The organism is Rhizobium sp. Root708 (assembly GCF_001429725.1).
Taxonomy (GTDB): domain Bacteria; phylum Pseudomonadota; class Alphaproteobacteria; order Rhizobiales; family Rhizobiaceae; genus Rhizobium.
Genome location: NZ_LMHV01000001.1, coordinates 394,810 through 480,000, shown reverse-complemented (window position 1 = coordinate 480,000; position 85,191 = coordinate 394,810). Strand labels below are relative to the sequence as shown.

The 85,191-nt window shown below is 59.1% G+C and carries 78 protein-coding genes (2 of these 78 cut by a window edge); 41 read left to right on the top strand and 37 right to left on the bottom strand.

The annotated features are described in order from the left end of the window. The 3 genes in view from hrpB to ASE04_RS02240 are tightly spaced (at most 60 nt apart) and all read left to right on the top strand, a layout consistent with a single transcriptional unit that may run on beyond the window. Positions 1 to 805, top strand: partial view of an ATP-dependent helicase HrpB gene (hrpB, locus tag ASE04_RS02250; protein ID WP_056811220.1) — the 3' end only. The gene continues 1,652 nt to the left of window position 1, outside the view; 805 of the gene's 2,457 nt are visible here — the last part of the coding sequence; the start codon falls outside the window, past its left edge; the stop codon is at positions 803 to 805. 25 nt (positions 806 to 830) lie between these two features. Beyond that, positions 831 to 2,141 carry an ActS/PrrB/RegB family redox-sensitive histidine kinase gene (locus tag ASE04_RS02245; RefSeq protein ID WP_056811334.1) on the top strand — a complete coding sequence of 437 codons (1,311 nt, stop codon included), beginning with the start codon at positions 831 to 833 and terminating at the stop codon, positions 2,139 to 2,141. 60 nt (positions 2,142 to 2,201) lie between these two features. Beyond that, entirely contained in the window at positions 2,202 to 2,777 is a 576-nt protein-coding gene (locus tag ASE04_RS02240; protein ID WP_056811331.1) for an ActR/PrrA/RegA family redox response regulator transcription factor, read from the top strand. 6 nt (positions 2,778 to 2,783) lie between these two features. Here the strand turns inward: ASE04_RS02240 and ASE04_RS02235 are convergent, their stop codons facing one another. Beyond that, positions 2,784 to 3,278: an MmcB family DNA repair protein gene (locus ASE04_RS02235; RefSeq protein ID WP_056811217.1), complete on the bottom strand. Its 495-nt coding sequence runs from the start codon at positions 3,276 to 3,278 to the stop codon at positions 2,784 to 2,786. Positions 3,279 to 3,459: 181 nt separating this feature from the next. Here ASE04_RS02235 and ASE04_RS02230 point away from each other — a divergent pair, with 181 nt between their 5' ends. Then, entirely contained in the window at positions 3,460 to 4,152 is a 693-nt protein-coding gene (locus ASE04_RS02230) for a L,D-transpeptidase (protein ID WP_056811214.1), read from the top strand. A 77-nt stretch (positions 4,153 to 4,229) separates the two neighbouring features. Here ASE04_RS02230 and ASE04_RS02225 read toward each other — a convergent pair whose 3' ends face one another. From ASE04_RS02225 to hslV, 6 genes are all read right to left on the bottom strand, one after another. Next, positions 4,230 to 6,401, bottom strand: a complete 2,172-nt coding sequence (locus ASE04_RS02225) for a malate synthase G (protein ID WP_056811211.1) — start codon at positions 6,399 to 6,401, stop codon at positions 4,230 to 4,232. Between the two features lie 99 nt (positions 6,402 to 6,500). Further along, positions 6,501 to 7,904 carry a cytochrome P450 gene (locus ASE04_RS02220; RefSeq protein WP_056811207.1) on the bottom strand — a complete coding sequence of 468 codons (1,404 nt, stop codon included), beginning with the start codon at positions 7,902 to 7,904 and terminating at the stop codon, positions 6,501 to 6,503. A gap of 49 nt (positions 7,905 to 7,953) precedes the next feature. Beyond that, on the bottom strand, positions 7,954 to 8,901 hold the full coding sequence (locus ASE04_RS02215; RefSeq protein WP_056811328.1) for a DUF1402 family protein: 948 nt from the start codon (positions 8,899 to 8,901) through the stop codon (positions 7,954 to 7,956). 188 nt (positions 8,902 to 9,089) lie between these two features. Beyond that, on the bottom strand, positions 9,090 to 10,397 hold the full coding sequence (gene hslU, locus ASE04_RS02210; RefSeq protein WP_056811204.1) for an ATP-dependent protease ATPase subunit HslU: 1,308 nt from the start codon (positions 10,395 to 10,397) through the stop codon (positions 9,090 to 9,092). After that, on the bottom strand, positions 10,394 to 10,915 hold the full coding sequence (locus ASE04_RS02205) for a GNAT family N-acetyltransferase (RefSeq protein ID WP_056811202.1): 522 nt from the start codon (positions 10,913 to 10,915) through the stop codon (positions 10,394 to 10,396). The genes hslU and ASE04_RS02205 overlap by 4 nt, the downstream gene beginning before the upstream one ends. Beyond that, positions 10,902 to 11,429 (bottom strand): ATP-dependent protease subunit HslV, encoded by a 528-nt coding sequence (hslV, locus tag ASE04_RS02200; RefSeq protein WP_037131477.1) that lies wholly within the window; start codon positions 11,427 to 11,429, stop codon positions 10,902 to 10,904. The genes ASE04_RS02205 and hslV overlap by 14 nt, the downstream gene beginning before the upstream one ends. A 179-nt stretch (positions 11,430 to 11,608) precedes the next feature. Here hslV and hisB point away from each other — a divergent pair, with 179 nt between their 5' ends. From hisB to coaA, 7 genes are read left to right on the top strand one after another with little or no spacing between them, the layout of a single operon-like run. Then, the gene (gene hisB, locus ASE04_RS02195; protein ID WP_056811199.1) at positions 11,609 to 12,217 is read left to right on the top strand and encodes an imidazoleglycerol-phosphate dehydratase HisB; all 609 of its coding nucleotides are present in this window, start codon (positions 11,609 to 11,611) and stop codon (positions 12,215 to 12,217) included. 23 nt (positions 12,218 to 12,240) lie between these two features. Continuing rightward, complete coding sequence (locus ASE04_RS02190) at positions 12,241 to 12,726, top strand: DUF2628 domain-containing protein (protein WP_056811198.1); 486 nt, start codon at positions 12,241 to 12,243, stop codon at positions 12,724 to 12,726. Beyond that, complete coding sequence (gene hisH / locus ASE04_RS02185) at positions 12,727 to 13,377, top strand: imidazole glycerol phosphate synthase subunit HisH (RefSeq protein ID WP_056811196.1); 651 nt, start codon at positions 12,727 to 12,729, stop codon at positions 13,375 to 13,377. A gap of 26 nt (positions 13,378 to 13,403) precedes the next feature. Beyond that, on the top strand, positions 13,404 to 14,153 hold the full coding sequence (gene hisA / locus ASE04_RS02180; protein ID WP_056811192.1) for a 1-(5-phosphoribosyl)-5-[(5-phosphoribosylamino)methylideneamino]imidazole-4-carboxamide isomerase: 750 nt from the start codon (positions 13,404 to 13,406) through the stop codon (positions 14,151 to 14,153). Then, a complete protein-coding gene (gene hisF, locus ASE04_RS02175) occupies positions 14,150 to 14,938 on the top strand; it encodes an imidazole glycerol phosphate synthase subunit HisF (protein ID WP_056811188.1) in 789 nt (262 codons plus the stop codon). Before hisA ends, hisF begins: the two co-directional genes overlap by 4 nt. A gap of 15 nt (positions 14,939 to 14,953) precedes the next feature. After that, a complete protein-coding gene (locus ASE04_RS02170) occupies positions 14,954 to 15,277 on the top strand; it encodes a phosphoribosyl-ATP diphosphatase (RefSeq protein ID WP_056811185.1) in 324 nt (107 codons plus the stop codon). Further along, the gene (gene coaA / locus ASE04_RS02165) at positions 15,274 to 16,269 is read left to right on the top strand and encodes a type I pantothenate kinase (protein ID WP_056811182.1); all 996 of its coding nucleotides are present in this window, start codon (positions 15,274 to 15,276) and stop codon (positions 16,267 to 16,269) included. The genes ASE04_RS02170 and coaA overlap by 4 nt, the downstream gene beginning before the upstream one ends. On the opposite strand, the gene ASE04_RS02160 is transcribed toward coaA, so the two are convergent. From ASE04_RS02160 to ASE04_RS02150, 3 genes are all read right to left on the bottom strand, one after another. Further along, positions 16,266 to 16,877, bottom strand: a complete 612-nt coding sequence (locus ASE04_RS02160) for an alpha-ketoglutarate-dependent dioxygenase AlkB family protein (protein ID WP_056811178.1) — start codon at positions 16,875 to 16,877, stop codon at positions 16,266 to 16,268. The genes coaA and ASE04_RS02160 overlap by 4 nt on opposite strands. A 1-nt stretch (position 16,878) precedes the next feature. Further along, complete coding sequence (arfB, locus tag ASE04_RS02155) at positions 16,879 to 17,313, bottom strand: alternative ribosome rescue aminoacyl-tRNA hydrolase ArfB (RefSeq protein WP_056811175.1); 435 nt, start codon at positions 17,311 to 17,313, stop codon at positions 16,879 to 16,881. 96 nt (positions 17,314 to 17,409) lie between these two features. Next, positions 17,410 to 19,020 carry a phosphoenolpyruvate carboxykinase gene (locus tag ASE04_RS02150; protein ID WP_056811173.1) on the bottom strand — a complete coding sequence of 537 codons (1,611 nt, stop codon included), beginning with the start codon at positions 19,018 to 19,020 and terminating at the stop codon, positions 17,410 to 17,412. Positions 19,021 to 19,362: 342 nt separating this feature from the next. On the opposite strand from ASE04_RS02150, the gene ASE04_RS02145 reads away from it, so the two are divergent. From ASE04_RS02145 to trxA, 12 genes are all read left to right on the top strand, one after another. Beyond that, positions 19,363 to 20,094 (top strand): response regulator transcription factor, encoded by a 732-nt coding sequence (locus tag ASE04_RS02145; RefSeq protein ID WP_194273809.1) that lies wholly within the window; start codon positions 19,363 to 19,365, stop codon positions 20,092 to 20,094. Between the two features lie 115 nt (positions 20,095 to 20,209). Continuing rightward, positions 20,210 to 21,964: a sensor histidine kinase gene (locus ASE04_RS02140; RefSeq protein ID WP_244490313.1), complete on the top strand. Its 1,755-nt coding sequence runs from the start codon at positions 20,210 to 20,212 to the stop codon at positions 21,962 to 21,964. Beyond that, positions 21,961 to 22,401 carry an HPr kinase/phosphorylase gene (locus ASE04_RS02135; protein ID WP_056811162.1) on the top strand — a complete coding sequence of 147 codons (441 nt, stop codon included), beginning with the start codon at positions 21,961 to 21,963 and terminating at the stop codon, positions 22,399 to 22,401. The genes ASE04_RS02140 and ASE04_RS02135 overlap by 4 nt, the downstream gene beginning before the upstream one ends. A 153-nt stretch (positions 22,402 to 22,554) precedes the next feature. After that, a complete protein-coding gene (locus ASE04_RS02130; protein WP_007528763.1) occupies positions 22,555 to 22,956 on the top strand; it encodes a PTS sugar transporter subunit IIA in 402 nt (133 codons plus the stop codon). Positions 22,957 to 22,972: 16 nt separating this feature from the next. Further along, on the top strand, positions 22,973 to 23,248 hold the full coding sequence (locus ASE04_RS02125) for an HPr family phosphocarrier protein (RefSeq protein WP_016556881.1): 276 nt from the start codon (positions 22,973 to 22,975) through the stop codon (positions 23,246 to 23,248). Positions 23,249 to 23,415: 167 nt separating this feature from the next. Beyond that, positions 23,416 to 24,816 carry an adenosylhomocysteinase gene (ahcY, locus tag ASE04_RS02120; protein WP_056811160.1) on the top strand — a complete coding sequence of 467 codons (1,401 nt, stop codon included), beginning with the start codon at positions 23,416 to 23,418 and terminating at the stop codon, positions 24,814 to 24,816. Between the two features lie 202 nt (positions 24,817 to 25,018). Next, entirely contained in the window at positions 25,019 to 27,580 is a 2,562-nt protein-coding gene (locus ASE04_RS02115) for a PAS domain-containing sensor histidine kinase (protein WP_056811157.1), read from the top strand. Next, entirely contained in the window at positions 27,577 to 29,094 is a 1,518-nt protein-coding gene (gene tsaE / locus ASE04_RS02110) for a tRNA (adenosine(37)-N6)-threonylcarbamoyltransferase complex ATPase subunit type 1 TsaE (RefSeq protein WP_056811154.1), read from the top strand. The genes ASE04_RS02115 and tsaE overlap by 4 nt, the downstream gene beginning before the upstream one ends. A 12-nt stretch (positions 29,095 to 29,106) precedes the next feature. Next, positions 29,107 to 29,838, top strand: coding sequence for a nucleotidyltransferase family protein (locus tag ASE04_RS02105; RefSeq protein ID WP_056811151.1), 732 nt, complete (start codon positions 29,107 to 29,109; stop codon positions 29,836 to 29,838). Between the two features lie 3 nt (positions 29,839 to 29,841). Next, on the top strand, positions 29,842 to 33,036 hold the full coding sequence (gene addB, locus ASE04_RS02100) for a double-strand break repair protein AddB (RefSeq protein ID WP_056811148.1): 3,195 nt from the start codon (positions 29,842 to 29,844) through the stop codon (positions 33,034 to 33,036). After that, a complete protein-coding gene (gene addA / locus ASE04_RS02095) occupies positions 33,029 to 36,580 on the top strand; it encodes a double-strand break repair helicase AddA (RefSeq protein ID WP_056811145.1) in 3,552 nt (1,183 codons plus the stop codon). Before addB ends, addA begins: the two co-directional genes overlap by 8 nt. A 73-nt stretch (positions 36,581 to 36,653) precedes the next feature. Next, positions 36,654 to 36,974 carry a thioredoxin gene (trxA, locus tag ASE04_RS02090; RefSeq protein WP_056811142.1) on the top strand — a complete coding sequence of 107 codons (321 nt, stop codon included), beginning with the start codon at positions 36,654 to 36,656 and terminating at the stop codon, positions 36,972 to 36,974. A 51-nt stretch (positions 36,975 to 37,025) separates the two neighbouring features. Here trxA and ASE04_RS02085 read toward each other — a convergent pair whose 3' ends face one another. From ASE04_RS02085 to ASE04_RS02040, 10 genes are all read right to left on the bottom strand, one after another. Continuing rightward, positions 37,026 to 38,378 carry a bifunctional folylpolyglutamate synthase/dihydrofolate synthase gene (locus tag ASE04_RS02085; RefSeq protein WP_056811139.1) on the bottom strand — a complete coding sequence of 451 codons (1,353 nt, stop codon included), beginning with the start codon at positions 38,376 to 38,378 and terminating at the stop codon, positions 37,026 to 37,028. Between the two features lie 21 nt (positions 38,379 to 38,399). After that, complete coding sequence (gene accD / locus ASE04_RS02080; protein ID WP_056811136.1) at positions 38,400 to 39,302, bottom strand: acetyl-CoA carboxylase, carboxyltransferase subunit beta; 903 nt, start codon at positions 39,300 to 39,302, stop codon at positions 38,400 to 38,402. 39 nt (positions 39,303 to 39,341) lie between these two features. Further along, positions 39,342 to 40,181, bottom strand: a complete 840-nt coding sequence (gene trpA / locus ASE04_RS02075; RefSeq protein ID WP_056811132.1) for a tryptophan synthase subunit alpha — start codon at positions 40,179 to 40,181, stop codon at positions 39,342 to 39,344. A 3-nt stretch (positions 40,182 to 40,184) separates the two neighbouring features. Further along, positions 40,185 to 41,405, bottom strand: coding sequence for a tryptophan synthase subunit beta (trpB, locus tag ASE04_RS02070; RefSeq protein ID WP_056811129.1), 1,221 nt, complete (start codon positions 41,403 to 41,405; stop codon positions 40,185 to 40,187). A gap of 2 nt (positions 41,406 to 41,407) precedes the next feature. After that, positions 41,408 to 42,076, bottom strand: coding sequence for a phosphoribosylanthranilate isomerase (locus tag ASE04_RS02065; RefSeq protein ID WP_056811128.1), 669 nt, complete (start codon positions 42,074 to 42,076; stop codon positions 41,408 to 41,410). Between the two features lie 74 nt (positions 42,077 to 42,150). After that, positions 42,151 to 42,912, bottom strand: coding sequence for a M48 family metallopeptidase (locus ASE04_RS02060; protein ID WP_056811125.1), 762 nt, complete (start codon positions 42,910 to 42,912; stop codon positions 42,151 to 42,153). Between the two features lie 93 nt (positions 42,913 to 43,005). Next, positions 43,006 to 43,440 carry a DUF2852 domain-containing protein gene (locus ASE04_RS02055; protein ID WP_056811122.1) on the bottom strand — a complete coding sequence of 145 codons (435 nt, stop codon included), beginning with the start codon at positions 43,438 to 43,440 and terminating at the stop codon, positions 43,006 to 43,008. 145 nt (positions 43,441 to 43,585) lie between these two features. Next, a complete protein-coding gene (locus ASE04_RS02050; protein ID WP_056811119.1) occupies positions 43,586 to 44,863 on the bottom strand; it encodes a polyhydroxyalkanoate depolymerase in 1,278 nt (425 codons plus the stop codon). Positions 44,864 to 45,067: 204 nt separating this feature from the next. Next, positions 45,068 to 45,910 (bottom strand): fumarylacetoacetate hydrolase family protein, encoded by an 843-nt coding sequence (locus ASE04_RS02045; RefSeq protein WP_056811116.1) that lies wholly within the window; start codon positions 45,908 to 45,910, stop codon positions 45,068 to 45,070. Positions 45,911 to 46,006: 96 nt separating this feature from the next. Continuing rightward, positions 46,007 to 46,960 (bottom strand): glutathione S-transferase family protein, encoded by a 954-nt coding sequence (locus ASE04_RS02040; RefSeq protein ID WP_056811113.1) that lies wholly within the window; start codon positions 46,958 to 46,960, stop codon positions 46,007 to 46,009. Between the two features lie 210 nt (positions 46,961 to 47,170). Between ASE04_RS02040 and ASE04_RS02035 the strand changes: the two genes are divergently transcribed. Beyond that, positions 47,171 to 47,764 (top strand): nitroreductase family protein, encoded by a 594-nt coding sequence (locus tag ASE04_RS02035; protein ID WP_056811110.1) that lies wholly within the window; start codon positions 47,171 to 47,173, stop codon positions 47,762 to 47,764. A gap of 62 nt (positions 47,765 to 47,826) precedes the next feature. Here ASE04_RS02035 and gyrB read toward each other — a convergent pair whose 3' ends face one another. The 5 genes from gyrB to ASE04_RS02010 all read right to left on the bottom strand — a co-directional run bounded on the left by gyrB (position 47,827) and on the right by ASE04_RS02010 (position 53,161). After that, a complete protein-coding gene (gene gyrB, locus ASE04_RS02030; protein ID WP_056811106.1) occupies positions 47,827 to 50,262 on the bottom strand; it encodes a DNA topoisomerase (ATP-hydrolyzing) subunit B in 2,436 nt (811 codons plus the stop codon). A gap of 131 nt (positions 50,263 to 50,393) precedes the next feature. Further along, entirely contained in the window at positions 50,394 to 50,771 is a 378-nt protein-coding gene (locus ASE04_RS02025; RefSeq protein ID WP_056811103.1) for a helix-turn-helix domain-containing protein, read from the bottom strand. Further along, complete coding sequence (locus ASE04_RS02020) at positions 50,768 to 51,346, bottom strand: Smr/MutS family protein (protein ID WP_056811101.1); 579 nt, start codon at positions 51,344 to 51,346, stop codon at positions 50,768 to 50,770. The genes ASE04_RS02025 and ASE04_RS02020 overlap by 4 nt, the downstream gene beginning before the upstream one ends. Next, positions 51,346 to 52,464 carry a murein transglycosylase A gene (gene mltA / locus ASE04_RS02015; RefSeq protein ID WP_056811098.1) on the bottom strand — a complete coding sequence of 373 codons (1,119 nt, stop codon included), beginning with the start codon at positions 52,462 to 52,464 and terminating at the stop codon, positions 51,346 to 51,348. Before mltA ends, ASE04_RS02020 begins: the two co-directional genes overlap by 1 nt. Beyond that, positions 52,457 to 53,161, bottom strand: a complete 705-nt coding sequence (locus ASE04_RS02010) for a Tim44/TimA family putative adaptor protein (RefSeq protein ID WP_056811095.1) — start codon at positions 53,159 to 53,161, stop codon at positions 52,457 to 52,459. The genes mltA and ASE04_RS02010 overlap by 8 nt, the downstream gene beginning before the upstream one ends. 127 nt (positions 53,162 to 53,288) lie before the next feature. Here ASE04_RS02010 and ASE04_RS02005 point away from each other — a divergent pair, with 127 nt between their 5' ends. Continuing rightward, positions 53,289 to 53,780 carry an FxsA family protein gene (locus tag ASE04_RS02005; RefSeq protein WP_056811093.1) on the top strand — a complete coding sequence of 164 codons (492 nt, stop codon included), beginning with the start codon at positions 53,289 to 53,291 and terminating at the stop codon, positions 53,778 to 53,780. Between the two features lie 89 nt (positions 53,781 to 53,869). Then, a complete protein-coding gene (gene secB / locus ASE04_RS02000; protein ID WP_056811090.1) occupies positions 53,870 to 54,346 on the top strand; it encodes a protein-export chaperone SecB in 477 nt (158 codons plus the stop codon). A 46-nt stretch (positions 54,347 to 54,392) separates the two neighbouring features. Here the strand turns inward: secB and dnaQ are convergent, their stop codons facing one another. From dnaQ to ASE04_RS01975, 5 genes are read right to left on the bottom strand one after another with little or no spacing between them, the layout of a single operon-like run. Then, positions 54,393 to 55,106, bottom strand: a complete 714-nt coding sequence (gene dnaQ / locus ASE04_RS01995; protein ID WP_056811087.1) for a DNA polymerase III subunit epsilon — start codon at positions 55,104 to 55,106, stop codon at positions 54,393 to 54,395. Further along, entirely contained in the window at positions 55,099 to 55,710 is a 612-nt protein-coding gene (gene coaE, locus ASE04_RS01990) for a dephospho-CoA kinase (protein ID WP_056811085.1), read from the bottom strand. Before coaE ends, dnaQ begins: the two co-directional genes overlap by 8 nt. Then, positions 55,710 to 56,567: a shikimate dehydrogenase gene (locus ASE04_RS01985; protein ID WP_056811081.1), complete on the bottom strand. Its 858-nt coding sequence runs from the start codon at positions 56,565 to 56,567 to the stop codon at positions 55,710 to 55,712. Before ASE04_RS01985 ends, coaE begins: the two co-directional genes overlap by 1 nt. Then, positions 56,560 to 57,159: a Maf-like protein gene (locus ASE04_RS01980; protein ID WP_056811078.1), complete on the bottom strand. Its 600-nt coding sequence runs from the start codon at positions 57,157 to 57,159 to the stop codon at positions 56,560 to 56,562. Before ASE04_RS01980 ends, ASE04_RS01985 begins: the two co-directional genes overlap by 8 nt. A gap of 29 nt (positions 57,160 to 57,188) precedes the next feature. Beyond that, positions 57,189 to 58,010 carry a pyruvate, water dikinase regulatory protein gene (locus ASE04_RS01975; RefSeq protein WP_056811074.1) on the bottom strand — a complete coding sequence of 274 codons (822 nt, stop codon included), beginning with the start codon at positions 58,008 to 58,010 and terminating at the stop codon, positions 57,189 to 57,191. A 410-nt stretch (positions 58,011 to 58,420) separates the two neighbouring features. On the opposite strand from ASE04_RS01975, the gene hemE reads away from it, so the two are divergent. The 8 genes from hemE (at position 58,421) to ASE04_RS01935 (ending at position 67,219) form a co-directional block, all read left to right on the top strand. Then, positions 58,421 to 59,449 carry a uroporphyrinogen decarboxylase gene (gene hemE / locus ASE04_RS01970; RefSeq protein WP_443216837.1) on the top strand — a complete coding sequence of 343 codons (1,029 nt, stop codon included), beginning with the start codon at positions 58,421 to 58,423 and terminating at the stop codon, positions 59,447 to 59,449. Then, entirely contained in the window at positions 59,449 to 59,985 is a 537-nt protein-coding gene (gene hemJ, locus ASE04_RS01965) for a protoporphyrinogen oxidase HemJ (RefSeq protein ID WP_056811069.1), read from the top strand. The genes hemE and hemJ overlap by 1 nt, the downstream gene beginning before the upstream one ends. Positions 59,986 to 60,170: 185 nt before the next feature. Beyond that, on the top strand, positions 60,171 to 61,436 hold the full coding sequence (rho, locus tag ASE04_RS01960) for a transcription termination factor Rho (RefSeq protein ID WP_156408679.1): 1,266 nt from the start codon (positions 60,171 to 60,173) through the stop codon (positions 61,434 to 61,436). A 116-nt stretch (positions 61,437 to 61,552) separates the two neighbouring features. Next, positions 61,553 to 62,866: a tRNA uridine-5-carboxymethylaminomethyl(34) synthesis GTPase MnmE gene (gene mnmE, locus ASE04_RS01955; RefSeq protein ID WP_056811067.1), complete on the top strand. Its 1,314-nt coding sequence runs from the start codon at positions 61,553 to 61,555 to the stop codon at positions 62,864 to 62,866. A 108-nt stretch (positions 62,867 to 62,974) separates the two neighbouring features. Next, on the top strand, positions 62,975 to 64,837 hold the full coding sequence (gene mnmG, locus ASE04_RS01950) for a tRNA uridine-5-carboxymethylaminomethyl(34) synthesis enzyme MnmG (protein ID WP_056811064.1): 1,863 nt from the start codon (positions 62,975 to 62,977) through the stop codon (positions 64,835 to 64,837). A gap of 35 nt (positions 64,838 to 64,872) precedes the next feature. Further along, a complete protein-coding gene (gene rsmG, locus ASE04_RS01945) occupies positions 64,873 to 65,490 on the top strand; it encodes a 16S rRNA (guanine(527)-N(7))-methyltransferase RsmG (protein WP_056811061.1) in 618 nt (205 codons plus the stop codon). An 18-nt stretch (positions 65,491 to 65,508) separates the two neighbouring features. Continuing rightward, the gene (locus ASE04_RS01940; protein WP_056811058.1) at positions 65,509 to 66,303 is read left to right on the top strand and encodes a ParA family protein; all 795 of its coding nucleotides are present in this window, start codon (positions 65,509 to 65,511) and stop codon (positions 66,301 to 66,303) included. A gap of 31 nt (positions 66,304 to 66,334) precedes the next feature. Continuing rightward, positions 66,335 to 67,219 (top strand): ParB/RepB/Spo0J family partition protein, encoded by an 885-nt coding sequence (locus ASE04_RS01935; protein WP_056811055.1) that lies wholly within the window; start codon positions 66,335 to 66,337, stop codon positions 67,217 to 67,219. Position 67,220: 1 nt separating this feature from the next. Here ASE04_RS01935 and holA read toward each other — a convergent pair whose 3' ends face one another. Genes holA through leuS form a run of 3 tightly spaced genes read right to left on the bottom strand, consistent with a single transcriptional unit; the run spans position 67,221 to position 71,407 of the window. Next, positions 67,221 to 68,255 carry a DNA polymerase III subunit delta gene (gene holA / locus ASE04_RS01930; RefSeq protein WP_056811051.1) on the bottom strand — a complete coding sequence of 345 codons (1,035 nt, stop codon included), beginning with the start codon at positions 68,253 to 68,255 and terminating at the stop codon, positions 67,221 to 67,223. A gap of 10 nt (positions 68,256 to 68,265) precedes the next feature. After that, positions 68,266 to 68,787 carry an LPS assembly lipoprotein LptE gene (gene lptE / locus ASE04_RS01925; RefSeq protein WP_056811048.1) on the bottom strand — a complete coding sequence of 174 codons (522 nt, stop codon included), beginning with the start codon at positions 68,785 to 68,787 and terminating at the stop codon, positions 68,266 to 68,268. Beyond that, positions 68,777 to 71,407, bottom strand: coding sequence for a leucine--tRNA ligase (gene leuS, locus ASE04_RS01920; protein WP_056811044.1), 2,631 nt, complete (start codon positions 71,405 to 71,407; stop codon positions 68,777 to 68,779). Before leuS ends, lptE begins: the two co-directional genes overlap by 11 nt. A gap of 198 nt (positions 71,408 to 71,605) precedes the next feature. On the opposite strand from leuS, the gene ASE04_RS01915 reads away from it, so the two are divergent. Then, the gene (locus ASE04_RS01915) at positions 71,606 to 72,265 is read left to right on the top strand and encodes a YggS family pyridoxal phosphate-dependent enzyme (RefSeq protein ID WP_056811320.1); all 660 of its coding nucleotides are present in this window, start codon (positions 71,606 to 71,608) and stop codon (positions 72,263 to 72,265) included. A gap of 81 nt (positions 72,266 to 72,346) precedes the next feature. Continuing rightward, positions 72,347 to 74,257: a propionyl-CoA synthetase gene (locus ASE04_RS01910; RefSeq protein WP_056811041.1), complete on the top strand. Its 1,911-nt coding sequence runs from the start codon at positions 72,347 to 72,349 to the stop codon at positions 74,255 to 74,257. Positions 74,258 to 74,313: 56 nt separating this feature from the next. Here ASE04_RS01910 and ASE04_RS01905 read toward each other — a convergent pair whose 3' ends face one another. Next, positions 74,314 to 75,015 carry a DUF1013 domain-containing protein gene (locus ASE04_RS01905; RefSeq protein ID WP_056811037.1) on the bottom strand — a complete coding sequence of 234 codons (702 nt, stop codon included), beginning with the start codon at positions 75,013 to 75,015 and terminating at the stop codon, positions 74,314 to 74,316. A 222-nt stretch (positions 75,016 to 75,237) separates the two neighbouring features. On the opposite strand from ASE04_RS01905, the gene acs reads away from it, so the two are divergent. After that, the gene (gene acs / locus ASE04_RS01900) at positions 75,238 to 77,193 is read left to right on the top strand and encodes an acetate--CoA ligase (RefSeq protein WP_056811035.1); all 1,956 of its coding nucleotides are present in this window, start codon (positions 75,238 to 75,240) and stop codon (positions 77,191 to 77,193) included. Positions 77,194 to 77,219: 26 nt separating this feature from the next. Here the strand turns inward: acs and ASE04_RS01895 are convergent, their stop codons facing one another. Both ASE04_RS01895 and ASE04_RS01890 read right to left on the bottom strand, forming a co-directional pair. After that, positions 77,220 to 77,669, bottom strand: a complete 450-nt coding sequence (locus ASE04_RS01895; RefSeq protein ID WP_056811032.1) for a thermonuclease family protein — start codon at positions 77,667 to 77,669, stop codon at positions 77,220 to 77,222. 48 nt (positions 77,670 to 77,717) lie between these two features. After that, the gene (locus ASE04_RS01890; RefSeq protein ID WP_056811316.1) at positions 77,718 to 77,942 is read right to left on the bottom strand and encodes a DUF1674 domain-containing protein; all 225 of its coding nucleotides are present in this window, start codon (positions 77,940 to 77,942) and stop codon (positions 77,718 to 77,720) included. Positions 77,943 to 78,062: 120 nt separating this feature from the next. Between ASE04_RS01890 and htpX the strand changes: the two genes are divergently transcribed. The 4 genes from htpX (at position 78,063) to purH (ending at position 83,903) form a co-directional block, all read left to right on the top strand. Further along, on the top strand, positions 78,063 to 79,028 hold the full coding sequence (gene htpX / locus ASE04_RS01885; RefSeq protein WP_056811028.1) for a zinc metalloprotease HtpX: 966 nt from the start codon (positions 78,063 to 78,065) through the stop codon (positions 79,026 to 79,028). Continuing rightward, on the top strand, positions 79,019 to 80,413 hold the full coding sequence (locus ASE04_RS01880) for an RsmB/NOP family class I SAM-dependent RNA methyltransferase (protein ID WP_200960670.1): 1,395 nt from the start codon (positions 79,019 to 79,021) through the stop codon (positions 80,411 to 80,413). Before htpX ends, ASE04_RS01880 begins: the two co-directional genes overlap by 10 nt. Before the next feature lie 110 nt (positions 80,414 to 80,523). Further along, positions 80,524 to 82,194 (top strand): heparinase II/III family protein, encoded by a 1,671-nt coding sequence (locus tag ASE04_RS01875; RefSeq protein ID WP_056811023.1) that lies wholly within the window; start codon positions 80,524 to 80,526, stop codon positions 82,192 to 82,194. Between the two features lie 92 nt (positions 82,195 to 82,286). Continuing rightward, positions 82,287 to 83,903 carry a bifunctional phosphoribosylaminoimidazolecarboxamide formyltransferase/IMP cyclohydrolase gene (gene purH, locus ASE04_RS01870; protein WP_056811020.1) on the top strand — a complete coding sequence of 539 codons (1,617 nt, stop codon included), beginning with the start codon at positions 82,287 to 82,289 and terminating at the stop codon, positions 83,901 to 83,903. A gap of 13 nt (positions 83,904 to 83,916) precedes the next feature. Here the strand turns inward: purH and ASE04_RS01865 are convergent, their stop codons facing one another. After that, positions 83,917 to 85,191, bottom strand: partial view of an MFS transporter gene (locus ASE04_RS01865; RefSeq protein ID WP_056811017.1) — the 3' portion only. Its footprint extends 111 nt past the window's final position; 1,275 of the gene's 1,386 nt are visible here — the last part of the coding sequence; its start codon lies beyond the right edge, outside the window; its stop codon occupies positions 83,917 to 83,919.

Below are 85,191 nucleotides of genomic sequence, written 5' to 3'. Positions count from 1 at the left end.
ACGCGCCGCCCAGGCCCGTATTCTGGCGGCGGCGGAAATCTCTCGCGCCGAGGTCGACGCCGAACTGCCGGGCGCCATTTCGACCGGCGAGCAGACGTTCTTCGATCGGCAAAGCCGACAAGTTCGGGCAAGACGGGCCACGAGACTTGGCGCGATCGTTTTCGACGAGGCGCCCCTTCCCCGCCCGACGGGCGAGGCGGTGACACGCGCGCTGGCTGAAGGGGTGCGCGAGCTGGGGCTGGAACAGCTTCCCTTTTCGAAGGAAGCGATACAGCTCCGCGAACGCATCGGCTTTCTTCATCGCGGCATCGGCGCACCATGGCCTGATGTCAGCGACGAGGCGTTGCTGTCGCGTCTGGACGAATGGTTCGTTCCCTATCAGAGCGACGCGCGGGGGATTTCGGACATTTCGGCCTCCGGTCTGTCGAACGGCCTGATGGGACTCATACCACATGAGTTGCAGCGCGACCTTGCCCGTCTCGCGCCGACGCATTTCGAAGCACCGACGGGCCAGCGGCATCCGATCCAGTATGACGGCGAAGAACCGGCGCTGACCATCCGTGTCCAGGAGCTTTTCGGCCTCAGACAGCATCCGGCGATCGGCGGCGGCCGCCTGCCGCTGCTGCTGGAACTGACATCGCCGGCGCATCGGCCAATCCAGACGACACGCGATCTTCCGGGTTTCTGGGCCGGATCGTGGAAAGATGTGCGCGCAGACATGCGAGGGCGCTATCCGAGACATCCCTGGCCGGAGCGCCCGGAAGAAGCCCTGCCGACGACAAGGGCGAAGCCGCGTGGTACATGAGCCGAAAAGCGGCAAGGACAAGATTATGGTCGATGACGTCGAAAGCCTGACCGACGACGGCAGGCATCGGAGCAGAAGGCTCCGGCTTCAGACACTTATCCGGCTACGATGGCTGGCGGTCGGTGGACAGGCGCTGACGGTCTTCGTCGTCGCCTTCTGGCTGAAATTTCCCTTGCCTCTCCTGGCAAGCGCAACCCTGATTGCGGCGCTTGCCACCGTCAACTTCTACCTGATGATCCGCTATCCGCCGACGCATCGTATCGATCCGGGCGCCGCTTTCGTTCTTCTCGGCTTCGATCTCTTACAGCTTTGCGCGCTGCTGTTCATTACGGGCGGCCTCGCCAATCCGTTTGCAGCGCTTGTCTGTGTTCCCGTGATCATCTCCTTCGCCTCGCAGCCAATTCGCTACAGTACCGCGCTGATCCTCGTCGCGATGGTGTGTATCACCATTCTGGCCTTCTCGCCCTTCCCGCTTCCGTGGTTCGACGGCGTCGAGATCAACGTCCATAATGTCATGCAGTTCGGCGTCTGGTGTTCGATCGCCTCGACCATGGCTTTCGCGGCATTCTATGCCTACCGGGTTTCGATGGAGGCCAGCCAGCTCGCCGATGCGCTTGCGGCAACCGAGCTCGTTCTGCAGCGGGAGAAGCATCTTTCGCAGCTCGACGGCCTCGCCGCTGCGGCCGCGCATGAGCTTGGCACACCGCTTGCCACCATCAGCGTCGTTGCCAAGGAGATGGAGCGGGAGCTGAAGGACGACGAGCGGTTCCGCGAAGACGTGCAGCTGCTGCGCAGTCAAAGCGAGCGTTGCCGCGACATTCTGAGACGGCTTGCAACGCTTTCGGCGGAAGGCGACGCGCATCTGCGGCGCCTGCCCCTCTCCTCGATGATGGAAGAGATCGTCGCGCCGCACCGCGAATTCGGAATCAAGCTGGAACTCATCGAGAAGAACTCGCGAAAGGGAGAGCCGGTCACCGATCGCAATGCCGGCATCATGTATGGGCTCGGCAACCTCATTGAAAACGCCGTCGACTATGCGCGAGACAAGGTGACCGTCACGGTGGAGCATAATCAGCGCAGCGTGCGGATCATCGTGGAAGATGACGGCGACGGGTATTCGTCCGATATTCTGACGAGGATCGGCGAGCCTTACGTGACAAAGAGACAGAAAGAGGATCGTGCGGGCGGCCTCGGCCTCGGGCTGTTCATCGCGAAGACGCTACTGGAACGCTCAGGCGCGTCGCTGATTTTCGAGAATCGCGCGCCGCAGGGCGCCGGCGCCCGCGTGCGTGTCGAATGGCCGCGCATGCTCATTGATGCACATTCGACAAAATAACTGTATCGGCCTAATTAAAGACTGCGACATAATAAGGCGAATAGCACCAGGGTTGAGATGATGAACGAACCGGACCACGATACTTCCGCGGCAAACGAGGATCACATCGGTCCCGATGCGAGCCTGTTGATCGTGGACGACGACGGCCCGTTCCTTCGCCGGCTCGCACGCGCCATGGAAGCTCGCGGCTTTCGGGTGGAGACGGCAGAGTCGGTGTCAGAGGGTGTCGCGAAATCGAAGAGCCATCCGCCGAAATATGCCGTGGTCGACTTGCGGCTTGGGGATGGTAACGGCCTCGATGTCATCGAGGCAATCCGCCAGCGCCGTGACGACACGCGAATCATCGTCCTGACCGGGTACGGCAACATTGCAACCGCGGTGACGGCGGTCAAACTGGGCGCGGTGGACTATTTGGCCAAGCCGGCGGATGCGGATGATGTCTACGCAGCATTGACGCAGCGCGCCGGCGAGAAGGCAGAGCTGCCTGAAAACCCGATGTCGGCCGATCGCGTTCGCTGGGAACATATCCAGCGGGTTTATGAAATGTGCGAGCGCAATGTTTCCGAAACCGCACGGCGGCTGAACATGCATCGACGCACGCTTCAGCGAATCCTCGCCAAACGCGCACCGAAATAAGCACCATCAGACATCGTCGACGTTGAAAGGCTTGCCGTTGGCCCATTCGGCCATGAGCAGGCGTTGGGCGGCCGCGCGTGAGAAGTTCAGCGTTACCGCCTTTCGGGTCGCGGGCGGCAGTCGGTGTTCGGGCGCCTCGCGCAGCATATGCGCGCCGTAGCCGTCGGAAAGGAAGAGACCGCAATCCTCAGGGAAGATGTCCAGTGGCACGTCCTTGTGGGTGGCGAAGAAAAGCCGGTCGCAATGCTGCCGGTACTCGGGCCACTTTCGATCCACCCTGAAATCCTCGATCGACGTCTTGATCTCGATGATCCAGATCTCGCCCTTCTCGGAAACGGTAATCAGATCGGCACGCCGGCCGCTGGCGAGCGGCAGTTCGGGAAGAACAGCATGACGCATTTCATGAAGTAGAATCTGCGTTCCACGACGCACCAGCATGGCTCTGTCCGATTGCCGGCCATCGATTAACGGATTGTTATTGTAAACACTCAAAATCGTCATGGATAACCGTGGGGAGGTTGCGGCCGTTGTTGCAAAAAAACCATGCGGTTCTAGTTTGCCATTGCGTATTGGCTCTGCCGCACTGCAACAGCTTGCAAAGGCAAAGTTAATCGAAAATAAACCATAATCAAAGATGGTTCAGAAGAACGATCCTCCCTTGCCCCATTACTAAGAGACATCCATGCGCATCCGCAATGCACTTCCTGTATTCGGCCTGATGGCGACGCTCGCTCTGGCCGGTTGCTCAACGACTTCCGAAAGCGCCTCCGTCGAAAACAAGGATGCTGTCGCCACAGGACCGATCGTCCAGACGGCACAAATCTTCGATGACGCGTATGGCGTAACGACGGATGCGGGCTACTCGCTTCCGGCGATCCCGATCCAGAAGGTCAAGCCGCAGTTCCGCCGGCAGGTTGTCTCTTACGATACCACGGAGCGTCCGGGTACGATCATCGTCAACACCCGCGAGCGTTTCCTTTATTACATCCTGCCCGGCGGCAAGGCGATGCGCTACGGCATCGGCGTCGGTAAGCAGGGCTTCGCCTGGGCTGGTACAGCTTACGTCGCCTGGAAGCAGGAATGGCCGACCTGGCATCCGCCGAAGGAAATGGCTGAGCGCAAGCCTGAGGTTGCCAAGTATGTCGAAGAGGGTATGGGCCCTGGTCTGACCAACCCACTCGGCGCGCGCGCCATGTACCTCTTCAACGACAAGGGCCAAGATACCCTCTTCCGCCTGCACGGCACGCCGGAATGGGCGTCGATCGGCACAGCCGCTTCCTCGGGCTGCATTCGCCTGATGAACCAGGACGTGATCGACCTCTACAACCGCGTTCGCCCCGGCAAGAACACATCCAAGGTCGTCGTTATCCAGTAAGCGGGACGCCAAATTCGGTATAAAAAAGGCCGCCGGAGCTTTCGTTCCGGCGGCCTTTTCTGTTACCTGCTCGGCAATTACGTCGATGCTTTGGCCTTCAACTCGAGACGGCGGCGATGCAGGACCGGCTCCGTATAGCCGTTCGGCTGCGCCCTGCCCTTCAAGACAAGATCGAGTGCCGCTTGGAAGGCGATCGAACCGTCGAAATCCGCAGCCATCGGCGTGTAGGCCGGGTCGGATGCATTCTGCTGGTCGACGATCGCGGCCATACGCTTCATCGTCTCCACGATCTGGGCTTCGGACGTAACCTTGTGGTGCAGCCAGTTCGCCATGTGCTGGGCGGAGATGCGCAGCGTCGCACGGTCTTCCATGAGGCCGACATTGTTGATGTCCGGTACCTTGGAGCAGCCAACGCCCTGATCGACCCAACGGACAACGTAGCCCAGAATGCCCTGGGCATTGTTGTCGAGTTCGCGCTGGATTTCCTCAGGTTGCCAATTCGGCCTGACAGCAACGGGTACCGAGAGGATGTCGGAGAGCTTGGCTCGAGCGCGATCCTTCAGACCCTGCTGGACGCGGGCGACATTGACGCGGTGATAATGGGTGGCGTGCAGCGTCGCGGCGGTCGGCGACGGAACCCAGGCGGTATTGGCGCCGGCCTTCGGGTGCGCGATCTTCTGCTCCAGCATCGCCGCCATCAGGTCCGGCATGGCCCACATGCCCTTGCCGATCTGAGCATGGCCGGAAAGGCCGCATTCCAGACCGATATCGACGTTCCAGTTCTCGTAGGCCGCGATCCAGGCGGCCTGTTTCATATCGCCCTTGCGAATCATCGGCCCGGCCTCCATCGAGGTATGGATCTCGTCGCCAGTGCGGTCCAGGAAGCCGGTGTTGATGAAGACGACGCGTTCACGGGCGGCGCGGATGCATTCCTTGAGGTTGACAGTGGTGCGCCGTTCCTCGTCCATGATGCCCATCTTGATCGTGTTGCGCGCCATGCCGAGGGCATCTTCGACGCGCGAGAAGATTTCGGCCGCGAACGCCACTTCCTCGGGACCGTGCATCTTCGGCTTGACCACATAGACCGAACCGGCGCGGGAATTCTTGCGGCGGCCGTTCGGGCCGACGTCGTAGAGGGCGATCATGCCTGTGATTATTGCGTCCATGATCCCTTCAGGCACTTCGTTGCCGTCGCGATCAAGGATAGCCGGATTCGTCATCAGATGGCCGACGTTGCGAACCAGCATAAGCGAGCGGCGATGCACTTCAAACGGTGCACCCGATGCGTCGTTGTACTGCAGATCGGGATTGAGTTTGCGAATGAAACTCGAGCCGCCCTTCGACACTTCCTCCTGAAGGTCCCCCCTCATGAGGCCGAGCCAATTTCGATAGACGACGACCTTGTCCTCGGCGTCGACCGCGGCAATCGAGTCTTCGCAATCCATGATCGTGGTGATCGCCGATTCCAGCCACACGTCGGAAATATGGGCCGGATCGCTCTTGCCGATGGCCGTCGAGGCATCGATAACGATGTCGATGTGGATGCCGTTGTCCTTCAACAGGAGGTGGGTCGGCGCCGTGGCTTCGCCCTGATAGCCGGCAAAATGTGCGGTATCAGCAAGCGAAACGCTTTCGCCATCTGTCGAGGTGATGACAAGAGCACCGTCCTGAACCGCAAACGTCGCGACGTCCTTCCAGCTCCAGCCATCAAGCGGCGCGGCCGTGTCCAGGAAATCGCGAGCCCAGGCAATGACCTTTTCACCGCGCTGTGGGTTGTAGCCCTTCCCCTTCTCGGCGCCGTCTGTCTCAGGGATCGCATCCGTGCCGTAGAGCGCATCATAGAGCGAGCCCCAACGAGCGTTAGCGGCGTTCAGCGCGTAACGCGCGTTCATCACGGGAACGACGAGCTGAGGTCCGGCGATCGAGGCAATCTCGGGATCGACGTTCGTCGTCGTGACTTGGAAATCCGAGCCCTCCGGCAGGATATAGCCGATGTCACGCAGAAACGCCTGATAGACTTCCATATCGGTCGGCGCACCATGCTGGCGGTACCAGTCGTCGATGCGGAGCTGAAGCGCATCGCGCTTTGCGAGCAGCTCGCGATTGCGCGGCGCCAGATCGTGGACGACGGCCGAGAAATCGGCAAAGAACTTGTCGGCATCGATCTTCAAGCCGGGCAGCGCTTCCTTGACCAGAAAATCGTGAAGGACGGCTTCAACAGCAAGACCATTCTTATCGATGCGGCTCATTCAATATCTCCTCAGACCCACACGGGCTTTCGCATGCTGCCACTTTGCCCGGCTTTCATTCATAGTCAATTATGCAATAGTTCTAAAGATTTATGTCCCTTAAGGAACATATCTCGGCGTTACGCGCATCGGCAAGCCGTTTTGCGGCTGGGTCGTCAGTTTCTGCACCGGCCAGGGATTGGTCTGGTCCGTCATGTCGAAGCGGAAACGGTGCATCAGGACGGCAAGAGCGATGACGGCCTCCTGCAGCGCGAAGGTCGCGCCGATGCAGACCCGCGGGCCGGCGCCGAACGGCAAAAACTGGAAACGCCCGACGCTACCGCGATTTTCCGGCAGGAACCGCTCCGGCATGTAGGCGCGCGGCTTGTCCCAGTAGAGTTCGTGGCGATGCAGCGTCCACGGCATGATAAGGACCGTGACGCCGGCCTCGATCTCCACCGTCTCGCCTTTCGCGTTGGTCCAGCGATCGGCGGCGATGGCGGCGCGGTTGATCGACGGCGCCGGCGGATAGAGTCGAAGCGCCTCCTCGAAGGCAGCGCGCGTATAGGGCATCAGGTCGAGCCATTTTACTGGCTCGACCTCCTCAGCCACAACACGGTCAATTTCCTCCTCCATCGCCTCACGGATGTGCGGCGTGTTCGCCACGCAATAGAGCGTCCAGGCGAGGGCTCGCGCCGTCGTCTCATGACCGGCACCGATGAACGTGAGAATATTGTCTTCGATTTCGTCATTCGTCAGCCCGCCGCTCTCGGCCTGCTCCAGAAGGAGGGTCAGGAAATCGTCGGGCGCGGCGGCGCGATCGGCGCGCATCCGTGCAAGGCGAGCATCCATGGTCTCGCGGACAATGTTGCGGAACTTGCCAAGCACCTTCTGCCCGCCGATGCGCGTGACGCGCGGAATCCAGGATGGCGCGCGCAAGAGGTCCATCGGGTCGACACGCCCCATGCGGTGCAGAAGCGCGTTGACGTCGTCGGCAAAGCTGTCGGAGGAGGTGACGATCTCTCCGGAGAAGAGCGTGTCGGCGAGAATGGCGAAGGTCAGCTCCGTCATGTCGGCAGCAATCTCGAAGACCTTGCCTTCGCTGCCGGCCGCTTCGTATTTCCGCGCATAGTCCTGAGACTGCCGAAGCATTTGCCCGGCAAAGCCGTTCGCGTGGCGCGGCGTGAAGACCGGCGCCACGGCCTTGCGGGAGCGCTTCCACACATCTCCTTCCGCGGTCAGCAGCCCGTCGCGCAGGATTGGGCGCAAGATCAGCTGGCGAATATCCGACATGCGGTAGTTGGCGGCATTGTCGACGAGTACGTGACGGATCAAGCCGGGATCGTTGACGATCAGCGTCCTTTCGCGAAAGAAGCGCGTCTGGATCCACGGCAATGTATAAGAGGGCTCGCCCCAGAGCTCGAGCGGGTTACGCAGAATGGTGCGAATAATCTCAAGCCGGCTCGGCGGCACCGTGCGGGGCACTGGTGCGGGCGGTACAAAAGGATCTGGACGCATGTCCATCAGAACTCAGCCTTTTCACAGGAGATAAAAGTCCCCGGCAAGGCGAAAGCTAGAGCAGGCGCTCCAGCTCGTCCAGCTTATCGTTGACCAGCCAGCCGTAATAGTTTTCTTCCGGCCAGACGGTTTCCCCGGAAGCGCGGTTCTTTGCGGCAAGAGCTGCGGCACGCTGGCGCGAGTTGCCGACATTGTAGAGCGTCGCCGTGAGACCAGGGTTCTTGGAAATGTCCACGCCCGCGATCTGCTTGTAGTCGTCGATCGATCGGCGGATCGAGGCCGCGACAAAGGCGAGCGAGATATCCGGCTGCATGATCGCCTTATAAACCGAGCCGGCATCCTTCTCGTTCAGTCTCTCGTAGCCCGACACCTTCGAAACCAGATCGGTCAACATCAAGGCCGTCAATGGGTTGATCTGACCGAGGCCGAAGGTCTGACCGGCGTAGAAGGGCTGGAAGAAAACCGCGCTGAAGCGATTGTTCGGGTAGCTCTTGCCATCGACAGTCTTGCCGCGGAAGTCACTTTCCCAGACGTCCTCGCGGCAGCTCCACAGCGTGTAGGAATCGCTCTTGCCGTTGCATTCCGCAAACTGCGGCCGCTTGATGAAATCATCGACGTCTTCGCCATTGTAAGCGAAGCGGAAGCTCTCACCGGCGTAGGATGCCGCCTTTACGTAATAGGACTGCAAGCGATCATAGGCGTCGACATTGTATGTATGCTCGCCGACGATCGCGCCGATCACATGGATAGGATCGATGCCGTAGGCGGCCGAAACCTTCTTGATCTTGGCCATCAGTTCATGATCCGACGCCAGGAGATCATGGACCTTATCGTACTTGCGATCGAACGATGTCTTCGTGCCCTTGGTGCGGCGAACCGAAGCGCCCGGAATATCCGGCTGCTCGGCGTGACGGTTGCCCGGCGGCACCACCTGCATGGCGAAGGCAGGCGCCGACGTCAGCACGGCAGCGGCAATCAAGAGGCTTGTCAGAAAACGTCGCACGATCAGCGTTCCCATCGTTTCATGGCAATGTCGCGAAGCGCGCTGACTGGACCAAAATCTTGGCCGAATAATGCTGGCGCCGACAACAAAACGGGCCCTTCACTAAAAAGTAAAAGGCCCGCTGTCGAGAGTTGAAGCCGTCAAAATCGCGGGATCACGTCAGTAAGACGCGCCCCGATGCTTGTTCATCACAGGATGAAACGTGACAGATCGGTGTTTTGCGCCAGATCGCCGACATGCTTACGGACATACTCGGCGTCAATCGTCACGCTTGAGCCGCCGCGATCCGGCGCGTTGAACGAGATTTCGTCCAAAACGCGCTCCATCACGGTCTGCAGGCGACGCGCACCGATGTTTTCGACGGACGAATTCAAGTGGACGGCAACATCCGCCAGGGAATCGATGCCATCGTCGGTGAACTCGAGGCTGAGTCCTTCCGTTTCCATGAGAGCCTTGTACTGCCTGATGAGGCTCGCCTCGGTCTCCGTCAGGATGCGGCGGAAATCTTCCTTGGTGAGTGGGCGCAGCTCGACGCGGATCGGCAGACGGCCTTGCAGTTCCGGCAGCAGATCGGACGGCTTGGAAACATGGAAGGCACCAGAAGCGATGAAAAGCACGTGGTCCGTCTTCACCGGGCCGTACTTCGTCGACACTGTCGTGCCTTCGACCAACGGAAGAAGGTCCCGCTGTACGCCCTCGCGCGAAACGCCGGCGCCCATGCCGCCATCGCGAGCCGCGATCTTGTCGATCTCGTCGAGGAAGACGATGCCGTCATTCTCGACAGCCCGGATCGCCTCGCGCTGAATGACTTCGTTGTCGATCAGCTTGTCGGATTCGTCGCGGATAAGATCCGTATAGGATGCCTTGACCGTCGTACGGACCTTCTTGGTACGACCACCCATCGCCTTGCCGAACATTTCGGAAAGGTTGAGCACGCCGATATTGCCGCCCTGCATGCCGGGAATATCGAAACCGCCCATGCCTGTGCCGGTATCGGCGATCTCGATATCGATTTCCTTGTCGTCGAGCTCGCCACTGCGCAGCTTCTTACGGAAGCTGTCGCGGGTGGCCGGCGACGACGTGGCGCCGACGAGTGCGTCGAGAACACGTTCTTCAGCGCTCATGTGCGCCTTGGCCTGGACTTCGCTCCGCTTCTTTTCGCGCGCCAGCCCGATTCCGACCTCGACGAGATCGCGGACGATTTGTTCGACATCACGGCCGACATAGCCGACTTCGGTGAATTTCGTCGCTTCAACCTTGATGAAGGGGGCGCCTGCCAGCTTGGCGAGGCGACGGGAGATTTCCGTCTTGCCGACGCCGGTCGGTCCGATCATCAGGATGTTCTTTGGCATGACCTCGTCGCGCAGATCGGGATCGAGTTGCTGGCGACGCCAACGGTTGCGCAGTGCAATCGCCACCGCGCGCTTGGCCTCATGCTGGCCGATAATATAGCGGTCGAGTTCGGAAACGATTTCGCGAGGGGAAAATGTAGTCATCTGTTTGTTACTCCGGGTGCATCGAGCGCCATGAAATGGGCTGCACCATAGATGGAAGTTCGTGTATCGACGTAGTGGAAACCTGCTTTTTCGTAAGCCCTGATCGCCTGGCGATTTTGGGGATCCGGATCGATCACGATGCGCCTGGCGCCACCGGCGAAGAGTTCGGAGGTGAACTGGCGGATAATCGCAGTGCCGTGCCCTTTGCCGACAAGCTCGGGAATCCCGATCGAGATATCGATACCCAACGTGCCTTTCGGCTGGTCCTGATATGGGTGGCCGTCTTCCAGATGAGGATCGTAGCTTTGCAGATAGCCGATCGGCTGCCCGTCCATTTCCACGATCATCGGTCTTGTCACAATGCTCTTCATCGACTTTTCGATCGAGGGAAGCGCTTTCTCCGGCGCGTCCCACCATTTCGCGACATGCGGCTCTGCCAGCCACTTCGCCACGAGGCCAAAATCCTCATGGCTGATGTCGCGGAAACGGTAGTTCAGGGCTGGCTCAGCTTTCGGCATCCAGGGTTTCCACCACCACGTTATGGTTCGTGTAGACGCAGATATCGGCGGCGATATCGAGGGCGCGACGCGCGACCTCCTCGGCCGATTTGTCAGTATCCATCAAGGCGCGGGCGGCAGCGAGCGCAAAATTGCCACCGGAGCCGATCGCCATGGCGCCATGCTCGGGCTCAAGAACGTCGCCATTGCCCGTTATCGCCAGCGTCACCTGCTTGTCGGCGACGAGCATCATGGCTTCGAGGTTGCGGAGATACTTGTCCGTGCGCCAATCCTTGGCAAGCTCGACGGCGGCGCGCATCAGCTGACCTGGATATTGTTCGAGCTTCTTTTCGAGACGTTCGAGGAGCGTGAAGGCATCGGCCGTGGCGCCTGCGAAACCGGCGATGACTTCACCCTTGCCAATGCGCCGCACCTTGCGGGCGTTGCCCTTCATCACGGTCTGGCCGAGGCTTACCTGACCGTCGCCGGCCATGATGACCTTGCCGCCCTTTCTAACTGTAACAATCGTTGTCATCTACTATACCTTTGCCCGTCTGCCGGGCCTGTTGCGTCGGGCCGAATGCCGGCCCTGTCCAGCCCTATGTAAGTGCGTGAATGCCGATTGCAAATGGCGTCTTTTTCTGCCGCCGCGGTTCTGGATATTTCGCGGCTCGCCTGATATGGAACCCCCGTATTTCCTGATGGAGCAGCCATATGGCCGAGACCGCAGCAAGCCGCACGGGTGCCGTGTCCCGCAAGACGAACGAGACTTCGGTTTCCGTTTCCGTCAATCTCGACGGTACCGGAAAGTCGAAAATCTCGACGGGTGTCGGCTTCTTCGATCATATGCTCGATCAACTGTCACGACATTCGCTCATCGACATGGAGATCGATACCAAGGGCGATCTGCATGTCGACGATCATCACGCGGTTGAAGATACGGGCATCGCGATCGGCCAGGCAATCGCCAAGGCGCTCGGCGATCGCCGCGGCATCACGCGCTACGCCTCGATCGACCTCGCAATGGACGAGACGATGACGAAGGCAGCCGTCGATCTCTCCGGTCGTCCGTTCCTCGTCTGGAACGTCGCCTTCAGCGCGCCGAAGATCGGCACGTTCGACACGGAACTCGTTCGCGAATTCTTCCAGGCGCTTGCCCAGAACGCCGGCATCACCTTGCATGTGCTCAACCATTATGGTGCCAATAACCACCATATTGCAGAGACGTGCTTCAAGGCCGTTGCCCGCGCGCTGCGTACGGCGACAGAGATCGATCCGAGACAGGCGGGCCGTGTTCCCTCGACGAAGGGCACGCTCGTCTGAGCCCCCTGAGGGAGCTTGACGATATGACTTCCAGCTATCTGGTTCTGACTGCGCCTGCGGGAAAGGACACCAACCACGAGAAGACGCGCTTCATTCGCGACGGCTTTACCGTGCTCGGCTTTCTCTTCCCCTGGATATGGCTAGGCTGCCATCGGCTGTGGCTCTACGCTATCGCCGCATTTCTCCTGCAAAGCCTCGGCGGCGCGCTGGCCGACCGGGCTGACCTCTGGCCAGTCGGCGTCGCGATTACCTTCGCCACCAGTCTTCTGGTAGCGCTCGAGGGTCAAAATCTTCGGGCCCGCAATCTGGTCGCGAAAGGCTGGGGCGAAGCCGATCTCGTTTCGGCAGACTCGCTTGAAACCGCGGAAGAAATCTACTTTTCGAATGTCCAGACCGATGCCGGCGACAGCCGTCCGGTGCCCTCGCCGCAATGGGATCCTGCAGCCCATGCATCGCGACGCGGCAACGCCACCTCGCTCGGTCTCTTTGGTTTTGATGGAGGGCGCTGAATGCGCGTCGCAATTATAGACTACGGTTCCGGCAATCTGCGTTCGGCAACGAAGGCCTTCGAACGTGCTGCACGGGAATCCGGCATCGACGCAGCAATCGAGCTGACGGACAAGGCAGAGATCGTCGCGGCAGCCGATCGCGTCGTTCTGCCGGGTGTTGGCGCCTATGCCGACTGCCGCCGCGGGCTGGATGCCGTTCCCGGCATGGCGGAAGCGTTGATCGATCTGGTCCAGAACAAAGCCCGACCCTTCCTCGGCATTTGCGTCGGCATGCAGCTGATGTCGTCGCGCGGTCTGGAGAAAACCGTCACCGATGGCTTCGGCTGGATTCCCGGCGATGTCGTCGAGATGACGCCTGGTGATCCCAATCTGAAGATCCCGCAGATCGGCTGGAATACACTGGACCTGAAATCCCCTCACCCGCTGTTCGACGGCATTCCGACTGGACCGGACGGGCTGCATGCCTATTTCGTGCATTCCTATCATCTGGCAGCGAAGAACCACGGCGACGTGATTGCAACGGCCGACTACGGCGATCCGATCACCGCTTTCGTCGGTCGCGACAACATGGCCGGAGCCCAGTTCCATCCGGAGAAAAGCCAGAAGCTCGGCCTCGCCCTGATTGCCAATTTCCTGCGCTGGAAGCCCTGAGCTCGCGCACTGCAAGGACTGACAGAATGATCCTATTTCCTGCAATCGACCTCAAGGATGGCCAGTGCGTTCGCCTCAAGCTCGGCGATATGGAACAGGCGACCGTCTACAATCCGGATCCCGGCGCGCAGGCGAAGGCCTTTGAAGATCAAGGCTTTGAATGGCTGCACGTCGTTGATCTGAATGGCGCTTTCGCCGGCGAAAGCGTCAATGGCGCCGCGGTCGATGCGATCCTGAAGGCAACGAAGAACCCGGTTCAGCTCGGCGGCGGTATTCGCACGCTCGACCATATCGAAAACTGGCTGTCTCGCGGTCTTGCCCGCGTCATTCTCGGCACGATCGCGGTGCGCGATCCTGACCTCGTGATCGAAGCCTGCAAAAAGTTTCCCGGCCGCGTTGCCGTTGGCATCGATGCCAAGGGCGGTAAAGTCGCGGTCGAAGGCTGGGCCGAAGCCTCCGAGCTCGGCGTTGTAGAGCTCGCGAAGAAGTTCGAAGGCGCCGGTGTCGCCGCGATCATCTACACCGATATCGACCGCGACGGCATCCTCGCCGGTATCAACTGGGCATCGACACTCGAGCTTGCCGAGGCCGTATCGATCCCGGTCATCGCGTCCGGCGGCCTTGCTTCGATCGAAGACGTGAAACGTATGCTGCAGTCCGACGCACGCAAGCTCGAGGGTGCGATTTCCGGTCGCGCGCTCTATGATGGACGCATCGATCCGGCAGAGGCGCTGGCGCTGATTTCGGCCGCACGCGCAAAGGAGACGGCACAATGACCCTGAAGGCTCGTGTCATTCCCTGTCTCGACGTCAAGGACGGCCGCGTCGTCAAGGGCGTCAACTTCGTCAACCTCGTCGATGCCGGAGACCCGGTCGAGGCTGCCAAGGCCTATGACGCCGCCGGCGCCGACGAACTCTGCTTCCTCGATATCACTGCGTCCTCCGACAATCGCGAAACGATCTTCGATGTCGTCGCGCGCACTGCCGAACAGTGCTTCATGCCTGTCACCGTCGGCGGTGGCGTTCGCACGATTGCCGACATCCGCAAGCTGCTTCTCTGTGGCGCGGACAAGGTCTCGATCAATTCGGCGGCCGTCAACAACCCCGATTTCGTTGCGGAAGCCGCCGGCAAGTTCGGAGACCAGTGCATCGTCGTCTCGATCGACGCCAAGCGGCGGCGCACCCAAGCTGTCGGCCAGGACAACCAGAGCGCCTGGGAGATCTACACGCATGGCGGCCGCAACGCGACCGGCATCGATGCCGTGGATTTTGCTCGAAAGATGGTCGAGCGGGGGGCCGGCGAACTGCTTGTGACCTCGATGGATCGGGACGGGACCAAGGTCGGCTACGATCTCGAACTGACACGCGCCATCGCGGATTCGGTTAGGGTGCCCGTCATTGCCTCCGGTGGCGTCGGCGACCTCGACGATCTCGTGGCGGGCGTCAAGCAGGGACACGCCAACGCCGTGCTGGCCGCTTCGATCTTCCATTTCGGCACCTATTCCGTCGGAGAAGCGAAGCGCTATATGTCGTCTTGCGGCATCGACATGCGTCTGGACTGAGTGGGAAGCAGAATCATGAGCGAATTCACCCTCGCCGACCTTGAAAAGATCGTCGATGCCCGGTCGAAAGCCTCGCCGGATGAGTCCTGGACGGCAAAGCTTGTTGCATCAGGTCAGCCGAAAGCCGCGAAAAAGCTCGGCGAAGAGGCGATCGAGGCCGTGATGGCCGCGATCACCGACGATCGCGAGAACCTCACCTACGAAGCCGCCGACCTGCTCTATCACCTATTGGTCGTATTGAAGGTCGCGGACATTCCGTTGCAAAGTGTCATGGCGGAGCTTGAGCGCCGTACCGCTCAATCCGGCCTGAAAGAAAAGGCGAGCCGGCAAAGTTCATGAGTATCGCAAGACAGCTCATCGGAGCGCCCGAGACGCTCGATCATTTTCAGGCGAATGCCTATTCGCCCTATCACTTCTTTTCTTCGGAGGAATGGGCGCATTTCCGTGCGGACACGCCTCTTACGCTGACAGCCGACGAAGTGAAGCGGCTGCGCTCGATGGGCGACCCGATCGACCTTGATGAAGTGCGGCGAATCTATCTTTCGCTTTCGCGCCTCCTCTCGGCACATGTGGAATCGTCGCAGCTGCTTTTTGAGCAGCGCAACCGCTTCCTGAGCCTCTCCGACGTGGCGAAGACGCCGTTCGTGATCGGCATCGCCGGTTCGGTTGCCGTCGGCAAATCGACCACTGCCCGTATCCTGAAGGAGCTTTTGACGCGGTGGCCGTCCAGCCCGAAGGTGGATCTCGTCACGACCGACGGCTTCCTGCATCCGAACGCCGTGCTGCAGCGTGAAAACCTGATGCAGCGCAAGGGGTTTCCCGAGAGCTACGATACCGGCGCGATCCTGCGCTTCCTCGCGGCGATCAAGGCGGGCCAGCCGAACGTCAAGGCACCCTCCTATTCGCATCTTGTCTATGACGTGCTGCCAAACGAACACAAGATCGTCGACCGGCCGGATATTCTGATTTTCGAGGGCATCAATGTCCTGCAATCGCGTGACCTGCCAGCGGGCGGCAAGATCGTGCCGATGGTCTCCGATTTCTTCGACTTTTCGATCTACATCGATGCGGACGAAAGCCGGATTCACGACTGGTATGTAACGCGTTTCATGCGACTTCGTGAAACAGCGTTCCGCGATCCACACTCCTTCTTTCATCGCTACGCCTCGATCAGCGAGGAAGAAGCACTGACGATCGCGGAAGGTCTCTGGGAAAACATCAACCTGAAGAACCTTCAGGAAAACATCCTTCCGACGCGTCCGCGTGCCGACCTGATCCTGCGCAAGGGCAACAACCATCTCATAGAGCAGGTCGCGCTCAGAAAGCTCTAGGCCGTTACCCGGCGAAGCGTGAGATTGATCCGGCCACCGCTTTTCAACAAAGTTGACGTCGACGGATAGATCTTGTCGACGCCATGGAAGCAAAGTCGCCCTTCCGCCCCCAAGACCACGACATCCCCGCTTGAGAGCTTGAAGGAAAGCGTCCTGTCGTTGCGCGCAAGGCCGCCGACGCGAAACAGGCAGCTATTGCCGAGCGAGATCGAAACGACAGGCGCTGATAGATTCTGCTCGTCCTTGTCCTGATGAAGTCCCATGCGCGCCTCGTCGGAGTAGAAGTTGACGAGGCAGGCTTGCGGCGGCTTGTCGTAGCCGGAGACATCGTTCCAGATTTCCAGCAGTTCCACGGGGATATCCGGCCAAGGCTTGCCTGTCATGGGATGCGTCGGCTGATAGCGATAGCCGCGTTCCCTGTCGGTGACCCAGCCGAGCGGACCGCAATTCGTCATGCGAACGGACATCGGTTTGCCGGTACCGGGCATGACGGGCACGAATAGCGGGGCGTCGGCGACGATCAACCGGACAATGTCGACCAATGCCTGCTGCCGCGGCCGATCCAGGTAATCGGGGCGATGACTGACACCGTTCGGCAGCTTCATCATATCAATCTCCGAGCGGTCGCCCGCGCATCTTCTTTACCTCCGACCGACCCGACTTCGCTTTCAGCCGGCGTTCGATCGATCCCTTTGTGGGCTTGGTTTTCTTGCGGGGGGGCGGCGGCGGCTTTGCGGCTTCGAGAACCAGTTCCTTCAGTCTCTCGCGCGCGTCTTCACGATTCCGGTCCTGGCTGCGAAAGCGGCTCGCCTCGATCATCAGCACGCCTTCCTTCGAGAGACGCTTGCCGGCGAGTTTTACGGCATTCGCCTTCACACGCTCGTTCAGCGAAGGGGAGTTCGGAATATTGAAGAAGAGCTGGACCGCCGTCGAAACCTTGTTGACGTTCTGCCCGCCCGGGCCGCCCGCCAGGACGAACTGCTCCGTCAATTCCCATCCGGCGATGGTGATTCGATCATTGATATAAAGCGGGTCGCTGGCCATGCGATTTCTATCTCACATCGGCTGGCCCTTGGGAACAGACAAAGAAACCCGGCGGAGATCGCCGGGTTTCACGTGAATCATCAATGTTTTGGCGCGTCATTCAGCGGCGACGCGAAACCCCGGGGCCGCATCGCGCACCCCGCCATCGACGTGGCTCTCGAATTTCGCGAAGTTCTCGATGAACATCGTCACCAGCTTGCTTGCCTGCGCGTCATAGGCGATCGCATCCTGCCACGTGGCGCGCGGATCGAGGATCGCCGTGTCGACACCCGGCACTGCGACCGGAACCGCGAAGCCAAAGTTCGGATCGACGCGGAAATCGGCCTTGCCGAGATCACCCGCAAGAGCTGCAGCGAGCAACGTTCGGGTCGCCTTGATCGGCATCCGCTTGCCGGTGCCGTAAGCACCACCGGTCCAGCCGGTGTTAACCAGCCAGCATTCGACATCGTGACGACCGATGAGATCCTTCAGGAGATTGCCGTATTCCGACGGATGCCGTGGCATGAACGGAGCGCCGAAGCAGGTCGAGAAGGTTGCTTCCGGCTCGGTTACACCGCGCTCGGTGCCCGCCACCTTGGCCGTGTAGCCGGACAGGAAGTGGTACATGGCCTGATCAGGCGTCAGCTTTGCGATCGGCGGCATGACGCCGAACGCATCAGCCGTCAGCATGATGATCGTCTTCGGATGACCGGCAAGACCGGTCTTCGACGCGTTTGGAATGAAATCCAGCGGGTATGCGCAACGCGTGTTTTCGGTCAGCGACCCATCGTTGAAGTCGGGTTCGCGCTGGTCGTTCAGAACAACGTTTTCGAGGACGGTGCCGAAACGCTGCGTCGTCGCGTAGATTTCGGGTTCCGCTTCGGCCGAGAGACGGATGGTCTTGGCGTAGCAGCCGCCTTCGAAGTTGAAGACGCCGTCCTCGCCCCAGCCGTGTTCATCGTCTCCGATCAGCGTGCGGGCCGGATCTGCCGAAAGCGTCGTCTTGCCGGTGCCCGAGAGACCGAAGAACACCGCCGAATCACCGTCAGGACCGACGTTGGCCGAGCAGTGCATCGGCATGACGCCCTTTGCCGGCAGCAGGTAGTTCAGAACAGTGAAGACCGACTTCTTCATCTCGCCAGCGTAGAACGTGCCGGCGATCAGCACTTCTCCGTTGGTCAAGTCGCAAGCAATGACGGTTTCGGTGCGGCAGCCGTAGCGTTCCGGGTCCGCCTTGAACGTCGGCAGGTTGATGATCGTCAGCTTCGGGGCGAACGTCCCAAGCGACGCGGCCTCGGGACGGATCAGCAGGTTGCGAATGAAAAGCGAGTGCCAGGCAAGTTCGGTGACGACGCGCGTCGGCAAGGCGTTGTTTTCGTCAGCGCCGCCGATGAGATCCTGAACGAACAAGTCCTTGCCGGCGGCGTGCGCGAGCATGTCCTGCTTCAACAGCGCGAAGTGCTGCGGCGACATCGGCTTGTTGTTGTCCCACCAGATCTGGTCGTCCGTATTGCCGTCGCGAACGACAAACTTGTCGCGCGGCGAGCGGCCGGTGTGCTGGCCGGTCAGGGCGCGCAAGGCACCATGGGCGGTCAACTGAGCCTCGCCCCGGCGAATCGATTCTTCATAGAGGGAGGCGGCCGTAAAGTTATAACGAACGCTGTTTGCGTTCCCCAAACCAATCGTTGCCAGCTCTATCGCCGGGTTGTGGACTCCGAACAGCTCCATGGTCTTTCCCTTCCCTTGAGGCTCGTGCCGTTAAGAACTGAGGATGACCGTACGGGCGGTCTTTTTAAAACGCAATAGCCAGAAATCGATAAAATCGAGCAATATCAAACTATTAATCGATTTAAATTTTTCCGCATTATTTTAAATCGTTTGAATTCGTCGCCGAGACGAAAACGTCGCATGCACCTTTTGGTTGCTATGAAAACTTTGCGACAATCGCACCCTTTATCTTTGCCACAATTTGTTCCACCTTTATCCCCATAAGCGCATCCGGTTCAGAAAGGCCGCCTGGGGGACCTTCAAAATTCCTGGAGACGCGCATAGATGACGGAGATGAATACCATGCCGACAATCGCGCTCGTTGATGACGACCGCAACATCCTCACCTCGGTATCGATTGCCCTCGAGGCTGAAGGATATAAGGTCGAGACTTATACGGACGGTGCTTCCGCCCTTGATGGTCTTCTCGCCCGTCCGCCGCAGCTTGCCATCTTCGATATCAAGATGCCGCGTATGGACGGCATGGAGCTCCTGCGCCGCTTGCGGCAGAAGTCCGACATCCCGGTGATCTTCCTGACCTCCAAGGACGAAGAGATCGATGAACTCTTCGGCTTGAAGATGGGTGCCGACGACTTTATCACCAAGCCGTTCTCGCAGCGCCTGCTGGTCGAGCGCGTGCGCGCCGTTCTGCGCCGCGCATCGAGCCGCGAGGCCGCAGCCGCAGCCGGCGGTGTCGCTCCGAAGCCGGGCACAGCACAACAGCTCGCGCGTTCGCTGGAGCGTGGCCAGCTGGTCATGGACCAGGAACGCCACACCTGCACCTGGAAGGGTGAGCCGGTGACGCTGACCGTTACCGAATTCCTCATCCTGCATTCGCTGGCGCAGCGTCCAGGCGTCGTCAAAAGCCGTGACGCATTGATGGATGCGGCCTATGACGAGCAGGTCTATGTCGACGACCGCACCATCGACAGCCACATCAAGCGGCTGCGCAAGAAATTCAAGATGGTCGACACTGACTTTGATATGATTGAAACGCTCTACGGAGTGGGGTACCGCTTCCGCGAAGCAGCCTGACGCCCGCGCGGCGCGGCACGTGAGAATTGTCGAGAGCTGGTGACCGCGAAAGCGGTCCGCTCTCCGAAAGGGCCTGTCGTTGGCACAAGTGGTGCAGGAAAGAGATCTTGACGACGTGGAAGGCATAAGTGGCCGCCGCGTCAGGGGACGACGCTGGTCGCATCCCTTCACGATCATCCGGCGCATCTTCGGGAACGCCGTCTTCTCGAGTCTGACGCGCCGGATTCTCTTCTTCAACCTCGCGGCACTTGTCGTTCTCGTGGGCGGCATTCTCTATCTCAACCAGTTCCGCGAGGGGCTGATCGATGCGCGTGTCGAAAGCCTGCTCACGCAGGGCGAGATCATCGCAGGCGCGGTTTCGGCATCGGCCTCTGTCGACACCAACTCCATCACCATCGATCCGGAAAAGCTTCTCGAACTTCAGGCCGGACAGAGTATCACGCCGGTCCCGAACGATGAGGATCTGGAATTCCCGATCAATCCGGAGAAAGTCGCCCCGGTTCTGCGCCGGCTGATCTCTCCGACGAGAACCCGCGCCCGCATCTTCGATGCCGATGCCAATCTGCTGCTTGATTCCCGGCATCTCTATTCGCGCGGTCAGGTCCTGCGTTTCGATCTCCCGCCTGTCGACGACGAAGAGCAGACCTGGGGCCAGTGGTTCACGACCATCTTCAACAAGATGCTGCAGCCTGGAAATCTGCCGCTCTATAAGGAAGCCCCAGGCGGCGACGGTTCGATCTATCCAGAGGTCATGAACGCGCTGACCGGTGTACGCGGCGCGGTGGTCCGTACCACCGAGAAGGGCGAGCTTATCGTCTCTGTCGCGGTGCCGATCCAGCGTTTCCGCGCCGTCCTCGGCGTCCTGCTGCTGTCGACCCAGGCCGGTGATATCGACAACATCGTTCACGCGGAGCGCCTCGGCATCATGCGGGTGTTCGGCGTCGCGACGCTCGTCAACGTACTTTTGTCCCTTGTCCTCTCGTCAACGATCGCCAATCCGTTGCGACGTCTTTCCGCTGCCGCGATCCGCGTTCGACGCGGCGCGAAGGAGCGCGAGGAAATCCCTGATTTCTCGGCCCGACAGGACGAAATCGGCAACCTTTCCATCGCCTTGCGCGAAATGACGACGGCGCTTTATGACCGCATCGATGCGATCGAAAGCTTTGCCGCCGATGTCAGCCACGAGCTGAAGAACCCCCTCACATCGCTGCGCAGCGCCGTCGAAACGCTGCCGCTCGCGAAAACGGATGATTCCAAGAAGCGGCTGCTCGACGTCATTCAGCACGACGTCCGTCGTCTGGATCGCTTGATCAGCGACATATCGGACGCCTCACGCCTCGATGCCGAGCTGGCGCGTGTCGACGCGCGATCGGTCGACCTCGAGATTCTGCTGCGTGACCTGGTCGATATCTCGCGTCAGATCCGCAATCGCAAGAAAGAAGTGCAGATAGAGTTTGCCATCGAGCGGAAGCCCGGCGTGAAGACGCGCTTCGTGGTCAACGGCCATGATCTGCGGATCGGTCAGATCGTCACAAACCTCATCGAAAATGCCCGCTCCTTCGTGCCCGAGCCTGAGGGCAAGATCACCGTAAGGCTGGTGAGGACACGCTCGCGCTGCATCGTGTATGTCGAAGACAACGGCCCGGGCATTCTCGCCGAAAATATCGATCGCATCTTCGAGCGCTTCTACACCGACCGGCCTGAATCGGAAGGCTTCGGACAGAACTCCGGCCTTGGCCTGTCGATCAGCCGCCAGATTGCCGAAGCCCACGGCGGGTCGCTCCGCGCCGAGAACATCATCGACGCGGAAACCGAGAAAGTAACCGGCGCACGCTTCATCCTCGCTCTGCCGGCCGCCGCGGCCGCATGACGAATATCCACGCAACTGCCATCGTCATCGGCAAAACAGGCCTTCTGTTCACTGGACCTTCCGGCTGGGGCAAGTCGCTACTGGCCTTCACCTGCATCACCGAGGCGCAGCGCCTCGGGATCCCTGCCCTTCTCGTCGCCGACGACCAGGTGTTCCTATCAGAACAGGATGGCGCAGTGATCGCCGAATGCCCCCCTTCGATCCAGGGCATGATCGAATTGCGCGGCACAGGCATTGTTCGGGTGCCCTTTGCAGCTCAGGCCGCCATGCACTACGCGGTGCTTCCAGGCAGCCCCACGGGCGAGCACCGCCTGCCCCCTGACAACGAGTCGACGCAGCTTTCAGACGGCATCGATCTGCCGGCCATCAGGTTGTTGCCGAACGTACCTCTGCCACTGGCTATCCTGATGGCAAGGCTGCCCGAAATCGGCCGATAGTGCCTGCGAAATCGGCAAATCCAAGCGATAAAGTCGTATTTTTGTCTTGCACTTCCGCTTTTCATCGCCAAGATGTGCCCCCACGGTGGACGCGATTGCTGCATTGCGATATTGGGCCCATCGTTTGCATACGCCACTAGGAGCAGTAATATCATGATCGGACTTGTGCTTGTCACTCATGGCAAGCTGGCTGAAGAGTTTCGTCATGCGGTCGAACACGTCGTCGGTCCTCAGAAATTCATCGAAACGGTCTGTATCGGTCCCGAAGACGACATGGACCAGAGGCGACAAGATATTCTGGAAGCAGTGTCCCGTGCCGACGACGGCCATGGCGTCGTCATTCTGACAGACATGTTCGGCGGCACGCCCTCCAACCTGGCGATATCCGTCATGAGCAGCGGCCACACGGAAGTGATTGCCGGTATGAACCTTCCAATGCTGATCAAGCTCGCCGGGGTGCGCGGCGAAAACAATATGGAAAAGGCGCTCGTCGAGGCTTCCGAAGCCGGACGGAAATACATCAATGTCGCGAGCCGCGTCCTCAGCGGCAAATAGTGAGCATATCGCGCCCATGACTGCACTCTCCCGTGAAATTCTGATTATCAACAAGCGCGGTCTGCATGCACGCGCCTCTGCGAAGTTCGTCCAGCTGGTCGAGAATTTCGATGCTGCCATCACTGTTTCAAAAGACGGGATGACGGTTGGGGGAACCTCGATCATGGGATTGATGATGCTGGCGGCAAGCCCCGGTTCCAGTGTTCTCATTTCCGCCAGCGGCAATCAGGCCGCGCAGGCTCTGGATGCTCTAGATGAGCTTATCCAAAATCGCTTCGGCGAGGAAATGTAAGAGCCGACGGGCTCATATAAACATATAAAGACTTCTTTATATCATTATTGCCTTCACCCCAGAAGCCTGCTAAACGGCCTTTCATCGCCGCGCAGACTGCGTGGACGCATGCGGTGCCGTTGTGCGCCTTTGAATTTTGAGCCGCTTTTCAGCCTGGAGAAAACCCAATGAGCACTGAAAAAGATTACGTCGTCGCCGATATCGGCCTCGCGGACTTCGGTCGCAAGGAAATCACGATCGCTGAAACAGAAATGCCGGGCCTGATGTCCTGCCGCGAAGAGTTCGGCGCCTCGAAGCCGCTCAAGGGCGCGCGCATCACCGGTTCGCTGCACATGACGATCCAGACGGCCGTTCTCATCGAGACGCTGGTTGCACTCGGCGCCGAAGTCCGCTGGGCGTCGTGCAACATCTTCTCGACGCAGGACCATGCCGCTGCCGCAATCGCCGCTTCCGGGGTTCCAGTTTTCGCCATCAAGGGCGAGTCGCTGCATGATTACTGGGTCTACACCGACAAGATCTTCCAGTGGACCGACGGTGGCTTCTCCAACATGATCCTCGACGACGGCGGCGATGCCACCATGTACATCCTGCTCGGTGCTCGCGCCGAAGCTGGCGAAGACGTGCTGTCGAACCCGCATTCGGAAGAAGAAGAAATCCTCTTCGCACAGATCAAGAAGCGCCTTGCTGCCTCGCCGGGCTGGTTCACCAAGCAGCGTGACGCGATCAAGGGCGTGACCGAAGAAACCACCACGGGCGTCAACCGTCTGTACCAACTCAGCCAGAAGGGCCTGCTTCCCTTCCCGGCAATCAACGTCAACGACTCCGTTACGAAGTCGAAGTTCGACAACAAATACGGCTGCAAGGAATCGCTGGTCGATGGTATCCGCCGCGGCACCGACGTGATGATGGCCGGCAAGGTTGCCGTCGTCTGCGGCTACGGCGACGTCGGCAAGGGTTCAGCTGCTTCGCTTCAGGGCGCCGGCGCCCGCGTCAAGGTTACGGAAGTCGATCCGATCTGCGCGCTTCAGGCAGCCATGGACGGCTTCGAAGTTGTCACGCTCGAAGACGTTGTGTCTTCCGCAGACATCTTCATCACCACGACCGGCAACAAGGACGTCATCCGCATCGACCATATGCGCGCGATGAAGGACATGGCGATCGTCGGCAACATCGGCCACTTCGACAACGAAATCGAAGTCGCCGCGCTGCGTAACCTGAAGTGGACCAACATCAAGCCGCAGGTCGACCTGATCGAGTTCCCGAAGGGCAACCGCATCATCCTGCTCTCGGAAGGCCGCCTCCTGAACCTCGGCAACGCAACCGGCCACCCATCCTTCGTGATGTCGGCGTCGTTCACCAACCAGACGCTGGCGCAGATCGAGCTCTTCACCAAGCCCGGCCAGTACACGAACCAGGTCTACATCCTGCCGAAGCACCTCGACGAGAAGGTCGCGCGCCTGCACCTCGAGAAGCTCGGCGTGAAGCTGACGCAGCTTTCGCAGGAACAGGCAGCCTATATCGGCGTGACGCCGCAGGGCCCATTCAAGTCTGACCACTACAGATATTGATCCTCGGATCGATATCCACAACATCTAGAGGGCGCCTCATTGACAAATGTGGCGCTCTTATTTTTTAGCGCACACCTTTCCGCCGATTCCCTTCCGAAGTATTGTTTTAACACTCGATTCGTGGCCCGGACGCGTCCGTTTGCTTCGAAAATGGGATGTCTTGTCGTGATGCGGCACATTAAAGGACGGAGACATACCGGGCATGTCTGAAATGATGCACAGCCTGACAGAACAGGCGGAGGACGGCGCATACGCTGATCCCCGCTCGCTTCAGTCGGGCCGATTGAAAACTGTTGGCGCCTCGAAGGCGGGCATATTATCGCGGGTCACCCGGATTTTTGCCGCCGGCACAGCCATGGCTTCGGTAGCCACGCCTGTTCTCGCACAAATCGACGCAGACGCTGCAGCGCATCTCTTCACCTCATCGCAGGTTGCCGGTCTTTCGGTCGTCATCGGTGTCATCTCCGCAGCTTTGCTATCGACGCTGTGGGTCGTTCGCCAACGCGGCAACCTTGAAACGGAGAGCCGCGAAATCCGCTCCGCCTTGTCGGATGCGCAACAGCGCATCTCGCAGTACCAGGCGCTGATCGCGGACAAGAACCGTCGCATCGTCATTTGGGACGGCGACGAGCGGCCTGAACTTCTCGGCCAGCTACCGCCGGAAACCGGCGCACCTCAGGACAACGAGTTCCTGGCGTTCGGCCTGTGGCTAAAGCCCCGTTCGGCGTCGGAACTCGAGCATGCGATCGACCGCCTGCGCGGTTCGGCCCATAGCTTCGACATGGTAGTGGAAACGCAGCGTGACGAGATTCTGGAAGCCCAGGGTCGCGTCTCCGGCGGACGCGCTTTCATCCGCTTTGTCGCCCTGAACAACCTCCGGGCCGAGCTTGCCGAAATCAAGATCGAGCGCGACCGCCTGCTGACCTCCATTTCGGCGTTTCAGAATCTTCTCGATTCCATCGATCTGCCCGCCTGGCAGCGCGATCCGGATGGCCGGCTCACCTGGGTCAACCAGGCCTACGGCGAAGCTGTCGATGCTGTATCGCCCGATCAGGCCGTTGATGAAGGCCGGGAGTTCCTGACGACGGTAGCGCGCGAACGCATTCGTGCCAGCGCGACGCCTGAATCACCCTTCCACGATAAGATTTCGACTGTTGTTAACGGCAACAGGACGTTCTTCGATGTCGTCGACGTCAAGATCCCCAGCGGCTCGGCCGGCATTGCCGTCGATGTCTCCGGCATCGAGACCGTCCGCGCGGAGCTTGAACGCACGCTGAAGAGCCACGCCGAAACACTCGATCATCTGGCTACACCCGTCGCGATCTTCGATGGTGATCGGCGACTGCAGTTCTACAATCAGGCCTTTGTTTCCCTCTGGCAGCTCGATATCGCCTTCCTCGAAAGCAAGCCTGATAACGCGGAACTGCTGGAACGGCTGCGCGCGGCGAAGAAGCTGCCGGATCAGCTGAACTGGAAGTCCTGGAAAGAGAACGCTCTTTCGGTCTATCGCGTTCTCGATACGCAGTCCGATCTATGGCATCTGCCGAACGGCCAGACACTGCGCGTTTTCGCGACGGCGCATCCGCAGGGCGGCGCGACCTGGGTTTTCGAGAACCTGACGGAACAGGTCGATCTGGAAACCCGCTACAACACGCTCCTTAAGGTGCAGGGCGAAACGATCGATCATCTTTCCGAAGGTGTCGCGGTGTTCGGTCCCGATGGCCGAATTCGCCTGTCGAACCCGGCCTTCCGTGCCCTGTGGGGCATCACCGAAGTAGAATCCAAGCCCGGCACGCATATCCGTACGCTCGGGGAAGCCTGCGGTCCGTCGTATGACCGGCCTGATGGCTGGAAGACTTTTGCCGAACTGATTACGAGCTTCGAAGACGAACGCCGTTCGAGCCAGGGAACGCTCGAGCTGTTCTCCGGCCTGGTGCTCGACTACGCAGTCATCCCGCTTCCGAACGCGCAGACCATGCTGACCTTCGTCAACATGACCGACAGCGTTCGCGCCGAGCGGGCATTGACGGAAAAGAACGAAGCGCTGCGGCGCGCTGACGAACTGAAAAACGATTTCGTGCAGCACGTTTCGTATGAGCTGCGTTCGCCATTGACCAATATCATCGGTTTCACCGACCTTCTACGCACGCCGGGTCTTGGCACGCTGAACGAGCGACAGGCTGAGTATATCGACCATATTTCGACATCGTCGTCCGTCCTTCTGACGCTGGTCAACGACATTCTTGACCTGGCCACCGTCGATGCCGGTATCATGCATCTGAACTACACCGAGATCGATCTCGGCGATCTGCTCGACGACGTCTCGATTCAGATCGCCGACCGACTGCAGGAAAGCGGCGTTACGCTCGAGATCACGTCGCCCGCCCATCTCGGCTCGATGATCGCGGATCCGCAGCGTCTGAAGCAAATTCTGATCAAGCTTCTGTCGAATGCCGCCAATTTCTCGCCCGAAGGATCGGCAATCGCGCTCAAATGCCAGCGCGAGGGTACTGACTTCGTCTTCTCGATCAGCGATAGCGGTCCCGGCATTTCGCAGGACATGATTGTCAACGTCTTTGACCGCTTCGCCACCGGTGCCAAGAGCGGCAAGCGTGGTGGAGCCGGCCTTGGCCTTTCCATCGTCGACAGTTTTGTCAAGCTGCACCACGGGCAGGTTTCGATCGATAGCCAGAGCGGACATGGAACGACAGTCGTCTGCCGGATACCGTCGGCCCATCTGCCCTCTTCCGTCGCAGCAGAATGACAGCAAGCGACACAGCTCTTTCGATCTTTCTCGAAGACGAACAGGCGACCAAGCAGCTCGGCGAAGATCTAGCCCTTGCGCTGAAGGCAGGTGACTGCCTGGCACTGACGGGCGATCTTGGCGCAGGAAAATCGTCGCTGGCCCGCGCACTTCTGCGCGCGATCGCCGATGACGCGGATCTTGAGGTGCCAAGCCCGACATTTACGCTCGTCCAAGCCTATGACCTTAGGATTCCGGCTTCCCACTTCGATCTATACCGCCTTGCCGATCCGACTGAACTCGATGAGCTTGGCTTCGACGAGGCGCTCCAGAACGGCATCTGCATCGTGGAGTGGCCTGAGATGGCTGCAGGCGAACTGCCGTCCGAGCGGATTTCGCTCAGGCTGACGCACGAAGCCGGGGGGCGACGCGCTGAAATTTCGGCGGCTCCGAAGCAGACAGCCCGAATCCGGCGCGTTCTTGCGATCCGCCAATTCCTGGACGAAGCGGGGCTGCCGAACGTTGAGCGCCGGTTTCTGACCGGCGATGCGTCGTTGCGGGCCTATGAGGCCATCCACATGCCCGATGGGTCACGCCGCATCCTCATGGACTGGCCTCCCTTGCCCGAGGGACCGCCGGTCCTTGATGGCAAGCCCTACCCCAAGGTCGCTCATATCGCCGAGGACGCCTATCCGTTCGTTGCAATCGCGCAGGCCCTCCGTGACCATGGCTTTACAGCGCCCGAGATCTACAAGGCCGACTACGACCAAGGGATATTGCTGATAGAGGATCTCGGGACGGAAGGCGTTCTCGACGCGAACGGCAATCCGATTGCGGAACGCTATCGCGCTAGCGTCGCCTGCCTCGCGCATCTGCATTCGATGCGGATGCCGCAAGACATTCCCGTCACCGATACGCACGTCCATCACATCCCAGACTTCGATCGGACGGCAATGAAGGTGGAAGTCCGGCTGGTTCTGGACTGGCACATTCCCTGGAAGCGGGATGGCGCGAAGGCAACCGATGCCGAGCGCGACGAGTATCTTGCGATATGGGATGATCTGATCGATCAGCTTCGGGCCGCGGAAAAGAACATCCTTCTGCGCGACTTCCACTCGCCCAACATCATCTGGCGCGAGGATCAGCACGGCATCGATCGCGTCGGCATCATCGACTTTCAGGACGCAATGATCGGGCCGACGGCATATGACCTTGCCTCCATTGCCCAGGATGCCCGGGTGACGATCGAACCAGCCCTGTTTCGCACGCTGATGGACGATTATCTGTCGCTTCGCAGAGCACAGGGAAATTTCGACGAAGCCGCTTTCCTGAAGAGCTGGGCGATCATGTCGGCTCAACGCAACTGCAAGCTTGCCGGTCTCTGGGTACGGCTGATGCACCGCGATGGAAAGCCCGGCTACATGAAACATATGCCGCGCACCCTCGGCTATCTCAGCACCGCCTTTCAGCATGAAACGCTTGCCCCCTTGCGCGATTGGTTCGTAAGGGCTGGAATAATGCCAAGCGAATCATGAGTTCTGGATAGAATGACGATAAAACAAGCGATGGTGCTCGCGGCGGGTCTTGGAACCCGGATGCGTCCTATTACCGACACGATACCGAAGCCCTTGGTGAAGATCGATGGCAAGGCGATGATCGACTATTCGCTCGACTCGCTTGCCGAAGCCGGCGTCGAGAAGGTCGTGGTCAATGTCCACCATCATGCCGACCAGATGCTCGCCCATCTTGCATCCTACAAAAGCCTGGAGATCATCATATCCGATGAGCGCGAGCATCTGATGAACAACGGCGGCGGGCTTGCGAAAGGCCTTAAACTGCTGCCGCCGGGTGAGGTTTTCGTGACCAATGCCGACCTGTTCTGGATCGGCGAGCGACCAGATGCGCCGAGCAACCTGCGGCGCTTAGCCGGATTCTTCGAAGCGAAGGACATGGATATGGCCATGCTTTGCGTGAAGCTTGAAGACACCACCGGGCACAACGGGAAGAACGACTTCAACATGGCAATGAACGGCGGATTGACGCGCTTTGCAGAGACGGGACCAAATCCGGTCGTCTATGCCGGTGCGATCGCCATGCACACCTCGTTTCTCGACGATGCGCCCGCCGATGCTTTCAACCTCAATCTCTATTTCGACAAGGCGATCGCGCGCGGTCGTCTCTATGGAACGGTACTCGAAGGGCACTGGCTGACGGTCGGCACCCCCGAGGCTATCGGCGAAGCGGAGGAAACGATCCGGCGATACCGGACGTTTGCATGACGGATGGTCGAGCATCACCGGCCAAGAATCCTGACCATACCTGCTGGCCTCCCCTTTCTGAGGACGCTTGCTGAGAGCCTTTGCGACGGTCGGCTCACGCCCCGCTTTCGTTACGATCCCGGCGATCCCCTATCGCTGTCGACGGCGACGATCTATCTGCCGACCAGACGCGCCGCACGCGTTCTGCGTTCGGAATTCGTCGATCTTCTCGGAGGACGATCAGCGATCCTGCCCGTGATCCGCCCGCTCGGCGAGACGGACGACGACAATGGCTACTTTGACGAAAGCCTGCCCGCCACCCTGGATCTGGCGCAGCCGCTATCGAATACGTCGCGATTGCTCGAACTGGCGAGGCTGATCCTCGCCTGGCGCAACAAGCTGCCTGAAATCGTTCGCAGTATCCATTCGGACTCCCCGCTGGTGGCGCCCGCGAGCCCCGCTGACGCGATTTGGCTGGCGCGGAACCTTGCAGAGCTTATCGACTCGATCGAAACAGAAGACAAAGAGTGGAGCGAGCTTTCTGAGCTCAGCGCGAAAGATCACGCATTGTGGTGGCAGCTGACGGCTGAATTCCTGCGGATCGCGAGCGCCTTCTGGCCGGAGCGGCTGAACGAACTCGGAAAATCATCTCCTGCCCGGCACCGCAACGCAATCCTGAGGGCGGAGGCGAACCGGATAGCGACGATGGCCGAATCCGGCCCAATCATCATTGCTGGCTCAACGGGCTCGGTGCCGGCGACAGCCGATCTCATCGCCGCCGTCGCGGGCAGGCCAGAGGGCGTGATCGTGCTGCCGGGGCTGGATACGGCCATGCCGGAAAGGCATTGGGAAATGGTGGCTCCCGAGGCCAGCTTCGGCCGACCCGTCGACGCCGCCAGCCGAAGCCATTCACAATACGGTCTTGCGCAGCTGCTGAAGCGGTTGGGATCCATCCGCGACGACGTAGCCCTGCTTGCCGAGCCGCCGGCGGACCTCGATCTTCGCAGTCGAATCCTGTCTCATTCCCTTTCGCCTTCGGAGGCGACAAGCGAGTGGGGTGAGTTCAAGCATGCGTTGAACGACGGCGACATCGCGCGCGCTTTCGCGGATGTGTCTCTGATAGAGGCGTCGAACGAACGCGAGGAAGCAACAGCGATCGCGATTGCGCTACGCCTTGCGCTCGAGCAGCCGGGCGCTTCCGGCGAGAGCCGAGCAGCGTTGATTACGCCGGACCGGAACCTGGCTCGCCGCGTCGCCACCGAGCTATCACGCTTCGGTATTATCGCCGACGACTCGGCCGGTACGCCGCTGGCAGCCACGCCGCAGGGCACTCTCCTGCAGCTTCTGCTGGAGTCAGCGCTGAGACCGGGCGATCCTGTCGCGCTCGTTGGCTTGATGAAGCACCCTCTGGCTCATTTCGGCCTCGAACGGGATCTGCTTGCGGAATCCGCCGCAGCCTTGGAACTGATTGCCCTTCGCGGCGGTGTCGCCGAAGTCGACATCAGCACGCTTGAGCCGCTCGTCGAGCAGCAGCTTGCCGAGTTGGCGCTTGAGAAGCATGTGCCGAAATGGCGAAAGGCGCTGCCAGCGGATGCGGCCGACAGGGCACGCGATCTCGCGCGGCGTGTCAGCGCGGCGGTCGAGCCGCTTGCTTCGGCGTTTGTCCACCGACGGCCGGATGGTCGCGCCATTACCACAGCCTTTACATTGTCGGATTGGGCAGAGCGCACCGGCCGCGCCCTTGAAGCGGTCGCGTCCGATCGGCGGGGAGATCTTTCAGGACTCTGGTCCGACGAAGCTGGCGATACCCTTGCGAGCCTCCTGGCTGAAATCATCGACACGGACGGGCAGATCGAAGCCGACGGCCCTCAATGGATCGACATCATGGCGGCGCTCACAGCTGGCCAGGCCGTCAAGCCACGCGCTTTGCTTCACCCGCGACTTCTGATTCTGGGAACACTGGAAGCACGCCTGCAGAGCGTCGACACGCTTATTCTCGGCGGCTTGAACGAGGGGTCCTGGCCGGGCCAGACCAGCAACAATCCGTTCATCTCCCGCACGATGAAAACCGAAATCGGCCTCGAGCCGCCGGAACGCCGCATCGGACAGCTGGCACATGATTTCGAAATGGCAAACGGCACCCGCCATCTGATCTACTCCCGCGCGCTGCGCCAGGGGTCAACGCCTACGGTCGGTTCGCGTTGGCTGCAGCGCTTGCTGGCTTTCGGCGGCAAGTCGTTGGAAGCGGAGCTGAAGGCGCGTGGTGCACGTTTCATCCATTGGGCCAATCTCATCGACCAGGGCGATCGGCAGGCTCCGGCGCAGCGGCCGAGCCCGACGCCGCCGAGAGAGATGCAGCCGAAATCCTACTCCTTCAGTGAAGTGGGCAGGCTGCGGCGCGATCCCTACGCGATCTATGCGCGGCGCATCCTGCGGCTCGACCCGGTCGCGCCTTTCAACCGCGACCCCGGCGCGGCCGAGCGCGGGACGCTCTACCATACGATCATCGATCGCTTCATTCGCGAAGGCCACATAGCTGGGACTGATGACGCAGCTGACGCGATGGAGCACATCCTGAATGAGCTCTTCGACATGGAGCAGTTGCCGCCGCACATCGATGCCGTCTGGCGGCCACGCTTTCGCGAGGTTGCCAAAGCATTCCTCAACTGGGAAGCGGAACGGCGACCCGATGTTCGCCGCACGCTGACGGAAGTTCGCGGCGGCGTCGAGCTGGAGACTGTCAATATCCGTCTCAGCGGTGTCGCCGACAGAATCGATATCAGGGGGCCGGGTGCTGCCGATATCATCGACTACAAGACCGGCTTCAATCCCTCTCCGGCTCAAGCCCGCGCGCTTCTCGACCCGCAGCTTGCACTTGAAGCGGCAGCGCTCAGCGCAGGCGCCTTTCGCGAGGCGGGAAGCCTCACGCCTCAAGACCTGCTCTATGTGAGGCTGAGGCCAGGAGCCCGATTCCAGGTCGATACCGTCAACAACGAATTCTCAGGCAAGGGCGACAAGGCCAAATCGGCGATGGACCTTGCCGGCGATTCCATCGATCAGCTCATCAAGTTCGTGTCTCTGCTGCAATCGGGCGAGAAGGGATTCACTTCACGTCTCATCCCCGCACAACAGTTCGAGTTCGGCGGTGACTACGACCATCTCGCGCGCGTATCGGAGTGGTCGACCGCCGAAAGCGACGAAGGAGGCGACGATGAGTGATGAAACGACGCTGCCGGAGGGTGACGATCCTGTTGTATGGACAAGCTGGACGACAATCCAGCAGTCGGTTGCTTCGGACCCGCAGCGCTCCGCGTGGGTTTCGGCCAACGCCGGATCCGGCAAGACGCATGTCCTGACGCAACGGGTCATTCGCCTGCTGCTTGCCGGAGCCCGCCCGTCGGCCATTCTCTGCCTGACCTATACCAAGGCTGCGGCTTCCGAAATGTCCAACCGCGTCTTCGACCGGCTGGCGGAATGGGCCGTCCTCTCAGACGACGATCTGAGCCAGCGGATCGGCCAGGTCGAAGGCAAGCGACCTGATCGGCTGAAGCTTGCCGAGGCGCGTCGGCTGTTCGCAAGAGCGCTGGAAACACCGGGTGGCCTGAAGATCCAGACGATCCACGCCTTCTGCGAATCCCTGCTGCATCAGTTTCCGCTTGAAGCCAACGTCGCGGGTCACTTTTCGGTTCTCGACGACCGCGCTGCCGTCACTCTGCTTGCCGATGCGCGGCGTTCGCTCCTGACGGCGACGACGCCTGAAGATGATGCCACGTTGGCCGAAGCCTTCACCTATGTTCTCAATCTCGGCGACGAAAGCGGGTTGGAAAACCTGCTGAGCGAGATCGTTGCAAACCGCAACGCGATCCGCAGATTCACGCTCGCAGCGGAGCGCGCCGGTGGCCTTGATGTTGTTCTTCGTGACCGGTTGGGACTTCTTCCTGATGAGACAGAGGCAGCAATCGTCGCAAGCTATTGGCCGCTGCCGGTGTTTTCCGGAGCCGTGCTCGACCGCTATCTCGATCTGGCGGATGAGAAAGGCGGCGCCAAGGCTCAAGACGTTGCCGCGAGCCTGCGGGCTGCCGGCAGGGAACGAGACCCGAAACGCCGTATCGGTCTTCTCGAAAAGACGTTCCTGACCGTCAAGGGCGAGGCGAAGGCGGATTCGCAATTCTTCGTAAAGGCTATGCTGAGCGAAGCGCCGGCACTGGCAGATGCCGTTGCGGCGGCACGATCGCACATTCTGTCTCGCCGCGACCGCTTGAAGATCATTCGGATGCATGATGCGACGCGGGCAGCGTTGATCCTCGCTGACAGGCTCAATCGCGACTACGACGATCTCAAGAAGCAACGAAGCCAGCTCGATTTCGAGGACCTGATTACCCGTACGGCTGATCTGCTCAACAAAAGCGATGTCGGCCCTTGGATCCACTACAAGCTAGACCAGGGCATCGATCATATTCTTGTCGATGAAGCGCAGGACACCAGCCCGATCCAGTGGAGTGTCATTCAGTCGCTGGCCGAAGACTTCTTTTCGGGAGAGAGCGCCCGAAGCGTTGTGCGCACGCTTTTTGCCGTTGGCGACGAGAAGCAGTCGATCTACTCGTTTCAAGGCGCGCGACCCGAGCAGTTCTCCGAAGAGAGCCGTCGGACCCGCCACCGCGTGACCCAGAGCGGGCTTGCTTTTTCGACGGTGCGCCTGCCTCTATCTTTCCGCTCCACCGCCGATGTCCTGGCAGCCGTCGACCATATCTTTACACCTGAGGGCAACGCTCGCGGACTGAGCGCTTCCAGCGACCCGGTGGTTCACCGTTCCAACCGTATCGGTCACCCCGGCGCCGTCGATCTTTGGGAGATGATCGCTCCTGAAGTGACCATCAAGGACGAGGATTGGACCGCGCCCTTCGACGCGACGCCCGAGAGCGCACCGGCAGCGGTTCTCGCTCGCAGGATGGCGCATACGATCGGCAATCTGGTCGGCAAGGAAACCATCATCGAGAAGGGCAAGGAGCGCCTGATCGAGGCCGGAGACATCCTCGTCCTGGTGCGAAAACGCGATTCCTTTGTCAATGCCCTGACCCGCGCCTTGAAGCGTCGCGACCACATTCCGGTTGCGGGCGCCGACCGCTTGAGGTTGACAAGCCACATCGCCATTCAGGACCTCGTCGCGCTCGGCCGGTTCCTGCTTCTGCCGCAGGACGACCTGTCGCTGGCGGCACTGATGAAAAGCCCTCTGCTCGATCTCAGCGAAGACGACATCTTTGCAGTCGCTGCGCTCCGTCCGGACGATGAGAGCGTTTGGACACATCTGCGGAAATTTGCGGATGATGGAAACGAGCGACTGCAGGTCGCGGTAGGAAAGCTGAAGCTGTTCCTGAATGATTCGAAAAGCCTATCCGTCCATGACTTCTACGCCCATGTATTGGGAAGCCATGGTGGACGCCGACAATTTCTTGCCCGCCTGGGCACCGAGGTCAGCGATATTCTCGATGAGTTCCTGACATTCGCGCTCGATCACGAGAACTCCGGCCTTCCCGGCCTGCAATCCTTCATTTCCACACTCGAACTGGAGGCCCCGGAGGTCAAACGAGAGCAGGACAAGGGCCGCAACGAAGTGCGGATCATGACCGTCCACGCCTCGAAGGGTCTAGAAGCGCCGATCGTCTTCCTCGTCGATGGCGGCTCGAAAGCCTTTACGCATAGCCATATGCCGAAGCTGCGGCTGCTGGAGCAGCCGGGCGACGAGCCGCCGATGCCGGCATGGGTGCCGCTCGGGGATCTCAGCAACTCGCTGACACAGGCTGATGCGAGCCGCATTCAGTTACTGGCCGAGGAAGAATATCGCAGGCTGCTTTACGTGGCGATGACCCGAGCCGCTGACAGGTTGATCGTGTGCGGCTATCGCGGCGTCCGACCGAACAGCGATACCTGGCATGCGATGATTTCGGCCGCGATGACGGACAGCCACCCCCATGTGTCACCGGCAACCTTCTCCGGCCCTGACGGAACGTGGTCGGGGATCGAGTGGCGGGTGCCGCACATCGGCAAGAGTTTCGAGCGCGCCGCGCCGCCGGAGCTGGCTCAAACTCACGATAGACTGCCTGAAAACCTCAGCCGGCCATTGCCACCGCAGAGACAACTGCCGCGACCTCTCAGTCCTTCCGGCGCGGGTACGGTCATCGATGAGCAGGCGGACGATCTGCTGGTGACATCCCCGCTGTTCGGCGACAAAGCGAAATCCGACCGCTCTCTGCTGAAGGGCCGCCTCCTGCACCGCATGCTGCAAACGCTACCGGACTTCGCACCGGCGGATCGCCTTGCCGCTGCGCAACGCTATCTGGAGCGCTCGGCACGGCGCTGGTCGGCGGACGAGCGTGAAAGCCTGATCCGATCCGTCTTGAGACTGCTGGAAGAACCGTCGCTGCAAGGCGTGTTCACCGGCCACGCCCAGCCCGAAGTGTCGATCATGGGAACGCTATCCCTGAGAGGGCGTGACTTTGCGGTCTCGGGCCGCGTCGATAGAATGGCAGTCTTCGAGGATCGCGTTGTCGTGCTCGACTACAAGACAAACCGCGTCCCGCCGCAAACAGCAGAAGTGATCCCCTTCGCCCACAAGGCGCAGCTCGCCATTTATCGTGAGATTCTGGCGCCACTTTATCCCGGCAAGCGCGTTGATTGCGTGCTGGTCTACACCGAAAACGGCTCCGTTCACACGCTGACGACGGATGCCCTGGCGTCCGCGCTTGCGCAACTCGAGACAAAGTGAAATACCGGGCATTGAAATTCCCGCGCCGCACGCTCACATGTGGTTCAACAGGAAATCCGTAAAGGAGCAGCCTATGGCTACCGTAAAAGTCGATATCAACAACTTCCAGTCGGAAGTTCTGGAATCCGCAGAACCCGTCGTCGTCGATTTCTGGGCTGAATGGTGCGGCCCGTGCAAGATGATCGCCCCCAGCCTTGAGGAACTCGCCATCGAGTTTCAGGGCAAGGTGAAGGTCGCCAAGCTCAACATCGACGAGAACCCGGAACTGGCCGCCCAGTTCGGCGTCCGCTCCATTCCGACGCTCGCCATGTTCAAGGCCGGCGAAGTTGCCGACATCAAGGTTGGCGCTGCCCCGAAGACCGCTCTTTCGAGCTGGATCTCGAGCGCCGCTTAGACACTGCCTATAAGCAGATAAGAAGAAGCCCGGCATTTGACCGGGCTTTTTTCATTTTGGGGGTGTGCCGTTGTCGGCAAGCACATCGCCGACAAGATAGAGAGAGCCGCCGATCAGGATGCGCGGCGGATGGGACTGCTCGAAGGCACTTTCCTTGATTGCTTCCAGCGCGTCGCTGACAGTCGACATCGGTTCCGCGACGAGGCCGGCATCATAGGCGGCATTCGCGAGAATAACCGGATCGATCATCGCATCGCTGCCGCGGATCGGCACGCAATAGACCTTCTCGGCCAACCCCTTGAAAGCTTTGAAATAGCCGACAGGATCCTTGGTGTTGATCATCCCGATGATCAGGAAGAGCGGCCGTGACTGCTTCTCCTCGAAATTCGCCATCGCTTCAGCGATAACCTCGCCGGCGCCTGGATTGTGGCCGCCATCCACCCAGATTTCCGCTTTTGCCGGAGCGCTGGCCATCAGGTTGCCGTCGCTCAGTCGCTGAAGGCGACCGGGCCACTCGACCGACAGCAGCGCCTTTTCCATCATCGTCTCGGTGACTGTGAAGCCGGCCGCCTTGACGGCGCGGATCGCAGCGGCGGCATTGGCATACTGGTGCCGGCCGGGAAGGCGCGGCAATGGCAGGTCGGCCAGACCGAACTCGTCCTGATAGACGAGGCGTCCGTATTCCTCATGCGCCATGTAATCCTGGCCGAACGCGGCGGTAGGGCAGTTAAGCCGTTCGGCGGTCGACATCAGCACGTCGAGCGCGGCGTCATATTCCTGTTTGCCGATGACGACGGGATGGCCGCGCTTCATGATGCCTGCCTTCTCCGCCGCGATCAGTTCGACACGATCGCCGAGGTAGGGCTGGTGGTCGAGCGAGATCGGCATAATGACGGAGACAGCGGGATCGGAGATGACGTTCGTTGCATCGAAACGGCCGCCGAGGCCAACCTCGATAATGGCGGCATCGGCCGGATGTTCAGAAAACAGAATAAAGGTGACGGCCGTCAGGATCTCGAAAACAGTGATCCTCTGACCATCATTGGCGGCAGCAACACGTCGGACGGCCTCCGCGAACACGGCATCATCAACCAGGTGCCCGCGACCACCTTCGACGCCGATCCTATAGCGCTCGTGCCAGTTTACGAGATGGGGAGAGGTATGGACATGGGCGCTGTAGCCGCCAGCTTCCAGCAAGGCACGGCAAAAGGCGGTTACCGAACCTTTGCCGTTGGTGCCCGCAACATGAATGACGGGTGGCAGCTTCTTCTGCGGATCACCGAGAACCGAAAGCAGACGGGTGATGCGATCCAGGGACAGATCAAAGCCCTTGGGATGCAGTCCCAAGAGCTTGTCGATTTCCTGCGCTGCTTCGCTCACTACGGCTTGGCCCCTTGGTATCATCGCGCGACCTGCCCAGTTGGATCAGGCGCTCGCGGCTATCGCGAGCGTCCCGCTTTCCTTGTTGAGGTTTGCCGCAGGCTTCTTGGTCAGGATTTTCAGGACACGTGCTAGCGTATCCGGAATATCATGGCGCTTGATCACCATATCGACCATGCCGTGTTCCAGCAGGTATTCCGACGTCTGGAAGCCTTCCGGCAGCTTTTCGCGGATCGTCTGTTCGATGACGCGCTTGCCGGCGAAGCAGATTTCCGCGCCAGGCTCTGCCAGATGCAGATCGCCGAGCATCGCGTAGGATGCCGTGACGCCACCTGTCGTCGGGTTTGTCAGAACGACGATGTAGGGCAAGCCCGCTTCCTTCAGCATGTCGACGGCAACGGTCGTGCGCGGCAGCTGCATAAGCGACAGGATGCCTTCCTGCATGCGAGCGCCGCCCGATGCCGGGAACATGACCAGCGGGCATTTTTCAGCGATGGCGCGCTCGAAAGCCTTCACAATTGCCTCGCCGGCAGCGATGCCGAGCGAACCGCCCATGAAGTTGAACTCGTGAACAACGGCAACGAGCTTCAGACCGCGAACCTTGCCGACGCCGGCAACGATCGTGTCTTCCTGCTCGGTCTTGATGCGGCTGTCCTTCAGGCGATCCGCGTACTTTTTGGAATCGCGGAACTTCAGTGGATCCTGCGCGACCTTCGGCTGGACGAGCGCTTCATAGGCGCCGTCATCGAAAAGATCGGCAAGGCGAGCCTTCGCCGGCATCTTCATGTGATAGCCGGAGGCCGGGATAACCCACTTGTTGTTCTCCAGATCCTTATGGAAGACCATTTCACCCGTTTCCGGGCACTTGATCCAGAGGTTCTCCGGTACTTCGCGGCGGCCCAGCATGGAATTGATGCGGGGGCGGACGTAGTTGGTGATCCAGTTCAAGTCGAAAACTCCTGATTGACTCTTGCCAATGTGGGGAAACTATTCGGCAGCAACAAGGCGCGCCGAACGTGTACCCGTTGACAGTCCACGAACAAGCGTGGCGACGGCCTGAACGGTATCGGCGGTTGCCTTCCCATCCTTGGTGAGGCTCGTTGCCACCTGATTGACAATTGCGGTGCCGACAACGACGCCATCGGCCGAGCTGCCGATGACCTTCGCATGGTCGGCGGTCTTGACGCCGAAGCCGACGCAGACCGGCAGATCGGTATGCTGCTTTATCCGCTCTACTGCGCCCGCCACCAGCGATGTATCCGGCAGCGCCGAACCGGTGATGCCGTTCATAGAAACGTAATAGACGAAGCCGGAGGTGTTCTTCAAAACAGTCGGCAGACGCTTGTTGTCGGTGGTGGGCGTTGCCAGGCGAATGAAGTTGATGCCCTTGCGCAGCGCCGGAATGCAGAGCTCGTCGTCCATTTCGGGCGGAAGGTCGACGACGATCAGCCCGTCGATGCCGGCAGCAATAGCGTCATCGAGGAACGCCTCGACGCCATGGACATAGATCGGATTGTAGTAGCCCATCAGCACGATCGGCGTGGCGTCGTCGGTCTTGCGGAAATCGGCTGCGAGCTGCAGCGTCTTCTTCAGGGTCTGGCCAGCCTTCAGCGCGCGCTGTCCGGCGAGCTGAATCGTAGGGCCGTCGGCCATCGGATCAGAGAAGGGCATGCCGAGCTCGATGACATCAGAACCCGCCTCGGGCAGAGCCTTCATGATACCAAGCGAGGTTTCGTAGTCCGGATCGCCGCCCATGAAATAGGTGACGAGTGCCGGCCGGCCTTCCGCCTTCAAGTCGGCGAAGCGTTTGTCCATACGTGCGGTCATGACTTACTCACCCATTCCCAAAAGCTTGGCCACCGTGAAGATGTCCTTGTCGCCGCGGCCGGAGAGGTTCATCAGGATGATCTCGTCCTTGCCCATCTTCGGGGCGCGCTTGATGACTTCAGCGAGTGCGTGCGAGGGCTCCAGCGCCGGAATGATGCCTTCGAGGCGAGTAAGCGTCTGGAAGGCTTCAAGCGCCTCGTGGTCCATGATCGGTACGTATTCGACGCGGCCGATGTCGTTCAGATAGGAATGCTCGGGGCCGATGCCGGGGTAGTCGAGACCAGCCGAAATCGAGTGCCCTTCCTTGATCTGGCCGTCACCGTCCTGCAGCAGGTAGGTGCGGTTGCCATGCAGCACGCCGGGCGAGCCCGCGGTGATCGAAGCACAATGCTCGTCGCCATTGAGGCCCTTGCCGCCGGCTTCGACGCCGACGATCTTGACGCTCTCGTCATCAAGGAACGGATGGAAGATGCCGATCGCATTCGAACCGCCACCGACGGCAGCGATGACGAGATCCGGCAGGCGTCCCTCGGCTTCGAGGAGCTGCTCACGCGCTTCCGTACCGATAACGGCCTGGAAGTCACGAACCATTTCCGGATAAGGATGCGGGCCGGCGGCCGTGCCGATCAGATAGTAGGTGTCATCGACGTTGGTGACCCAGTCACGCAGCGCCTCGTTCATGGCGTCCTTCAACGTGCCGTGGCCGGCCGTGACGGGCTTCACCTCGGCGCCAAGCAGCTTCATGCGGAACACGTTCGGCGCCTGACGCTCAACGTCGGTTGCACCCATGTAAACGACACAAGGAAAACCGAAACGGGCAGCGACGGTTGCGGAGGCGACGCCATGCTGGCCGGCGCCGGTCTCGGCGATGATCCGCTTCTTGCCCATGCGCTTGGCAAGCAGGATCTGGCCGATGCAGTTGTTGATCTTGTGCGAGCCGGTGTGGTTCAGCTCTTCGCGCTTGAAGTAAATCTTCGCGCCACCGAGTTCGGCCGTCAGGCGTTCCGCGAAATAGAGCGGGCTCGGCCGGCCGATATAGTGGGCGCCAAGCTGCTTCAGCTCCGCCTGGAATTCCGGATCGTCCTTTGCCTTGTTCCACTCGTCCTGCAGGTCGAGGATCAAAGGCATCAGCGTCTCGGCGACGAAGCGGCCGCCGTAAATGCCGAAACGGCCATCTTCATCGGGGCCGGAACGGAAGGAATTCGGTTTTGGCGTCTCGTTCACTCTCAACTCCCTGAGGCCGCTTCGGGCTGGCAGGCCCATTCGACCGCATCGAAAAACTCGTTGATCATTGCCACGTCCTTGACGCCCGGCGCACTTTCGACGCCGGAGGACGCATCGATCCCGGGCGCCTTGGTCATGGCGAGCGCCTCGGCAATGTTGGCCTTGTTCAAGCCACCGGAAAGCATGTAATCCACATTGTCGTCAAGCCAAGACAACAGGCTCCAATCGAAGGAGACGCCGTTGCCACCCGGCAAATCGGATCCCTTCGGGGGCTTGGCGTCGAACAGGAAACGATCGGCGATGCCAATGTAGGCCTCGACGCGCTTCAGGTCGTCGGCCGTCCGCACGGAGAAGGCTTTCATAACAGGCAGTCCGTATACCGCCTTTATGGTCAAGACGCGCTCCGGGCTCTCGTCGCCATGCAACTGGAGAATATCGGGCTTCAAGAGCGCCACGATCTCATCGAGATCGTCGTTGCTCGGATTGACCGTGACGGCAACGATCTTGGCTTTGCCGCGAGCCGGTTCCGCAAGCTTGCCGGCGATATCGGGCTCGACATAGCGCGGGCTCTTTTCGAAGAAGATAAAGCCGATATGGGTCGCACCGCGCGCAAGGGCGCGATCGATCGTTTCGGCCGTCTTCAGTCCACAGATCTTGATATCCGGTTTCATGGCAGCGGAGTGACACGAAAAGCGTTTAGAGTCGAGCCAAATCGCGACAAACGCTGAATTTTGCGCGGCTTTGATCAGTCGAAATCGACAGCGTGAAGCTGGCTGCCGTGGCGCTTCAACCAGACCTTTGCTTCTTCCATATGAGGGCAGAGTTTCTTGCAAAGTGCCCAGAAGCGCGGTCCGTGGTTCATCTCCCTGAGATGGGCTACTTCATGGGCCGCGAGGTAATCCACCACAGACGGAGGCGCCATGACAATGCGCCAGGAAAAGCTCAGATTGCCCTCAGACGAACAGGATCCCCAGCGGCTGCGGGTGTCCTTCATGGAAATCGACCTGATCGGTGTGCTGATCGAACGCGCATGCAGCGTCGCCAGCCGTTCGAGGTCGGTCCTCGCCTCCTTTTTCAGAAAGGTCGCGATGCGGCGTCCGAGATGCTCGGGCATCCCACTGACCTTCAGGACAGGCTTGCCATCGACCACAATCGCTTCCGTCAAGCCGCGAAGGCCGCCCGTATGCTGAATGCGATGCGAGACACCGCGAAAGAGGATGGTGCCTCCCACAGTCAGGCCGGTGTCCGTAGAGAACTTGGCGAGCTTGGTGAGCAGCCAACCCTGGTGACGGTCCAAAAATGCGTTGACCTCACGCTGTGCCAGTCCGCTTGGGATCGTCATCTTCAAAGCCCGACCGCCGGGTTCGATGCGCAAGGTGATGCGCGTTGCCCGCTCGTGCTGCTTGATCGTCAACGGCATCAGGCGGCCAGCCAGATCAAGCGTCCGGTTCTCGGGCGGAGCGGGCTTCCGAGCACTGCGGCGTGGCTTGGCGAAGAGCGGGAACATGGGCATTTTCTATATGATTCGCGGGAATTCTTTGCAAAGAAAAGCCGGCATCGATGATGCCGGTTCAAGTTTTCGTGCCAAACAGTGCTGATGTTACGGGGTCTGGTATTCTGCTACCGGCCCGTTGTCGTCGCGTTTCGCATTCTTGCGATTGCGCATGAAGCGATCGAACTCTTCCTGATCCTTGGCGCGACGCAGTTCGCGCATGTAGGAATCGAATTCTTCGCGCGCTTCATCAAGCTTGCGGCGCTCTTCTTCCAAACGGTCTAGTTCGGCCTTGCGCCAATCGTCGAAGGCAACGTTACCCGTCGAGAAGTGCGGGCGATAGCGGTCATGTGAACGTCGGCAGCCGGCAAAGAATCCATCCGCGGCGCTGTTGGCGTCGCGCTTAAAACCGCGCAGGCGCTCCCCGAAAATGATATAGGCAAGCATGGCGAGACCCAGAGGCCAGAAAACCACGAAGCCGAGGATCATCAGGGCAATGGTAGCCGGAGTCCAATCCGGGCGAAGCAATGCTGACTGGTTCATCGTGCGGTGTCCTCGCATTCTCCGCGCCCGGCAAGATACCGAACGCTTGAATCGATGTGGTTACACCCCAAGCCGGCTTCAAGGCGATGTCCGTCCAAATCGGATAACGCCTTGAAATAGAAAAGCTAATTCAGAGAATGCTAAATCAGGTTGATTTTCCGCCCTTGATAACCCGCTTCACGACCGGCTTTCCCGTCCGGCTGTGTTCGCGCACGAAATTGACGATGCGCGGTGCAATCTCGCGGCGGAAGCGAGACCCGTTGAAGACGCCGTAGTGTCCGACATCGGGCTGCAGGTAGTGCATCCGCATGTTTTCGGGAATGTTGACGCAGATGGTTTGCGCGGCCTTGGTCTGGCCGACACCGGAGATATCGTCGTTCTCCCCTTCGACAGTCAGGAGCGCCACGTTGCGGATCGCAGCTGGATCGACGGGCCTGCCGCGATGGAGCAATTCGCCCTTCGGCAGCGCATGCCTGATGAAGACCTGATCGACCGTCTGAAGATAGAACTCCGCGGTCAGATCCATGACGGCGAGGTATTCGTCGTAGAAATCGCGGTGCTTCTCCGCCGGCTCGCCGTCGTTCTTCACGAGGTGCATGAAGAATTCCTTGTGGGCGATCAGATGCCGATCGAGGTTCATCGACATGAAGCCCGAGAGCTGCAGGAAACCTGGATAGACGGGACGCATGAAGCCCGGCTGCGGCCAGGGCACATTCATGACCACGTTATCCGCGAACCACTCCAGCGAGCGCTCCTTGGCGAGCTGGTTGACGGCCGTCGGATTGATGCGGGTATCGATCGGCCCGCCCATCAGTGTCATCGACGAGGGCGAGAATGGATCATTGTCCGCTTCCATGACGGCAGCGGCAGCAAGGACCGGCACGGAGGGCTGACAGACCGCGATCACGTGGGTATCTGGCCCGAGGAAGCGCAGCATTTCAATGACATAATCGACGTAGTCATCGAAATCGAAGGTGCCTTCCGTCATCGGCACCATGCGTGCGTCGATCCAGTCGGTGATATAGATGTCGGCGCTTGGGAGCAGCGCTTCGACGGTACCGCGCAGCAGCGTCGCATAGTGGCCGGACATCGGCGCGACGATGAGGATACGCGGATCGGGCGTATGGTCCCTTGGAACGTTGCGCGCGAAATGGAGCAGATTGCAGAAGGCGCACGACCAGACGATCTCCTCCCGCACAGCGATCTTGCGGTCGCCAATCACGGTATCGTTGAGGCCGAATGACGGTTTGCCGTAGCGACGGGTCGTGCGCTCGAACATTTCGAGACTTGCGGCCATCGTGCGACCCCAAGGCGTCTGCGAAATGGGATTAAGCGGATTGGCATAGACCATGCGCATGATATCGGCGAAGGCACGATATGGCGCCAATGCGGCATGGTTCAATTCATAAAGCTGGTAAAACATGAGATGCGCCACCTTTCTCTAATCTGGAAGACGACGCCCACTGAAAGGCATCGGATTCTTTCCAACGACGTGCTGGCACCTCAACGCAGATTAACAGGTTTTTGTTGCGCAGCAACATTGCCATCCGCACCGCAATAAGAAATGCCGGGGAATTGACCCCGGCTCGATGGTGCGCCTGAATGTTTAATGATCGCAGAATGGCTGTCAGCGATCGGCCTGGAAGGTCTGCTTCTGCGTGCCTAGGCCTTCGATACCGAGTTCGACGACATCACCGGCCTTGAGGAAACGCGGCGGCTTCATGCCCATGCCAACGCCCGGAGGCGTGCCGGTCGAAATCACATCGCCCGGGTGCAGGGACATAAACTGGCTGAGATAGGACACAACGTGAGCGACGCCGTAGACCATCGTTTTTGACGATCCGTTCTGCATGGTTTCGCCATTTACCTTCAGCCACATGCCGAGGTTCTGCGGATCAGCAATCTCGTCCTTGGTAACAAGCCACGGGCCGATCGGACCAAAGGTATCGCAGGACTTGCCCTTGGTCCACTGACCGGCACGCTCTGTCTGGAAGGCGCGCTCGGAGACGTCGTGGGACACGCAGTAGCCGGCAACATAGTCGAGCGCGTCGGCTTCGCTGACGTACTTCGCAGTTTTGCCGATGACGACGCCGAGCTCAACTTCCCAGTCGGTCTTCTCCGAGCCGCGGGGGATCAGGACATTGTCGTTCGGGCCGACGATTGCCGACGTTGCTTTCATGAATATGACAGGCTCCGGCGGCACCGTCGCGCCGGTCTCAGCGGCATGATCGGAGAAATTGAGGCCGATGCAGATGAATTTTCCGGTACCGGCAACGCAGGCGCCGATACGATGCGCAGCCAGTTCCGGCAGGGTCTTGAGGTCGATGGCCTTGATCTTAGCAAGCCCTTCCGGCGAGATCGCGTCACCGCCGATGTCCGAAACCTGCGCCGACAGGTCGCGGATCTTGCCTTCGGAATCGAGTATCGCCGGCTTCTCGCGACCGACTTCTCCAACACGCATAAGCTTCATGACATTTCCTCCGTAAGCGAGACTGACATTTCAATCACCTATGAACCAGATATTCACAAGTGTCATTATGGCTTCCTTCGGAAGCGGTACGGTGCGTCAGAAAATTTCAGCGAGATCGGGTCCGACGGGAACGATCCTCGTGGGGTTCAGGCTTTCGATCGAATAGTATCCACGCTTTATGTGATCGAAGTTGACGGTTTCCGCGACACCCGGCCAATCGAGCATACGGCGGCAGAAGCTACGAAGGTTTGTATAGTCGGCAAGGCGGCGCAGATTGCATTTGAACAGGCCGTGATAAGCGACATCGAAGCGCACGAGTGTCACAAAAAGCCGGACATCGCTTTCCGTTGGATGGTCGGCAAACAGGAATGACCGGTCGCCGAGTTCGTTTTCGACCCAATCAAGGGTCTCGAATACACCGGCGAATGCCTCCTCGTAGGCAATCTGCGTTGTCGCGAAACCTGCTCGATAGACGCCATTGTTGAGGCTCGGGTAGATCCGTTCGTTGAAAAAATCGATCTCGGCGCGACGGGCGGCCGGGTAGAGATCGATCGGATTGCGGGCAAGATCGCCGAAGCCCTCGTTCATCATTCGCAGGATGTCGGCCGACTCGTTGTTTACGATCGTCTGCGACTGCTTATCCCACAGAACGGGCACCGTCGCCCTACCGGTAAAGCTCGGTGCGGTGCTGGTGTAGATCTGGTGCAGATAGGTGGCACCTTGTATGTGATCTTGCGTCGCCCCCGGATAATCGCCGAACCGCCAGCCTTGCTTCGTCAGCGCAGGCTCGACCACGGAAACCGAGATGGCAGACTCCAGCCCCTTCAGCTTTCGGCCCATCAGCGTTCGCGAAGCCCAAGGGCAGATGTAGGCGACGTAGAGATGATAGCGACCTGCCTCGGCCTTGAAGCCGGAGTCACCTGTCGGACCGGCGGCACCGTCGGGCGTGACCCAATTGCGGAAGCTTGATGTCTGGCGAACGAAGCCGCCCTTCTCATCCTTCGCCTGGACCGGTTGCCAGTCTTCCGTCCATCTACCGTTCACGAGCAAGGCACTCTCCCTAGATTACCGATTTCGGCAATACTTAGCTTTCTTTCGGGCGCGCGGGAGGACACATTTATTGAAACAGACTGTGCACGGATCATGGAAGTCACCGGTTGCTTGCCAAGCTTCATGCGAGGCGCCTAAGACTGTGAGCCGCGTCCCCAAAGTCTGCGGCGATCTCGCCAGCAGGTCTCAGTTCAACAGCGTGGAAAAGCCATGACCAACAGCAACAATCGCGAATCCCCTTATCCAATCGAACCCATATTCCTCGATCGGTGGTCGCCGCGGGCGTTTACCGGCGAAGTGATCGCCGAGGAGCAAGTGTTAGCCGTCCTCGACGCGGCGCACTGGGCCCCCTCGTCGGCGAACCAGCAGCCTTGGCGTTTCATCTACGCGCTGCAAGGGTCGGATGACTGGGAAAAATTCGTCAGTTTGCTGGTGGAAGCCAATCAGGAATGGGCGAAGAGCGCGTCGGCACTGATCTTCGTCGTTTCCAAGGGTTTCAGCGGCGATTTTGCCGAAGGACGGAAAAGCTATACGCATTCATTCGATGCCGGCACGGCCTGGGGATATCTCGCGTTACAGGCGAAGTTTTCCGGCTTTTATGCCCACGGTATGGGCGGCATCAAACACGAAGAAATTCAGCAAACCTTTGTTATCCCGGAAGGCTACCGCGTGGAGGCCGGCATCGCGTTTGGACGGCTTGCGGACAAGAGCGTGTTGTCCCCACGCAATCAGGAGCGTGAATTTCCAAGCCAGCGCAAGCCACTTTCGGACGTGGCTTTCCGTGGCAAATTCGTCGCCGACTAAATGATCAAATAAAAAACCCCGCGCCGATTGGAGCGGGGTTTCCAGACAGTTGTTTTGAATGCCTAGATATCCAAGTTCGCAACACTCAACGCGTTGTCCTGGATGAACTCGCGCCGCGGTTCCACTTCGTCGCCCATGAGGCGGGCAAAAAGACCGTCCGCATCCGTTGCGTCATGCACTTTTACCTGCAGAAGAGAGCGAACATTCGGGTCGAGCGTGGTTTCCCAGAGCTGCTCGGCGTTCATTTCGCCGAGACCCTTATAACGCTGCATCGTCAAACCCTTGCGGCCGCTTGCAAAAATGGCATCAAGCAGAGCTCTCGGGCCGGAAATATCCAGGCTGCCTTCGCGCCGTGTCAGAGACGGCGGCGTGACGTAGATTTCCTTGAGGCGTACCGAAATCTGGTCGATGTGGCGGGCATCCTGCGAGCCGATAAGTGCCATATCCAGCACAACCGCTTCCTTGACGCCGCGCACCATGCGCTCGAGGCGCAGACCACCATCACTGGTCAGGCTACCCTCCCATCCACGTTCGGTTTCTTCAGCGATCAGATCGAGCCGCCTTGCGACCTCACCAACCAGCTGTTCGGCACGAGCGCGATCGCTGACCGCTTCGGCGTTCAGCGCACCGGCAATCGCTGCCTGCTCAACGACCGCGCGATTGTAGCGCGAGTGGAGATTGTCGAGGAGCGCGCGAAGACGCAGAGCATCGCCAATCACTTCGCCTAGATCCTGGCGGACGCGCACTTCTCCACTACCGAGCTTCAAAGCAGCATCGTCAAGACCCTGCGCAATCAGGTAATCCTCAAGCGCTTTCTCGTTCTTCAGATACTGGATCGATTTGCCGCGCGAGACCTTATAGAGAGGTGGCTGCGCAATATAGAGGTGCCCACGCTCGATCAGTTCGGGCATCTGCCGGAAGAAGAAGGTCAGCAGCAAGGTCCGGATATGGGCGCCATCGACGTCAGCGTCCGTCATGATGATGATCTTGTGGTATCGCAACTTCTCGGCATTGAACTCGTCTTTGCCGATGCCGGTTCCAAGCGCGGTAATAAGCGTGCCGATTTCCTGGCTCGACAGCATCTTGTCGAAACGGGCGCGCTCAACGTTCAGGATCTTACCGCGCAACGGCAGGATAGCCTGGTTTTCGCGCGAGCGTCCCTGCTTGGCCGAACCACCAGCGGAATCACCCTCGACCAAAAAGACTTCCGATTTCGCGGGATCACGCTCCGAGCAATCGGCAAGCTTGCCGGGGAGCGAAGCGATATCGAGAGCTCCCTTGCGGCGGGTCAGTTCACGCGCCTTGCGTGCTGCTTCGCGGGCGGCCGCAGCCTCGGCAACCTTCCCAACGAGAACCTTTGCCTCGGAGGGATGTTCTTCCAGCCAGGTTCCAAGCGCTTCATTAACGAGACGCTCGACGACCGGCCGTACTTCCGACGAAACCAGCTTGTCCTTCGTCTGCGACGAGAACTTCGGATCCGGTACCTTTACGGACAGAACGGCCGTCAGACCTTCACGGCAGTCGTCCGGCGCCAACGTTACCTTTTCCCTCTTCGTGATCCCCGAAGTATCGGCATAGGACGTAATCTGGCGCGTCAGTGCCGCGCGGAAGCCGGCCATATGCGTGCCGCCGTCGCGCTGCGGAATATTGTTGGTGAAGCACAGGACGTTTTCGTGGTAGCTGTCGTTCCACCACATCGCCACCTCGACGGTCATGCCATCCTTCTCGCCGTGGATCGAGATCGGCTTTTCGACCAGCGGCTTCTTCGCACGATCGAGATAGGCCACGAAGGCCTCGAGGCCGCCGTCATAGAGCATCTCTTCCTGGCGAACATCCGAGTGCCGCTTGTCGGTCAGGCGAATGCGCACGCCGGAATTCAAGAAGGCAAGCTCCCGCAGACGATGCTCGAGAGTTCCATAGTCGAACTCCGTCATCGTGAAGGTCTCGGTGCTCGGCATGAAGCTGACTTCGGTGCCGGTCTCGCCGCCTGCGTCGCCAATGACCTTCAACGGTGCATCCGCAACGCCGTGCGTGAAGGTCATTTCATGGACCTTGCCTTGACGGCGGATCTTGAGCTTCAGCCATACGGAAAGCGCGTTGACCACCGAGACGCCGACGCCATGCAGACCGCCGGAAACCTTGTAGGAGTTCTGGTCGAATTTACCGCCGGCGTGGAGCTGCGTCATGATGACTTCAGCCGCCGATACGCCCTCGCCAGTGTGAATATCCGTCGGGATGCCGCGGCCGTTGTCGGTTACCGTTACCGATCCGTCGGGGTTCAGCGTCACCGTAACGATGTCGGCGTGTCCCGCGAGAGCCTCGTCGATCGCATTGTCCACGACTTCGTAGACCATGTGATGCAGGCCCGATCCGTCGTCCGTATCGCCAATATACATACCCGGGCGTTTGCGCACGGCATCCAGTCCCTTGAGGACTTTGATGGAGTCTGCGCCATATTCAGTGCTGACGCCGTTTTCCGTCGCGGAGGTATCGGTCATATTGTCGAGAATTTCCCTGTTACCAAAGCCTGATGCCCTTGCGAATCACCGGCCTTATTCAGATCAGAATATAGGGTTTTTGGGCTGAGTTCCCAATGCTGCGGTGTTTCCCGAGCGCATAAATCAGGGGATTATGACCGTTTTCCGTGCGCTTTTTCGGCAATTTCCAAAAGCCCCGTCAGTTTTGTCAACAGTGATTCGTCGATATCACCTATGCAGAGCGCGAGGCGGTTCGCGAAAGCCGTGTGTTCGGCCGACAAACCCGAGGTATCGATCACCACCCTGGGGTCGGAAAACCGGGCAAGAAGAAACAATTCTTCGGCTTCATCCCAGATGATGTTGAAATAGCCGGCAATGCGCTGAAGTAAGTCGAATGTCGGCAATCCCCGCTTCCCATGTTCCAACGCCGAAAGGTAAGCCGGCGAAAGATTGAGCGCTGCTGCCATCTGCTTTTGCGAAACCCCCTTCCGCAACCGCAGACGTCGGACAGCTTCCCCAAAGGGCGTCATGACGCCTCTCCGGGGCGGCGCGCTAGCCTGATATACAACGCACCCTCCCCTCCATGATGGCGCGCTGCCGTCTCGTATGACGAGATAAGGTAGCGGAATTCCGCTTTGGAAAACCAAAGCGGCACCGCGCGCCGCAACGCTCCGTCGCTCCCGAGCGAACTGCCCTTGCCGGTGATGACCAGCACATGCCGCATACCCCGCGTGTGTGCATGGATTAGGAAGTCGAGGAGGATGAGATGGGCTTCGCTTTGAACCAACCCGTGAAGGTCGATACGAGCCTCCAGAGCGACACGCCCGTTTGCGATCTTACGCTTTACCGGCCGCTCAAACGGATGGTGCATGCCTGAGGGCGTCTTCTTCGCCGCCTCGGCGGTCTGCGGGGCACTCGTGCCGGTCGGACGAGGATCAGCACCAACGCGTTTCTCGGTCGAGGCTGAGGCTTGTTGCTCAGTCTCATTCAACAGCGCATCCAATTCGTCCCGAACACCTGCCATGCCCTGCATCGGGCGGATACTTCTAGCAACCTTCCCCCACAAGATCCGCTCGTCCGTACTGAGTTTGCGGTCCTTCACCATCAGACGAACCTCGCGGCGGCGTTCGCCGGGATCAAGATGAAGAAGTCCGCATCATGGCGCACCGTTCCTGCGAGTTCACCGGCGATGTCGCCCGAGCCTGTGAATATATCTCCGCGTGCCGGGCCGACGATTGCCGATCCCGTATCCAGAGCAAGCATCAGGCGACCGAACGATTTCCCCCCGCCCAGATGGCGAAGGCTCTCCGACCGGATGAAAAAGGGGAAGCCGAACGTATGGATATTTCGATCGACGGCCAGCGAACGGCCGGCGACGAGTGGCACCTTGGCGGCAGCGATCGGCCCCTCGTTTGCATCTCCGAACGGAACCTCACGGAAGAAAATGTATGATCGATTATGCCACAGCACCTCATCCATCTGGCCGGGATGCGCGGCTAGCCAGGCTCTGATGGATTGCATCGAGATTTGCGAAGGTTCGATCTCACCCCGTTCGATCAGCAGCTTGCCGATGGCGGAAAACGGATGCCCGGCTTTGGCGGCGTAGGTTATCCGACCGCGCCGCCCATCACGGTGACGAAGCCTGGCCGATCCCTGGACGTGCGTGAAGAAAACATCGGCCTTTGATTTCGCCCAAGCGATTTCAAGCAATTTTCCGTGAAGCGCACCCTGATCGATCGCCTTGCGGTCGGGATACGGACCGATCGCCCCGCCCGACAATTGCGCGAATGCGTAACTCGCATCGAGCGTGGCTGGTCGGTTCGCATCGTCCACATCAACGAGATCATCGGGGCGGCGGTAGAAGGGAAAGCGATACTCTTCATCCGGCTCATCGGAAACGGCGACTTCCGGCTCGTAAAAAGCGGTCACGAAACCGCGCTTGCCGTCGGCCCGCCTCACCAGGAAAGGCCGGAAATTCTGTTCGAAGAATACCCGCGCCTCGGAGGCGGAAACATGTTTGGCATCGGCGATGGCGGCGCGAAGGCTTAGAAGATCGTCTGATGTCAGGCCAAGTGAGCCGGTTCGGTAGGGTTTGACCTCCGTTATATAGCGGCAGCAGTGCTCCATAACTGCAAAAAGGCCGGAAGGATCGTCGTCCTGCCAGCCTTTCAGTGCTTCGAAGCTTACTTCCTCGAGGGTAAAGCTCGTCGAACTTTCACTCATGTTCCGATTCGGTCGCCACCAGTTTCCAGTTCGGATCACGCGATCTTGTGTCGCGCGCGAAGGTCCAGAGATCGTTGACGTCGGCTACGTTCTCGGCGTCACCGTCAATCAGCTTCTCGTCCTTGTCGTAGGTCACGGAAATCAACTGGCTGGCGATGCGCATGGTTATCTGCGCCTCGCTATCCTTGACCTCAACGGTCTTGATATCGGCTTTTTCGATGCCGACGAAGGTGGATTTGACCTTCTCTCCCCGCGCTTCACGTTCTGAGATAGCGGTATCGAAGCCATCATAGACTTCACGCGAAAGAAGATTCTTGAGCGTCTTCCGATCCCCATCGGCAAAGGCCGTCACAATCATCTCGTAAGCCATGCGCGCGCCGTTGACGAATTCCTTCGGATTGAAGGAGGCATCAATCTTGTTCATCTCGCGGAGCGAATCATTGAGCGGCGTGCCGGCCGGTGCGAACGTATCGATGGCTGCAAAGCGGTCTTCATCTTCTACAGCCGAATCGCGACGCGGCAAGGTGACAACCTTCCCGCCATCAGGCGTTTCCGGGCCAGCCGCATCGCGCGGCGTATAAAGATCCCGCGGCGGCTTCTCATTGCCTGTGCGACGACCGAGCACGCTACGCAGCTGAAGGAAAATCAGCACCGCCGCCACCAGGAAAAACAATGTAATGAAGTCGTTTGAACCCATATCCTACCAAAACCGCCGTTAACATCCCTGATTTCTATACCCATATAGTCTGCATATACAGATGATTCAAATAGGTCTGCGCCGCAGATCGCCCTAAAGGAGTCCGGCCGGAACGCCGGAAGGAGATATGCGCCTAACAATGTTGCCAGGTTTCCTGCTTTTGCTGCCGCTTGCCGAGATTGCCGGATTTGTGGTTGTCGGCAAAGCAATCGGATTATGGGCGACGCTGGCCCTGGTTATCCTGGGCTTTTTCGGCGGACTGGCAATTCTGCGGCAGCAGGGAATTGGCATTCTCAGACGCATGTCGGCGGAAGGGCGAAGCGGGGTTGTTCCGGGGCGCGACCTTCTGCGCCCGGCAATGCTTGTCATTGCCTCCATCCTCCTGATCATCCCAGGCTTCATCACAGATCTCGTCGCGTTGCTTCTGTTCATCCCGTTCGTGCGTGAACGCGCCTGGAAATATGTCAGTGGTCGATTCGTCGTGGTCGGTCGTTCGGCCAACGCAGGACCTGGAACGCAACGCGGTCGAAACGGCGCAAATGTTGTCGACCTAGATGCGGACGACTATCGACGCGAGCCTTCTGGTCAGTCCCCGTGGTCCAAGCATCTTGGTGATTGACACGCTTATCGGTTGCTCGGCCTCAGGGTTGTAAGGAAACCGCCGAAATGATAGATGCGGCTCAATCCAGTGCCCTCGAGGAAAAGCCAATGGCCAACGAAGACAGCAATAACGGTGCGACCAGCCCAAGCCTTACGATCCTAGCCCAGTACACCAAGGATCTTTCTTTCGAAAATCCCGGTGCTCCACGTTCGTTGCAATCTCGTGACAAGGCCCCTGCGATCAACATCGCGGTGAACGTCAACGCCAACCCGCTTTCCGACAACGACTTCGATGTCGTTCTGTCGCTGAGCGCGGAAGCCAAGGAAGGCGACAAGACGGTTTTCCAGGCTGAACTCGTCTATGGTGGTGTTTTCCGGATTGCCGGGTTCCCCCAGGAGCACATGCTGCCGGTTCTTTTCATCGAATGCCCGCGCATGCTCTTCCCGTTCGCACGTCAGATCGTTGCTGACGTAACGCGCAACGGCGGCTTCCCTCCGCTGATGATCGACCCGATCGATTTTTCTCAGATGTTTGCCCAGCGTGTTGCCGAAGAACAGGCTCGCGCCAAGGTTCAGACGAACTGATATCTTCCGCAGGATTAAGTCGAAAGCCCGGGTCAGCCCGGGCTTTTTAGTTTGGGCGATCGTATTTTGCCCAAATACCCTTGGTTCCGAGCTTCGCGATCAACGCATCGTGTGCCGTGGCTTCCACCTCACTTAGGCGGGAGGCCAGTAGCCTCGGTCTATCGATGACCTCGATCACGATATCTGCCAGGTCGCCATCATTCGATGCCGCGCCGTTGCTCTGTGCAATACCGAGACCGAGCGCGGTCTGACGACCCCCGATCATCTCGATATAGACTTCCGCCAGCAATTCGGAGTCAAGAAGTGCGCCGTGTTTTGTGCGGTGAGAGTTGTCGATGCCGTAGCGTCGGCACAAAGCGTCCAGCGAATTCGGGCCCATTGGGTTTTTGCGCCTTGCGAGCGAAAGCGTATCCGTTACGCGCTCCGGCAGAATTGGCGGCAATCCCAAACGCGCAAGCTCAGCATTCATAAAGCCCATATCGAAGGTCGCGTTGTGTGCGATCCAGCGGCCATCTCCGAAGAACTCCAGGATCTGATCGACAACTGCGGAAAATGGGGGCTTGTCCTTGAGGGACTCGTCCGTGATCCCGTGAACCGCGAGCGCATCAGGATGAATCTTCTGATCGCCGGGGTTTATATAGAGATGCAACGTCCTGCCGGTCGGAAAGTGGTTGAGGAGTTCGATTCCACCAATTTCGATCACGCGGTCGATACGACTATCCAGACCGGTCGTTTCCGTATCGAAAATGATCTCACGCATGCTGAAATTCTCCACTGCGAAGCCGGCGCTTCAAATCCTCAACAATCTCGGCAACTCTTTGCTTCGAGGCTTCCAGGGTGCCACCCGTATCGATGAGGTAATCGGCTCGTTCTCGTTTGATGGCGTCCGGCGTTTGCCGCGACAGAATCATATTGAATTTTTCTTCTGTCATGTTCGGACGCGCAAGCACCCGCTGACGCTGAATCTGTGGATCACACGAAACAACAACGACGACATCGACTCTCTTCTCGGCGCCAGTCTCAAAAAGAAGCGGAATATCGAGGAGGACGATCTCGGGCCCTTTGGCCTGTTCTTGTTCGATAAACTGCTGCTCCCGTTTCCGAACAAGCGGGTGAATTATGCTCTCAAGCTTTTTGAAGCCTTCACTCTGTGAAGACAGCTGGCGAGACAGCTCCTGTCGATCGATAGCGCCATTCTTCATCGTTCCAGGAAAAACGGCATCGACCAACGGTGCGGCTTCGCCTGCGTAAAGCTGGTGGACCACCGCATCTGAATCATTCACAGGCACGCCGGCATCGGCGAAGAATTTCGCCATCGTCGATTTTCCCATTCCGATGGAACCGGTCAGCCCAACGCGCAGCATCAATGCTTTTCCATGTCCACGATAATCAGGTCGCGCAGATGCTCGTCAACGACCGGCCGTTGACCGAACCATTTCTCGAAACCCGGAACTGCCTGGTGCAGGAGCATGCCTAGTCCATCGACAATGGCAAACCCCTGGTTCTGCGCCTGAAGCAGGAAGGGCGTCTTGAGAGGCACATAGACGATGTCGGTCACGACGGCGCCGTCTCGCAATGGAGAGAAATCAATATGTGGCGCTTCGTCCCCATCCATTCCAAGCGACGTAGTGTTGATGAAGAGACCGGCGCCGGTCATGATTTCTCGCAGCGCCTGCACCGGATGGGCCGTTACCGTCGAGCCGAAGCGATCCGCTAGTTCCCTGGCACGGTCGACCGTTCGATTGACGACGCGGATTTCCTTGAAGCCACGATCACGAACCGCCTGAATGATGGCGCGGCTGGCGCCGCCGGCGCCGAATACAATGGCGACCTCTGCGTTATCCCAGCCGGGATGGCGCTCATCGAGGTTAGCGGTGAAGCCCCGTCCGTCGGTGTTTGTCGCCTTCAACCTGCCGTCTTCGAGCCAAAGTGTATTTGCCGCGCCGAGTTCTTGCGAAAGGTCGTCCGGATCATCCGCAAGCTGGAAAGCGATTTCCTTGTGAGGAATTGTCACGTTGCCGCCGACGTAAGGCTCCTCGCCGGCTTTCAGTGATTGGACGAACTGCCCAAAGTCAGCGGGCGCGATTTCACGTGCGCGATAGTTTCCCGGCAGTTTGAGGGTATTCAGCCAGTAACCGTGGATGAGAGGTGATCGCGAATGATTGACGGGAAAGCCCGCCACGAAGGCCTGAGGGCCGACTGTTTCACGTGAATCATCCATCAATAGCACCACGAGATCTCAATTCTTCCAAAAGCGGTAACATCGGCAGGCCGACAATCGTGAAGTAATCGCCGTCCACGCGGGAGAAAAGCTGCAGCCCCTCCCCCTCTAGTTGATAGGCGCCGACACTCGTAAGAGCCTTCGCACCGACACGCTCGAGATGTCTTGTAATAAAGTCCGAAGTCAGCGGACGCATTGTAAGGTCAGCAGTCGAGATGTGTTCCCATACGACTTCGCCCGCATAGGCAAGCGCGATGGCGCTATTGAGGCGGTGGGTTTTTCCCGACAAGGAAGTGAGATGATCGGCGGCAGCCGCCATATCCATCGGCTTGTGAAATGTTTGCTTTCCGAGGGACATTGTCTGGTCGGAGCCGATCACGAGAGCTGTCGGGAAGCGATCGCTGACCTCTTTTGCCTTCGCCTTGGCGAGTTCCAGTGCCACCTCATCAGGCGTGGCACCGCCTTCTTCCAGCGGCTGTCCGATCGCCCGCTCGTCGATATCCGCAGCATGGGCATCGAAGGTCAAACCGGCATTCTGCATGAGCATGCGACGGAAGGGACTGGAGGATGCGAGAATGAGCTCAGACGTCATGGAACCTCGATACAGATTTTGCTTTGCGCTTAGCGTAGCTTTGGCCGGAGGGCAACGATTGCGGCGGCCGTCTCTTCGATCGATCGCCTGGTCACATCGATCATCGGCCAATTGTGTCTTGCACAAATGGAGCGCGCATATTTCAGCTCCTCGGAGATCGCAGCGCGGTCGGTATAGTCGCCCCGATCAAATCCGGAGGTCGCACCAAGCACGCGATTTTCCCGGACCTGAGAAATGCGGTCGGTCGTCGCGATAAGACAGACAATCAAAGGTCTCGACGCGGCCAGCAAACTCTCAGGCAATGGCACACCACTGACGATCGGGATGTTCGCCGTCTTGATCCCCCGGTTCGCCAGATAAATGCTGGTCGGCGTCTTCGATGTGCGACTGATGCCAATTATGACGACATCCGCCTCATTATAATCATCCGGCATCTGTCCATCATCGTGATCCATCGTGAAGTTCAACGCTTCGATGCGCGCGAAGTATCCGGCGTTCATCACATGCTGTGCGCCGACCCGCCGGCGCGACGGGGCGCCAAGATAGATCTGGAAGGCATTGATGACAGGCTCGAGCACATTCACCGATGCGACACCCATTTCGACACATCGCTCATCGACCAATGTCGCCAGCTCGCGATCGACGATCGTGTAGAGAACGATACCAGGCTCCTTGTCGATAGCCTGCAGCACCGTCAGCAACTGCTTTCGGTTACGGATCAGCGGATAAACATGTTCGACGGGTTGCGCCGACTTGAATTGAGCAGAAGCAGCCCGGCCGGCGGATATCAGAGTCTCTCCGGTTGAGTCAGAAATCAGATGGAGATGGAAGAAGTTCGGCCTGTTCTCCACGATATTTTCCGCTACCTGTTGATAAGACTGGATGACTGAGAGGTAAGGGCCGGCGGGTCGGTAAGGCAAGGGAAAACATGCCTACTTTTCCACATTTCGAATTTCCGACAGCGCGTTTTCGGCAGGCTGTGGATGCTGTGGAAGAAGAGCAGATGTTGGATTCTATGCACAGCTTTTCCACAAAGACGGCGGCAGTGCACTTGATCCTATCTCTCTGTAACTATGAGATATTCCAGATCGCTCCCCGATATCCTAGCGATACCAGGATTCGATCATCGTCGAAATCCATCGATGCGTGACAATTCGTATCGGCCGTGGATGGATTTTAATCCTTGATAGTCACCGACTCTAAGAAATAGAAACCTTTTAAATATCTTTGTATTTTTATAGGGAAGAAGCGCTTGAGCGAGATGCAGCGGAGAATAATGCGGGTTCTAGAGGGAGAGACTCTGGCTCCGCCTCCGATCTGGCTAATGCGTCAGGCTGGGCGATACCTTCCCGAATACCGTCAGACGCGCGCACAGGCAGGAAGCTTCCTGGATCTCTGTTATTCGCCTGACTATGCAGTCGAAGTGACGCTTCAGCCTATTCGTCGGTATGGCTTCGATGCAGCGATCCTGTTCTCAGACATCCTCGTCATTCCCGATGCAATGAAGCGAAATGTGCGGTTCACCGAAGGACATGGTCCCGAGATGGATCCGATCGATGTCGACGGGATTGACGCACTCGATCCAACCAATGTGATCGACTATCTGAAGCCGGTTCTGGAAACGGTTCGTCGACTGAGGGAAGAGCTGCCGGGCGAGACGACCTTGCTCGGCTTCTGCGGAGCTCCGTGGACCGTGGCGACCTATATGATCGCTGGACATGGCACACCCGATCAGGCGCCTGCCCGGCTCTTCGCCTATCGGAATCCGAAAGCGTTCGAAAAGTTGCTGATGGTGCTTGCCGATATCTCGGCCGACTATCTGGTTGCGCAGATCGATGCCGGCGCCGACGCCGTGCAGATTTTCGATTCCTGGGCTGGCGTCCTCGGCGAGCATGAGTTCGAGGCATTCGCTGTCCGTCCGGTTGCCCGCATGATCGCCTCGATCAAGTCGCGGCGACCACAGGCGCGTGTCATCGCGTTTGCGAAGGGGGCTGGTTATCTCCTGAAGAACTACCGGCAGGCGACGAATGCGGACGCGATCGGGCTCGATTGGTCTGTCCCGCTTGGTTTCGCCGCTGAGCTGCAGAAGGATGGACCGGTACAGGGAAACCTCGACCCAATGCGCGTTGTCGCTGGCGGCTCTTCTCTGACCGAAGGGATTGATCGCATTCTTCAGCGTCTGGGTAACGGCCCGCTGATCTTCAATCTCGGGCATGGAATTACGCCACAGGCGGATCCCGAGAACGTCCGGCTGCTCGTCGAGCGGGTGCGGGGCGGAAAGGGTCTCTGATGGAGCGCCAGACCGATGAGAGGCCGGGTACCTACGCACGCAGGCGCGCCCATTTTGCCATTCTCTTTTTCCTCCTGCTTGCCGTCGGACTATTCGCCTGGAACCCGGATACCCTCTATCTCTGGATCAAGGCGCTTCACATTATCGCAGTGATCTCCTGGATGGCCGGGCTGTTTTACATGCCACGGCTTTTCATCTACCACACCGACGCGGAGCCGGGCTCGGTGCAGTCGGAGACATTCAAGGTCATGGAACAGAGGCTTCTGAAAGTGATTATGAATCCGGCGATGATGATCAGCTGGATTCTTGGCCTTTACCTCGCCTGGTCCGTTTACGATTTTCAGGGCGGTTGGCTGCATGCAAAGATCGGTCTTGTCGTTCTCATGACGGTCGTGCACGTCGTCTTCAGCCGTGCGGTGAAGGCCTTTGCCCGCGACGAGAACCGTCATTCGGCCCGGTACTGGCGGTTCATGAACGAAGCGCCGACGCTCCTCATGATCGCGATCGTTATCCTTGTCGTCGTGAAGCCGTTCTGAACCGGGTTAAATTTATTTCATTTTAAGCCGCCCCCTTGCGGCGGGGCACCTTAGCAGCTATTTTCCCGTCACCTCATCCTTGTGGCGTGTATGTAAAGTTCAATCGCCTGCGAGCTTTATCGCAGGGCCGATTACTGCCTTCAACATCGCCTTCTCCCTTGAAAATATAGAGTATTGGTCACTTCATGGCTGAAATGAAGCTTCAGGAACTTAAGAGTAAATCCCCGACAGATTTGTTGGCGTTCGCCGAATCACTTGAAGTCGAAAACGCGAGCACGATGCGCAAGCAGGAATTGATGTTTGCGATACTCAAGGTTCTGGCGAGCCAGGATGTGGAAATCATCGGCGAAGGCGTCGTTGAAGTGCTCCAGGATGGTTTCGGATTCCTGCGGTCGGCCAATGCGAACTACCTGCCTGGCCCTGACGACATCTACATCTCACCATCGCAAATCCGCCGCTTCTCGTTGAAGACAGGCGATACCGTCGAAGGTCCGATCCGGGGTCCGAAGGAAGGCGAGCGTTATTTCGCGCTGCTGAAGGTCAATACGATCAACTTCGACGATCCTGAAAAGATCCGTCACAAGGTTCACTTCGACAACCTGACGCCGCTCTATCCGAACGAACGCTTCAAGATGGAGCTCGAAGTTCCGACGACGAAGGATCTCTCGCCGCGCGTCATCGATCTGGTTGCGCCGTTGGGCAAAGGTCAGCGTGGACTGATCGTAGCTCCGCCGCGTACCGGTAAGACGGTGCTGTTGCAGAATATCGCGCATTCGATCACCGCAAACCATCCGGAATGCTATCTGATCGTGCTTCTGATCGATGAGCGTCCCGAAGAAGTGACTGACATGCAGCGGTCAGTTCGTGGCGAAGTTGTTTCGTCGACGTTCGACGAGCCCGCAGTTCGCCACGTCCAGGTTGCCGAAATGGTGATCGAAAAGGCGAAGCGTCTCGTGGAACACGGCCGCGACGTTGTCATCCTGCTGGATTCCATCACCCGTCTCGGCCGTGCTTATAACACTGTTATCCCCTCCTCCGGTAAGGTCTTGACCGGTGGTGTCGATGCGAACGCTCTGCAGCGTCCCAAGCGCTTCTTCGGCGCCGCGCGTAACATCGAAGAAGGCGGTTCGTTGACGATCATCGCAACGGCGCTGATCGACACCGGCAGCCGAATGGACGAAGTGATTTTCGAAGAGTTCAAGGGTACCGGTAACTCGGAAGTCGTGCTCGATCGTAAGGTCGCCGACAAGCGCATCTTCCCGGCGATGGATATTCTCAAGTCTGGCACGCGTAAAGAGGACTTGCTGGTTCCGCGGCAGGATCTCCAGAAAATCTTCGTGCTGCGACGCATCCTCGCGCCGATGGGAACGACCGATGCGATCGAGTTCCTGATCGACAAATTAAAGCAGACGAAGAACAACGGCGATTTCTTCGAGTCGATGAATACCTAACATTAGCCGGATTCCGTAGGTAAGGCCGATCACGCTAGTGGTCGGCTTTTCTATTTTTACAGCGCCATACTTGTTGGCGCCGGATTGATTCGGTATCGAACCGAACAGGTGCACCGATGGCTGAATTCAACGATACAATCTATGCGCTGACCAGCGGCTCCGTGCCGGCAGGCGTTGCGGTCGTGCGGGTAAGTGGTCCGACCGTTCGAGAATTGACGATAGGACTTGCGGGCCTCCTGCCTACCCCGCGGCAAGCGACGCTGCGGACGATTCGGACTCGTAATGATCTTGCAATTGATTCCGGCCTCGTATTGCTCTTTCCCGGCCCGGCCTCGTTTACCGGTGAGGATGTCGTTGAATTCCACCTCCATGGCGGCCGCGCAGTCGTCGACGCGCTGTGCCGGGAGCTGAGTACATTTCCGAAGACGCGCCAGGCGTTGGCTGGGGAGTTTTCACGGCGGGCCTTCGCTAACGGCCGAATGGACTTGGTTGAGGTTGAGGGGCTGGCGGATCTTATTTCGGCCGAGACGGAAATGCAGCGTCGGCTGGCAGTCGAGCATAGCAGTGGCGGATTGTCTGCGCTCTATGGCGCTTGGGCCAATCGTCTTACCCGTGGACGCGCGTTGATCGAGGCGGAGCTCGATTTCGCGGACGAGGACGATGTCCCAGGATCGGTTTCCGATCAGGTATGGGACGACATGGAACTGCTGTCGACTGAACTTGATCAACATCTGCGCGACGCGGAGGCGGGTGAGATCATTCGCGACGGATTCAAGGTGGTGATTGCGGGGGAACCGAACGCCGGCAAGTCGAGCCTGATGAATGCTCTCGTCCGCCGCGACGTGGCAATCGTTACTGACATAGCCGGCACGACACGCGACGTCCTGAGTACAGACCTGAATATCGATGGATACCTTGTCCGACTCTCGGACACCGCTGGCCTGCGGGATACTGAAGAGGTGGTTGAACGCGAGGGCATAAGGCGCGCCCGTCAAGAGATCGCAAAGGCTGATCTTGTGCTCTATCTTGAGGATAGCTCGGCTGTTGCGCGGGTCCACGATGGCCCCGCCGGCGCGCTGCGTATCGGGACAAAGGGGGATCTTCAACCCTCAAGCCATGGAACGTACGACGTAGTGATCTCTGTTGAGACCGGCGAAGGTCTGTCGGAGCTGATACAGCTGATGACGACCGCGCTTGAATCCAAGGTGCGCGTTCAATCGCTGGCGATTCCGAATCGCCGACGACATAAAGATTCGCTTACGGAATGTTTAAGGGCAGTAAGAGCGGCGCTATTGGATTCCGAAAGGCCACTGGACCTGCGGGCCGAGGATCTGAGAGTGGCTTCGGATGCACTTGGCCGCGTCACCGGTCGTGTCGATGTCGAGAACCTTTTGGACGTAATCTTCGGTGAGTTCTGCATCGGCAAATGATTCACGTGAAACACATAGCGCCGTGTTTAAAATCCGACGTTTCACGTGAAACGTCTTGACTCGCGAGAGCACATCCCTCATGACCGGGGTCATCTCAGGAGTTCTAGAATGACCACGTCCCAGTTCGATGTCATCGTCATCGGTGGCGGACATGCTGGCTGCGAAGCTGCGGCCGCTTCTGCACGCCTGGGCGCGAGGACAGCTCTCGTCACTCACCGAAAAGATACGATCGGGGTGATGTCGTGTAACCCGGCAATCGGCGGCCTGGGTAAAGGGCATCTCGTTCGCGAAGTGGATGCACTCGACGGCTTGATGGGCCGCGTTGCCGATCTCGGTGGCATCCAGTTCCGTATGCTTAATCGGAAGAAGGGACCTGCAGTTCGCGGCCCTCGGACGCAGGCGGATCGCAAGCTCTATCGTTTGGCGATGTTGGCGGCGATCGAATCGATACCAAATCTGACGATTGTCGAGGGTGACGCCCACGACGTCGATATACGCGATGAACGCGTCGCCGCTGTTGTTATGAAAGATAGCCGGAGGCTCTCCTGTGGAGCCGTCGTCCTGACGACAGGCACTTTCCTCCGCGGCTTGATCCATATCGGGGACAAGAAGATCCCTGCGGGTCGCGTGGGCGAAGAGCCAAGTTTGGGCTTGTCGCAGACGTTGCTCGGTCTCGGTCTGCGGCTTGGTCGACTCAAGACCGGGACGCCGGCGCGATTGAATGGCAAGACGATCGACTGGGCGTCCGTGGGGCGTCAGGGCGCGGATGTGGACGCTGTCCCGTTCTCTTTCATGACCGATCGAATTACAAATACGCAGATCGAATGCGGCGTGACTCGTACCACCGATGCGACTCATCGCATCATCGTCGACAATTTGAAGCGCTCTGCAATGTATTCCGGCCAGATTGAAGGCGTTGGACCTCGCTATTGCCCCTCGATCGAAGATAAACTGGTCAAGTTCGGCGAGCGCGATGGGCACCAGATTTTCTTGGAGCCGGAAGGGTTGGATGACGACACTGTCTATCCAAACGGCATCTCGACCTCCCTCCCCGCCGAAATCCAGGACGCGTTCATACGAACGGTTCCCGGGCTCGAACACGTTGAGGTGCTCCAGCACGGTTATGCGATCGAGTATGACCATGTCGATCCGCGCGAACTGAAGCCCTCTCTTGAAGTCAAGAAGATGAATGGTCTTTTCCTGGCTGGGCAGATCAATGGCACGACCGGTTACGAGGAAGCCGCGGCTCAAGGCCTAGTCGCCGGACTGAATGCGGCGCGCCTGGCCGGTGACCAGGAAGCGATCCGGTTCAGCCGAACCGATTCCTATATTGGCGTTATGATCGATGATCTCACATCGCGCGGTGTTGCCGAGCCCTATCGGATGTTCACGTCTCGCGCCGAATACCGATTGTCGCTGCGAGCGGACAATGCGGATGTGCGGCTTACTCCATTGGCGATTAAGATAGGGCTGGCGTCGCAGGAGCGAGCCGAGCGCTTCTCACGTTACGAGAACAAACTCTCGGCGTTTCGGGATGAACTGAAGTCGTTGGCCGTTACGCCGAATGAAGCGCGACGCGCCGGCCTGAGGCTCAATTTGGATGGGCAACGCCGCACGGCATACGAACTGCTGGCGTATCCAGATTTCTCGCTCGATGTCCTTTCATCAGTCTGGCCCACGCTGAACGAGATTGAGCGGCCGATCGGCGAGGCATTGGAAATTGAGGCGAGTTATGCCGTCTATATGGAGCGCCAGTCAGCTGATATTCGGCACATCAAGCGGGATGAGGACAGGACTATTCCTGCAGATTTCGACTTTGATGGTTTGTCTGGATTGTCGAACGAGCTTAAGCACAAGCTTAGTATGGCCAGGCCATATGACATTGCGCAGGCGACCCGCATTGACGGGATGACGCCTGCAGCCGTCTCGTTGCTGCTCGTTCACCTCCGCCGAGCCGAGAATGCGGCTTAGACGATTGCTGAAGTACACTATTTGAGAGTCCTGGTATGAATTTGAACGGTCGGCGTGTTTCACGTGAAACACAGGAACGGTTGGAGCATTTTGCCGCGCTGTTTCAGCGTTGGGCGAAGGCGATCAATCTTACGGCTCCCTCCACGATCAGCGATATGTGGAGCAGGCACATTGCGGACAGTGCTCAGATCTTTCAGTTGCAGTCGAACTCCGGGGCCTGGCTTGATCTCGGTAGCGGTGGCGGCTTTCCGGGTATCATAACCGCGATCTTCCTGGCAGAAATCGGCGACGGCTGGGTCAATCTCGTCGAGAGCAACAACAAGAAGGCTGCGTTCCTGAGAACTGCTCTCAGGGAGACAAGTGCGCGCGGATCGGTTCATCCGGTTCGGATCGAGGAAGCTCCAACCATTGTTCACAAAGCTAATTTTGTCTCGGCTCGGGCGCTCTCCGATCTAAATGGGTTATTCGGTTACATCGAGCCTTGGTCCTTGGAGAATTCGGAATTAAGGTCATATCTCCATAAAGGCCGGGATTATCGGGCCGAGATCGAGAAAGCCCGTAGTGGCTGGTCATTCGATCTGCTAGAACACAATAGCGCCGTCGAACGTGAATCTGTGGTGTTGGAAATATTCAACCTCCGGCGTTTGGGCTAACAGATCGGGCACTTGAGCATGGTTGCTGAACGAAATCGCATCATCACGATTGCAAACCAGAAGGGTGGCGTTGGTAAGACGACGACTGCCATTAATCTCGCCACGGCGCTCGCTGCTATCGGTGAACGTGTGCTCATCGTTGATCTCGACCCACAGGGCAACGCCAGCACAGGGTTGGGGATCGATAGAAAGCACCGCCGACTGTCTTCCTACGATCTTTTATTGGGCGACAATGGTATTTTTGAGGTGGCGCAAGAGACGGCGGTTCCAAATCTTTTCATCGTGCCGTCAACGATGGATTTGCTTGGCGTCGAGATGGAGATCAGCCAGCAGAGCGACCGTGTCTTCAAATTGAAGAAGGCGCTGGCGTCCGACGATGCGTTTCGGTTCTCGTATATTCTCGTCGACTGCCCTCCCTCATTCAACCTGCTGACCATGAATGCAATGGCGGCTGCGCACTCGGTTTTGGTGCCGCTTCAGTGCGAATTTTTCGCATTGGAAGGTCTGAGCCAGCTGCTGGAGACGGTCGACCAGGTTCGCAAGACCGTGAATCCGAACCTTGATATTCAGGGCATCGTTCTAACGATGTTCGATTCTAGAAATAATCTGGCGCAGCAGGTTGTGACCGATGTTCGGACGCACCTCGGCGAAAAGGTTTATCATACGTTAATTCCTCGGAACGTTCGGGTGTCGGAAGCGCCTTCGTATGGCAAGCCGGCTATCCTTTACGATCTCAAGTGCGCTGGAAGTCAGGCCTATCTGCAGCTCGCCTCGGAAGTTATCCAGCGCGAACGGCAGCGTCTGGCGGCGTAGACAAGACCAACGTTAGCGGCGAGTACCTGTTATGAACGATGATGTCTCGAAAAGACGGCTCGGACGCGGCTTGGCGGCGTTGATCGGCGAAATGGATCAGCCGGTCCCCGCGGAAGCTGCGCGTCCTTCAGTCAGCGCTGATCGTTTGGTTCCTATCGAGTTCATCAGCAGAAACCCACGTAACCCACGTCGTTTCTTTGATGATTCCGAGCTCCACGATCTGGCAAGCTCTATCCGTCAGCATGGTATCGTTCAGCCGGTCGTCGTGCGCACGCTGTCCGCGGAGCGATACGAAATCATAGCCGGCGAAAGACGTTGGCGGGCGGCGCAGTTGGCGGGCCTCGTAGAGATCCCTGTTATCGTACGAGACGTTGACGACAAGACTGCTCTTGAGATCGCAATTGTTGAAAATGTTCAACGTTCCGATCTCAATGCGCTGGAAGAAGCGCTTGGGTACGAACAGCTAATCGCGGAATATGGCTATACGCAGAATGATCTCGGTGAGATTATCGGCAAGAGCAGAAGTCATGTGGCGAATTCCCTTCGTCTGCTCAAGCTTCCCGACCCTGTGCGCGACATGTTGGCCGCCGGCAGTCTTTCCGCCGGCCATGCCCGTGCCCTCGTCTCCACTTCCGATCCGTCGAGCCTTGCACGCACGATCGTTTCCAAGGGGATGTCAGTGCGCGACGCCGAGCGACTGGCGCAGAACGACATCAAGGCGCAGTCGGAACCGAAACTGGCGGCACAGCAGCGAGATCAGAAGGATTCCGACACGCTCGCTCTCGAGCGGACGCTTTCGGACGCCCTTGGTCTGGATGTGACCATCAACCACAAGGCCACTGGTGGCCAGGTCCGTATTTCTTACAAGTCGCTGGAGCAGCTGGAGGAAATATGCCGGCTCTTGGAGCGGCGTTAGGTCAGCGGCGCGCGGATTGCAGCGTCGTTGACAGGAGCGTCTGAAGCGCGATTGTATCTTCCAACGATGCCCGCATGCGCGTCTGCAGGATTGCAGATTGTAACCGGTTCATTTCGCGGGCAATGGCGTCGGCAGACCAGGTCCTCAGTGCCTGTTCCAAGATCGGCTTGCGCCGAAAGTGGATATGTCTTCCGAGCGTCTGCATAACCTGCCCGGACGGGATGCGCTTTTCGTCCATCTCGATCCTCATCGAATCCATGAGCTGGAATTGCCGCAGGCATCCCTGGAGAACCAGAAAAACGGTAGTCTTCGAGCTTATGATCTTCTGCATGGCATGCAGAAAGGCGTTTGAATTGCCGCTGAGAATGGCATCGACCGCGTCATCGACGGAAATGGCGCTCGCGTCGCCGATGATGTCAGTAACGTGATGTTCTTCGATGGTCTCACGGCCGAGGCAATAAAGGACGAGTTTCCTGAGCTCATTGCGAGAGGCGATACGGTCTCCGCCGATCAACTCTACGAGGGCCTGCCGGGCTGCGGGCGTAATCCGAAGGCCGGGCTCGCTGAGCTCCCGGTCTATCAGCGCGTTCAACGCGCGCGCATCGTCGGCATAGCAGGGAATGACGGCGATCTGGCGAGAAGGCTCGACAATCTTTCGAAGCAGCGATCCCTTCTTGAGGTCACCTGCTTCAACGATGATGTGCGTTGCTTCCGGAGGCTTTGCCGCCAGAGTCTCAAGCGAATCGGCTAGGTATTTTTCGTTGGCACCGCCGCGAATCCAGATCAGCTTGTCGCCGCCGAAAAGGCCGATCGCTCCGGCCTCATCCAGAAGACGTCCCTGGTCGCGCTGCAGGTCGGCGATGTCAAGTTTGATCAGCGAAAACGGATCATCAAGTGCTACGCCGGTGCGTGCGGCTATCTGGGTGGCTCGCTCGGAAACGAGCCCCCGATCTGGGCCGTAGATAACGAAAATGCGGTAGTTGCGGGCGGACTTATCGAGGAAACCCTCAAACTCATGCGATTTTATTTCCGCCACACAAGTGCTCCTATCGGCCGAGCGCGGCGGCTATATCAGCTCCAACCAATTCCGCTGCTTCGCGCGAAGCGCGATCTTCGGCGTCTCGAATCGCGCGTTGCTTCGCGAATTCCTGGGCAGGGAAATCCACGAGCGCGGTGACCGAACGGTTGCCCGCCTTAATCACATGATCGTCCTTGCTCGATTTCAGTGTGTAGTCGACGCTGACGGTCGCACGGCCGGCGCGCGAGGTGTCGGAAGAGGCGATCAGCAGGGTGCCGATGACGCTCGACTTCGCATTGAACTCCACCTTGTAGTCGGCGTTCGCCGGCTCGCCTGCGCCACGCGAGGCGAGGAAGATCAATCGGTTTCTGACTTCCTGCTCGACGCGATTTGTTGCTTCAGAGAAGGCAACGGATTCAAGCTTTCCTGCAACGCCGGAGCTTTCGGAATACAGCGGCCGAACCTGGCAACTGGCAAGAAAAACCGTGGCTGCCAGCGTTGCCGCGAGGCCTACGCGGCGAGCCAGCTTCGAAGCGATTCTAGACGACAATGTTCACAATCCTTTGCGGAACCACGATGATCTTCTTTGGTGCCTGACCGTTCAAGACCTTCTTGACCTCGTCCAAGGCAAGCGCAGCCTCGCTAACGGCATTCTGATCTGCGTCGCGCGAGATTGTCAATTCAGCGCGCTTCTTGCCATTGATCTGTACCGGCAGGACGACGTCGTTCTCGGTGACCAAGCTATCTTCGAACGTCGGCCAAGGCTGCTTGGCGAGCATGCCGCCGGAGCCGAGCGTTGCCCAGCATTCCTCGGCCAGATGCGGCGTCATCGGAGCAACCAGCTGAATGAGGATTTCGGTCGCATCCTTTACGGCAGCACGATAGTCGTCGCTAGCCTTACCGGCGGCGACGTTGCTCAACGGCGCTGCCAGAGCGTTCACCAGTTCGTAGATCCGCGCGACGGCCTTGTTGAACCAGAGCTTGTCGTAGTCGTTCTGGACGGCTTTCAGCGTCTTGTGAGCGATCTGGGAGATCGCTAGCGCATCGCCTTCCTTAGCCGGAGTCGCCTGGACATCGCCCAGGTTCTCGGCAGCCTCGGAAACCAGGCGCCAGAGGCGCTGCGTGAAGCGATGTGCGCCCTCCACACCGGCCTCCGACCAGATGACGTCGCGCTCAGGCGGTGAATCCGACAGCACGAAGAAGCGTGCAGTGTCGGCGCCATAGGAAGCGATGATGTCATCGGGGTCGACGACGTTCTTCTTCGACTTCGACATCTTCTCGATCGATCCGATCGAAATCTCTTCGCTATTCGAAAGAAGATAGGCGCGGCGCTTGCCGTCCTGTTCCTCTATACGGATATCCGCAGGCGCAACCCACTCGCGGCTCATGCCGGCGCCACGGCTATAGGTCTCGTGGACCACCATGCCCTGCGTAAAGAGGCCTTTGAAGGGTTCCTTGACGTCGACATGCCCGGTTTCGCGCATCGCACGCGTGAAGAACCGCGAATAGAGGAGGTGGAGGATGGCATGCTCAATGCCGCCGATGTACTGATCGACCGGCAGCCAGTGGTTGGCGGCCCGAACATCGGTCGGCACCTGCTCCCAAGGTGCGGTAAAGCGGGTGAAGTACCAGCTGGAATCCACGAAGGTGTCCATCGTGTCCGTCTCGCGGCGCGCGTCCTTGCCACAATGCGGGCAAGCGACGTGGCGCCATGTCGGATGGCGATCGAGCGGGTTGCCGGGCTGATCGAAGGTTACGTCTTCCGGCAGTTTTACCGGCAGGTCCTTCTTCGGAACCGGAACGACACCGCAATCCTCGCAGTGAATGACCGGAATCGGGCATCCCCAATAACGCTGGCGCGAAATACCCCAGTCGCGCAGACGGAAATTCACCTTCCGCTCACCCTGCGGCTGGTTGCCAAGAGCGGTTGCGGTGAGGCGATCAGCAACGATATCGAATGCTTCGGTCGTCGTCTTGCCGTCGAGGAAGCGGGAATTGATCATGACGCCGTCGCCATCATAGGCAACATCACCAACGCTGAAGGTGTCTGCGTCCCCGTCCGTCGGCATGACAACCGGAACGACCGGAAGGTTATACCTGCGAGCGAAATCGAGGTCGCGCTGGTCGCCGGATGGGCAGCCGAAGATGGCGCCCGTGCCGTAATCCATCAATACAAAGTTCGCGACATAGACCGGCAATTCCCAGGTCGGATCCAGCGGATGCTGCACCTTGATACCGGTGTCGATGCCCTTCTTCTCGGCGGTTTCCAGGGCCGCAAGCGACGTACCCGCGCGGCGGCATTCCTCGCAGAATGCTTCAATGGCAGGATTCTTGGCCGCAATCTCCCTGGCGAGCGGATGGTCCGCGGAGATGGCCAGGAACGACGCCCCGAAAAGCGTGTCGGGGCGCGTCGTGTAGACCGTCACTTCGCTCTCGCCGGAGGGAGCTGTGCCGGGAACGATCGCCCAGCGGACCGCCATCCCCTCGGAGCGGCCGATCCAGTTCTTCTGCATCAACCGCACCTTCTCAGGCCACTGGTCGAGCGTATCCAGCGCGTCCAGCAGGTCCTGGCTGAAATCCGTGATCTTGAAGAACCACTGCGTCAGTTCCCGCTGTTCCACCAGCGCGCCGGAGCGCCAGCCGCGTCCGTCGATGACCTGCTCGTTGGCGAGAACGGTATTGTCGACCGGATCCCAGTTCACCTTTGATTGCTTGCGATAGACCAGGCCCTTTTCGAGGAAGTCCACGAAGAGATGCTGCTGGTGCTGATAGTAAGCAACATCGCAGGTCGCGAACTCTCTGCTCCAATCGAGCGAGAGACCCATTGCCTTCAGCTGCGCCTTCATCGAGGCGATGTTCTGGTACGTCCAGGCAGCCGGATGCACGCCGCGTTCCATGGCAGCGTTTTCGGCCGGCATACCGAATGCGTCCCAGCCCATCGGATGCAGCACGTTGCAACCGCGCGCGCGCTTGTAGCGCGCTACGACGTCGCCCATGGCGTAGTTCCGGACGTGCCCCATATGGATACGGCCGGAAGGATACGGAAACATTTCAAGCACATAGTACTTGTCCCGCGGATCGTTGTTGTCGGTCTCGAAGACCCTCTCCTCGTTCCATTTCTGCTGCCAGCGAGGCTCTGCATCGCGCGGGTTATAACGTTCGGTAGCCATGGTATTCGTATTTCCGGAAAATCAAGGGAAGTTGGTGCTGACCTTCACCATGAAACCACCGTAGCGTCAAGTTTTGAGGCCATGGTAAGCGTCGTATCGGAGCGACTGTGTGACGAAATGCGGCTTTTCGGCCTTGGCAATCTGCGGTGAGCTGTTTAGTCAATGCGAAATTCCTTCGACCATCCGCAGGGGCGCAAAATGGAACTTCAAGAGCGATTGAACGAAGTGCGTTCGAAGATCGATGCCGCCGAGCGCCAATCTGGGCGGATTGCCGGTTCGGTTCAGCTGGTCGCGGTCTCCAAGACATTCGATGCCGATGCCATCAGGCCTGCGCTTGCGGCTGGCCAACACGTATTCGGCGAAAACCGGGTTCAGGAGAGCCAAGGGAAATGGCCGCTTCTGAAATCTGAAATGGCTGGGATCGAATTGCATCTGATCGGGCCGCTGCAGTCCAACAAGGCCGCAGAGGCGGTCGCGCTCTTCGACGTGATCGAAACGGTTGACCGCGAAAAGATCGCGCGGGCACTTGCCGAAGAAATGAAGCTTCAGCGCAAGGCCCCTCGCTTGTTCGTTCAGGTCAATACCGGTCTTGAGCCTCAGAAGGCCGGAATCGCGCCTAACGACGTTGTTGCGTTCATCGAATTTTGCCGCCGTGATCTTGGCCTGAGGATCGAAGGCCTGATGTGCATCCCGCCCGCCGACGAGAATCCAGGCCCGCATTTTGCGCTGCTGGCGAAGCTCGCCAAGAGCTGCGGCGTGGCAAAGCTTTCGATGGGCATGTCCGGCGACTACGAAACGGCGGTTGCTTTCGGTGCGACCAGCGTTCGGGTGGGTTCAGCAATATTCGGCGCTCGCTGACACGCTGCTTTCGTCTGGCTTTTACACTTGCGTTCCCTCCCCTAGATTGAGGCTGTAGTTGCACATCCTGGGGAGGAGCAGATGCAGGGAGCTTACGAACGCGCCTATGCTGAATGGCGACGCGATCCCGAAGGATTCTGGCGAGACGCTGCGCGAGAGATCGCCTGGTATCGCAGCCCGACCCAAGTATTCACTGCGGATGGTGGGCCATACGGACAATGGTTCGCTGATGGGGAAACGAACACCTGCTATAACTGTCTCGACCGCCACATAGCCGAAGGCAGGGGTGGTGATATCGCCGTCATCTATGACAGCGCGATCAGTTCGACAAAGCACCACTATACGTTCGACGACGCTTTGCGCGAGGTGAACGCAATTGCGGTCGTGCTTGCGCGCCTGGGCATCCAGAAGGGCGATCGGGTTGTCCTTTACATGCCGATGGTGCCGGAGGCTATTTTCTCGATGTTGGCTTGCGCCCGTATCGGCGCCGTGCATTCGGTCGTGTTCGGCGGATTTGCAGCCAATGAATTGGCATCTCGAATCGATGATTCGGAAGCGAAACTAATCATAACAGCCAGCTGCGGTCTCGAGCCCGGGCGCGTCGTGCCTTACAAGCCACTGGTCGATCAGGCGCTTGCGCTTGCAAAGATCGAGCCGCAACACTGCCTTGTTCTGCAACGGCCGCAGTTGACGGCGGATCTTACAGTCGGACGCGCGCTCGATTTCGAAAGCCTGATTGCGAATGCACGCGGGCAAGGCGTCGAGTGTGTTTCGGTGAAAGCGACCGATCCCCTCTATATCCTCTATACGTCAGGCACGACTGGCCAGCCGAAAGGCGTGGTGCGCGACAATGGCGGCCATATGGTCGCGCTGAAATGGTCCATGGCCAACATCTTCGGGGTCAGGCCCGGCGAAGTCTTCTGGGCCGCGTCGGATATCGGCTGGGTCGTCGGCCATTCCTATATCGTCTACGCGCCTCTGCTGAGCGGGGTGACGACCGTTGTTTTCGAAGGCAAGCCGATCGGTACGCCCGATGCCGGTACTTACTGGAGAATCGTTTCGGAGCATCGCGTCCGGGTTCTCTTTACCGCGCCGACAGCGTTTCGGGCCATTCGCCGTGAAGACTCGGAGGGCAACTTCATCCGTGCCTATCCGATGCCGGAGTTCCGCGCGCTGTTCCTTGCCGGCGAGCGGGCCGATCCGGAAACGTTGAAATGGGCGGAGCAGATGCTTGATGTACCGGTCATCGATCACTGGTGGCAGACGGAGACGGGATGGCCGATGGTGGCGAATCCATTGGGAATAGAGCAGCTGCCGGTCAAGCATGGCTCGCCGTCCGTGCCGATGCCGGGGTACGATATCAGCGTGCTTGACGACGCCGGTCACCCGGTTCCCCCGGGAACGCTCGGCAACATCGTCGCGCGCCTTCCCCTCCCCCCAGGCTGCCTCCCGACGCTGTGGAAGGCTGACGAGCGATTTCGCCAAGCCTATCTCGAAGAGTTTCCCGGCTACTACAAGACGGCGGATGCCGGATATGTCGATGAGGATGGCTACCTCTTCATCATGTCGCGAACCGACGATATCATCAATTGCGCTGGCCATCGGCTATCGACGGGCGCCATGGAGGAAGTCTGCGCGACGCACCCTGATGTCGCGGAATGCGCCGTCATCGGCGTTGCCGATGCGCTCAAGGGGCAAGTCCCATGCGGTTTGCTCGTGCTCAAGAAAAGTGTTTCACGGGAAACACGCGCCATCGAATCCGAGGTGGTGGCCTTGATCCGCGACAAGATCGGCCCCGTCGCCTGTTTCCGAACAGCAATCGCCGTCGATCGCCTGCCGAAAACGCGCTCCGGCAAGATCTTGCGCGGCACGATGCAGAGGATGGCGGATGGCCTTCCCTGGAAAATGCCGGCAACCATCGATGATCCGACCGTACTTGAGGAAATCGCCGCTGCCCTGCGCACGCGCGGTTATGGCGGTCTGCTCATGTAGGCAATAAAAAACCCGACCGGGGCCGGGTCTTCAGAACGCTTCACTGATCGATTGGATCAGTACTGGTCGTCTTCGTCCTCATCCTTGGTGGAGGACTTCAGCGACTTCAATTTTGCGAAGACCGCATCGGCATCGATTTCCTTCTCCTCTTCGCGCTCGAAGTTCGGAGTCAGTCGTTCGGTTTCCTGAGCGGACTGGAGGGTGGCGCCAAGTTCGGCGGCGGTCGGCAGCGGCCGGTTCTTGGCAGCCTTCTCGACTTCCATGTCGAGATCGATCTGGCTGCAGAGGCCAAGCGTGACCGGATCCATCGGCGCAAGGTTCGCGGCGTTCCAGTGGGTACGTTCGCGGATCTGTTCGATGGTCGACTTGGTCGTGCCTACGAGGCGAGAAATCTGGGCGTCCTTGAGCTCTGGATGGTTACGAACCAGCCAGAGAATTGCATTGGGACGATCCTGGCGCTTCGAAACAGGCGTATAGCGCGGGCCGCGGCGCTTTGACTCGGGAACGCGGACCTTCGGCTCCGAAAGCTTGAGCTTGTAACCCGGATTGCTTTCGCCGCGGGCAATTTCATCGCGCGAAAGCTGGCCGGTGGAGATCGGATCGAGGCCCTTGATGCCCTGTGCGGCCTCGCCGTCGGCAATTGCCTTGACTTCGAGCGGATGCAGTTTGCAGAACTGGGCGATCTGATCGAAAGACAAGGCTGTGTTGTCGACGAGCCAGATGGCGGTCGCCTTCGGCATAAGCAGCTGTTGAGCCATGGATATAGTCCTTCTGTCGTCCGCGCCGGTGTCGCGATCCGTGGGTTGTCACCACTATGTCCGGGAAATATGGCGCTATATAACCGCAGTGACGCATAATTGCAATTGATCGTAAGTGAAATGACCTTTGTCTAATTGCCGGACCTTTGCGAACTGCTATGAATGCCTGGTTGCAGTGCGTATTGCGGCACCGCGATCCATGCCCGAGTGAGGAGGATTTCAATGTCGGAGAAGATCTACCCGGTTCAAAAACCGGTTAAAAGCCATGCGCTTATCGATAAGGCCAAGTACGAAAAGTGGTACGAGGAAAGCATCGAAAATCCCACCAAGTTCTGGGATAAGCATGGCAAGCGGATCGACTGGTTCAAGCCTTACACGAAGGTCAAGAATACCTCCTTCACTGGCAAGGTTTCGATCAAATGGTTTGAAGACGGACAGACGAACGTCTCCTACAACTGTATCGACAGGCACCTGAAGACAAACGGAAATCAGACCGCGATCATCTTCGAAGGCGATAATCCCTACGTCGACAAGAAGATAACCTACAACGAGCTCTACGAGCACGTTTGCAAGCTGGCCAATGTCTTGAAAAAGCACGGCGTCAAGAAGGGCGACCGGGTCACCATCTATATGCCGATGATCCCAGAGGCGGCCTATGCGATGCTTGCCTGTGCGCGCATCGGCGCCGTCCATTCGGTCGTATTCGGCGGCTTCTCGCCGGAAGCACTGGCCGGTCGCATCGTCGATTGTGAGTCTACTTTCGTCATTACCTGCGACGAAGGCGTGCGCGGTGGCAAACCGGTGCCGTTGAAGGACAATACCGATACGGCGATTCATATCGCTGCGCGCCAGCACGTGATCGTCGAAAAGGTGCTGGTGGTTCGCCGCACCGGCGGCAAGACCGGATGGGCGCCTGGGCGCGACCTCTGGTATCATCAGGAAACCGCAACGGTGAAGGCGGAGTGCCCGCCGGTGAAGATGAAGGCGGAAGATCCCCTTTTTATTCTCTATACGTCCGGCTCGACCGGCAAGCCCAAAGGTGTGCTCCACACGACCGGCGGCTATCTCGTTTACGCCTCCATGACGCATGAATATGTTTTCGACTATCATCCCGGCGACATCTACTGGTGCACGGCGGATGTGGGTTGGGTGACAGGGCACTCCTACATTGTCTACGGACCGCTCGCGAACTGCGCCACGACGCTGATGTTCGAGGGTGTTCCCAACTTCCCGGATCAGGGTCGGTTCTGGGAAATCATCGACAAGCACAAGGTCAACATCTTCTACACCGCGCCGACGGCGATCCGTTCGCTGATGGGCGCCGGCGATCACTTCGTCACGCGCTCATCGCGGTCGACCCTTCGCCTGCTCGGCACGGTCGGGGAGCCGATCAATCCCGAGGCCTGGGAATGGTACTACAACGTCGTCGGCGACAAGCGCTGCCCGGTGATCGACACATGGTGGCAGACCGAGACAGGCGGCCACATGATTACGCCGCTGCCGGGCGCAACCGATCTGAAACCGGGTTCAGCCACGGTGCCTTTCTTCGGCGTGAAGCCGGAATTGGTGGACAACGAAGGCAAGGTGCTTGAGGGTGCGGCGGACGGCAATCTCTGCATTACCGACAGCTGGCCGGGACAGATGCGAACCGTCTACGGCGACCACGAGCGCTTCATCCAGACGTACTTCTCGACCTACAAGGGCAAATACTTCACCGGCGATGGATGCCGTCGCGACGAGGATGGTTATTACTGGATCACCGGCCGCGTCGATGACGTGCTGAACGTTTCAGGCCACCGGCTAGGCACGGCGGAGGTCGAGTCGGCGCTTGTCTCGCATAGCCTCGTTTCCGAAGCCGCGGTTGTCGGCTATCCGCACCCGATCAAGGGCCAGGGAATCTATTGCTATGTTACGTTGATGGCAGGAAACGAAGGCTCCGACGAGCTTCGCCAGCAACTGGTCAAGCATGTTCGGGCTGAAATCGGTCCGATTGCTGCGCCCGACAAGATCCAATTCGCCCCTGGTCTCCCGAAGACACGTTCTGGAAAGATCATGCGCCGCATTCTGCGCAAGATCGCCGAGGATGATTTCGGTGCATTGGGGGATACTTCGACCCTTGCAGATCCCGCTGTCGTCGAGGATCTGATCGCGAACCGCCAGAACAAAGCCACGGCATAAGCTATAAGCCGCGGGTTTCTGGCGTATTAATTCTCGTCCACGCAGGGGGTGGCCGGTTTGCGGCCACCCTCGTAAGCACGGACAATTCCGGTCGATAGAAGATATTGAGCCGGATTCCGCCCATCAGCCAATGTCACGCTTGCCAGAATCCGTCCAAAATATTTATCGCCGGCTATCGCGGTCAGCTTTATTTCCGGGGAAACATTCGTCATTTCTTCAAGCGCTTGGCGGGCATCGATGCCGGCGCGTCGGACTGCGGCGCATTTGGAGTGCATCTCCGGTGCATCTATGCCTCGAATGCGAACATAGACTTCCATGCTCTGCTGCGGCCAAGGTCTCGCTTGAACCAAGAGAGTATCGCCATCGATCACCCGCAAGATTTCCGCCGAGACGGGGCCCTCAACCTCATCGCGCGCCGCTGCACTGGTCGCGGAAGCGATGACAAAGAGCAAGAGGAAACAGGAGCGTGTCGTCATATGAGGAATAAATTCCGATATTGACGACAAGTCAATAGGAATATTTACTTAGAAATCGATGGCGCGACCATTGATCTCCCAGTCACCAAACCGTGCCGGATCCGCCCCACCTCGTCCGCCGATCTCTTTCGGCATATCTACAGGCGCTTGTTGCTTCCTGCGGTCCTCCGCTTCTGCAAGTGCGCGCTTGGCGGCTGGTGACAACATTTTGCGCTGGGGCACAGAGTCATCGTTGACCACTGGCTCCGCATTGTCGTTGTCTGCTTCCTGCATCATGTGCTGTGCCTGAAAATATTGAAAATGAGCTGTGAGCAACCAAATCATAGTGCGCCGGCAGCGTGATTGGAACCTCCCAAATTCACGCAGTCCGTCCGAACCGCCATGGAGAAACCGATGAATCTTGTTCGTACCGCGATGTTGCTGGCCTTCATGACGGCATTGTTCATGCTGGTTGGTTTCATGATTGGTGGCCGCGGCGGCATGATGATTGCCTTCCTGATGGCTGCGGGCATGAACTTCTTCTCCTATTGGAATTCCGATCGGATGGTGCTCTCGGCCTATCGCGCGCAGGAAATCGATGAGCGCAACGCGCCCGAATTTTACGCGATCATCCGCGATCTTTCGCACAATGCCGGTCTGCCGATGCCGAAGGTTTACCTTTACGATAGCCCGCAGCCGAACGCGTTCGCGACCGGGCGCAATCCTGAAAATGCAGCGGTGGCAGCATCAACAGGCCTTCTCAGCGCGCTATCGCCAGAAGAGGTTGCCGGCGTCATGGCGCATGAATTGGCACACGTTCAAAACCACGACACGCTGACGATGACGATTACCGCGACGCTCGCAGGCGCGATTTCGATGCTCGGCAATTTCGCGTTCTTCTTTGGCGGCAATCGCGAGAACAACAATAACAACCCGCTGGGATTTATCGGCGTGCTGCTTGCCATGATCGTGGCTCCGCTGGCGGCCATGATGGTCCAGATGGCCATCAGCCGTACGCGCGAATATTCCGCAGACCGGCGTGGCGCGGAAATTTGCGGAAATCCGCTCTGGCTGGCTTCGGCACTTAGCAAGATCGCCCGCGGCGCGTCGCATATTCCGAATGCCGACGCTGAGCGCAATCCGGCGACCGCGCATATGTTCATCATCAACCCACTGACCGGCGCCGGCATGGATAATCTCTTCTCCACCCATCCGAACACGGAAAACAGGATCGCCGCCCTCGAGGAAATGGCACGGGGCGGGATGAACGTCTCGACGTCCCCTGCTCGTGCTGCTAATCCGGTGCGCAAATCGCGCTCTGTTCCGAATACGGGCCTCGGCCGCGATGGCTCGCAACCGCCAAAGGGTCCCTGGTCTTGAATTCAGACGGCAAGAAGAAGCCATTTCGCAAACAGAAACCGTCCACGTCTCATGGGACCGAGGCGGTCGAAAAGCCTGGATTGCAGGCCCGGGCCGCAGCAGCAAAGATCCTGTCGGCTGTTGTGGATCGGAAGCTGCCGCTCGACGGCGCTCTCGACCATGAGCACGGAAACCCTGCCTACAAGGCTTTGGCCGAAGACGATCGGGCACTCGTCAGGGCAATTCTGAACAGCGCACTTCGCCATCTGCCGCGTATCGAGGCTGCCGTTTCGTCGCTTCTCGACTCGCCACTGCCGGAAGGCGCGCGTGCGCTTCAGCACGTCATCACCGTCGCAGCGGCGCAAATCCTCTATCTCGACGTGCCTGACCACGCAGCTGTCGATATTGCCGTCGAGCAGGCCAATCGGGATCCGCGCAACCGCCGCTTTGCAAAGCTGGTGAACGCCGTGTTGCGTCGTCTTAGCCGAGAGAAGGTCGAGATACTGGAGCAGTTCAACAGCGTTCCGGTTATGCCGGAGTGGTTTATCCAACGGCTTGAAGCCGTCTATGGGGCTGATGCTGCACGCGCAATTTCCAACGCGCAGCTGGAGCCGGCGTCGATCGATCTCACCGTAAAGGCCGACGCGGCTATCTGGGCAGAACGGTTGAATGGCTTTGTGCTGCCGACCGGCGGCGTTCGGCTGGCTGCCTTTGAAGGCGGTATTCCTTCGTTGCAAGGCTTCGAAGAGGGAAGCTGGTGGGTGCAGGACGCTGCCGCCAGCATCCCGGCAAAGCTGTTCGGCGATCTGACGGGAAAGCGGGTCGCTGATCTTTGCGCGGCGCCCGGCGGGAAGACCGCTCAGCTTATCGTCGCCGGCGGGACGGTGACGGCCATCGAGCAATCGGAAAATCGCATTCGGCGCTTGCGGAGCAATCTTGATCGCCTGGGATTGGAGGCGGAGACGGTCGCCGCCGATCTGACCAAGTATCAGCCACACGAACTCTTCGACGCCATACTTCTCGACGCACCCTGTTCATCGACGGGCACCACCCGGAGGCACCCGGATGTGCTCTGGACCAAGGGGCCGGAGGAGATAGAAAAGCTTGCTGGCGTTCAGGAGCGACTTCTGCGCCATGCGCTGACGCTCGTCAAAACCGGTGGCGTGATCGTCTTTTCGAACTGTTCGCTCGATCCCGCCGAAGGGGAAGACGTGGTGGCGCGCGTACTGGCTGACACCCCAGCCTTTGAACGCGTTGCGATCCAGCCGAGCCGCTGGCCGGGGTTGGAGCGTGCCATCACGCCGAGCGGTGAGTTTCGCACCACGCCGGATATGTTGGCTACGCCTGACGGTTTTGCTTCCGGCCTCGACGGTTTTTACGCCGCGATGCTGCGTCGTGTTGCTTGATGGATAGGCAGCTGGCATAGTCGATCAGCCGTCGCAAGATGAATCGCCCACGGCAGGTGTTTCCGGACCTGTTAATCCAATCCTAACTGTATGAGTCGATAGACATAGACATGTGGTCCGGACGGTTTTCAGGTCTTTACCTGCGGGAGGCTTGGCGGCGTATGCGCCTTCGCATCGCGCTACTGCGCTTGCGATTGTTCAGACATACGGTACACGCACCCGATCGCCTCATCGTTGCTCCGACAGATTTGCGCGCAGTTGATTCACATGTCGCGGAAGAGATCGTCAATGGGCGCTTCCCGCTTGCGGGACGACTATTGGAGACCGGAGGGCGTTCGCCGTTCACCTTGAGCCTGCCCTCCAGGTCGTTTGCGATCAGGCTTCATAGCTTCGGGTGGCTTCGCCACATGCGTGCCCGAAAGAGCGATGTGCATTCCAATGCTGCCCGGGCGATCGTCAGCGGTTGGCTGTCCGTCCATGGTTCGCGTATGGAAGGTCTTGCGTGGGACATCGATGTCACTGCGCAACGCGTTATCGCCTGGCTTTCCCATTCACCGGTGGTGCTTCACAATTCGGACCGCGGTTTTTATCGCCGATTTGTCCGCTCGCTCGCTTTTCAGGTCCGTTTTCTCCGCCGGATGGCGCAATACGCCCCGCCAGGGGAAACGCTCTTTCGTCTGCGCATCGCGCTTGCCATGGCGTCGGTCTCAATGCCTACCCGTCAGGGCGCTTTGCGCCGGGCGGCAGAGGCGTTGGATCGCGAGTTCGATAGCCAGATTCTACCCGACGGCGGACACATCTCGCGGAATCCGCGCGTTGGATTGGAGCTGTTGCTCGATCTTCTGCCGCTCCGGCAGACCTACATCAATCTCGGTCACGATTTGCCGCAAAAACTGATCTCGGGAATCGACCGGATGTATCCGGCCTTGCGGTTCTTCAGGCATCAGGACGGCGATCTCGCCCTGTTTAACGGCGCCACGTCGACGCTGGCGACGGAGCTCGTGTCCTTGCTGCGGTATGACGAGACCGCCGGCGAGCCTTTCAAGGCCATGCCGCACTCTCGCTATCAGCGGTTGGCCGCTGGGCGAACCGCGATCATCGTCGATACCGGACTGCCGCCTACGGGTGCTCTCTCCCGGACTGCTCACGCCGGCTGCCTGTCGTTTGAGATGTCGTCCGGGCGTCATCGTTTCATCGTCAACGCGGGATCACCCAAATTCGCGGCTGCGAAGTACACCCAGATGGCCCGAACAACTGCGGCCCACACGACGGTTACACTCAGCGATACATCTTCCAGCCGTTTTGCAACGTCGGACTTTCTCGCGCATGTGATCACCGATCCCGTGCGGACTGTCGAGGTGGAGCGAACGCTTGCCGATGACGGGCGCGATGTCATCAAGGCAAGGCATGATGGATACGCCAAGGCCTTCGGTGCGCTGCACGAACGCGAGTTGACGCTGAACGCCACCGGATCGATCATCACAGGCCGCGACTCGCTTACCATGTCTGAAGACAGCAAAGGCGGCGAAGCGCTGCAGGCTGTGGCACGCTTCCACGCTCACCCTTCGATCAATCTCAAGCAGATGGATCGCGAGTCTGTTTTGATGACGGCGCCGGATGGGGAAACCTGGTTGTTTTCCTCACCTGGCAATACTGTCGTTCTCTCCGAGGACGTGTTCTTTGCCGACGCGTCAGGCATTTGCAGCTCGGACCAGATGGAGATAGCGTTCGCGCATCCCGGAAAGCCGGAAATACGCTGGTTTTTATCCCGCAGAAGCTAGTGCCTGTTTTCGCGGGGGCAAAGCTGTGCTAACGCGGCGCCATATTCCGCGCACCTCGCCGGATGCCTCCCGAAGATCAACGGAGAAGCCAAATGGCCGTAGCTTCCAAGAAAATTCCCGCCCCCAATAAGGTCACCGTGAAGACCGCCTTGTTGTCGGTGTCCGATAAAACTGGCATCGTCGAGCTGGCACGCGGCCTTGTCGAAAGGGGTGTTCGCCTGCTGTCGACAGGCGGCACGCACAAGGCAATCGCGGCGGCTGGCCTTGCGGTCACCGACGTTTCTGATGTGACCGGCTTTCCGGAGATCATGGACGGTCGCGTCAAGACACTACATCCGACGGTGCATGGCGGCCTGCTGGCTATTCGTGACGATGCTGAGCATCAGGCAGCGATGCAGGCACACGGGATCGAGGGCATCGATCTTGCCGTGATCAACCTCTATCCGTTCGAGGATGTCCGGGCTGCCGGCGGCGACTATCCGACTACTGTCGAGAACATCGATATCGGCGGGCCGGCAATGATCCGTGCCTCGGCGAAGAACCATGCCTACGTCACCATCCTGACGGATCCGGCCGACTACCCCGAGCTGCTCGCGGAGCTGTCCTCCGACAATGGCCAGACCGCCTATGCGTTTCGTCAACGCATGGCTGCCAAGGCCTATGCCCGCACCGCTGCCTATGATGCTGTAATCTCCAACTGGTTCGCGGAAGCTCTTGATATCCAGACCCCGCGGCATCGCGTCATCGGCGGCGTGCTGAAGGAAGAGATGCGTTACGGTGAAAACCCGCATCAGACGGCGGCGTTTTACGTCACCGGCGAGCAGCGTCCCGGCGTCGCGACCGCAGCGCTGCTGCAGGGAAAGCAGCTCTCCTACAACAATATCAATGATACCGACGCGGCCTACGAGCTGGTCGCTGAGTTCCTGCCCGAGAAATCGCCGGCATGCGCCATTATCAAGCATGCCAACCCGTGTGGCGTTGCCACCGGTTCCAGCCTGCTCGAGGCGTATCAGCGTGCCTTGGCATGCGATTCCGTATCGGCTTTCGGTGGCATTATTGCGCTGAACCAGACCTTGGACGCCCAGACCGCGGAAGAGATCATCAAGCTATTCACCGAAGTCATCATCGCGCCCGATGTGACCGAGGAAGCGAAGGCAATCGTCGCACGCAAGGCCAATCTTCGCCTGCTCACTGCCGGCGGCCTGCCGGATCCCCGTATCGGCGGGCTGACCGCCAAGACGGTCTCCGGCGGTCTGCTGGTTCAGAGCCGCGACAACGGTATGGTCGAGGATCTGGAGCTGAAGGTTGTCACCAAGCGTGCGCCGACGGCACAGGAGCTTGCCGATATGAAGTTCGCCTTCAAGGTGGCGAAGCACGTCAAATCGAATGCCGTCGTCTATGCCAAGGACGGCCAGACCGCCGGTATCGGCGCGGGTCAGATGAGCCGCATCGATTCAGCGAGGATTGCCGGGCTGAAGGCAGAAGAGGCTGCACGCACGCTCGGTCTGTCGACGCCGCTAACACACGGTTCCGCCGTTGCATCTGAGGCGTTCCTGCCATTTGCCGATGGCCTTCTGTCGATGATATCCGCAGGGGCGACGGCGGTGATCCAGCCTGGTGGTTCGATGCGCGATCAGGAAGTCATCGACGCGGCGAACGAACACAACGTTGCCATGGTCTTTACCGGCATGCGGCACTTCCGCCACTGAACTTGACGAAATCCTACGCCCTGTCCGCCGGATAGGGCGTACGGATCAGAAGAGCCAATCCGCCTGCAAGAAACAGCACCAGCGTTGCCATGCCGAGCCGCGACGAGCCGGAAGCAAATGTGACCGCCGAGAACAGCAGTGTCGCCATGAAGCTCGTCGCTCTGCCCGACAGGGCATAGATGCCGAAATAGCGTCCGGCTTCGCTGTAGGAGACGCTGCGGGCGAGATAGGATCGTGACGAGGCCTGGACCGGGCCGAATGCGAGCCCGATCAGCAAACCATAACTAATGTAAGCCTTTTCCGCAGCCGTCCCGAAAAGGCCGCCGCTATCCGCGGCAGGCAGTGAGACCAGACCGAAAAGCGTATAGCCGGGTCCCGTCGACACAATCCCGATGGTCGCAAGCAGCAACATCGTCAGGCTAAAGAGCACGGTCACTTTCGACCCGATACGGGAATCGATATATCCGGCGATGAGGCAGCCGAAGATCGCAACGACATTCAGGATGATACCGTAGATGCCGATCTCGATCGTCGCCCAGCCGAACATGCCGGCAGCGAAGGCGCCGCCGAGGATAAGCAACCCATTGACGCCGTCCTGATAGATCATGCGCGCTATCAGGAAGCGAAGGATACCGGGCCGGTTTCGTAGCTCCCGCAGAGTGTTTTTCAATTCGGACAGTCCGACGCGGATCGCGCTCCTCAAGGGCCGTCCGCGCGCGGCATCCGGTGTGAAGAAAAGCATGGGCAGGATGAAAACCAGATACCAGCCCGCCGATATCGGGCCGGTAATGCGCGCATCCTCGCCGGTGTGCGGATCGAGGCCGAACAGCGGCGTGAAGCCAAGAATGGTCTTGCCGGTCTCGGGGCTACCAGCCAGCAGAACGACGACCGTGATCAGAACGATCATGCCACCAAGATAACCCAGCCCCCAGGCGGTGTTCGAGAGCTTGCCAACTTCGTCGCTGCCAACGAGCCGTGGCATCATCGAGTCGTTGAAGACGATCGAAAACTCGGCGGCGATCGAGGCGAAGATCATGAAGATCATCGGATAGATAACCGGTGAGCCCGGTGCGGCATACCAGAGGCCGCACAGGCTGGCGATCTTGATGACGGCGAAGAAGCCGATCCACGGCTTGCGCCTGCCCGACTGGTCGGCAATCGAACCCAGGATCGGAGAAAGGATGGCAATGATCACCGAAGAGATCGTTGCCATGTTGCTCCACATCGTCTGGGCCGAGACCGGATCGGCGGTCAACCGCGATACAAAGTACGGCCCGAAGATGAAGGT

What these genes read in the sequence shown, in the direction of transcription:
- ASE04_RS02160 (WP_056811178.1), bottom strand. Translation starts at nt 16,877, where the DNA reads ATGATGAAGCTGCCGAACGGTGTCAGTCATCGCCCCGATTACCTGGAT.
- arfB (WP_056811175.1), bottom strand. Translation starts at nt 17,313, where the DNA reads ATGGCCAGCGACCCGCTTTATATCAATGATCGAATCACCATCGCCGGA.
- ASE04_RS02050 (WP_056811119.1), bottom strand. Translation starts at nt 44,863, where the DNA reads ATGTTTTACCAGCTTTATGAATTGAACCATGCCGCATTGGCGCCATAT.
- mnmG (WP_056811064.1), top strand. Translation starts at nt 62,975, where the DNA reads ATGACCACGTCCCAGTTCGATGTCATCGTCATCGGTGGCGGACATGCT.
- ASE04_RS02230 (WP_056811214.1), top strand. Translation starts at nt 3,460, where the DNA reads ATGCGCATCCGCAATGCACTTCCTGTATTCGGCCTGATGGCGACGCTC.
- trpA (WP_056811132.1), bottom strand. Translation starts at nt 40,181, where the DNA reads ATGACCGCACGTATGGACAAACGCTTCGCCGACTTGAAGGCGGAAGGC.
- ASE04_RS02105 (WP_056811151.1), top strand. Translation starts at nt 29,107, where the DNA reads ATGACGATAAAACAAGCGATGGTGCTCGCGGCGGGTCTTGGAACCCGG.
- ASE04_RS02055 (WP_056811122.1), bottom strand. Translation starts at nt 43,440, where the DNA reads ATGAACCAGTCAGCATTGCTTCGCCCGGATTGGACTCCGGCTACCATT.
- ASE04_RS01915 (WP_056811320.1), top strand. Translation starts at nt 71,606, where the DNA reads ATGGAACTTCAAGAGCGATTGAACGAAGTGCGTTCGAAGATCGATGCC.
- ASE04_RS01910 (WP_056811041.1), top strand. Translation starts at nt 72,347, where the DNA reads ATGCAGGGAGCTTACGAACGCGCCTATGCTGAATGGCGACGCGATCCC.
- secB (WP_056811090.1), top strand. Translation starts at nt 53,870, where the DNA reads ATGGCCAACGAAGACAGCAATAACGGTGCGACCAGCCCAAGCCTTACG.
- ASE04_RS02115 (WP_056811157.1), top strand. Translation starts at nt 25,019, where the DNA reads ATGTCTGAAATGATGCACAGCCTGACAGAACAGGCGGAGGACGGCGCA.
- ASE04_RS02065 (WP_056811128.1), bottom strand. Translation starts at nt 42,076, where the DNA reads ATGAAACCGGATATCAAGATCTGTGGACTGAAGACGGCCGAAACGATC.
- hisA (WP_056811192.1), top strand. Translation starts at nt 13,404, where the DNA reads ATGATCCTATTTCCTGCAATCGACCTCAAGGATGGCCAGTGCGTTCGC.
- ASE04_RS02025 (WP_056811103.1), bottom strand. Translation starts at nt 50,771, where the DNA reads ATGACGCCCTTTGGGGAAGCTGTCCGACGTCTGCGGTTGCGGAAGGGG.
- dnaQ (WP_056811087.1), bottom strand. Translation starts at nt 55,106, where the DNA reads ATGCGTGAGATCATTTTCGATACGGAAACGACCGGTCTGGATAGTCGT.
- ASE04_RS02170 (WP_056811185.1), top strand. Translation starts at nt 14,954, where the DNA reads ATGAGCGAATTCACCCTCGCCGACCTTGAAAAGATCGTCGATGCCCGG.
- ASE04_RS01935 (WP_056811055.1), top strand. Translation starts at nt 66,335, where the DNA reads ATGAACGATGATGTCTCGAAAAGACGGCTCGGACGCGGCTTGGCGGCG.
- htpX (WP_056811028.1), top strand. Translation starts at nt 78,063, where the DNA reads ATGAATCTTGTTCGTACCGCGATGTTGCTGGCCTTCATGACGGCATTG.
- ASE04_RS02150 (WP_056811173.1), bottom strand. Translation starts at nt 19,020, where the DNA reads ATGGAGCTGTTCGGAGTCCACAACCCGGCGATAGAGCTGGCAACGATT.
- mnmE (WP_056811067.1), top strand. Translation starts at nt 61,553, where the DNA reads ATGGCTGAATTCAACGATACAATCTATGCGCTGACCAGCGGCTCCGTG.
- ASE04_RS01890 (WP_056811316.1), bottom strand. Translation starts at nt 77,942, where the DNA reads ATGCAGGAAGCAGACAACGACAATGCGGAGCCAGTGGTCAACGATGAC.
- ASE04_RS01980 (WP_056811078.1), bottom strand. Translation starts at nt 57,159, where the DNA reads ATGACGTCTGAGCTCATTCTCGCATCCTCCAGTCCCTTCCGTCGCATG.
- rho (WP_156408679.1), top strand. Translation starts at nt 60,171, where the DNA reads ATGGCTGAAATGAAGCTTCAGGAACTTAAGAGTAAATCCCCGACAGAT.
- ASE04_RS02225 (WP_056811211.1), bottom strand. Translation starts at nt 6,401, where the DNA reads ATGAGCCGCATCGATAAGAATGGTCTTGCTGTTGAAGCCGTCCTTCAC.
- ASE04_RS02240 (WP_056811331.1), top strand. Translation starts at nt 2,202, where the DNA reads ATGAACGAACCGGACCACGATACTTCCGCGGCAAACGAGGATCACATC.
- ASE04_RS02010 (WP_056811095.1), bottom strand. Translation starts at nt 53,161, where the DNA reads ATGGGTTCAAACGACTTCATTACATTGTTTTTCCTGGTGGCGGCGGTG.
- ASE04_RS02235 (WP_056811217.1), bottom strand. Translation starts at nt 3,278, where the DNA reads ATGACGATTTTGAGTGTTTACAATAACAATCCGTTAATCGATGGCCGG.
- ASE04_RS02060 (WP_056811125.1), bottom strand. Translation starts at nt 42,912, where the DNA reads ATGTTCCCGCTCTTCGCCAAGCCACGCCGCAGTGCTCGGAAGCCCGCT.
- hslV (WP_037131477.1), bottom strand. Translation starts at nt 11,429, where the DNA reads ATGACAACGATTGTTACAGTTAGAAAGGGCGGCAAGGTCATCATGGCC.
- ASE04_RS02205 (WP_056811202.1), bottom strand. Translation starts at nt 10,915, where the DNA reads ATGCCGAAAGCTGAGCCAGCCCTGAACTACCGTTTCCGCGACATCAGC.
- addB (WP_056811148.1), top strand. Translation starts at nt 29,842, where the DNA reads ATGGTCGAGCATCACCGGCCAAGAATCCTGACCATACCTGCTGGCCTC.
- ASE04_RS02005 (WP_056811093.1), top strand. Translation starts at nt 53,289, where the DNA reads ATGCGCCTAACAATGTTGCCAGGTTTCCTGCTTTTGCTGCCGCTTGCC.
- mltA (WP_056811098.1), bottom strand. Translation starts at nt 52,464, where the DNA reads ATGAGTGAAAGTTCGACGAGCTTTACCCTCGAGGAAGTAAGCTTCGAA.
- hisH (WP_056811196.1), top strand. Translation starts at nt 12,727, where the DNA reads ATGCGCGTCGCAATTATAGACTACGGTTCCGGCAATCTGCGTTCGGCA.
- ASE04_RS02190 (WP_056811198.1), top strand. Translation starts at nt 12,241, where the DNA reads ATGACTTCCAGCTATCTGGTTCTGACTGCGCCTGCGGGAAAGGACACC.
- ASE04_RS01905 (WP_056811037.1), bottom strand. Translation starts at nt 75,015, where the DNA reads ATGGCTCAACAGCTGCTTATGCCGAAGGCGACCGCCATCTGGCTCGTC.
- ASE04_RS02020 (WP_056811101.1), bottom strand. Translation starts at nt 51,346, where the DNA reads ATGGTGAAGGACCGCAAACTCAGTACGGACGAGCGGATCTTGTGGGGG.
- coaE (WP_056811085.1), bottom strand. Translation starts at nt 55,710, where the DNA reads ATGCTGCGCGTTGGGCTGACCGGTTCCATCGGAATGGGAAAATCGACG.
- ASE04_RS02045 (WP_056811116.1), bottom strand. Translation starts at nt 45,910, where the DNA reads ATGAAGCTTATGCGTGTTGGAGAAGTCGGTCGCGAGAAGCCGGCGATA.
- ASE04_RS02220 (WP_056811207.1), bottom strand. Translation starts at nt 7,904, where the DNA reads ATGGACATGCGTCCAGATCCTTTTGTACCGCCCGCACCAGTGCCCCGC.
- hemE (WP_443216837.1), top strand. Translation starts at nt 58,421, where the DNA reads ATGCAGCGGAGAATAATGCGGGTTCTAGAGGGAGAGACTCTGGCTCCG.
- hisF (WP_056811188.1), top strand. Translation starts at nt 14,150, where the DNA reads ATGACCCTGAAGGCTCGTGTCATTCCCTGTCTCGACGTCAAGGACGGC.
- hemJ (WP_056811069.1), top strand. Translation starts at nt 59,449, where the DNA reads ATGGAGCGCCAGACCGATGAGAGGCCGGGTACCTACGCACGCAGGCGC.
- ASE04_RS01875 (WP_056811023.1), top strand. Translation starts at nt 80,524, where the DNA reads ATGTGGTCCGGACGGTTTTCAGGTCTTTACCTGCGGGAGGCTTGGCGG.
- tsaE (WP_056811154.1), top strand. Translation starts at nt 27,577, where the DNA reads ATGACAGCAAGCGACACAGCTCTTTCGATCTTTCTCGAAGACGAACAG.
- hslU (WP_056811204.1), bottom strand. Translation starts at nt 10,397, where the DNA reads ATGACTACATTTTCCCCTCGCGAAATCGTTTCCGAACTCGACCGCTAT.
- ASE04_RS01895 (WP_056811032.1), bottom strand. Translation starts at nt 77,669, where the DNA reads ATGACGACACGCTCCTGTTTCCTCTTGCTCTTTGTCATCGCTTCCGCG.
- gyrB (WP_056811106.1), bottom strand. Translation starts at nt 50,262, where the DNA reads ATGACCGATACCTCCGCGACGGAAAACGGCGTCAGCACTGAATATGGC.
- ASE04_RS02145 (WP_194273809.1), top strand. Translation starts at nt 19,363, where the DNA reads ATGCCGACAATCGCGCTCGTTGATGACGACCGCAACATCCTCACCTCG.
- ASE04_RS02085 (WP_056811139.1), bottom strand. Translation starts at nt 38,378, where the DNA reads ATGATACCAAGGGGCCAAGCCGTAGTGAGCGAAGCAGCGCAGGAAATC.
- ASE04_RS01940 (WP_056811058.1), top strand. Translation starts at nt 65,509, where the DNA reads ATGGTTGCTGAACGAAATCGCATCATCACGATTGCAAACCAGAAGGGT.
- coaA (WP_056811182.1), top strand. Translation starts at nt 15,274, where the DNA reads ATGAGTATCGCAAGACAGCTCATCGGAGCGCCCGAGACGCTCGATCAT.
- acs (WP_056811035.1), top strand. Translation starts at nt 75,238, where the DNA reads ATGTCGGAGAAGATCTACCCGGTTCAAAAACCGGTTAAAAGCCATGCG.
- ASE04_RS02135 (WP_056811162.1), top strand. Translation starts at nt 21,961, where the DNA reads ATGACGAATATCCACGCAACTGCCATCGTCATCGGCAAAACAGGCCTT.
- ASE04_RS02245 (WP_056811334.1), top strand. Translation starts at nt 831, where the DNA reads ATGGTCGATGACGTCGAAAGCCTGACCGACGACGGCAGGCATCGGAGC.
- trxA (WP_056811142.1), top strand. Translation starts at nt 36,654, where the DNA reads ATGGCTACCGTAAAAGTCGATATCAACAACTTCCAGTCGGAAGTTCTG.
- rsmG (WP_056811061.1), top strand. Translation starts at nt 64,873, where the DNA reads ATGAATTTGAACGGTCGGCGTGTTTCACGTGAAACACAGGAACGGTTG.
- ASE04_RS02130 (WP_007528763.1), top strand. Translation starts at nt 22,555, where the DNA reads ATGATCGGACTTGTGCTTGTCACTCATGGCAAGCTGGCTGAAGAGTTT.
- ASE04_RS02035 (WP_056811110.1), top strand. Translation starts at nt 47,171, where the DNA reads ATGACCAACAGCAACAATCGCGAATCCCCTTATCCAATCGAACCCATA.
- purH (WP_056811020.1), top strand. Translation starts at nt 82,287, where the DNA reads ATGGCCGTAGCTTCCAAGAAAATTCCCGCCCCCAATAAGGTCACCGTG.
- addA (WP_056811145.1), top strand. Translation starts at nt 33,029, where the DNA reads ATGAGTGATGAAACGACGCTGCCGGAGGGTGACGATCCTGTTGTATGG.
- ASE04_RS01985 (WP_056811081.1), bottom strand. Translation starts at nt 56,567, where the DNA reads ATGGATGATTCACGTGAAACAGTCGGCCCTCAGGCCTTCGTGGCGGGC.
- ASE04_RS02125 (WP_016556881.1), top strand. Translation starts at nt 22,973, where the DNA reads ATGACTGCACTCTCCCGTGAAATTCTGATTATCAACAAGCGCGGTCTG.
- ahcY (WP_056811160.1), top strand. Translation starts at nt 23,416, where the DNA reads ATGAGCACTGAAAAAGATTACGTCGTCGCCGATATCGGCCTCGCGGAC.
- hisB (WP_056811199.1), top strand. Translation starts at nt 11,609, where the DNA reads ATGGCCGAGACCGCAGCAAGCCGCACGGGTGCCGTGTCCCGCAAGACG.
- leuS (WP_056811044.1), bottom strand. Translation starts at nt 71,407, where the DNA reads ATGGCTACCGAACGTTATAACCCGCGCGATGCAGAGCCTCGCTGGCAG.